This window comes from Sphingobium lactosutens DS20 (assembly GCF_000445105.1).
GTDB lineage: Bacteria > Pseudomonadota > Alphaproteobacteria > Sphingomonadales > Sphingomonadaceae > Sphingobium > Sphingobium lactosutens.
In genome coordinates this window covers 1-109,135 of record NZ_ATDP01000097.1, presented here as the reverse complement: position 1 = coordinate 109,135, position 109,135 = coordinate 1, and the positions used below count along the sequence as shown (strand labels likewise).

Sequence of the window (109,135 nt, the reverse complement as noted above, 5' to 3'; positions counted from 1 at the left end):
GCAATATGGACAGTTGCATCGTGCTGCGCACGGCCGTGCTAAAGGATGGCGTCATGCATGTGCAGGCGGGCGCCGGGATCGTCGCTGATTCCAGTGCCGAATATGAGCAGCGCGAATGCGAAGCGAAGAGCGGGGCGCTATTGGCGGCAGCACGCGAGGCGATTGCACTGGCGCGTCAGCCGACCTTTGGTCAATAACCGATCTTCAACGGCAGGCGCGCCCGCCCATGGCGCCGCGTTCAGCCTGATCGAGGTGAAAATGATCGCGGTGCGCGGCGTTATAGTCCGGTGACAAGACGGTCGAGAAAAGATCGCAGGCGCCGTCCCGCACCTCACGCAGAAACGCGGCGTCTTTTCCCTCCCCTTTCCAGTCACCCAGCACGCTGACCTGTCGGCCATCCTCTAACTGAAACGCCGCAATATCGATTGCGTCGGCGGTTGCGTGTTCGCTGAAATCGCCTTGGCTGCGACCATAAAGCCGGCGGCAGCTATAGCTGCCAAAGTGCCGGATCGACCGGACGGGCTGGCCGTAGATGCGTTGAGCGGTCGGCTGCACCACTTGCCATTCCCAGAGCTTAAGAGCCGCGACCACCGGGCATGATGGGGCGACAGCGGCGGGGGTCAGCAGGATGGCGTCATCGTCGGCGCGCAGACGCACGGCATCGGCATAGGCGCACTGGTCCGCGCCGCCCGGCTCCAAAGCGACATAATCGACGCCCGCGCGATCCAGCAGCGCCTTGCAGGCTTCGGCATCGCCGGTCAGCGCGGCCAGCTTGCGCCCGGTGAACAGGCCGATCGGCTGCGCCAGGTCCAGGTCTGTCCAGGGCAAGTCCTGCGGTCGCTGCCGCATCCAGGCATAGGCCAGCAGCGCCAGCGCAAGCAGACAGCCAATCACAAGGAAAGCGCGCAGCGTCAGGTGCAGTTTTCGCATATCCTAAGCACGCTGAACCCTGTCCGTTGGTTCCGCTGTCACGGGATAGCCCAGATGATCGGGGATACACAGATGCGGCACGCCGTCGCGATCTTCGTGCCAGGGTTGGATCTTCTCGACGGGAAATGCGGCCGCGTGGGAGAGCAAATCGGCGAAGTCCCGATGCGCGGCCAGCCGTTCGAGATTGCGGCGGGTCGGGTAGATGACGCGCCCCTTCCCCGCATCGCAGAGCGCCAGCGTATCGGCCGCGCTGCTCCAGAACAGGCGGACATTTTCGCTGCTGTCCACCGTCGCAAATTGTCCTTCGGGCGCGCGGGCCAGATAGAAACGGGCGTCGAACACCCGCGTCGCGTGATCAAATGGTGACGGATGCCAGCGCGCGAAGGGCGTAAGCGCCCCGAGATCAAGGCCCAGATTATGGCGATCCAGCAGATCCCCCAGGAGCGCACCATCCTGCAATCCATCACGCAGGCGCAGGATCATCGCCTGGTCCACATCGCCGGTGATGGCGATGGCGAGGCCGGCTTCTTCTATCGTTTCGCGAATGGCGGCAATTCGCGCGGCCACTTCGTCCAGTGGCAGCCCCGTCTCATATCGGGCGGCAAGCACCTGGTCCGCTTCGTCGACCGCTCCGCCCGGAAAGACGAGCGCGCCCGCAGCAAAGGCCATGGTAGCCGCGCGTTCCATCATCAGCAGTTCCGCAGCCTTGCCGGGGCGATCGCGCACGATCACGACCGTAGCCGCCGGCCGGGTCAAAATTTCATGATCTGTCATGGATATGCTCTAGGCCCATAGCCTCAAGCTGGTAAAGTCCTTCCCAACCAGCCCGATTAAGGGGTTGGTGGAGCCTAGGGGGATCGAACCCCTGACCTCGTCATTGCGAACGACGCGCTCTCCCAGCTGAGCTAAGGCCCCTTGAAGGAGCGCTGCCTATAAGCGACCGATTCAAGCCGCGCAACGGTATTTTGTGCAAAATGACGAACCGGCTTTCGTCGCCAACCGTGCGCCGAGATGCACCGATGGCAGGACATTACTCGTCCGTAACGCCCGGAACGTTGGCGGGGGCTGCTCATTGATAGCAGCGACGACGCCCCCCGCGTCGCCTGACACGCACAAGGAGATGGACCATGGGTTACCAAGGCGGAGGCCGCTACGGTGATGATCGCTATTCCTCGAACTGGGACCGGGGCGAACGCTATCGCGGGCAGCGCGACTATCGACGCGACGACAACAGCTATCGCTACGGCACGCGCGGTCAATTCGGTAGTTCGGACATGCGCCGCCGGCCCGATGACTATGACCCGGAGGAACGGGGCTTTTTCGATCGCGCGGGCGATGAAGTCCGCAGCTGGTTTGGTGACGAGGAAGCGGAACGTCGCCGCGAATATGACGAATATTATAATCGTCCCTATGGCGACCCGCGCGACCAGTCGAGCCGGATAGGCTTCGCGTCGGCAGGGCGTAGCGATTATCTTCCGGGTCGAGGTTATGCTCCCTACACCAATGAGCGCAGCGGCTTTGGCAGTGAGGATCACGGCTATCGCACCCGCGCCTTCGGACCGCAGCGTGACCAGAACGCCCATTATGACAGCAATTATCACGCCTGGCGCCAGCAGCGGATCGACGAACTCGACCGTGACTATGCCGAATATCAGCGGGAAAACCGCGATCGCTTCAATAATGAATTCGGCACCTGGCGCGCGCGCCGGGGCGAGCAGCGGCAGGCGGTCATGCAGGTCAAGGAGCATATGGAGGTCGTCGGCAGCGATGGCGAGCATGTCGGCACCGTCGACAAATGCCGGGGCGACCGCATCATCCTGACCAAGAATGACGAGGATGCCGGTGGCGTGCACCATTCGATTCCGTCGAGCTGGATCAAGTCGGTGGACGCGACGCGCGTGACCCTCGAAAAAACGGCCGAGCAGGCACAGGAAGCATGGCGGACGGAGCGCGAGCAAAGCGCAATGTTTGGCGATCGCGCCGAAGGCCGTGACGGCGGCTGGAGCGGCGAAGGCTTTGCCAGCAGCAACAGCGGTTATGGCACCCGATATCGCTGAGCCAGATTGAATGTGAGGAAAGGCCCGGCGCGATTGCCGGGCCTTTTTCTGTGGTCCGATCACCGGCGGCAATGGGGCCGAAGCGGCTTTGCCCTTGCCCCCAAAGCTGCGATGCCCGACATAGGACCTGTCATGGTTTCCTTTGCCCGATCGCCCGTCACTGCCGTCCTCGGGCCAACCAATACCGGCAAGACGCATCTCGCGGTGGAGCGGATGTGCGGCCATTCCAGCGGAATGATGGGCTTCCCCCTGCGGTTGCTGGCGCGCGAAGTCTATGACCGCGTCGTCGCGATCAAGGGCGAAAAGCTGGTTGCGCTGGTCACGGGCGAAGAGAAAATCATTCCGCCTGGCGCACGCTATTTCCTATGCACGGCCGAATCCATGCCCATTTCCGGCAGCCGTGAAGCCGGCGCGAAGGAGGATTTCGCTTTCGTGGCGCTGGATGAGGCGCAACTGGGCGCGGACCCCGAACGCGGGCATATTTTCACCGACCGGTTGCTGCGCGCGCGCGGTCGGGAGGAAACGATGATCCTGGGGTCGGCCAGCATCAGCCGGGTCGTCAAGGCACTGATCCCGGACGTGGACATCATCAGCCGCCCGCGTTTTTCGACTTTGAGCTATGCGGGCGCGAAAAAATTATCCCGCCTGCCCCGCCGGTCCGCCATCGTCGCCTTTTCTGCCGAAGAGGTCTACGCCGTCGCCGAAATGCTGCGCCGCTTTCGCGGTGGCGCGGCCGTCGTCATGGGCGCGCTGTCGCCCCGCACGCGAAACGCGCAGGTACAGATGTTCCTGAATGGCGACGTCGATTATCTGGTGGCGACCGACGCGATCGGCATGGGCCTTAACCTGGATGTGGCGCATGTGGCCTTTGCCTCGCTGCGCAAGTTCGATGGACGGCGAAGCCGACGCCTGACGGTCAGTGAAATGGCGCAGATCGCCGGGCGCGCCGGCCGCCATCACAAGGATGGCACATTCGGCAGCCTGGGGCATGAAGATAGCGACGCGGCCTTCACCCCGGAGGAAATAGACGCGATCGAGGCGCATCATTTCCCAGCGGTCGATCACCTCTTCTGGCGCAACGGAACGCCACGCACGGACCGGCTCGACCATCTGCTGTTCGATCTGGAGCAGAAGCCCGAGCGCCCCGAACTGCGCGCCGCGCCCGAAGCAGTGGACCTTGCCGTTCTGCGACGGCTGGCGGATGATCCGACCGTCATCGAGCGCGCGCGGGGCAAGCGCCAGGTCGAACGGCTGTGGGCGGCCTGCGGCCTGCCCGATTTTCAGAAACTGGGGGCGGATCATCATGCCCGGTTGGTGTCGCGAATCTGGCGTTTCCTGTCGGAAGGCAACGGCCACATTCCGCGTGACTGGTTCGCGCAACAGGTCGCGCGGCTTGATTCGGTGCAGGGCGACATCGACATATTGTCCGGCCGGATCGCGGCGGCCCGCACCTGGTCCTACATCGCGCACCGCGCCGACTGGCTGGCCCATCCCTCTGAAATGGCCGAGCGCACCCGCGCGCTGGAGGAGAAACTTTCCGATGCGCTCCACGCGGCCCTGACGCAGCGTTTCGTTGATCGGAGAACGTCCGTCCTGTTGCGCGACATCGGCCAGAATGCGAGCAATCTGCCCGTTACGGTGGAGGGTGACGGCAGCGTCTGCGTCGATGGGGAAATGATCGGACGACTTGACGGCTTCCGATTCTCGGTCGATCCCGCTACGCGGCATCAGGACCGAAAGATGCTGTTGGCGGCCGCGGAACGGCGCCTTGGAAAGGTATTGCGAGTGAAGGCTGACGAACTGATCGCTGCGACGGATGCGGATTTTGCCCTGCTGGACGAGGCGGGGCAGGCCCCCGGCATTGCCTGGGGTGAAACGCCGGTGGCGATCCTGATGGCCGGCACCACATTGCTGACGCCGGAAATCCGGCTCGATCGCGCTCTTCTGGCGCTGGGCCAGGATGTGCAGAAGCAGATCACCGCGCGACTGTCCGCATGGTTCGACGGGCAAAAGCAGAAGCATCTGCTGCCGCTCGTCAAGATGAGCGAAAGCGCCGCCGACCCGCAGGTGCCCGCCGTGGTGCGAGCGGTATTTGCGCAATTGGGCGATGCCGGCGGCGTCGTGGCGCGGACCGATCTCGATTCGGCGCTGGGGCATCTGGACAAGGAACAGCGGCACCTGCTGCGCAAGGCCGGCATCGATATCGGCGTTCTCGACATCTATCATCCCGGCCTGCTGAAGCCGGGCGCGGCGCGTTGGCGTTCGGCGCTGCTGGCGGCGCGAATCGCCAAACCCTGCCTGCCGCTGCCAGGGCCAGGGCTGACGCTGATCCCCGCTGGCGAACGCCCCGCGCAGATGGGCGCGCGCATCGCGGGCTTTCGTGGTTTCGGCGACCAGATGCTGCGGATCGACATGGCCGAGCGCATGGCGCGCACCGCGCATGAAACCATCGCCAGGAATGAGGCCTTCACGGCGCTCAGCCCGCAGATCGTGTCGCTGGGCCTGAGCGAAGACTCCTTCCTGCAATTGATGCGGGCGGCAGGCTTCCGCCCGGTCGATGCGCCGCCTGCTCCGCCGGTCGAGGACGGGGCGGAGGCGGTTGCGCCCGTTCCGGCTGCGAATTGGGCATTCAAGGGCCGGCAGAAGGCGCGAAGCGACCGGCCACAGGCCCAGCGCGGACGTGGAGGAAAGCCGGGTGGCGGCAAGCCGCAGCGAGGCGACGGACAGCGCCAATCCAACAATGGCGGAGGCTCCAGTCCCGCGCCGGTCAATAACGCCTTTGCGGGCCTTGCCGACTTGCTGGGCCGCAATGGCTGACGCAGGCGCAGGCGCCGGTCACGGCCCGAGCTTGCGTATCGACAAATATCTCTGGTTCGCGCGCCTGTCGAAAAGCCGGTCGATCGCGCAAAAGCTTGCCGAAGACGGGCATATGCGCCTGAATGGCCGGCGGATCGACCGCGCTCATGCCCCCGTAAGGGCTGGCGACCTCATCACCTTTCCGCATGTCGGAGGCGTGCGCGTCGTGCGCGTACTCGCCCTGCCCGTCCGGCGCGGACCTGCCCCCGAAGCGCAATCCTGTTACGAGGAACTGACCATCGGGAGCTAAAGGATCAGCCCGGCGCACTATCCCAGGATGAAGTCGACGCCGGCCTGCGCGTGGATGCTGGTGCAGTCGTAGATCGGCAACACATTCGCCCTGACATCGACGATCATCTCCAGTTCGGTGCAGGCCAGCACGACGGCCTGCACATCCTGTTTGGCAATGTCCGTCAGTTCCGACTTCATGAAGCGCTGCGATTCCCGGTTGATCTTGCCCAGCGTCAGTTCCTCGTAAAAGATGCGATCCACCTGCTCCGCCAGCGCCATGTCCGGCGGCAGAAGCGACACGCCATGCGCCACCAAGCGCTGACGATAGAATTTCTCGGTCATGACCCGGCGCGTGCCGATGAGCGCGGCCTTTTCGACCCCGTCGGCCTGCATCGCTTTTCCGACCTCGTCGGCGATGTGAAGGATCGGGATAGAGACGGCCGCCTGTACCTGGTCATAGACCCGGTGCATGGAATTGGCGCAAATAAGCAATGCGCCTGCCCCCGCCCCTTCCAGGCGGCGAGCCGCGTCGATCAATTGCGTGGCCGCGCAGTCCCAGTCATCGTCGCTGACGCAACTGGCCACCGCTGCGAAATCGAGGCTTTCGATCAGCAGCGGCGCGCTGTGCTGTCCGCCCAATTTGCGCTGAACCATCTTGTTGATGATCTCATAATAGCGAGCGGTCGACGTCCAGCTAAGGCCGCCGACAAGGCCGAGCTTGCGCATGATATTCGCTGTCTCCCCCGATTTGGCATGTGACAGCACAGGGTTAGGGGAAGCCACCGCAACCGGTCAAAGGCTTAATCGCCCCTGGCACGAACGGGCATGGCGCAAAGGGTGAAGCCGCCGGCGCCGACAATGGTGGCTATGACCGCCATGCCGGGTTCGTCGAGCAACAGGGCGATCGCCAGCCCGCCCCAGCCGGCAAGGCCCGCCAGTGCAGCGAGCCATCGCTCAGCCCCTCGCCTTCCCTCAGACACTGCCCTGCACAGTGGCGCTGCCGCAATCGCCATGGCGGCTCCGATCAGTTCGGCAGCTGTCAGCAGCCACCCATTCAAGGGGGCCAGCGTGGCGTCATCAGGCCGGAGAATGTCGAAGGCGATAGGATTGCGATCAATGGCGAGCGCCGTCAGTAGCAGGCACAGGCCAATGGGAAGCAGGAGCAGAGCCAATATTGGCAGGACGGACCGGATGGTCGGCCAGCGGACGACCAGATAGCCGATCCCCGCCCCCAGCGCGGCCAGGCTGACCATTTCCGGCAGGTTCACCACATCATGGGTATAGAGGCTGGCGCCGATCGCCAGCGCCATTCCCCCAATCCCCAGCCGCGGCGCGAGCTCCCATCCTGATCTAACCAGACCCAGGAACATCAGCAGCGCGGAGCCGACCCAGGCGATTGCGGCAACCCCTGATAACGCCGTCAAAGGGCATCCTCCCCGGATCGGGACGATCGCTCCAGCAACCCGAAACCAGCGACCAGCGCGATGCTGCCCAGCAAAATCGCCAGCAGGCCAAGCAGGCGCGCGCCGGCGCCCCCAACCTCCGCAGCGACGATCAGCGCGCCCATGACCGGGAAAGCCGCCAAGGCGCACAATAGGTCTAGGACCGGACGGCGATGTCGCCGGGCCGCAACCCGCGTCCCCAGAAAGGTAAGCAGCGCCACCGTCGGCAACAGGACGGTGAGCGCCGCTGCATGGGTCATCAAGACACGTCGTTTCTGACGGAAGGACCGTCGGGGGGCGTCACGTCGCGATCAGCAGCACCACCAAGGCCGCGACGGCCACGCTGGCGATCGTGCCCCATTTCATCAGCCCGACGAAGCTGTGATAGGTCTGGTTCGCGCTTTTCATATTGCCGTTCGACGCCATGCCATGTTCCCTTCCTGATACAGTTGCCCCGTCCTTATCCCGTCCCCGCGCGCCCCTCAATCCTCCAGACAGAAAATCCACGCGGTTAAGTGTGCCTTTACCGCAGGCAGCTAGGGTCCAACGCCTGATCAAGACAAGCGGATCATGACAAGGGGTTGGAATGGCACGCGACGGCGTACCCATAATGATGCTGATCGACGACGAACCGGCCCAGCGCCGGCTCGTTTCGGCCCTCGCCTCGCGCGCGGGATGGCGCACCATCTTCGCGGCCGATGCGGAAACCGCATTGGCAATGCTGGGGACGCAGGACGGCATGTTGCTGGACGCGGTCATTCTGGACCAATGGAGCCCGGACTATGAGCCGTCCGGCCTGATCCGCGATTTGCGCGCGCAGCGGCCCGCTCTGCCGATCCTCGTCCTGACGGCGCATAATAATGTGGCGGTGGCGGTGGAGGCGATGCGCGCGGGCGCAAGCGACTATCTGTCGAAACCGATCGCGCCCGAACGCCTGCTTGCCGCGCTCAATGCCACGCTGGCGGACGGGGCGGCGGCCGGAGAATTGCGCCCGTTGACGGAAAAGATCACCGCGCCGCTGTCCTTTGAGGATGTGGTCGGCTCCGCACCGCAATTCCGCGCCGCGCTCGCGATTGCCGCCAAGGCCGCGCGGGCGCGCGTCCCCGTGCTGATCGAAGGCGAAAGCGGGGTCGGCAAGGACGTTATCGCCCGTGCGGTGCATGCCGCGTCGCCGCGCCACAAACAGGCGATGGTAACGGTCAATTGCGGCGCCATTCCCGCCAACCTGGTCGAATCAGAACTGTTTGGACATGAACGCGGCGCTTTTACCGGGGCGTTTGACCGCCATGTCGGCAAGTTCGTCTCCGCCGACATGGGCACCATCTTTCTGGATGAAGTGAGCGAAATGCCGCTCGACGCGCAGGTCAAGCTGCTGCGGGTGCTGCAGGATGGCGAGGTGCAGCCGATCGGCGCACGCCGGCCGATCCACGTCGACGTGCGCGTTATCGCGGCGACCAACAAGCGGCTCAGTGAAGAAATCGAAGCGGGCCGATTCCGGGAGGATCTTTATTATCGGCTGAATGTCGTTCAATTGACCGTGCCGCCCCTGCGCGAACGGATGGGCGACATCCCCGCGCTATGCCGGCATTTGCTCGCCCGCATTGCAGGGCAACCGGGGCTTCGCAGCTTGGGCCTGACGGATGACGCCCTGTCGCTGCTGATGCAGCATCCCTGGCCCGGCAATGTGCGCCAGTTGCAAAATGCCCTCTTCCGCGCGGCGGTCCTGTGTGATGGCGACGCGCTGACGCCCCAGGATTTTCCGCAAATTGCAGCGCAGATTCGCGCCGGCGACGGAATCGAGCGGGTGACGCCACAGGTACGTTCGATCAGCCAGCCGCATCGTGACGGTGCGGGCATTACCTTGTTTGAACTGGACGGGCATGTCCGCCAGCTGGCGGAGATCGAAGCCGACGTGATCCGGCTGGCCATCGGCCATTATCGCGGACGCATGACGGAGGTGGCGCGAAGGCTGGGCATCGGCCGGTCCACGCTCTATCGCAAGCTTGCCGAACTGGGCATTGATAGCGCCGCCTGAACCGGCCGTCGTCCGCTCCTTCCCTGCGGCGTTGAAATCCGCGCGTGGCTATGCTTTGGACGCAGGATGAAACATGCTCCGCTCATCGCCTGCCTGCCCATCCTCCTGCTCGCCGCCTGCGGCCGGACCGAGCCGGTCGCCGACATGCCGAGCCAGGAGGAACTGGCCGCAGCCGCCAATGCCGCAGCCGCCAACGCGCTCGAAAGCCAGCAGGCCGATGAAAGCGCGGACAGCCGCAATTATGGGAACTTGGATCGCGGCTTTTCCGTCACCCTTCCCGAAGGCTGGGTGATAGACAAGGGCGCGAGCAATGACGATGGCGTCGTCTACGAAGACCCGGGCGCGGGTGCCGACGTGCGCGTCTTCTGGCAGAAGAACGAGGGCGACGAGACGCTGCAGCAGACGGTCGAAGCGCTCAACAGCGGTTCCGAGGGCGTCGATGGCGACTTTGTCGGCGACAATGAATATCGCGGCACGGCCAATGATGGCGAAGGCAATAATGTCGCCGTCCGCCTGTTGCGGCAACCGGGCGGCGCGGTCGTGACGGCGACGTTCGTCTATCCCGAAATGCTGAGCGAACAATATCAGGGCATTGCCGAAAAGCTGCTGGACAGCCTGCGCGTCTTTGCGCCGCGTGGCGCGAGCGATGAAACCCAAATGCCGGCAGCCGCAGCCAACGCCGCTCAGCCCTCCTGATCCGTTTTAAGACGCTGGGCGCAACACCCGCTCCTCCGTCAGCGTCCGCGTGCCGAAGGTCAGCGTCCGAACCTGTCGCGTGACAAGGCCGGTTGCCGGCGAGACTTTATAGTCCATCCGAACGTCCACGCCCGGGCCGGTCAAGGTTTCGGTCAGGGACAATCCGTCGGTCGCTCGGCCTTTCAAGGTCAGGATTCCCTCGACCGGCACGGGGCGGCCCAGTGGCGATCCTGCCATCGTCCTGACGCCCCTTCCATCCGCGCCATCTTCCACCTCGCTGCCGGCAAAGAGGAACAGCGGCTGATATTCCCCGGCCAGCAGGGCAAGCCGTCCTTCGCGCGACAATCCGTCGAACAAGATCTTGACGCTTTGCGCGACGCGATGGCGGGGCGTGTCAGGTCCGAACTGCGCCATCATCATGTCCAGCCCATGCTCTACGGCGGACCACACGGCTTCGTCATCGTCGAGGCTGATAATCTTTCCCTGTGGGTCTAGGTGAAAGCGCATCTCCACCCCAATGAGCGGCGTCAGCGCGGCGCGAAAGGAGGCTGCGGCGGCATCGTTCGCATCGCTGTCGAGCGAACGCAGGACCGCGTTTAGCTGATAGCCGTCGCCCGCGCGTTCAAATCGCACGGTGCGATGGGCGCTGAACCGGCTGTCCTTCCCTGCAATGGGCCGATGCTGGTCAATGTCATAGGCCAGGTCCTGACCGACAGGCGGCGCGAAGGGGATGGCGATCCGTTCCGCCGCCGCCGGGTGCGCGATGGCGGCCAGAAGGAAGGCCGCAAGCCCGCCAACTGACTTCACGCGCGCGTCTGCCCCGATGCGTGCGCGGCCCAGGTCGCCGCCGCCACGACGATCGCGCCCACGGCCTGATGCAGCACCGCGAGCGGCAGGGCGATACCTGTGACAACGGTCGCGATACCGAGCAATATCTGCGCTCCGACGGCAGCGTTCACCGCGATCGAGGCGCCTCGGCATCTCGCCTGCTTCGCGCGACGCGCCAGCAGCACCAGCATGCCCGCAGCGATCCAGGCCCACCAGCGATGGATGAAATGGACGAGATAGGGGTCCGAAGACAGCGTCGTCCAGACAGATCCCGACCAATCAATCCCCTGCGGCACCAGATGATCGTTCATGAGCGGCCAGGTGCTCGAAACATAGCCCGCGTCCAGCCCGGCCGTGAAAGCGCCGAACATCAGTTGCACGCCAAGCGCCACCAGCGCCGCAAGGGCAAAGGGCCGCAGGCGCGCCGGCCGGGCGGCAGGATTGCACGCCAGGGCGCGCAGGTCGAGCGCGGTCCAGATCAACCCGCCCATGATGAAGAGGGCAGTCAGCAGATGCACCGCCAGTCGATAGTGGCTGACATCGGTGCGCACGGACAGGCCCGACGACACCATCCACCAGCCGATCGCGCCCTGCAATCCGCCAAGCGCCAGCAGCGCCACCAGACGCCAGCCATAGCCGGCCGGTATCATGCGTTTCCACGCAAACCAGAGCAGTGGCACCGCAAAGGCAATGCCGATCACGCGGCCAAGCAGGCGATGCACCCATTCCCAGAAAAAGATGAACTGGAACTGCGACAGGGACATGCCGCGATTGATCTCCTGATATTCGGGAATCTGCTGATACAGACGAAACGCCTCCATCCACTGATCATGGGTCAGGGGCGGGATGGCGCCGGTGATTGGCTTCCATTGGGTGATGGACAGGCCCGATTCGGTCAGGCGCGTGATACCGCCCACCACCACCATGCAAAAAACGAGAACCGCGACCGCCAGCAGCCATCTGGCAATGGCGCGCGGCGCCGAATTGTGATCCATGATCGTCATGGCGCGATCCTTGCGCCCAACCCTGGCGCAATTCAAGGCTCGTCACCGGGACCAATGGTCCTACTTACATATGCGAGGGTAACGGACGACCGGGCGATGATCGGACGGTGCGACAGGCCGGCTTGATATTTAATTTGTATGAGTATATCAGACATCCAAGCGCGCGTATGGCGCCTTCTCTCTTTTCAGGATGCCCTCATGAGCGATTCGTCCAAGCCTGCCCCGAAGCTGCGCAGCCGTGCCTGGTTCGACAACCCCGACAATATCGACATGACGTCGCTCTATCTTGAGCGCTACCTCAACTATGGCCTGTCGCTCGAGGAATTGCGCAGCGGCAAGCCGATCATCGGCATTGCCCAGACCGGCAGCGACCTGTCGCCCTGCAACCGCCACCATATCGTGCTGGCCGAACGCATGCGTGAGGGCATCCGCGAAATGGGCGGCATCGCCATCGAATTTCCCGTCCACCCGATCCAGGAAACCGGCAAGCGCCCGACCGCGGGGCTTGATCGCAACCTGACCTATCTGGGCCTGGTCGAGGCCCTTTATGGCTACCCGCTCGATGGCGTCATTCTGACGACGGGGTGCGACAAGACGACGCCCGCGCTGCTCATGGCGGCCGCGACCGTCAACATTCCCGCAATTGCCCTGTCCGTGGGGCCGATGCTCAATGGCTGGCACAAGGGCGAACGCACGGGTTCGGGCACGATCGTCTGGCATGGCCGCCAGTTGCTCGCAGCGGGCAAGATCGACGACGAAGGCTTTATCAAGCTGGTCGCCTCCTCTGCGCCTTCGACGGGCTTCTGCAACACCATGGGCACGGCCAGCACGATGAACGCGCTCGCCGAAGCGCTGGGAATGATGCTGCCCGGCAGCGCTGCGATCCCTGCGCCCTATCGCGATCGTCAGGAGGCCGCCTATCATACCGGCAAGCGCATCGTGGCGATGGTGCATGAGGATTTGAAGCCTTCCGACATCATGACGCTGGACGCTTTCCACAATGCCATCGTCGCCAATTCGGCGATCGGCGGATCGACTAATGCGCCCATCCACCTGACCGCGATCGCGCGGCATATGGGCGTCGACCTGCCGCTCAAGGATTGGGAGACGGTCGGCCACAAGGTGCCGCTGCTGGTGAACATGCAACCGGCCGGCGAATATCTGGGCGAGGATTATTATCGCGCCGGCGGCTTGCCTGCCGTGATCGGCCAGTTGATCGAGCAAGGGCTGATCCGCGAAAATGCCATGACCGTCAATGGCAAGACCATGGGCGAAAACTGCCGCGGCGTTCAGATCGAGGATGAGAGGGTCATTCGCCCCTTCCACCAGCCGCTCAAGGAAGAAGCGGGCTTCCTGGTCCTGTCGGGCAATCTGTTCGACGCGGCGGTCATGAAGACCAGCGTCATCAGCGAGGAGTTCCGCCAGCGTTATTTGTCCAACCCCGACGATCCCGAAGCCTTTGAAGGACCCGCGATCGTATTTGACGGGCCGGAAGATTACCACCATCGCATCGACGATCCGGCGACCGGCATCACGTCCGATACGCTGCTCTTCATGCGCGGCGCGGGGCCGATCGGTTATCCGGGCGCGGCCGAGGTGGTGAACATGCGTCCGCCCGCCTATCTCATCACCGAAGGCGTGTCGGCGCTGCCCTGCATTGGCGATGGCCGCCAGTCGGGCACATCGGGAAGCCCCTCGATCCTCAATGCCTCGCCTGAAGCGGCGGCGATGGGCGGCCTGGCGCTGCTCAAGGATGGCGACCGGGTGCGGATGGACCTGAAAAGCGGGACGGTGAACGTCCTGATTTCCGACGAGGAACTGGAAGCGCGCCGCGCCAAGCTGGCGGCCGAGGGCGGCTATCCCTACCCCGCCTCGCAAACCCCGTGGCAGGAAATTCAGCGCTCGGTCGTTGGCCAGATGAACACCGGCGCCATCCTGGAAGGCGCGGAGAAATATCAGCGGATCGCCCAGACCAAAGGCCTGCCCCGCGATAACCATTAAGCATTGAAAGCGGGCTGGCGGCTTTCCATCTTCGCCGCCATCCCCGCAACCCCATTCGCGTCGCGATCGCCAAACCATTCTGGCGACGCAATTGACCAGCAGCCCCCCTCTTCAAGGAGACAGCCATGTTCAACGGAGCCATCCTCATCGGCGCGAGCGAGCGCACCGGCGGCCAGCCTTTCTACGCCATCAACCCGGCGACAGGCGAAAAGGGTGACGTCGCCTTTTCCAGCGCCATGCCTGCTGAGGTCGAGCAAGCCACGAAGCTGGCCGACGAAGCCTTTGAAAGCTTTTCCACCCTGTCCCCCGATGTCCGCGCCAGCTTCCTGGAAAGCGTGGCGGACAATATCATGGGCATCGGCGACCTGCTGATCGAAACCGCGATGGCTGAATCCGGCCTGCCGCGCGCGCGCCTGGAGGGCGAACGTGGCCGGACCGTCGGCCAGTTGCGCCTGTTTGCGTCCTATGTCCGCCTGGGCGACTGGCTCGACGCCACGATCGACCGCGCCATGCCGGACCGCGCGCCCCTGCCCCGCGCCGACCTGCGCCGCGTCAATCATTCGGTCGGCCCGGTCGCCGTGTTCGGCGCGTCCAACTTCCCCCTCGCTTTCTCGGTCGCAGGGGGCGACACCGCAGCGGCCTTCGCCGCCGGTTCCCCCGTCGTGGTCAAGGGGCATAGCGCCCATCCCGGCACCGGCGAACTGGTCGCGCGCGCCATTCAGGCGGCGGTGAAAAGCTGCGGCCTGCATGAAGGCGTCTTTTCCTACCTGCCGGGCGCAGATCGCGCTCTGGGCGGCGCTCTGGTCGCTGATCCGCGCATCAAGGCGGTCGGTTTTACCGGATCGCGTGGCGGCGGCACGGCGCTGATGAAGATTGCCGCCGAACGGCCCGAGCCGATCCCGGTCTATGCCGAAATGTCGTCGATCAACCCCGTCGTGCTGCTTCCCGGCGCGCTGGCCGATCGCGCCGAAGCCATGGGCACCGCCTTTGTCGGTTCGCTGACCATGAGTTCGGGCCAGTTCTGCACCAATCCCGGCCTCGTCATCGCCCTTGATGGGCCGGATCTCGATACGTTCGTGGCATCGGCCGCCGCCGCCATGTCGGGCGCAGCGCCGCAGGTCATGCTCACGCCGGGCATCCATGAAGCCTATGAAAAGGGCGTTGCTGCGCTGGCCAGCGCCGATGGCGTCACCACCGTGGCGCGCGGCACTGAGGCCGAAGGCGTCAATCGCGGGCAGGCCGCCTTCTTCGCGACCGACAGCGCGACGTTCCAATCGAACCCGGTTCTGTCCGAGGAAGTGTTCGGCTCCTCCTCGGTGCTCATTCGCTGTTCCAGCATCGATGAAGTCGTCGCCACGATCGCCGGTCTGGAAGGCCAGCTGACCGCCACGCTGCAAATCGGCGAGGGCGATGAGAGTCATGCCGCAACGCTGCTGCCGACGCTGTCACGCAAGGTTGGCCGTATCCTCACCAATGGCTGGCCGACCGGCGTCGAAGTAACGCATGCGATGGTGCATGGCGGCCCCTTCCCTTCGACCGCCGATGGCCGCTCGACCTCGGTCGGCACACTGGCGATGATGCGCTTCCTGCGTCCCGTCTGTTATCAGGATGTGCCCGATGTGCTGCTGCCTGCCGCGTTGCAGGATGCCAATCCCTGGGGCCTGACGCGCCGCGTCGAAGGCAAGCTGGAAGTAGCAGCCTGATGATCCGGGCGGGTCTCGTCGGCCTCGGCAAGATCGCGCGCGACCAGCATTTGCCGGCGATCGACATGATCGACGGCATCGCGCTGGTCGCGGTCGCCAGCCGCAATGCGCAGGGCGAAGGGGTGAATAATTATCCCGACCTTGGCGCCATGCTGGCCGGGGAGCCTGACCTGGATGCCGTCATCCTGTGCCAGCCGCCGCAGGTTCGCTACGCCGCAGCGCGGCAGGCGCTGCTGGCGGGCAAGCATGTGTTCCTGGAAAAGCCCCCCGGCGCAACCGTGTCGGAGGTTGACGCGCTCATTGCACTGGCCCGGCAGCAGGGCGTCACGCTCTATGCCAGCTGGCACAGCCGCTACGCTGCGGCGGTAGCGCAGGCCAAGGCCTGGATCGCGGAGCGCACGGTCCAACGGATCGACATCCAGTGGCGCGAGGATGTCCGCCACTGGCATCCGGGCCAACCGTGGATCTGGGAGGCTGGCGGCTTCGGCGTTTTCGATCCCGGCATCAATGCGCTGTCGATCCTGACCGAAATCGTCGCAGAGCCGATCACCATGCTGTCGGCCTCGCTGGAAGTACCGTCGAACAAGCAGGCGCCGATCGGCGCGACGCTGAACATGGCAACGGCGTCGGGCGCGACAATCGATGCTGTGTTCGACTGGCGACAGACCGGCCCGCAGACCTGGGATATCGCGGTCGAGACGGACAAAGGCATCCTGTTGCTGTCGGAAGGTGGCAATATGCTGCGGCTCGACGGCGATGTGCAGGTGAAGGCCCCGGACGAAGAATATCCTACCATGTATCGGCGCTTCGTCGACTTGGTGGGAGCCCGGGCGATCGATGCCGACACCGCGCCGCTGCGATTGGTGGCGGACGCCTTCCTTTGCGGGCGGCATTGCCCTACGGCGGATTTCAAGGATTAACCTAAGAGGAAAGAGCCATGGGGAGCGTGCGCAAGGAGGGCCAGTTCGGAACCGACGAGGGCGCGCTCCGCATCCACCAGGCCATCGCCCGTGACCTGGGCACCGCCATTCTGACCGGCAGGCACAAGCCGGGAGATTTGTTCGAAGGCGAAATCGAGGCTGCCGAACGGCTCGGCGTATCGCGCACCGCCTATCGCGAAGCGGTCCGCATCCTCATCGCCAAGGGCATGCTGGAAAGCCGGCCAAAAGCGGGAACGCGCGTGCTTCCGCGTGCGCGCTGGAACGTGCTCGATCCCGAAATGCTCGCCTGGATGTTTGCCGGCGAACCCGACCGCGCCTTCATTCGCGACCTGTTCGAACTGCGTGGCGTCATCGAGCCGGCCGCTGCGGAATTTGCCGCCCGGCGGCGCACGGACGACCAATTGGCGGTCATGGATACGGCATTAGGTGAAATGCGGCGCTATGGCCTCTCCACGCCCGAAGGTCGCGCCGCCGACCAGCGCTTTCACCATGCGATATTGTCTGCGGCCCATAATGACGCTCTGGCCGCGCTGGCCAGTTCGGTCGGCGCGGCGGTCAGCTGGACGACCACTTTCAAGCATCGCAAGAAACTGTTGCCGCGCGATCCCCTGCCGGATCACCAAGCGGTCCATAAAGCCATAGCCGCGCGCGATACGGCGGCGGCGCGCGACGCCATGGCGGAACTGCTCCGCCTGGCGCTGGCGGATATGGATATCGCGCTGTCGGAGTGAACGGACCTTGCCGTCGCGCCGTTGGCCAGGGAACCCCTTCTCCGGTTCGCGCGCTTGCTTTCCAATATCGGCAAGCAGGGGATCGGGATGACGGATATTGTAGCGCAGCAGGTCCACGCCGACGCGCCATGGCGGATACCGCCGCGCGGCTGGTGGGAAATCCTCAAACGCGTTTACGGCAAATTGTCGGCCAACCATATCAGCCTGTTGTCCGCAGGCGTCGCCTATTACGCCTTTCTGTCCATCGCGCCGCTGCTGCTCGCCGTCGTGCTGACCTATGGCCTGATCGGCGACACGCAACTGGTGGCAGACAATGTCCGTTCCCTCATCACCGTCGTGCCGCAAGAGGCCGCGAAGCTCATCTACGAACAGCTCATGGCGATCGTGACCACCACCAAGCCTGCGGTTGGCCTGGGGCTGCTCGTCGCCCTCGCCTTTGCGGTCTATGGCGCGACGCGCGCGTCCTCCGCCACGATCGAAGCACTCAACATCATCTATGAGCAGACCGAAGCACGATCCATTTTCGCCTTCTACCGTGTGTCCCTCGGCATCACATTTTCCGCCGTTCTGGTCGTCGTCGTCGGCGTATTGACCGCTTCGGTCATCGGCTTTCTGGAAACACTGACCAATGGCTGGGGCCAGATCGCCATCTTCCTGACCAAGGCGATCACCTGGATCGTAGCGGGCATGTTCGCCAGCCTGATTTTCGCGCTCATCTACCGGTTCGGACCGCACCGGCGCAAGGCGCGCTGGCGCTGGCTGACGGCGGGTTCGGTCACGGCAACCATCCTTTGGCTGCTCGCGACGCTGGCCGTCTCCTTCTACGTGTCGAAATTCGGCAACTATAATGAAACATATGGCTCGCTCGGCGCGGTCGTCGTTCTGCAGCTGTGGCTGTACGTATCCGCCTTCGTCGTCCTGCTGGGTGCGCAGCTCAACCAGGAAGCCGAGCGTCAAACGACTGCCGACACGCAGATTGACGAGCCGCCGCCGCAATGACGATGGCGCGATAATCGCGCTTGCCCTGCTTGCTTCGCCACGCTAAAGCGCCCTCCTTCGCCGGCACAGGAGTGTAGCTCAGCTGGTAGAGCGTCGGTCTCCAAAACCGAATGCCGGGGGTTCGAGTCCCTCCACTCCTGCCAAGCGAACTGGCCGCGATCCCTTGATAATCCATGGGCTCGCGGCTAAGTGCGCAGGCGAAACAAGGTCGCGGAGCAGGCGGCCGCACCCCCGGACGCTGAAACAGGCGGGGTCGGGAGGGGCGGGCTGTTGCTTCGCGAATTGGCGTTGATACGAAGGTGAAAAGGCAGGCGATGGCGAAGGTTTCCCCCGGCGAATTCGTCAATCAGGTGAAGACCGAAGCGTCGAAAATCGTGTGGCCGACCGGTCGCGAAACGGTGATGACCGGCGTGATGGTCGTCATCATGACGTCGCTGCTGGGCATTTTCTTCTTTGGCATCGACACCTTCTTCGGCGCGATCGTCCAGTGGCTGCTCAGCCTCGCGGCCGGCCGGGCCTGATTGGGAGTATGAAAGAGTAACATGGCGCGCTGGTACATCATCCACGCCTATTCGGGCTTCGAAAGCAAGGTCAAGGAATCGATCCTGGCCGAAGCCGAGCGCATGGGCCTCTCCCAATTGGTCGAGCAGGTCGAGGTGCCCACCGAAACCGTGACCGAAGTCAAGCGCGGCAAGAAGGTTCAGGTCGAGCGCAAGTTCATGCCCGGCTATGTCCTCGCCAAGCTCAGCATGAACGACGATATCTATCACCTGGTGAAGAACACGCCCAAGGTGACGGGCTTCCTGGGTTCGTCGGGCAAGCCCCAGGCGATCAGCGAGAGCGAGGCCGCCCGCTATTTTGGCGCCCAGAAGGAAGCCGAGGCCGCGCCCAAGCACAAGGTTAATGTCGATTACGAAATCGGCGACAGCGTCAAGGTGCTGGACGGTCCCTTCGCCAGCTTCAACGGCGTGGTCGAGGAACTGGATTTCGAAAAGAACCGGGTCAAGGTGTCGGTGTCGATCTTCGGCCGCGCGACCCCGGTCGAACTGGATTTCGAACAGGTCGAACTGTCGAAATAAGCATGCGTCACCCCAGCGAAGGCTGGGGCCGCGTGCCTCCTGGCCGTCCCTTGCGGCCTGAGATCCCAGCCTTCGCTGGGATGACATTCAAGGGAAACAGCGCGGGAGAAGGCAATCGCCTTCGTCTGGACCGCTAAACTTGAACCGGGCGCGCCTTTTTAAAAAGGTTCGCCCAGCAACAGAGTGAGACACATGGCCAAGAAGATTACGGGCTATATCAAACTCCAGGTGCCCGCTGGAGCCGCCAACCCTTCACCGCCGATCGGCCCTGCTTTGGGTCAGCGCGGCGTGAACATCATGGAATTCTGCAAGGCATTCAACGCCTCGACCGACAAGATGGACAAGGGTACGCCGCTGCCGACCATCATCACCGTCTATGCGGACCGTTCGTTCAGCTTCGTTACGAAGATGCCGCCGGCGACCTATCTGATCAAGAAGGCGATCAACCTCAAGTCGGGTTCTAAGGAACCGGGCAAGGCCGTCGCTGGCAAGATCACCCGCGCGCAGCTCGCTGAAATCGCGCAGGTCAAGATGCCCGATCTCAACGCGAACGACATCGACGCTGCAACGAAGATCATCGAAGGCTCCGCTCGCGCGATGGGCCTCGACGTGGTGGAGGGCTGAAATCATGGCAAAGCTGACGAAGAAGGCGAAGGCTCTCGCCGCTGCCGTTGACCGCGAAAAGCTGCACGGCGTTGACGAGGCACTGGGCCTCATCAAAACTCATGCGACCGCCAAGTTCGACGAAAGCGTCGAAATCGCGATCAACCTGGGCGTCGACCCGCGTCACGCCGACCAGATGGTCCGTGGCGTCGTCACCCTGCCCGCCGGCACCGGCAAGGACGTTCGCGTCGCCGTGTTCGCCCGTGGCGACAAGGCCGAAGCCGCCAAGGCAGCCGGCGCTGAAGTCGTGGGTGCCGAAGACCTGCTGGAATCGATCCAGGGCGGCAACATCGACTTTGAGCGCGTCATCGCCACCCCCGACATGATGGGCCTCGTTGGTCGTCTGGGTAAGGTTCTGGGTCCCAAGGGCCTGATGCCGAACCCTAAGCTGGGCACCGTGACGCCGAACGTCGCCGAAGCCGTGAAGGCCGCCAAGGGTGGTCAGATCGAATTCCGCGTCGAAAAGGCGGGCATCATCCACGCCGGTCTTGGCAAGGCGAGCTTCGCGGCCGAAGACCTGCGCAAGAATTTCGACGCCTTCGTTGACGCGATCGTCAAGGCGAAGCCGTCGGGCTCGAAGGGCAAATATGTCCGCAAGATCGCCCTGTCCTCGTCGATGGGTCCGGGCGTGAAGGTCGACGTGGCGGAAGTCGCTTCGGTCTGATCCGACCATAGATAACGCATAAAGGGGCCGCCTTCCCTCCTTGCGGGGGAAGGCGGCCTTCTTATTTCAAGGGCGGACCGGAAGCGAAACATCGCGCGCCACCCATAAAAAGGGGGACACCCCTCCACCGGCCGAAAGGAAGGCCGGTCCCCCTCCCCCGGCATGACGGGCGAGGATTTTGGAATCAGGGCTGCGACCAATCCCTGAGCGTTTCGAATGGGACGGAGCGCATGAAAGGTCTTGATGTATCCGTCGGGAATGGCGGGTCGCTATTTTTACCGATGGAATAACTGACATATGGCTTTTGAAACTCTCCCCGCCCTCCTGTCCCAAGCGCTTGTCGCCAAGGGCTATGAGGCGCTGACCCCCGTTCAGTCCGAAGTGACACAGGAGGAAGCGCATGGGCGCGACCTGCTCGTGTCGGCGCAGACCGGATCGGGCAAGACGGTCGCCTTCGGCCTCGCCATGGCGGGCGAATTGTTGGGCGATGCTGAGCGCCTGCCCGTCGCGGGCCTGCCGCTGGCGCTGGTGATCGCGCCGACCCGCGAACTGGCCTTGCAGGTCAGCCGTGAACTGGAATGGCTTTATGGCGCAGCGCGCGCCCGCATCGCGACCTGCGTCGGCGGCATGGATGCGGCGAAGGAACGCCGGGCGCTCAGCCACGGCGCGCATATCGTCGTCGGCACGCCGGGCCGGTTGCGCGACCATCTGGAGCGCGGGGCGCTGGACCTGTCGGCCATGCGGACCGCCGTGCTCGACGAGGCCGACGAGATGCTCGACATGGGCTTCCGCGAGGATCTGGAAGGCATTCTCGACAGCGCGCCGCAGGAACGCCGCACGCTGCTCTTCTCCGCGACCATGCCCAAGCCGATCGTGGCGATGGCGAAGCGCTACCAGAAGGACGCGCTGCGCATCTCGACGATGAGCGAGGAACGCGGCCATGGCGACATCAGCTACCAGGCACTGACCGTCGCGCCGTCGGACATCGAGAATGCAGTGGTGAACCTGTTGCGTTTTCATGAGGCGGAGACGGCGATCCTTTTCTGCGCCACGCGCGATAATGTGCGCCACCTGCATGCGAGCCTCACCGAACGCGGCTTTGCCGTCGTGGCTTTGTCGGGCGAGCATAGCCAGAATGAACGTAACCACGCGCTCCAGGCGCTGCGGGACAAGCGCGCACGCGTGTGCGTGGCGACCGACGTGGCGGCGCGCGGGATCGACCTGCCCTCGCTCAGCCTTGTCGTCCATGTCGAACTGCCGCGCGACGCGGAGACGATGCAGCATCGCTCGGGTCGCACGGGCCGCGCCGGCAAGAAGGGCACGGCCGTTCTGATCGTCCCCTACCCACGCCGCGGCCGCGTCGAATCGATGCTGCGGGGCGCGAAGATCCCGGTCGAATGGGGCACCCCGCCGAGCAAGGAAGCGATTCTGGAGCAGGACAATGTCCGTCTGCGCGCCAGCCTGATGGAACGCGCCGAACTGGACGAGGCCGACTGGGCGCTGGGCGCCGAACTATTGGCCGAAAAGAGCGCCAAGGAAATCGCCGCGATGCTGGTGAAGAGCGCGCGTGCATCCCTGCCGGCGCCCGAGGAATTGCTAGACCGAAGCGAAGCGCCTGCGCGCAATGACGGGCCGCGTCCGGGCTTTGAAGACACGCAGTGGTTCCGCATGGACATTGGCCGTCGCCAAAATGCCGATCCGCGCTGGATTTTGCCGCTGATCTGTCGCCGCGGCCATGTGTCGCGGCAAGACATCGGCGCGATCCGCATCACGACGAACGAGACGATGTTCGAGATTCCCAAAGCGATCGTCAGCCGCTTCACCTCAGCACTTAAGCGCACCGGCGAAGCGAATGACGAGGGCGCCGATGTCGCCTTCGAAATGATCGAGGGCAGCCCGCGCGAGGAAGCGCGCCAGCACAAGCGCGCCGGTCGTCCCAATGATCGCGGACCGCGCAGCAATGACCGTGGTCCGCGTCCGGGCGGCTATGCGCCGCGTCCGTTCAAGGGCGGCCGCAAGGGGCCGTCGCGCAGCCGCTGATCGACGCCATACCCTGTTCCTTTGGGCAGGATGGGATATTGACGGGCCGTCGGTCATTCCATCGGGATGACCGACGGCCCTTTGCTTATCCCGATACTGGGCGACCAGTTGACACCTGACATCGCCGCCCTGCGCGTGGCCGACAAGGACGACAGCATCGTCCTGATGATGGAGGTGGCGGACGAGACGGTCTATGTGAAGCATCACAAGGCCAAGATCGCCTTCATCCTGTCCGCCATGCGTCATCATGCCGAACGGCTGCGCGCGCTTGGCTGGACGGTCGATTATGTGACGCTCGACGCGCCGGACAATGAAGGCTCTTTTACAGGCGAGGTCGCACGCGCGATCGAACGACACGCGCCGCGCGCTATCCATGTGACCGAAGCGGGCGAATGGCGGGTGCGGTCCGTGCTGGACAGCTGGGAAACCCGCTTCGCCATTCCTGTCACCATCCATGAAGATGACCGGTTCCTCTGCTCGCACGCCGAATTCGACAGTTGGGCGGCGGCGCGAAAGCAGATGCGCATGGAGTTTTTCTATCGTGACATGCGGCGCAAGACCGGCCTGCTGCTGACCGAGGCGGGCGAACCGGAGGGCGGGCAATGGAATTATGATGCGGACAATCGCAAGCCGGCCCCCGATCGCGACCTGCTGATGCCGCATCCGATCCGGTTTCGCCCCGATGGCGTGACGCAGGCGGTGCTGGAGCTGGTCGCCGATCGCTTCGCCGACCATATTGGCAGCCTCGACCATTTTCATTTCGCGGTGACGCATGAGGAAGCGCTGCGCCAGCGCAGGCGGTTTCTGGACGAGGCCCTGCCGCGCTTTGGCGATTATCAGGACGCGATGCTGACCGACGAGCCGTTTCTGTGGCACTCGATCCTGTCACCCTATATCAACGCGGGCCTGCTCGACCCGCTGGAACTATGCCAAGAGGTCGAGGCGCGCTATCGGGCGGGTAAGGTGCCGCTCAATTGCGCGGAGGGTTTCATCCGCCAGATCATTGGATGGCGCGAATATGTGCGCGGTGTGTACTGGCATGAGGGGCCGGACTATGGGACGCGTAACGCGCTGAAGGCACAGCGGGACTTGCCCGACTTCTACTGGACCGGCGAAACCGACATGCATTGCCTGGCCCAGGCGATCGGCCAGACCATCGACCATGGCTATGCCCATCATATCCAGCGATTGATGATCACCGGCAATTTCGCCCTGATCGCGGGGACAGACCCGCATCAGGTGCATGTCTGGTATCTGGAGGTCTACGCCGATGCCTATGAATGGGTGGAAATGCCCAACACCATCGGCATGGCGCTGTTCGCCGATGGCGGCTTGCTGGGCAGCAAGCCCTATGCCGCCGGGGGCGCCTATATCAATCGCATGTCCAATTACTGCGGGTCATGCCGCTACGACGTGAAGAAGCGTGTGGGCGACGACGCCTGCCCCTTCAATGCGCTCTATTGGGACTTCATCGCACGGAACGAGCGCACGCTTTCACGCAATCCGCGCATGGCCATACCCTATCGCAACTGGCAAAGGATGAAGCCCGAGGATCGCGAAGCGACCCGGGCGCAGGCGGCAAAATTCCTCGACCATCTGGCGTGATTCCCGGTCGCCTTGGTTGACAGCGGCGAGTCATTCCACTAACGGGCCACATTCCCGCGCGGGTCGACAGGATTTCCTCCTCGATGATCTGCGTAAAGCAGATTTGAACGAGAAGAGACAAGCCATGTTCGCTATCGTGCGCACGGGCGGCAAGCAGTATCGCGTCGCCGCCGGAGACAAGATCGTCGTTGAAAAGCTGGCTGGCGAAGCCGGCGACAAGGTCACGCTGGACGACGTCCTGCTGGCTGGTGACGGCGGCGACCTGAAGGACGCCGCCAAGATGACGGTCGCGGCCGAAATCATCGCGCAGGCGAAGGGCGAGAAGGTCATCGTCTTCAAGAAGCGCCGCCGCCACAATTATCGTCGCAAGAACGGCCACCGCCAGAATCACACGATCCTCAAGATCGTGTCGATCGGCGCCTGAGCCACAGCGTAGAATTTCGAGGAGTTTAGGTCATGGCACATAAGAAAGCTGGCGGTTCGTCGCGCAATGGTCGCGATTCGGAGTCGAAGCGCCTTGGCGTGAAGAAGTTCGGCGGTCAGGACGTGATCGGCGGCAACATCATCATTCGCCAGCGCGGCACCCGCGTCTATCCCGGCCGCAATGTGGGCATGGGCAAGGACCATACCCTTTTCGCGCTCGGCGAAGGCAAGGTGGTGTTCCACACCGGCAAGCTAGGCCGCAAATATGTGTCGGTCGACGCAATGGCCGAAGCGGCGGAATAACGGACGACTGATGACGGGTCGTCCTTGAAAAAGGGGCGATCCTTCCGGTGCAAAGGCCATTTGGCCTGACCCGGTGTCCAAGGGAATAAGGGGCGCTCCTGATTGGCAGGATGCGCCCCTTTTCCATGGGGCGAAACCTTCTTCAAAATTCCCTTAAACCTTTGGAACTCAACGCCTTCTCACGCGTCATGCGGGCGGGGAAATCAACCGGAGGAGACCGTCGTCAAGCCGTCATCATAGGCGGCTAGCGACGCGCACGAGAGGAGAGACGAGAATGTTCGCCCGCACCCCCCGGCTGTTGCTGCGGCCCGGCTGGATGGAAGATGCGCCGGCCTTGGCTGGAGCGATCAACGACCCTGCGGTCCTGCGCAATTTATCGCATGTGCCCAACCCGTATGGCGTGGAGGATGCGCAGCGCTTCCTGGCCCTGCCCCACCACCCCCTGATGCCGCGGCTGCTGGCCTTTTCGCGCACGCGCGGCGCGCCTCGCCTGATCGGCGGCTGCGGCCTGCACAGGGGTGAAGATGGCGTGCCTGAACTGGGCTATTGGATTGCCCGCCCCTATTGGGGCCTGGGCTTTGCCACCGAAGCAGCGCGCGCCGTCGTCGGCATGGCGCGGGCCAGCGGCGTTCGCACGCTGCGCGCGGTCCATTGCACCGACAATCCGGCGTCCGGCAATGTGCTGCGCAAGCTCGGCTTCCGCTTCACCGGCGAAACCCAAAGGCGGCACAGCCTGGGCCGGGGGGCCATGGTCGATTGCCTGATCTTCGAACAAGATCAAGGCGGCGGCATGAATGATGATCCGGTACTGGCCGCCTATGGAGACGACCTGCCGGTCGCCGCCTGACCCGACCGATAATGATTAGGCCAGGTGGCGATGTGACCGATCGCCACCTGGATCAACCCATTGCACGCATGGGGCGATCAAAAACGCGGGTGGGCGTTCCAGCAAGATGGGTGTCAACCAGGGGGGCGAAACCCAGCTTTTCCGCTACCTTGATAGAAGCCGCATTGTCGGGATGGATGATGCAACGGACCGATGACGCGTCGACATGCGCATCGGCCCATGTCAGCACCGCCGTCATCGCTTCCAGTGCGATCCCCCTGCCCCAGGCTTGGGGCGTCAGCACCCAACCAGCCTCCGGCACGCCGTCGAGTTCCGGCAGTCCCCGCGCGGCGCTCAGCAGCCCCGCCTCCCCCAGAAAGGCGCCGGTTTCGCCATCCTCGATCGCCCACATGCCATAGCCCAGCATCGACCACATGCCGGCATAGCGCAGCAGTCGGAACCACACGGCCTGCGCATCCTGGGGCACGCCACCGATATGCCGTACCACCCCTGCATCGGCCCAGAGCGCACGGCAGTCGGCATAGTCCGCCACCGTATGCGGGCGAAGGCAGAGGCGGGCGGCTTTCAGCGTGGGCGCGATCGTCATTGCAGGATTAAGATCGGAACCGGGCGCAGGGTCAAGCAGCCGTTGCCGACAGGTCGTCCATGTGGGCCGCTGCATAAGGCGTTTCTGCGCGGGCAATCAGATGCCGATCATCCACGGCCCAGGGATGGAAACCGGGTTGGAAATAGCGGAGCCATGGCAAGGCGACCCGCCGCATGATGCCCGGACGCAGCAATGCGTAGCGAAGCAGCCCGCCCCATGCGGCAAGCCCTGTCACCCCGTCCTGCCGCAATAAATCCATCATGCCGCGAGCACGATGATGAATAAAATGGCGCGTCACGATCAGCATCATCACCGACCTGACCCACCAGCGCCGGAAGCGCGGCCAGTCGCGGGTCGCGTGGACCCAGATATCATGCGCCACCCCTTTATGCTCGATCTCCTCGACGGCGTGCCAGCGCCAGAGGGCGGCGACATCGGGATCGGCACCGTTCAGATAGCGCGGGTCGCGCAGCAATTCATGCGCCAATATCGCGGTGAAATGCTCCAATGCCATGGTGGCGGCGAGCCTGATGATCGGCGGCCGCTGCTTTGCAAGGTTCAAAACCATCGTCACGTCAGCGTCCAGCCGCGACACGTCATAGCCATGATCCGTGACTTGGGCATTGAACGCAATATGCTCCCGGCTGTGCGCGACCTCCTGCCGTGTAAATGCCGCAACTTCCCGCGCAAGCTGTTCAGGCGCGCCATCGCGAAATGCGCGCACGGATTCGATGAAAAAGGCTTCGCCGCGTGGGAAGGTGATCGACAGGGCATTGAAGAAAGCCGTGGCGATCGGATCGCTGTTCAGCCAATGTCGCTTCGTCCTGCGGTTCCGGCCAAAACGACGGTCGCGCGGGGTGATGGTGAGATCGGCGGGTGTCATGGGACGCCTCCGTTACTTACTTACTGACATTGATGTAAATAAGAGCAACTGACACTTATGTCAACAAAACGTGTACGCCTTAGCCCCGACCAGAGCCGCCTCGCCGCCATGGAGGCCGCGCGCGCCCTGTTAATCGAAGCAGGACCCCAGGCGGTCACGCTAAAGGCCGTGGCCAGCCGGATCGATCGCACTCATGCCAACCTTCTCCACCATTTCGGATCGGCGGCCGGATTGCAGAAGGCGCTGGCGGCGCATCTGGCAGAAACTATCACCGCCCGCATCGGGGAGACGGTCGACGCCGCTCGCCGTGGCGAAGTCGGCCCCCGCGCCATCGTCGACATGACCTTCGACGCCTTTGACGCGCAGGGCGCCGGGGCGCTGGCGAGCTGGATGCTGGCGTCAGGGAACGAAGATGCGCTCGACCCGGTGGTGGAGGCGATTCACCGGCTGGTCGACCGGCTGGCCGGCAGCGCGCTCAGCGCAAACCTTGCTGGGCTGATCCGGGAAAATACGCTGATGCTGGTCCTGCTTGCCCTGGGCGATTCGCAACTGGGCGGTCCCATGGCGGCCGCCATCGGATTGCCACGGGCCAAGGCGCGCGAAATCGCGACGCGCAGCCTTAGCTTTGCATTGATGCAGGAAGCTGCGACGATCGCAGAGCAAGCCAAGGTTTAACTTTCGCGCCAATGGGGCTATGGGCGCGCCATGCATTTCCTCGATCAAGCGAAAATCTATATCAAGTCCGGCTGGGGCGGTCCCGGCGCGGTCAGCTTTCGGCGCGAAAAATATGTCGAATATGGCGGCCCGGACGGCGGCAATGGCGGCAAGGGGGGCGACATCATCTTTGAAGCGGTGGCCGGCCTCAACACGCTGATCGACTTTCGCTACACGCAGCATTTCAAGGCGCAGCGCGGCCAGCCCGGCATGGGCAAGAATCGCTATGGCGCGGGCGGAGACGACCTGGTCATCAAAGTCCCCGTCGGCACGCAAATCCTGTCCGATCCCACCCCGATCGAGGGGACGGAGGATGATGAAGACGGGTCGATGGAATATGAGCAGGAATTGCTCGCCGACTTCACCGAAGTGGGCCAGCGCATCACCCTGCTGCGCGGCGGCGATGGCGGCCGCGGCAACCTGTCGTACAAGACCAGCACCAATCGCGCCCCGCGTCAGCATGGCACCGGCTGGCCGGGCCAGGAAATGTGGGTATGGCTGCGGTTGAAGCTGCTGGCCGATGTGGGCCTCGTCGGCATGCCCAATGCCGGCAAGTCGACCCTCATCAATCAGGTGACGAATACCAAGGCGAAGGTCGGCGCCTATGCCTTCACCACCACAAAGCCGCAACTGGGCGTGGTGCTGCACCGCGATCGCGAATTCGTGCTGGCGGATATTCCCGGCCTGATCGAAGGCGCCGCCGAAGGCGCGGGGATTGGCGATCGGTTCCTTGGCCATATCGAACGCTGCCGGGTGCTGTTGCACCTTATCGACGCGACCGGAGACGATCCCGTCGACGCCTTCCGCATCGTGACCGATGAACTGGCGGCCTATGGCGGCGGCCTGGATGAAAAGCCGCAGCTGGTGGCGCTCAACAAGGGCGATCTGCTCGGCCAGGAACTGATGGAAGATATTGCCAGCCAATTGCGCGAGGAAGCCGGCGTCGAGGATGTGTTCATCATTTCGGGCGCGACCGGCGAGGGCGTGGGCGCGCTGCTGGACGCAGTGTTGCCGATGCTGGATACGCCGGCCCAAGGCGAGGAAGAAGACGCGCCCGAGGCCGAGAAACCCTGGTCGCCGATTTGACGACTCTGTAGCCCGCCTCCGTTCGGTTCGAGCTTGTCGAGAACGGTGCGCGGGGGTTCTCGACAAGCCCGAATCGAACGGATTGTATTCCAGATCGCCATGTCATCCCTCTCCGGCTTCCCCCCTGCCCTGGTCCGCCGCCTCGTCATAAAGATTGGCTCGGCGCTGCTCGTCGATCCGGCAGGGCAGGTGCGCGTGGACTGGCTACGCACGCTGGTCGCGGACATCGCGGCACGAAAGGCGGCGGGGCAGCAGGTCATTATCGTTTCCTCCGGCGCCATTGCGCTGGGCGCCAGGCGGCTTAACCTGCCCAAGGGCGGGCGCGGGTCGCTGGAAGACGCGCAGGCCGCCGCCGCCACCGGGCAGATCGCGCTGTCGCAATGCTGGGCAAGCCTGCTCGATCAGCAAGGCATCACTGCCGCGCAAATGCTGGTAACACTGGACGACCTGGAAAACCGGCGACGCTACCTTAATGCGTCGGCAACGCTGGAGCGGCTGATGACGCTCGATGTCGTGCCCGTGGTCAATGAAAATGACAGCGTGGCGACGGCCGAGATCCGGTTCGGCGACAATGATCGGCTGGCGGCGCGTATCGGACAGGCGGCACGGGCTGACGCGGTTGTCCTGCTTTCCGATGTCGACGGGCTTTACACCGCCAACCCGCAGGTCGATGCGACCGCCATGTTGATAGAAACGATCGAAACGATCGACGCGCGGATCGCGGCGATGGCGGACGGCAGCTCTGCGTCGGGTATGGGATCAGGGGGCATGGTGTCCAAGATCCAGGCCGCCCGCATCGCCACCGGGGCGGGCGCGCATTTGGCGATCATCTCCGGCAAGGTCGACGCACCGCTGTCGCATTGGGCGAATGGCGGCCGTGGCTCCATCTTTCTGGCCGCACAGGGCAAGGGCGCGCGCAAGGGCTGGTTGGCGGGCCGGTTGACGACTCAGGGGCGGGTCATCGTGGACGCGGGTGCCGAACGGGCGCTGGCCAAGGGCAACAGCCTGCTGCCGGCCGGGGTCGCGCGGGTCGAGGGCGTATTTGAACGGGGTGATGTCATCGACATCGTGGCGCAGGACGGCCGCGTGATCGCTCGCGGCCTTATCGAATATGACAGCGTTGCAGCCGCCAGGATTGCCGGTCGCCGCAGCGAGGATATTCCCGCGCTGCTGGGTGAAATGCCCCGGTCGGTGCTGGTCCATCGCGATCATCTGGCGATGATCTGAGCCATGGCACCGTTTCGCATCGCCATGACCGGCGCGACCGGCTTTGTCGGCACGGACGTGCTGGAACAGGCCTTGGGCGAGGGCCTGCGCGTCAACGCCTTGACGCGACGCGCGCAACCGCCCCGCGCCAGGCTGAAATGGGTGCCGGGATCGCTGGATGATGCGGCCGCGCTCGATACGCTGGTGCGCGATGCCGACGCCGTCATTCACATCGCTGGCGTCGTCAACGCGCCCGATCGAGCCGGTTTCGAAGCCGGCAATGCACGCGGCACAGTGGCGGTCGTCGACGCCATGCGTCGGCGCGGCATCCGCCGCCTGGTGCATATATCCTCCCTTGCCGCGCGCGAACCCGAATTGTCGGATTATGGCTGGTCGAAGGCGCTGGCCGAACGCCATGTGAAGGCGAGCGCGCTCGATTGGACGATCGTGCGTCCTCCCGCCATTTACGGCCCCAATGATCGCGAAATGCTGGAACTGTTCCGCATGGCCAAGCGCGGGATCATGATGCTGCCCCCCGGCGGGCGGCTGTCGGTCATCCATGTCGGTGATCTTGCGCGGCTGTTGCTGGCGGCGGCGAAGGAAACCGAAAACAGCCTCGCCCGCACCTACGAAGTTGATGACGGCACGCCGGGCGGATGGGATCATCACGACTTTGGCGCAGCGATTGGCCGAGCGGTCGGGCGGCAGGTGCGAACAGTGGCGACGCCGCGCTGGGCATTGGGCATGGCGGCACAGGCGGACCGGATGATCCGCGGCGGCAAGGCAAAGCTGACCCCCGATCGCGTGGCATATTTCTGCCATCCCGACTGGGTGGTCGCGCCGACGATGCAGCCGCCCCGCCGCTTGTGGATGCCTCAAATCCCGACCGAGGATGGCCTGAAGGCAACGGCCACGGCCTATCGGGAAAAGGGCTGGCTCTGATCCTGGGTTAACGGATAGCGGAACCGTTGCTGCCGGCGGACGCTTGGGTTCCCATGACCGAACGCATGCCCCCTTCCGAACAGCCCAGCGCCCGCCGCCTGCAACGCGCGGGATGCTGGGTCGTTGCCCTCATCCTGGCGATCGTCATTGTCATCTTCCTGGCCCGCAACATCTGGCATGGCGAGGAATTGCATCAGGATCAGGTCAGCGGCGACGCCAACGTCACCCAGCATACCGGCAAAAGCTACGACTGAAGCCTCAGCGATCCTCGGGCGCGGGCTGCTTGGCGCGCTGTTCGGCAAGAAAGGCGCTGATCGCCTGCCCGCTGGCATTGAGCAGCGGATAGGTGCGCGCGTCGCTCAGCCAGTCGGGCCGGCGCGCGCCGCTGCCATAGAATGTGTCGTAGACGAGGCTGAAGGCGAGGAAGATCAGCGTCGCGCCGATCAGGCCCTTTACCGCGCCGAAGCCTGCGCCCAACACCCGGTCGACCGGCCCCAGTACCGACTGGCGCGTTCGTCGGCCGATCGCGTGGGCGAGCAGCTTGCCCGCACCGAAGGTCACGCCAAACACCAATATAAGCGCCAGAACGGCTGCGCCGCTGGGCGAGCGGACGAAGGCGCTGAGCAGCTCGGCGGCCGACGCATGACAGAGACGGATCGCGAAGATCGCGAGCACCCAGGCGATCAGCGACAGCGTTTCCAGCACGAAACCGCGCAACAGGCCCAGCACGGCACAGCCGCCGATGGCCAGCAGAACAAGAATATCGACGGCGTTCATCGCCTGCGTGGCTATCCGCGTCCCAGCATCTGGTCAACCAGCTGCGCGAGCGTCCGAAAACCGCTCACCGCTATACCCTTCACGCCATCGCTGGCGGACGCCGGCACGAAGGCGCGGTTGAACCCCAGTTTGGCGGCTTCGCGCAGGCGCAGCGGCGCATGTGCGACGGGCCGGATCTCGCTGGACAAGGCTACCTCGCCGAACAGCACGATATCGGCGGGCACCGGCCGTTCCGACAGCGCGGAGATCAGCGCGGCCGCGACGGCAAGGTCAGCCGCCGGATCGGACAGGCGATAGCCACCTGCGACATTGAGATAGACTTCGGCCGTCGAAAAGCTGAGGCCACAGCGCGCCTCCAGTACGGCCAGGATCATCGCCAGCCGGCCATTGTCCCAGCCAACGACCGCGCGGCGGGGCGTTGCGCCACTGGACAGGCGCACCACCAGCGCCTGTATCTCCACCAGCACAGGCCGCGTTCCTTCCAGCGCGGGAAAGACGGTCGCGCCCGTCACAGTCTCGTCCCGGTTGGTGAGGAACAGGGCTGACGGGTTGGCGACCTCCTCCAGCCCCTCGGCGACCATCGCAAAGACCCCGATTTCATCCGTGCCGCCAAAGCGATTCTTGACCGCGCGCAGGATGCGATATTGGTGGCTGCGCTCGCCCTCGAACGCCAGCACGGTATCGACCATATGTTCCAGCACGCGCGGCCCGGCGATGCTGCCATCCTTGGTGACATGGCCGACCAGAATGAGCGCGGTGCCGCGTTGCTTGGCGAATTTGATCAGCTCCTGGGAAGAGGCGCGCACCTGGCTGACGGTGCCGGGCGCGCCCTCGATCAGGTCGCTGTGCATCGTCTGAATGGAATCGATGATGAGCAGCGCGGGTGGCGGTCCCTCCCCCAGCGTGGTCAATATGTCGCGCACGGATGTCGCGCTCGCCAGTTTGACCGGCGCGGTGCCAAGGCCCAGCCGCTGCGCGCGCAGCCGCACCTGATCAGCCGCTTCCTCGCCGCTGATATAGGCGACCGACAGACCGCGCATGGCGATACGCGCCGCCGCCTGGAGCAGCAGGGTCGATTTGCCGATGCCCGGATCGCCGCCGATCAGCGTCGCGGAGCCATGGACGATGCCGCCCCCCAACGCCCGATCGAACTCGGCAATGCCGGTGCTGGTGCGCGGTGGCAGTTCGACCGCGCTATCGAGGCCCACCAGCGTGATCGCCCGGCCGCCATTTTGCAGGTCATGGCGCGCGGAAAAGACGGTTTCTCCGGCCTCCTCGACAATGCTGTTCCATTCGCCGCAATCCTCACACTGTCCCTGCCATCGGCTGGTGACGGTGCCGCATTGCTGACAGACGAATTTGCGCTTTGCCTTGGCCATGGCCTGTCATGGCGAAACGCACGGAACAATTCAAGAACGATTGCCTGCCCCATGGAAACATCGCGCAGGCTCGGGCATTTGAAACGGCATGAAAACGATCCGCGTCGCCAGTTACAATATCCGCAAGGCCATTGGCACCGATCGGCGACGCATCCCGAAACGGGTACTCGAAGTTTTGGGCGAGGTGGACGCCGACATCGTCGCCTTGCAGGAAGCGGACCGGCGTTTCGGCGTACGATCGGCCGCCATTCCGCCGCTGCTGCTCGATACGTTGAGCAGCTATAAATCCGTGCCCCTCAACATCCAGACCGACTCCATGGGCTGGCATGGCAATGCGATACTGGTGCGCAAGGAGGCGGAAATCGGCGCGCATGACGTGCTGCATCTGCCTTATCTGGAGCCGCGTGGCGCGACCATGGCCGAAGTCACGGCAAAGGGCATGACAGTACGCGTGTTCGGGATGCATCTCGACCTGTCGGGACTGTGGCGGCGGCGGCAGGCGGCGGCGGTCATCCACGCCGCTGCACAGGGCGACCGCTTGCCCACCATCCTGATGGGCGACCTTAACGAATGGAGCGCGAATGGCGGGTGCCTAGCCGATTTCAGCCGGCATTATAATTTCGCTCCGTGCGGCCGAAGCTTCCACGCCCGCCGCCCCGTGGCGCGGCTGGATCGCATCATGCATTGCGATCGGCTGACCCTGAAGAGTTGCGGCGTCCACGACAGCGCGGCCGCGCGCAAGGCGTCTGACCATCTGCCGATCTGGGCGGAACTCACAATTGACTGACGTCATTGGAGGGGATGGCGGCCGATCATCGCCCTCGACAATGCGCTCTGCCTCTGCGACCCTGACGCCATGAAGGAGCGGGAATTGCGGCTTGCGCTGGTCTGCTACGGCGGCATCAGCCTGGCCATCTACATGCACGGCATCACCAAGGAAGTGTGGCGGCTCGCCCGCGCCAGCCGCGCCTATCACGATGACGCCGCCCCCAGCAGCGGCAGCGAGGCCGTCTATCGCGCATTGATCGGGGCGATCGAGGCGCAGAGCGGCATTCGTCTGCGGATCATGCCCGACATCATCGCTGGCGCCAGCGCGGGCGGCATCAACGGCATATTCCTGGCGCAGGCGATCGAGACGGGCCAGTCGCTGGAGCCTTTGACGGACCTGTGGCTTCAAAATGCCGATGTCGACCAGTTGCTCGACCCTGACGCCCGCCCGGCCCGCGCCTTCACCAAATTCTGGGCGACCCCGCTCGTCTGGATGGCGGCGCGACATCCGGGCGATGCGGTAGAACGCACCGTGGCCCCCGGCACCCGCGAAGAGGTGCGGATGAAATTGTCGCGCTTCATCCGGTCACGCTGGTTCGAACCCCCGTTCGGCGGCGAAATCTTCACAACCATGTTGCTCGATGCCTTCGACGCGATGGCGGCGGCCGATCGTGGGCCGCCGCTGCTGCCCGACGGGCACCCGCTCGACCTGTTCGTTACCGTCACCGATTTTGAAGGCCATCCCCAAAGCCTCAACCTCAACAGCCCGCCCCAGGTGATCGAGACAGAGCATCGGCTTTCGATCGGCTTTCGCGCGCGCGGGCGGGGCGAAAGGCTGTTCGCCGATGCGTCCGAACTGGTGTTCGCGGCGCGGGCGACGGCCAGCTTCCCCGGCGCCTTCCCCCCCTTTACCGTGCGGGAACTGGACCGGGTGCTCATGCGCAAACATCGCAACTGGCCGACTCGCGATACGTTCCTGGCGCGTGCCCTGCCCCGCCATGCCGCGCGGGGCAGCGCCGAGGACGCGGTGCTGATCGACGGATCGGTGCTGGCCAATGCCCCTTTTGCTCAGGCGATCGGCGCGCTGCGCAACCGCCCGTCCCGGCGCGAGGTGGACCGGCGTTTTGTCTATATCGATCCCAAGCCCGGCCATCGCTCCATCCGCCTCAACAAGGAAGGGCAGCAGGAAGAGCTGCCGAGCGGAGCAACCCAGCCTCTTCCCGGCTTTTTTCGGACCATCTTTGGCGCGCTGTCCGACATCCCGCGTGAACAACCCATTCGCGACAATCTGGATGTCATTGACCGTCATTCCGCGCGCATCCGCCGGATGCGCCGTATTTTCGACGCGCTGCGTCCCGGGATCGAGGCGGATGTGGAGAGCGCGGTCGGGCGCATGCTGTTTCTGGACCGGCCGACGCCCGCGCGCCTGTCAGCCTGGCGCGCCAAGGCGCAGCAGCGCGCGGCGGGGGCCGCCGGCTTCGCCTACCCCGCTTATGGCCATCTGAAATTGTCGGGCATCGTCGAATCGCTGTGTGCGCTCCTCTTCCAGTTGAGCGGGGAAGACAGTGCCATGATGCGCGAAGCCTATCGCCAGTCGGTCTGGGCCGCAGTGCGCGGCCAGGGCGCTGACCAACTGAGCGACAATGGCGGATCGGCAGCGGCGCCCGTTGCCTTCTTCCGCGCCCATGACCTGGCGTTTCGCATTCGCCGCTTGCGCTTCCTGGCCCGCCGCCTGGCCGAAACGCTGGAAATCGAAGCTGAGGCCGAAGATGCCGCGGTGCTCGCCATGCATGACGCCATTTACGGTGCGCTGTCGCTCTATGCCGAATGCGAGGACCATGATTTTTACGGCGACAGCGTCATAGCGGCGGCGAAAGCCGTCCCCACGGATGCAGCCGCCGCGCTGGAGGCGGTGGCGGCGGCGCGCGACCTCAAAGCCCGTGACGAATCGGCCGACGAGATGCTGGCGGAGGCTCTCGCCGGACTGCCAAAGGTGGGTCGCCGCACCATGTTGCTGGCCTATCTCGGCTTCCTCTTCACCGACATTGCCTCGCTACCGTTGCTCCAGGGTGACACTCTGGATGAATATGATCCCGTCAAGGTCGACCGGATCTCACCCGAAGATTGCGCCGCCATTCGCCCAGGCGGGGCGGAAGCCACGTTGAAAGGAATAGAATTCAACAACTTCGGTGCGTTCTTCAGCCGCGTCTATCGGGAAAATGATTATCTATGGGGGCGGCTGCACGGCATCGAACGGCTTCTGGACATCGTGAATTCGAGTGTCCCTGCGGCAAGTCGGCTTCCGCCCGAGATGCTGGCCGACTATAGGCGGGCGGCGTTTCTGGCGATCCTTGACGAGGAAGAGTCGCGCCTGCCGCATGTCGCGGATTTGATCGCCAGCTTGCGGGAGGAAATCGGGTGAGCAGGCCTATTGTGCTGGTTCCGATGGCTATGATGCTGGCGCTGACCGCCGGCTGCCGCGCGTCTGATGACAGCGCGCAGGCGGGCAATGACGCCCAGCCGCCCCAGCCGCCTGCCGCGCAGGCTGCTGCTCCCGAGCCGCCAGCGCCCCAGCCCGTTGAACCGCCGAAGCCCGCACCGGCCAAGGTGGCCGCAGCACCCATGCCGGCCAGCCCTGTCGTCACCGTGCGGACGCAGCCTGCCCCCTATTTCCCGCTCGACCTGCCCCCTTCGGACGTCGCCGCCAGCGCCGCGCCCTTCCCGCGGGAGGTGACGGAATTCATGGTGGCGCGGGATGGTTGCGACCATTTTCGCGGCGAAGACCCCTATGACGCGGAACGCCGCGCCTTCATTCAGGAAAATATCGACGAGCTTTGCCGGGGCACGGACGCGCGCCTGGCCATGTTGCGCCGGCGCTATGCCAATGATCCGTCGGTCATCGCCGCATTGAAGGGCTATGACGACCGCATCGAAACGCAGCTCAGCTATCGCTGATCACTCGATCAACGCGTCGATCGCCTGCGCCAGGTCCACATCACGCTGTGACAAGCCCCCAGCATCATGCGTGGTCAGCACAATGTCGACGCGGTTATAGACGTTGGACCATTCGGGATGATGGTCCGCCTTTTCCGCCAATATGGCCACCCGCGTCATGAAGCCGAAAGCGGCATTGAAGTCGGCAAAGGTGAAGCGGCGGGACAGGCCATCCGGATCGGCGACGGCGGTCCATAGCGGCAATCGGGCGAGCGCTGCGGCGCGCTCTTCCTCGGTCAATCTGGCAATCATGTCTCTATCCCTTGGCGACGCTTTGCGCTTATGTGGCAGTCATGTCGCAGACCCGTCAACCGCCGCGCTTTGCGCCTAGCGCGCAGGAGATTGAAACGCTTGCGCTGGAGGCGCTGAACCGCCTGCCCGATCCCTTTCGCGCGCACCTGGCCAATGTCGTGCTGTTCGTCGAGGACTTCGCCGACGCGGACACGCTACGAGAGATGGACATTGACGATCCTTTCGGCCTGACCGGGCTCTACACCGGGCGTCCGGTCGGGCAGGAGGCGCAGACAGGCGACACGCCACCCACCGTTCACCTGTTCCGCCGGCCCCTGCTCGACGAATGGGTCGAAACCGGCGTGCCGCTCGACGCGCTCATAACCCATGTCGTCGTGCATGAGATCGGCCATCATTTCGGTCTGTCGGACATCGACATGCATGTGCTGGAGGATATGGTCGCATCATGACCGGCGCGGCGCTGCGGCTGGATGACGTCGCCTGCGTGCGCGGCGGGCGGATGCTGTTTCGCGGGGTCAGCCTCTCCCTCACATCGGGGGGCGGCGCGATGCTTACCGGGCCCAATGGCGCGGGCAAGTCCAGCCTGTTGCGTCTGTGCGCCGGCCTTCTCCCGGCATTCAGCGGATCGGTGATGCGCAGCGGCGGCGTTGCGCTATGCGATGAAAAGCTGGCGCTGGACAATGAAGTGTCGCTGCATAAGGCACTGTCTTTCTGGGCTGCAATCGACAGGGCAGACGCAGCACAGGTGGACGCGGCGATGGATGCGATGGCGCTTACCCCCCTCGCGGAGGTCCCGGTGCGGATGCTTTCCACCGGCCAGCGCAAGCGCGCCATGCTGGCAAGGGTCATTGCCAGCGGCGCTGCCATCTGGCTCCTGGACGAACCGGGCAATGGCCTCGACACGGTCTCGCTCGACCTGCTTGGCCAGGCCGTCGGTCGCCATCTGAGTGCCGGAGGTATCGTCGTTGCCGCGTCCCACCAACCGCTGCCCATCATGGCGCCCGTCACGATCCACCTTCCCGATCATCAGGCAGATGCCGCATGAGGCTCTTGTGGCTGCTCATTCGCCGCGACCTGCGGTTGGCCTGGGCGTCGGGGGGGATGTGGCTTCCCGTCGCTTTCCTCCTGCTCGTCGCCAGCCTGTTCCCTTTCGCCGTTGGCCCCGATGCCGCGCTGCTTGCACGGACAGGAGGCGGCATGCTCTGGATCGCCGCGCTGCTGGCCAGCCTGCTGCCGGTGGATCGGCTGATCGCCCCGGATGTGCAAGCCGGCGTGCTGGATCAGTTGGCCGCGCGCGACATTGGCGAGGAATGGATCATATTGGCCCGCCTGCTGGCGCATTGGATCGGCTTTGGTCCGCCGTTGATGCTGGCGACCGTGCCCGCCGCCGCGCTGCTGAAACTCGACGCCGCGGCTATGGCTCGCCTTGAGCTTGGGCTGCTGGTCGGCACGCCGGGGCTGGCGGCGCTTGGGCTGCTTGTCGCCACGCTAACCGCAGGTTTGCGCTCCAGTGGCGCGTTGGCTGGACTACTTGCGCTGCCTCTTGCCGTGCCGCTGCTCATTTTTGGCGCAGGCACGATGAGCGATGGCAGCGGGGCGGCGTTCAAATTCCTGGCGGCTGCGTCGCTGCTGCTGGTCGCGATCACCCCTTTTGCCGGCGGCGCGGCGTTGCGCGCAGGGCGGGATTAGCCATCGGGCCGCGCCAAACCGTCTCTTAATGCACGCCAATAATATCCTCATTGACGTTCGCGCGTGGCGGGCATAGCAGGGCGGCGCTTTTCCCAAGGACAAGAGTGCCCGAACAATGACCTATGTCGTGACCGACAATTGCATCCGCTGCAAATTCATGGATTGCGTCGAGGTCTGCCCCGTGGATTGCTTCTACGAGGGGGAAAATATGCTGGTCATCAACCCCAATGAATGCATCGACTGCGGCGTGTGCGAGCCGGAATGCCCTGCCGAGGCGATCCTGCCCGATACCGAGAACGGCCTTGAAAAATGGCTGGAGCTCAACACCAAATATTCCGCCGAATGGCCCAATATCACGGTAAAGGGCGATGCCCCTGCGGATGCCGAAGCCATGAATGGCGTTGAAAACAAGCTGGAGCAGTTTTTCTCGCCCGAACCGGGCAAGGGCGACTAAGCCCGTCTCTGCGCTGCCAGGTCCCGAAATATGCCACACCCCCGACCATTGTGTCTGGGGGTGGTAATTTTGTTACGAATCTGCTAAAAGCGGCCGCAACGGTCGGATTTCCCTGAATGCGGCCCTGGAGAATGAACTTCATGTCTTGACGGGTCGCGCCGGGCACATTGTGGCATTCCGCTTTGTCTCGCTGCTTCGCGACGGCCCGCCTCCCGTTAGAATTGGAAAGGTATCAAATGGCTGCCAAGGCGCTGTCCTTTGACGTTGGTGATTATGTCGTTTACCCCAAGCATGGCGTCGGCCGTGTGATCGAGCTTCAGAAGGAGCAGATCGCGGGCATGGAATTGGAGCTATATGTGCTTCGGTTCGAAAAGGAGCGCATGACGCTTCGCGTGCCGACCAACAAGGCCGAAGGCGTGGGGATGCGCAAGCTGTCGTCCAACAAGACGCTGGAAGAGGCCATGGAAACGCTCAAGGGCAAGCCCAAGGTCAAGCGCACCATGTGGTCGCGCCGCGCGCAGGAATATGAGGCGAAGATCAATTCGGGCGATCTCGTGTCGATCGCCGAAGTGACCCGCGATCTGTTCCGTGCCGACGATCAGCCAGAACAGAGCTATTCCGAACGCCAGATTTTCGAAGCTGCCTCGAGCCGGCTTGCTCGCGAACTGGCCGCTATGGAAGAAACGGACGAGCCGAGCGCGCTGCAGAAGATCCTGCGCATCCTGAATGAAGCCGCGCCCAAATATGCGAAGGTCGAAGGCTGATCGCTCATCATTTTGAGACATAGAAAGGAGCGCGTCGACCTGTCGATGCGCTCCTTTTTTTCGCTCTTATCGCGGCGACTGAAGCTTACTGATCCTTCACTGCGCCAGCGGCATCCTGCGCCGCGTCACCCACGCTGCTGGCCGCTTCGCCGACCTGTGAGGCTGCGCTGGACACAGCATTGTCCTTGCTGGTTTCGCTGCTGATCAGGAAAAAGGCAGCGACCGCCACCACGACGACCAGCAAAAGGATCGCCAGCGTCATGCCGCCACCACTGCGACGCTCAATCACCGTGGTCGTCGTTGCCGGGCGTTCCTGTTCGACCTGATAATCGGCCATAATTTCGTCCTACTCCTCATCGTGGTGCCACCCGGCAGGATCAATACTAAATGGCACAGCGAGGTTCCCGATTGGCCCTCTAATTGCCGCGATAGCTGCTATAGCCATAGGGGCTCATGACGACCGGCACATGATAATGGGCGCTGTCGTCATCAGCGCGGAAAACAATGTCGATTTCAGGGAAAAAGGGCTTGGGTCCCGCGCCCTTGTAGCGGCTGATGTCGAAGCGGATGCGATAGATGCCCGGCGGGGTCGCCACGCCCGGCCCGAAGTCGCGCACACGGCCATTGGCATCGGTCGTCGCGCTGCCGACAGCAACCCAGTCCCCAGCGTCATTTTTGCGTTCCAGCGTGGCAGGGATTCCCGCGCCGCCGGTGCCGGTCGCCAGGTCCAAGACATGGGTCGAAATCTCCGATGCTGCTGCGGGCATCGGCAGGGCGGCAAGAGCGCCAAGCATCAAGATAGAAAATGCGTGAACGGCCTTCATGACGGCACTCCGCAACGTTGGACAATATGTAAGACGCATGTTCAGGCCGCCCCGTCCTCGACCGGGACGAAAGCGCCCTTGGCGCGATCCTTGACCACCTTATCCGCGCGGAAGACTGATCCGCTCATGGTGATATAGACGCCCGGATCAGCGACCTGCGCCGTCGCAAAGGCCATGCCCAGGTTGAAGCTGGCGTCGCTTTCGCCAAATCGCGCGGGAGCCAGCGCGCCGACGAGCACAATCGTCTTGCCCTCTATGCCTTTCAGCATCTTGGCCGTTTCAGTCATGGTATCGGTACCATGGGTGATGACGATGTGCCGCTCTCGCGCGGCGGCGACGCGGGCCGCAATCAGCGCGCGGTCGTTATCGTCCAGTTCCAGGCTATCCTTGCGCGTCACTTCCTCGATCCGGAAGGGGCGTTTGACGCGGGCCACATCGAGCAGCTTCGCCATCACGGTTTCACCCACCTGATAATCGGACAGGGCGTCGAAATAGATTTTGTCGATGGTGCCGCCAGTCGTCAGCAGCAGGATCGGGGCATCGGGGGACAGCATGGCGCACTCCACAATTTAATCGCGGGGCCTTTAGCGTAATGCCCTGCGAAGGGAAACCGACCTTCAGTGTCCGCGCGCCATCGCCTCCCCGCGATCCCGGGCCGCTTCCAGCGTGTCGGTCAAAAGCGTCAGCAGCCGGTCATCGGCATCAAGGACGTTCAGACCTTCGCGCGTCATGCCGCCGGGACTTGCCACCTGATCGGCCAGCGTAGCGGGGTTCTCTTGGGCCGCCGCCATGGTGGCTGCTCCTTGCACCGTCGCCATCGCCATACGGGCCGCTTGCTCAGGGGGAATGCCGATCGCTTCGCCGGCCCGCGCCAGCGCATCGATAAAGCGGAAGAGAAAGGCCGGGCCGCAGCCCGACAGCGCCGTCACCCGATTGAACAGCGCTTCATCGGCTATCCATTCGCAAAGGCCCAGCGGCGCCATCAATGCGCCGGCCTCCGTCCTACCGGCCGAAGACGCCTGTTCATCGGTATAGAGCGCGACCACGCCCTGCCCGATTCCCACGGGCAGATTGGGCATGGCCCGCACGACGTCGCGCGCGGACGGAAAGCGCGCGCGCAGGTCGGCCAGCGTCGTGCCGGCCAGGATCGACAGCATCACGGTATCAGTGGTGCAAAGCGGCGCCAGCTGCTCTGCCACGTCAGCGATCTGATGGGGCTTCATGCCCAGCATGACGGTCGTACCTTGCGGCAGGGCGTCGGGATAAGCCGTCACGACCCGCACGCCATCCGCGACGGGCCGACCGCTTGGCCGCAAAATGGTGACGCGATCGGGGTCCAGTCCGCAGGCCAGCCAGCGATGCAGCATCTGTCCGGCCATATTGCCGCAGCCGACAAGAAACAGATGCGGGGGCCAGCCTGTCGCCATGGATCAGGCCTCGCCCCGGGTTTCGATCAGGCTCGCAGAAATCGCCTCGGATGGCGACTTGCCGCCCCAGAGCACAAACTGAAAAACCGGGTAAAAGCGTTCGCACTCGTCAATGGCGGTTTCCACGAGCAATTGCGCCTGATCGAGCGTCAACGTGCCACCCGCGCCCAGCAACGCGCCATGGCGAAACAGCACGATGCCGCTGGACGACCATAGCTCAAAATGACCGATCCAGAGCTGTTCGTTGATAAGCCCCAGCGTTTCGTAGATCGCCCCGCGTTTGTCCTCCGCCACACGGACGTCGGGCAACACCAGCAGCTGAAGCACTTGATCCTCGTCACGCCAGATGCCGCGCAATTCATATTGCGCCCAGGACCCCTGCGTGTTGCCGACGATCTCATCCTCGCCGACCTGGTCGAAGCTCCATCCGTGCGCCTCGAAATAGGCGGCAAGCATATCGATCGGCGCGGCTTCCTGGCCGCCCTGTTCAAATTCGTCGCTATCCATCATCGGCGCGCCTTAACACCGCAGGACGGCAAAGGACAGTCGCTCAGTTGGCGTCGTCCGGCAACGGGGCGACACCCTCGATGCTGCGGTCCAGTGTTTCGCTCGCCTTGGGCTTGACCGTCTTCACGCTCTTGGTGACGGGTTCGCCCGCCTTGCCCTCCAGCGCGTCGATCCGGGCCTTGAGCGCTTCAACTTCTTCGCGCGCCGCCTGCGCCATGGCCTTGACCGTATCGAATTCCTCGCGCGACACGAAGTCCATGCCGCCAATCCATTCCTTGGCCCTTTCCCGCGCGTTGGATTCAAATTCGCGGGTCATGCCGGCCATGGTGCCGGCCGCGCCGTTGACCAGCTTGGCCAGATCGTCGAAAAAGCGGTTCTCGCTCTGCATTGCTCTTGTCCTTCCTGCGGCGCGACCGGCGCCTTTGTCTATCTTACTTGGGTCCTGAGCGCCGGAGCGACAAGGGTTTCCGCATCAGGATTGAGGCGGCCAATTTCATAATTGAGATATGAGGCGAAACACAGCCAGGCCAGATAGGGCAGCAGCAACAGGCCCGCCACCCGCCGAATGCGCCAGAAGTAGCGGATGGTAAGGCTGACGACCACGATCAGCGCGATGATCAGGACCAGCGCGGCGCTTACCTGATGCAGGCGAAAGAAAAGCGGCGACCAGGCAAGGTTCATCACCAGTTGCAGCAGAAACAGGCCGATGGCCACGCCCCGCCCCTGCGCCCCCCGCGCATGCAGGACGATCGCGAACGCCAGCGCCATCAGCACATAAAGGATCGTCCAGGCGACACCGAACGCCCAGCCCGGCGGCATCAGCCCCGGCTTGTCGAGCGCATCGAACCAGCGATTGCCATAGCCGCTATTGGCGAGCTGGCCCGACAGAAACCCCAGAAACACGATGGCTGGCACGGTCACGAGCGCCCACCGCAGATAGGACAGGCGCAACTGACCCTGTGACGCAATTCCGTTCATCGGCAACACCACCCCCGCGCTTGTCACTCATTCGGCTGGTTCGGGCGAATCCTTGAGCGCCGATTCCAGCTTGCGGCTGACGGTTTGCGGAGAAACCGTGCGCTTGGCAACGCGCGAATAGAAGATGGGGATGAGGAACAGCGTGATCAGCGTCGCCAGGCTGACGCCGAACACCACGACCACGCCGATCGACTGGCGCGCCGCAGCCCCCGCGCCGCCTCGGATCACCAGCGGCAGCGCGCCGATGACGGTGGCGATCGACGTCATGAGGATCGGGCGCAGACGGCGCTGCGCGGCTTCCCGGATCGCGCGTCCGATTTCCAGCCCTTCGTCGCGCAACTGGTTGGCGAATTCGACGATCAGAATGCCGTTCTTCGCAGCCAGCCCGACCAGCATGACGATGCCGATCTGGCTGTAGAGATTGACCGATCCGCCAGTCAGCGCCAGCCCCAGCACGCCGCCCGCCACCGCAAGCGGCACGGTCGCGATGATGACGCCGGGATGGATGAAGCTTTCGAACTGGGCGGCAAGCAACAGGAACACCACGACGATGGTGAGGCCGAACACCAGCCAGATCGCGCCGCCGGTTTCGCGCAAGGACTGGCTCTCTCCGCGATAGCCCAGCGCGATGACTTCGGGCGACTGCCGCGCCTGCCCTTCCAGCCAGGTGAGCGCATCGCCCAGCGATGTTCCCGGCGCCAGCGCGGCGGTCAGCGTGATCGCGCGCAATTTATTGTAGCGGTTGAGCTGACGTGGCCCGGCCACTTCCTTCACCGTCACCAGCGAGGACAAGGGCACCAGGGCGCCGGTCCGGCTGCGGACATTGATGCGCTCCAGATCGGCAACGGTTTCCCGCCCTTCATCCTCCGCCTGCACCAGCACGCGATATTCCTCGCCCCGGTCGACATAGGTGGTGACGCGGCGGGACCCAAGCAGGCTTTGCAGCGCCTGGCTGACGTCATTGACCGACACGCCGAGGTCGCCCGCCCGTTGCAGATCGGTTTCGATCCGCATCTGGGGCTTGGATTCCTTGTAGTCGCTGTCGAGGTTGATGAGGCCGGGATAATTGGCCGCCGCCGCCATGATCCGGTCCCGCGCCGCCGCCAGCCCTTCATAGGTCGCGCCGGCCAGCACGAGATTGACAGGCAACCCGCGTCCTCGGCCCAGCCCCGATCGCGGCGCCGCATTGCCGCGCACGCCAGGCTGGTCAGCGATCACCTTGTTGATGATGGTCGCGACTTCCGCGGTGGTGATGCTGCGATCTTCCCACGGGCGCAGGAAGGCGATGACATTACCGCTGTTGAAATCGTCCGTCGTGCCAAAACCGCCGGGCGCGCGCACGACCAGATTTTGCAGCGTGCCATCCTTGCGCAGGAAATTGAGATCCTTCTCGATCTTGAGCATATAGGCCAGCATCTGGTCATAGCCGGTGCCTTCGGGCGCGCTGATGCTGGATTCGACGACGCCGGTATCTTCAGCAGGCGCCAGTTCGGTCGGCAGGCGGGTGAAGAAGAAACCCGCGACCCCCAGGAACAGCAGCACGCCCAGAACCGGCAGCACGGGTTTGCGAAGCACATGGTCGAGCCAGCGGGCATAGCCGCCCTCGATCCGCTGGAAGCGGTCATCGACCCAGCGCGCCAATCGCCCGCGCTCGGCGGTCTTGAGCAGTTTGGAACAGAGCATCGGCGCAAGGCTCAAGGAAATGAAGCCGGAAAAACCGATCGCCGCGATCATGGCAATGGCGAGTTCGCGGAACAGCAGCCCGGTCTGCCCCGCCAGGAACATGATCGGCACGAAGACCGCGCACACCACTAATGTCGTGGAGATGATCGCGAAGCCCACCTGACGCGACCCCAAATAGGCCGCGACCAGCGGATCGTCGCCCTGCTCGACGCGGTGATAGACATTTTCGAGGACGACGATCGCATCGTCGACCACCAGGCCGATCGCCAGCACGAATGCCAGCAACGTCAGCAGATTGATCGACAGGCCCAGCAGCCACATCACCGCGCAGGTCGCGAGCAAACAGATCGGCACGGTGACGGCCGGCACCAGAGTCGCGCGCACGGACCCCAGGAACAGGAAGATGACCAGGATGACGAGCAGCGCCGCTTCCAGCAGCGTATCATAGACATTCTCGATCGCGCGCTCGATGAACAGGCTTTCGTCAGTGCCGATAGCGATGGACATGCCCGCCGGCAGCGTGGGTTCCAGATCCTTGATCAGCGCCTTGGCCTTTTGCGCCACTTCCAGCGTGTTGGCGCCCGACTGGCGAATGATGCCCAGGCCGATGGCGGTGCCGCCATTGGAACGGAAACTGCTATAGGGATTTTCCGGCCCCTCTTCGATCCGCGCGACGTCCCCCAGCTTCACCTGGTAGCCATCCGCCCCGCGCCCGATCACCAGGTCGGCGAATTGCTGTGGCGTGGCGAAGGGTCGTTCGACACGCAGGGTCTGGTTTTGCTGTTTCGATTCGAAACGACCGGCGGGCAATTCGACATTCTGCGTGCGCAGCGCATTTTCGACATCCGCTGGCGTCAGCCCGAATGCAGCCAGCTTTTCCGCGTTGAACCAGATGCGGGTGGACGGACGCGCCTCCCCGCCGATGAACACGCGGGCGACGCCGTCGATGGCGGAAAAGCGATCGACGATATTGCGGTCGATATAATCGCTGATCTGGATGGAGCTCCAGCCGGGGCGGGAGATGGAGAGGAAGAGGATGGAGCGCGCGTCGGAATCCACCTTGCGGATTTCGGGCGCCAGCGCGTCTTCGGGCAGATCCTCGACCACGGATCCGACCCGGTCGCGCACGTCATTGGCGGCACTGTCGATATCGCGAGACGGATCAAATTCGATATTGATATCGGACTGGCCATCCTCCGACGTGGACGTGATCGTCTGGATGCCCTGCACGCCCGCCACCGCATCCTCGATCAGCTGCGTGATGCGGGTTTCCACGACCGACGCGGCGGCGCCGGTGTAGATGGTTTCGACCGAAACGATGGGCGGATCGGTATCGGGATATTCGCGCACCGACAGGCTGAGATAGCCGACCACCCCGACGATGCAGAGGAGCACGGCGACGACCGCGGCGAATACCGGGCGGCGGACGGACAGGTCGGACAACTGCATAGCGGCGCGTCCTCAGCCCTTGGCCTTGGCGGTGCCGGATTGCGGCTTGTCGCCTGCCAGCCGCACTTTTGCTCCGTCGCTCAATTTGACGACACCTTCGGTCACGATGGGCTGACCGGCTTTCACGCCGCCCAATATCTCGACCATGCCGTTCTGGCGCATCCCGGTCTTGACCTTGACCCGCTTGGCAATGCGGCCGTCCAGCGCGAAGACGTAACGATCCTCGCCATCTCCCACCACGGCCAGCTCCGGCACCGCCAGCGACTCCCGCTGGCTCGCCTGGACGCTGACGGTCAGCAACATGCCGGGCTTCAGTTTCTTGTCCCCATTGGGCAGGATGGCCCGGACCCTGACCGCGCGCGTGGCCGGATCGATCACAGGATCGATGGTGGCGATCGTGCCCCTGAACGGCTGGTCGGGCCAGGCGGCGGACACAGCGTCGATCGGCATGCCCTCGCGGATCATCGACAGCTGGGTTTCGGGAATGGTGAAGTCCAGCTTGATGCGGCTGATGTCGCTGACGGTGGCGATGGCCGTGCCAGCCGGGATGATCGCACCCGGCGATATGGTGCGCAGGCTGACCCAGCCGCCAAAGGGCGCGCGGATCACCCGGTCGCTGATCGCCGCGCGCGACTGGTCGGCCGCGGCCTTCGCCGCATTGGCGAGCGCCAGCTGCTGGTCGAGCGATGCGGCCGTGGCAAAGCCGCGCGCCTTCAGCGCCTCGATGCGCTCCAGCTGCTGGCTGGCCTGGCGCGCCTGCGCCTGCGCGGCGGCGAGTTCCGCCTTTTCCTGCGCGACCGCCATGGTGGCGATCACCTGGCCACGGCTGACGAAGCCGCCGTCGGCAAAGTTTACGGACTCGATGCGTTCGGTCACGGGCGCGGACAGCACGACCTGTTCATTGGCGAGCGCCGTTCCCACTGCTTCGACCCGATCGGTGAAAGTGGCCTTGGCGATCGGCTTGACCGTGACGAGCGGCGCGGCGCGTTGCGGCTTTTGGTCTTCGCCGCTGCAACCGGCAAGACAAAGGGCGCTGAGAAATAGGGGCAAAATAAGGCGCATGATGAGGGGCTATCGGGCCTTTCCTCACGACACAACCTGACCCTTGGTCGCGGTCTGTATCATTATGTATCGACGGCGGGAACGAAGCTGGCGCGATTATCCGCCAAGCCGGGCATGCAGAAGAAATTCGATATTGCCCTGCGGACCGGTAATGGGACTTTGCGTCAGTCCCGCGACGGTCCATCCCTGCGTCGTCACCCACTCCTGCACCTCCATGCAGACGCGATCATGAACGGCGGGATCGCGCACGACGCCATTCTTGCCAACCTCCTCCCGGCGCGCTTCGAACTGCGGCTTGATGAGCGCGACGAGGTGCGCGCCGGGGCGGGCAAAGCCGATCGGCTTTTCCAGCACCTTGGCCAGGCTGATGAAGCTGGCGTCGCACACGATGATATCGACGGGCTCTGGAATATGGGCATCGGTCAGGATGCGGGCGCTGGTCTGTTCATGCACGATGACGCGGTCGTCGCTGCGCAATTTCCAGGCGAGCTGGTTGGTCCCGCTGTCGACGGCATAGACCTTCGCCGCGCCCTGCGTCAGCAGCACGTCGGTAAAGCCGCCGGTGGACGATCCGACATCGATCGCGACAAAAGCCGTCACGTCGATCGCGAACGCTTCCAGCGCGTGGGCAAGCTTGACGCCGCCGCGCGATACCCAGGGATGATCGCGCCCGCGCACGTCCAGCGCCGCGTCGGCCGGCACCTGCTGCCCCGCCTTTTCCACCTTGCGATCGCCCAGAAAAACCAGCCCAGCCAGGATCAGCGCCTGCGCCCGCGCCCGGCTTTCCGCAAGGCCGTTATCGACAAGCAGCTGATCGGCGCGAACCCTGGCCATCAGCGCACCAGCCCGGTGAGCGTCGCAGGTGTCAGCAACTGGGGCAGCACGACGGCCTCTTTCCCTGGCGCATACCAAAGATAGAGCGGCACACCCGAACGCCCCTGGCGTTCGAGGAAGCGGGTGATGGCGGGATCGGCATTGGTCCAGTCGCCGACCATGACAGTGACGCCAGCCTTGTCGAACGCCGCGCGCACCTCCGCCCGGTCGATGGCGGCGGCCTCATTGGCCTTGCACGTCAGGCACCAGTCAGCGGTGAAATAGAGGAAGACTGGCTTGTTCGCCGCGCGCAACCCATCCAGTTTCTCGACGGCGAAGGCGACGGAAGTGGCGCTGTTTCCAGCCCTTGCCGGGGCGGTGGCGGGCAAGGCGATCGCGGCCCCGGCCAGCAATGCCAGCGCGCCGATCCCGGCGATCAGACCGCCGCCCTTCCCACCATGCTGCCGCACGCCCAGCCACCAGAGGAGCAGCGCCAGCAGCAGCGCCGCGCCAAGGCCGATGGTCATGCCCGAAACGCCGCGCTGCTGGCCCAATAGCCAGGCAAGGCCGAGCGCGGTCAGGAACATGGGCACCGACAAGAGCTTCTGGAACCGGCCCATCCAGGCGCCGGGGCGCGGCAGGCGGCTGCGCAGCGCCGGGATATAGGCCAGCAGCAGGAAGGGCAGCGCCAGGCCAAGGCCAAGACCTGCAAAAATGGCGAGAGCTGCGGCCAGCGGCAGCAGCAGAGCCGCGCCCATCGCAGCCGCCATGAATGGCCCGGTGCAGGGCGTCGCCACGAAGGCGACCAGTACGCCGGTCCAGAAAGCCCCCATTGCCCCGCCCTTGCGAGCCAGGCCGTCGCCGCCGCCAAAGGGCCGCAGCTCAAACAGGCCAGCGAGGTTGAACGCGATGGCGCTGACCAGCAGCAGCAGCGCCAGAATGACGCGGGGATCCTGCAACTGAAAAGCCCACCCAACGGCAGTGCCCGCCGCGCGCAGGGCAAGCAGCAGGCCGCCCAGCGCAAGGCAGGTGAGGACGACGCCAGCCGCATAGGCCAGTGCCTCCCGCCGGACGCTGCGTTCGTCACCGCCCGCTTTGGCCAGCTTCATCGCTTTGAGGCCCAAAATCGGAAAGACGCAGGGCATGATGTTGAGCAGCAGGCCGCCAAGCAAAGCGCCGCCCAGCGCCGCCAATATGGCGCCGGCCTGCCCTGCGGCTTGCGGGTCCTCGACCGCCCCCGGAACCGCCGTGAGCAGGAAGCCGACATGATCGCCGGTCCGCAGCACCGCCTGCACCTGTTCGCCCTTGATGCCTTCGCCCGCCGGCATTTCGATAACCATCTGATTATTCGATCGGGTTACGGTCTGCTCGGCGGCATAGGGGGCCAGCCCCTCGGTCAGGGCGAACAGATGCACATCCTGCGCCGCCGCTTCTGCCGGGAAAGGGACCGCGATGCGCAGACGGCCATCCTTGACCTCGTAGCGCGCTTGCGATCCCAGCGGCCGGGGCAGGTGCGTCCGCCAGACGTCGAATCGCGCCCGCTGCGCGGGCGCGACCGCGCCATCGCCTGCGACCAGATCGAGCCGCAACGTCCCGCTTTCGGGCACGCACACCTTGTCAGTGCAAGCCAGCCACTGTGCCTTGGCCACGACCGGCAGGCGTGTGCCGGGCTGCACGTCACGGGCGAGCTTCAGATCGGCCAGGATCGCATAGGGCCCTTCATACACATGGTTCATCAGACCCGAAATCAGCAGCATCTCGGGCACCGGATAGCGCAGCGGGCCGACCGTCACCCCCTTGGGCAAGGTCCATTCCACGGTCATGCCAAGGCCCGCGTCCCCAGGATTTTCCCAATATCCATGCCAGCCCGGTTCGGGCGTCATGGCAAAGGCAATCGCAGTCGCGCCGCCGGGCGCGGGGCTGTCGCTTTCACTGTCCAGCTGCGCCGCGAGATGAGCCGGACCGCCCCCGAACGCCCCCTGCGCCCATGCGACCGGATGGAGCGCCAGCAGCGCAAGCGTCATGACGATGACTTGAAAAATCCGCATCGGGCCTCTGGTCGGGTGGGTGCTTGGGGGCTAGGTCGCTCCCCATCCGCCGTCAAGGCAAGAGAAGGTTACAGCTGATGTTGAAAAGAGTCGCCGCCGCTTTGTTGCTCGCCACCGCCATCCCCGTAATGGCACAAGGCCCTGCCCCGGCGCCCGCAAGCACGGTCCCTGCGACCCCGCCCAAGCTGATCGTCGCCATATCCGTCGACCAGTTTTCGGCTGACTTGTTCAGCGAATATCGCCAATATTATGCCGGCGGTCTCAAGCGGCTGACGGAAGGCGCGGTTTTCCCGCGCGGATATCAGAGCCATGCCGCGACCGAGACATGCCCCGGCCATTCGACCATCCTGACTGGCAGTCGCCCGTCGCGCACCGGCATCGTCGCCAACAACTGGATCGACCTGGGCACCGCGCGCGCCGACAAGACGGTCTATTGCGCGGAGGATGAAAGCCAGCCGGGCAGCAGCAGCGACAATTATGTCGCCTCGCCCATGCACCTCAAGGTCCCGACGCTGGGCGGTCGCATGAAACTGGCCAATCCCGCCACCCGTGTCGTGTCGATCGCCGGCAAGGATCGGGCCGCGATCATGATGGGTGGGCCGACCGCCGATCAGGTCTGGTGGCTGGGCGGTCCGCAGGGCTATGTCAGCTACAAGGGCATCGCCACGCCCCCGTTGGTGGCCAAGGTCAACGAGGCCATGGCGCAGCGCCTGGCGCAGGCCAATCCGGGCTTTGAATTGCCACAGCAATGCGTGTCCAAGGATTTCGCGGTAAAGGCGGGCGACCGCAGCGTCGGTACAGGCCGCTTTGCGCGCGAGGCCGGCGATTTCAAGGCATTCCGCGTTTCGCCGGAACAGGATGCGATGACGCTGGCCTTTGCCGCCGCCGCGATCGAAAGCATGGACCTGGGCAAGCAGGCGCAGACCGACATCATTTCGATCGGCCTGTCCGCGACGGACTATATCGGGCACAGCTATGGCACTGAAGGCACCGAAAGCTGCATCCAGGTGGCGCGGCTGGACCAGGAACTGGGCGCCTTCTTCGACCGGCTGGACAAGGACGGGATCGACTATGCCGTCGTGCTGACCGCCGATCATGGCGGCCATGACCTGCCCGAGCGGCACCGGATGAACGCCATGCCGATGGAAAGCCGGGTCGACGCGGCGCTGACGCCCAAGGCGCTGAACGCCACGATCGCGCAGAAAGTCGGCATGCCGGGCCGCACGCTGATCTGGGCCGATGGCGCGGCCGGCGACCTCTATTTCGATCGGGGACTGTCCGCTGCCGAACGGACAAAGGTGGAAGCCGAGACGCTGAAGCTCCTGCGCGCCCATCCGCAGGTGCAGGCGGTCTTTACCAAGGCCGAGATCGCCGCGACGCCCTCCCCCACCGGACGCCCTGAAAATTGGAGCCTGATCCAGGAGGCGCGAGCCAGCTTCTATCCCGAACGGTCGGGCGACCTGCTGGTGCTGCTCAAGCCCAATATCATGTCGATCCCCGAACGGGCGGTGATGGGCGCGGTGGCGACCCATGGATCGCCATGGGACATGGATCGCCGCGTGCCGATCCTGTTCTGGCGCAAGGGGATGCGGCATTTCGAACAGCCATTGGGCGTGGAGACGGTGGACATCCTGCCCAGCCTCGCCGCGCTGATCGATCTGCCCGTGCCCCAGGGGGAGATTGACGGCCGCTGCCTCGACCTGATCGCTGGCGACGGCGACAGCTGCGCCAGGCGCTGATAGCGCGCCCTGCCCCGGTCAGCCGCCGCGCGCGGCGGACCGGGGCAGATGCAGGCAGATTTCCGCGCGCAGGCCGCCGTCCGGGCGGTTCGCCAGGGTCAATTGACCGCCTTCGGCCGCCACGGCCTTTTGCACGATGGCGAGGCCCAGGCCCAATCCGCGCGTGTTGCGCTGGCGCGCGTCGTCCAGGCGGGAAAAGGGCCGCAACACTTCCTCCAGCCGCTCGCGCGGAATGCCCGGCCCGTCATCGTCGACGCGGATCAGCACCTCCTGTCCCTTGCGCACCAGCGTGACGCGCGCGCGATCGCCATAATGGAGTGCATTTTCGATGAGGTTGCGTACGGCCCGGCGCAGGGACAGGCCGCGCACATCCATTTCCAGATGATCGGGGCCATCATAGCTGACATCCTGATCATGATCCTGAAAGGCATCGACGACCGTGGCGATGCTGACGGCGATATCGGTGCGCACGACAGGCTCCGGGTCTCTTTCTCCTCCCAGGAACGCGAGGAGCGATTCCAGCATCGCGCCCATTTCCTCCAGATCGTCCGCCATGGCATCGCGCGTTTCGTCATCCCGTATGGCTTCGAGTCGCAATTGCAGGCGCGACAGGGGCGTGCGCAGGTCGTGACCCACGGCGGCCAGCGTTTCAGTCCGTTCGTTGATGAGGCGATGCAAGCGCGCCTGCATCGCGTTGAACGCGCTGATGAGGTTGCGCACGTCTGCGGTGCCCGCTTCCGGCACGATGACTTCGGACCCGAGGCCAATGCGATGGGTGGCATGGGTCAGGTCGCGCAGCGGCGCCAGCGTCCGGCGGATCAGCACCCATCCGGCAAGCAACAGCGCCAGCACCGGGATCAGCGCCAGACCCATGCGCCCGATGGTGAAGGCCCATTTGCCACCGCTATGCTGCATCCCGAAATAGAGCCAGCTGCCATCGGCAAGCCGCAGCCCACCGTTGATTTCCGAGTGGCGGCCGGGGCTGAGCCGCAACCACAGCTGCGAGCGTTCCAGACTGGGCTCCCAGGCGATGATCTGCCGCCGCATCCGTTCCAGTTCCGGCGACAGCGGCGGCGGCGGCGGCGCGGCGGGCGACCAGTGGACGTCGTAGCGATCCGTCGTCAGCTGGATGCCCAGCAGGCGGCGGTCTTCGGGCGGTTGTTCGGTCAGCAGCTTGCGCGCGATCACCAGATGTTCGGCCAGGCGCCGCGCTTCGTCATCCTGCAGATAAAGCTGGCTGGTCCGTTCGTAGATCAGCGTGCCGACGGCAAATTCCAGCAGCACGGTCAGCAGCAGGATCGCAAAGAGCCGCCCCAGCAGCCCCAGCGATCCGCGCATATGCCGTTTCAAGCGCGGCTGACTTCGGCGTTGAACATATAGCCCACACCGCGAACCGTGGTGATCGGCGCGCCCTTGTCCTGGGTGCTGAGCTTGCGGCGCAGGCGGCTGACCAGCACGTCGATGCTGCGGTCACTGCTGTCGCCCATGCGCGTGCGGGACAGTTCGATCAGCCGTTCGCGCGCGATGACCCGCTGCGGGTGGCTGAGGAAACTGCCCAGAAGATCAAACTCAGCACCGGTCAGGTCGACGATGGCTCCGGTGGGGGACCGCAGTTCGCGACGAGGAAAGTTGACGGACCAGCCGTCGAAATGCGCTTCGCTTTCGCGATGTTCGTCCGGCCCGCGCTCCACGCCCACGCGGCGCAGGATGGCGCGTATGCGGGCGATGAGTTCGCGCGTGCCAAAGGGTTTGGGCAGATAATCGTCAGCGCCCAGTTCAAGGCCGACAATGCGGTCGGTTTCGCTGCCCCGGGCGCTGATGAAAATGATCGGCACGTCGCTCTTGCGCCGGATCTGGCGGCACAGGTCTATGCCGTTGGTGCCGGGCAGCATGACGTCCAGCACGACAAGGTCTACCGGGCCGGCATCGAAGGCCACCCACATTTCGGGGCCGGACGAGGCGGGGCGCACCTGATAGCCATGTTCCTGAAGCGCGCGGGCGGTAAGGGTGCGCAGCGGCGGGTCGTCCTCGACCAGGATGATCGACGGAGCGGTCATGAATGCGGCTGCTTGGGCAAGGACATGACCGGGAAATAAGCGGCGGCGGATCGACGGTCAACTGGCCCAAAGGGCAAGCCATGGACGATCATGGCCGCAGCAACAATTTGTCACGTCCCGCCCACTACAAAGACCGGACCCGGCTGACCGGGTCCGGCTTTTTCAGGTTAGAAGGCCGCCGAAAGCGAGAAGACAACCTGGCTGCGCACGATGGACGATCCATCGGCATCCGACAGGTTGGGGCGCAGGTAATTTTCCTCGACCCGGGCAATGTCGGTGTCGACATAGGCGATGCCGAGCGTCAGCGGCGTGCCGGGAATGGCGACATCCGCACCGACCATCCAGTCGGCATATTTGCCGGTCGGCGCGGGCGACGTACCATTCGGGCCAAGGCCGCTATTGCCGCTGGACCAGCCCAGATGCGCCTTCACCGTCACGGGGGTGTTGGGAATGGCGCTGCTGACGTCACCCCAGATGTAGAAATTATCTTCCTTGTCGCCCGGATTGTCGGGAATGCCCGTCGCATAGCTGGCGGCATCATTGTAGAATTTGCCGATGGCTTCCTGCTTCGGCGCATAGGCGACGCCAACCAAGCCCTTGACCGGACCGATCTGGCTCGACAGCTTCACATAGGGTTCGGCAAAGTCGGTATTGTCCGCGCCCGAGGGATACATATACCAGGTCAAACCGACATCGAGCGTGGCGTTTTCGCCCAGCGGAATGGCATAACCGGCATAGAGATCGAGTTCGAGGTTCGGCCCACCGAAAGTGCCCCAGCCCGAGAGGTTGGACGCCCAGGCGCCGGCATAAGCGCCGCTTTCGTGAGTCACGGTAATGCCGCCCTGCACCGCTGCGCCCTTGTCGGTCATCGACACGCCGCGGAAGCGATAGTCGGACACCAGAGCAACGCTGCCGGATACGGTGACGGGGCTGGCGGGCTCTTCCTGCGCGAAAGCCGGGGCGCTGGAAAGAAGCGCGAGGGCGGCACAGGCGATCTTGTAATTCATGAACATTCCCCTTTTACGTTGGAATGTTCCGTCCTGCATCCGCCGGTCCGGGAGTCTGTTTGGCGCCCCCGATATCAGCGGATGACGCTTCCCATACGCAATGCTGCTAAAATATTAAACCTATTTTTGCCGCATCTGCGAAAGGAATGATGTCGCTGTTGCGCCGCTGCAACATTTTTGATCGAGCCCTCAACCAAAAAAGTCGCCGCGTTCGGGGAAGAACGCGGCGACCCGGGAGCGTCGCTTGAGGGGGTTCAGCTCAGGCGGCGAACTGACGCATCTTGCCGGTGGCGCCGAACAGCTCGACCGGATTGCCGGCCTTCCGACGGCGCTCCACCCATTCGCGGACCATTTCCGCGCAGGTGTGGTCGATATGGCCCAGACGCTCGACATTGAGGATCACAAGACCGGCGGCCGGGAGCGATTCCAGCTTCGCCGACAGCTTAGGCAGATTGAGGAAGGTCGCCGTGCCGCGCAGGGCGATTTCATGCGCCTCGCCCCGGCTTTCCTCTTCGACCTTCAGGCCCAGCTTGCGCGCTTGCGGCAGCAATTCGAGCAGCGACAGGCCGATGCCGACCAGAACGCCGGTGAGCAGATCGGTCGCCACCACGCAGATCAGCGTCGCGGCCCACACAATGGCCGGCAGCGGGCCATAGAGATGGAAGAGATGCTTCACATGCGCCACGCTGACCAGCCGGACGCCCGTGATGACAAGGATGCCGGCCAGTGCGGCCATCGGAATTTCCCGCAGCAGCCAGGGCAGCAGCGCGACGAAGGCCAGGATCCAGATGCCGTGCAGGATGGTCGACAGTCGGGTCTTCGCCCCGGCCTGAACGTTGGCGGAAGACCGGACGATGACGCCGGTCATCGGCAACGCACCGGCAAAGCCGCAGAGCAGATTGCCCACGCCCTGCGCGCTCAATTCCTTGTTATAGTTGGTGCGCACGCCATCATGCATGCGATCGACCGCCGCGGCCGACAGCAATGTTTCGGCACTGGCGATGAAGGCGATGGCGATGGCGGTGGTGATGACGGTTGGGTTGAGCAACTGCGCCATCAGCCCGGCTTCGGGCGGGGTGATCGCGGACAGGATCGATTCGGGCACGACGACGCGCGCCACCGGGAGGTTGAGCGCAAAGGCGACGAGCGTCGCCAGCACGACGCCGACCAGCGCGCCGGGCACCAATTTCATCGAGGCCGGGCGAAACTTCTCCCAGCCCAGCATGCCAAGGATGGTCACCAGGCCCACGGCAAAGGCGGTCGCGGCGTCCTGATTGGTGAGGCCCAAAAGCTGTCCCGGCATTGCAATCAGGTTCGACAGACCACTCGACAAGGGCTTGTCATCGAACAGGACGTGGAACTGCCCCACGACGATGAGTACGCCGATGCCCGCCAGCATGCCGTGAACGACGGCCGGCGAAATCGCCCGAAACCAGCCGCCGACGCGGGCGACGCCGGCAATCACCTGAATGGCGCCGGCCAGGATCAGGATCGGGCCGAGCGCGGACAGGCCCTGTTCGCGCACGATTTCGAACACAATGACGGCAAGGCCGGCGGCGGGGCCGCTGACCTGAAGCGGAGAGCCGGCGAACAGGCCGACGATGATGCCGCCGATGATACCGGTAATGAGGCCCTTTTCCGGAGGCACGCCGGACGCGACGGCAATGCCCATGCAGAGCGGCATCGCCACCAGGAATACGACGATGGAGGCGGTGAAGTCGCGGCTGAATGAGCCGCCGGAAAGGGCTTTAAGCATGGATTACTCCGCGGCTTGCGCGAGGGGTTCGACGCCGGCGAGGCGACGGCCGTGGGGCAGCGCGACGGGCAGCTTCTGCCCCTCACGCAGCGGCATGAAGCGATTGGTTTCGCCATCGAGGCCCAGCACCTGGCCTGCATGAATGTCGACATACCAGCCATGCAGCGCAATATCGCCGCGCGCGATGCCGGAAGCCACCGACGGATGCGTGCGCAGATGGGTCAGTTGGACGATGACATTTTCCAGCGCCATGTTGCGCAGCTTTTCCGCGTCGCTGATGTCGCTGGGATAGCTGTCGCGGCAGACCTTCTGCGCGGCGTGGCTGTGACGCAGCCAGGCGGCCACATTGGGCATGGACGTCAGGTCAGCCTCGGTCGCCAGCGCCTTCATCGCGCCGCAGTCGCTATGACCGCACACGATGATGTCGCGCACGCCCAGCACCATCACGGCATATTCGACCGTGGCGGTAACGCCGCCCAACTGGCTGGCATGGGGCGGCACGATGTTGCCGGCATTGCGGCAGACGAACAGATCGCCCGGCTGCGCCTGCATGATATGTTCGGGAACGATGCGCGAATCGGCGCAGGATATCATCAGCGCCTTGGGGCTTTGCCCCTGGCTCGCCAATTGATTGTAAAGCGCGCTTTCATTGGGAAACACTTGAGTTTCGAAGCTGAACACGCGGCCGATAAGCTCATTCATGGCGCTATCCTCTTATATCTCACGGGGGCCGGCGGGGGACGGACCGGGATAGTGTGCACAATAGAGACAGGTTTTTGCTGCGTCGCAGCGGCTTTGTTAAAAACTGTGTCTGACTGTTGTCATCAGTGCCGCTCGACATTGGCCGCGAACATATAGCCGACGCCCCGGACGGTGACGATGGGTGCAGGACGCCCGCCAACCCCCAGCTTGCGCCGCAACCGGCTGACCAGCACATCCACGCTGCGGTCGGAGGACGCGCCGTCACGCACCCCGGCTAGCTCCATCAGGCGGCTGCGGGCGATGACGGCGCGCGGATGATCGAGAAAGATTGCCAGGAGCGCGAATTCCGCGGCGGTCAGCACGACCGGCTGCCCGCCCGGCTCCGTCACTTCGCGCCGGGCGAAGTCGACGGTCCAGCCGTCGAACATCGCCTGGCTATGCCGGCGCAGCCCGGTGGTGCGATCACCACCGCGGCGCAGAACCGCCCGCAGGCGGGCCGCCAGTTCGCGCGCGGAATAGGGTTTGGCCATATAATCGTCCGCGCCCAGTTCCAGGCCGACGACACGGTCCACTTCCGAACTATTGTCGCCTACCAATATGATCGGAACATGGCTGCGTTCACGCACATCGCGGCACAGATCCAGCCCGTCCGCACCGCGCAAGGCTGAATCCAGCACGACGGCGCGCACCGGCGTGGTCGACAGCGCACTGAAAATATCGTTGGCGGTAAACGCGGGCAGCACCCGGAAGCCGCTATGTTCCAGATGGTCACGCGTCGCGCTGCGCAAGTCCTGCCGGGTTTCAGCGATCAGGATGAGTGGTGAATGCATTCGGTCTGCACGGTCAGTTCGTCCTGCCCTGCGGGCATCAATGGCGATGAGGGCCGGCTCTAAATTCCGTGAATGTCTGGCGCGTGGGTCGAATGTGACAAAATATTGCTGCGTTGCAAAAATCATGAAGCGGCAGCAACCAGCATCGGGACTGTTGATCGAGAATTTGACGTCTGTATAAGGTCAGCGATCAGTGCAGACAGCCATTGGGCATCCCCTTCCGCCCGATGCCGCACCAGCCCCAGCGAGTCCGCATAAGCCACCGCTTTTGCAATCCGGGCGTCATCCGCGCGCTGCTCATCAAACAACATGGTGATATGGTCTATGGCAAAGGGCGTCGACACAGCAGCCGCTGCGGCGAGTTCACCCAGCCAATAGGAATCGAGAAGGCTGTCCGCGATGACCCGTCGCCCCTGCACATGATCGACAAGTTCGGCAAGCACCCGGGCGGCTGGCAGCCCGTCGCGCATGATGCGATCGAAGGTCAGGCCGTGGACGGCCTCCGCCTCGCGCGTCCAGTCCCAGCCGGCCCAGCGGTCATCGGGGCGGATCAACCAGCTTCGCGACAGACCGCCTCCGGCCACGCCGACCTCGATCGGGAAGGAGCGCCCGTGGCGCGGCAGGCACGACGCCTCGAAATCAAGTGTCAGGATGGTCACGCTACGGCTCCACGATCATCGCGCGACCCGCCCCACCCCAAGCCGGACGTCGCATCCATCATTGCCCGTCGCGCTCTTCCATCTTTCTGTGTCAGGAAAAAGTCAGCGGCTGGCGCAAGTCGTCGGCCAGTGCAGAAAAAATGGACCGGAAACGAGATGTCGCGCTTTTCTGTCGAGTCCGCGACACATAAGGACAACAGACGCCCATGACCGTGATAGCCGCCTTTCTTTACCGCAACGGGCAGCGCGTGCGCCGCGTGGCGATCGACGAGCGGATCGACTGCCCCGCCGACAAGTCGGAATTTGTCTGGATCGGCGTGGCCGACCCCACCGCCGAGGAAATGCAGACGCTGGCGCGCACCTATAATCTCCATCCGCTTGCCGTGGAGGACGCCCTGAAGGCCAATCAATTGCCCAAGGTCGACCTGTATGGCGACCAGCTGTTTGTGGTCGCGCGCACCGCGCATCTGGAGGAGGAGACGATCTGCTACGGCGAAACCGCGCTATTCGTCGGCCAAGACCATATCGTCAGCGTGCGGCACGGGTCCGCGCGTGGCCATGGCATGCTGCGTCAGGAATTGGAGGCCGTGCCGCAACGGCTAGCGCAGGGCACCGACTATGTGTTGCACGCGGTTCTGGACTTCATCGTCGATGGCTATCTGCCGATCGTCGAGGGGATAGAGGACGAAGTGCTGACCATGGAGCAGCAGATGATCGACCATTTCCTGGGTCGGGATGACGTCACGCGTATCTTCAGCCTGCGCCGTCAGCTGATCCGGTTCCAGCGCATCCTCGTGCCCATGCATGAGGTCGCGACCAAGTTCGTGAAGATAGACCTGCCCTGTATCGATGCAGAAGCCCGTCCCTATTTCAGTGACGTGCGCGACCATGTTCGCCGGGTGCAGGTGATGGTGGAGGATCTGCGGGAAATATTGAGCAGCGTGTTCGAATCGTCGAACCTGCTGGAGCAGCAACGCACCGGCGACATCACGCGCCAGCTTGCCGCCTGGGCCGCCATTCTGGCGGTGCCGACCGCCATCGCAGGCATTTACGGCATGAATTTTGAACATATGCCCGAATTGCGCACCCGCTATGGCTATCCGGTCGTGCTGGTCGTGATCGCCTCGCTCTGCACCCTGCTCTATGCCCGCTTCAAGAAATTGAAATGGCTGTGATGCGATTGACGTTTATGTCTCCGTCTTACAGCAGGTAGCGCAATATTTCACAAGATTATGCAATGTTTTGAAATCGTTGTGCTCGGAATGACACAGGCGTTTCAAAAGTCCAATCCGGCGATCGAAAGGGTTTGACGCCCCCGCGACCCTGACACACCAAATGGCCATCGCACCGGTGTGTTCAGTAAAAAATGGTCGCGGCGCCGCCTTCGGGCAGGCGCCACATTAGGGAGAATATCATCCATGCGTACATCCTTCCAACGGCGCCTGCTGGCGTCGACGCTGCTGTTCGGCCTGACGACGCCGGCCATGGCCCAGACGGCCGATGAGGACGCGGGTTCCGGTGCGGACACGATCGTGGTCACAGGGTCGCGCATCGCGCGCCCCGACCTTCAGCAGGCATCCCCCATTGCCATCGTGTCCGCGCAGGAACTCAAATTGAGCGGCAAGGTCAATGTCGAAGCGATCATCAACGATCTGCCCCAGTTGGTCCCCAGCACGACGGGCGCCTCCAACAATCCCGGGGGCGGCGTGTCCACGGCCGACCTGCGCGGGCTGGGCGCCAATCGGACGCTCGTGCTGGTCAATGGTCGGCGCTACATCAGCTATGACAGCAGCCAGATTGTCGACCTCAACACCGTTCCGGCCGGCCTGATCGACCATGTCGAAGTGGTTTCGGGCGGGCGCTCGGCCGTCTACGGCTCGGACGCGATCGCCGGTGTCATCAATTTCGTCATGAAACAGGACTTTTCCGGCGTTGAAGCCAATGCCAGCTATCGCATCAATCAGGAAGGCGACGGCGGCACGTTCAACAGCAATCTGCTGATCGGCGGAAACTTCGCCGATGGTCGGGGCAACGCGACCTTCTACATCGACTACACCAAGCGTGACGGCGTGTTGCAGAGCGCGCGCAGCTACACCCGCCAGGCCTATACCGACGACGGCGAAGGCGGCCTGGCGGCTGGCGGATCCGGCTCCATTCCCGGCACGCGCATGGCCCTGTCCGGCAGCCAGTACAAGTTCGGGCAGGACGGCAGCATTTCGGCCTATAGCGCCGCCAGCGACGCCTATAATTATGCCCCCTACAACTATCTGCAGGTGCCCCAGAAGCGGATCCTGCTGAGCGCACAGACCCATTATGAGGTCGATGACCATCTGACCGTCTATGCCGAAGGCCAGTTTATCAACAACGGGGTCAAAAATCAGTTGGCGCCCACCCCCTATACCGGGTCGGTCTCGCTGGACGTCGACTCGTCTTTCCTCTCGGCCGATTCACAGGCGTTGCTGGGCGCCGCCGACACCGATGGCGACGGCTATACCACCGCAGCCATCTATCGCCGGTTAAGCGAAGTGGGTCCGCGTATATCCAGCGTAGACAATACGGCCTATCGTGCGCTGATCGGCGCCCGCGGCCAGATTGCCGGCGACTGGAATTATGACGGCTATTACAGCTATGCGCGGACGAAACAGGTGGAAAAGCAGACGGGGAACGTGTCGGACAGCCGCGTCCGCCAGGCGCTGTTGACCACATATGACGCGGACGGCAACCTGGTCTGCTCCGACACCAGCAATGGCTGCGTGCCGCTCAACATCTTCGGCGCAGGCAATATCAGCGACGAGGCAGCCGCTTTCATCTCCATCCCGGTGCAGAATGTCAGCACCATCACGGAACAGGTCGCCAACGTCGCCATCACCAACGGCAATCTGTTCGATCTGGGCGCAGGCCCGGCGGGCATTGCGATCGGCGCGGAATATCGATCGGAACATGGCAGCTATGATCCCGATTACGCCCTGTCTTCGGGGGATGTCGTAGGTTTCAACGCAGGCGAAGGCCTGTCAGGCGGCTATAATGTCAAGGAACTGTTCGCCGAAATCGGCGTGCCGCTGCTGGCAGACCTGCCCTTTGTCCATAAGCTGGAGGCTAATGGCGCGTATCGCTATTCCCATTATTCCACGGCGGCAAAGAATGTCGGCACCTATTCAGTCGGACTGATCTACGCCCCGGTCAGGGATGTGACCTTCCGCGGCCAGATCAGCCGCGCGGTGCGTGCGCCCACGGTTGCGGACCTTTATTCGGGCCAGTCGCAGAATTTCCCGACCGCCAGCGATCCGTGCGAATTGTCTGCGGCCGTGACGAACGCGAACCTCAACGCCAGTTGCCTTGCCTCCGGCGTGGCTGCCAGCGCGCTTGGGACCGCGATCAACGGCGGCAGTTCGCAGATTGAATCCATCACTGGCGGCAATCCTGACCTGCGGGAGGAAACGTCGAACACCTGGACGGCTGGCGTTGTGTTGCAACCCGGTTTCCTGCCGCGTTTCACCGCGACGGTCGATTATTATCACATCTCGATCGACAATTATATTTCCACGCCAGGCACCGCGAATATCATCGCCGCCTGTTATGGCACTGCGGCCAATGGCTGGACGCCCTATGACAGCAGCTATTGCTCGCTCCTGCCGCGCAACGCCAACAGCTACGCGATCGAGGGCGCTGAAAATTTGCTTTCGAACACGGGTGGATTGAAGACGGAGGGCGTCGATTTCGAGGTAAATTACAGCGTTCCGCTGAATTTCGGGGTGTTTGGGGCAAAAACCGGCAAGCTGGCCTTTCGCGTTGCCGGAACCCGGCTCATCCGCTTTGACCTTAATCCGGTCGCGGCGATCCCCGACCTTAATCAGAGCTGCGCGGGCAAGTTCGGCGTCTATTGCGGCGACCCCTATTCCAAGCTGCGGCTCAATAACCGCATTACCTGGACCAGCGGGCCGATCACGTTGGGCCTGACGCATCGTTATCTGTCGGGCGTCAAGGATGATGACGATACGACGACCTACAGCGTCGAGAAGATCAAGGCCTATAATCTGTTCGACCTGGCCTTGCAGGTGCAGCCCACCGAACATTTCGGCTGGTCGATCGGCATGAACAACGTCTTTGACAAAAAGCCGCCAATCATGGGCGACAATCAGGAGCAGTCGAATACCTACCCGTCGACCTATGACGTTTATGGCCGTGCCTTCTTCGTGAACGCGTCGGTCAAGTTCTGAGGCCTGTCGCGGCTGACCCCGCAATCAGATCCCGGCGCCTTCGGCATGGAGGCGTCGGGCCCTGGCCCTTTCAACAGCGACCCGGCATGCGGTTGACGCTCAGGTCAAGGATCGGCTGGCCAAGGCGCATAAAGGGATCAAATTCGCGGCTAACCCGTTCGCCTTTGATACAGGCCATTGGGGAAGCGAAATGACCGCGATCGATATTCTCGCCAAGCAATTATGGGGCATGTGGGCGGGCTTTGTCGCGCTGGTGCCCAATATGGTGATCGCGCTTGTCATCCTGCTCATCACCTGGGTGGTATCCCGCATCGCCCGCCGGATCGTTGATCGTGTCACCGGCAAGGCATCGATCCGCGAAAGCCTGAAGCAATTGATTCATACGGTCGTGTCGATCAGCGTGTGGGTGATCGGCCTTGTCATCGCGGCGACCGTCGTTCTGCCCGGTCTGACGCCCGCCAGCCTTGTCGCGGGCCTGGGTATCGGCACCATCGCGATCGGCTTTGCCTTTCAGGATTTTTTCCAAAATTTCCTGGCCGGTATCCTGATCATGGTCCGCAAGAAGATGCGCATTGGCGACATTATCGAGTGCGAAGGGATTATCGGCCGGGTCGAGCATGTGTCGCTGCGCGAAACCCATGTCCGCAAACTGTCGAACGAACTGACGATCGTTCCCAATTCCACCCTGTTCAAGAACCCGGTGGAGATATTGACTGACGGCGCCCAGCGCCGGCATGAAATCGTCGTAGGCGTATCCTACGACACGGATCTGGAGCAGGCGCGCGACGTCATTCGATCTGCTATGGAAGGCATCGATATCATCGACCAGGATCGTCGCATCGAGATCTTCGCGCGCGAATTCAATTCCAGTTCGATCGATTTTCTGGTCCGCTGGTGGGCAGGGTCAAAGCCCTATGACATGCATGACAGCCGCGACCGTGTGGTGCGCGCAATCAAGGCCGCGCTGGACAAGGCGGGGATCGAAATCCCCTTCCCCTATGTCACGCACACCTTCAAGGCTCCCGTCCCGTTGCAAGGCCAGGCCGAAGACGGCGCCGCCCAGGCCTGAGCCTGGGCGACCGGTTCCAAAAGGGGCATTGATGGCAGCGGCATGCACCGCGCGCCCGGCTTAGACCGTCAGTGCGAATTGAGCGTGCGGAAGACGTCTTCCAATTCCCCGCGTTGGGCCGCTTCGCTCAGATATTTGACGCGTTCGACATGGATTTCGGGCGGCGTGGGTTCTTGCCGAAGCAGCGCCATGGTTTCAGCGATATAGTCGGCGAGCGGCAAGGCGTTGGGATTTTCCGCATGGCCGGGCATCAGATCGGTCTGCACGGCAGGCGGCACGATCTCGACCACTTCAACGCTGCTGTCCTTCAACTGCGCGCGCAGGGACATGGACCAGCTGTGAACGGCCGCCTTCGTCGCACAATAGGTCGGCGTCGCGGCCAGAGGGACAAAGGCCAGGCCCGACGATACCGTCAGGATCGTGGAGGCAGGCTGTTTTTGAAGATGCGGCAGCAGCGCATGCGCGAGCCGGATCGGACCCAGCAAATTGGTCGCGATCGTCGCCTCGGCTGTTTCAAGATCGATCCGGTCCTCCGCCACCATGATGCCGGCATTCAGCACCACCGCGTTCAGTCCCGGAAAATCGGCAATCAGCGCCTGCGCAAATCCGGGAATCGCCGCTGCATCTTCCATGTCGAGCGTCATGGCCGCCATGCCCGGATGATCGGCAATGACGGCATCGAGTGCCGACTGCCGCCGCCCCGCGATGATGACCTGGTTGCCCGCCTGGTGAAATTCATGCGCCAAGGCAGCGCCGATGCCTGATCCGCCGCCGGTGATGAGAATGGTGTTGCCTGTCGATTGCATGGCTCGCTCCTTTCAATTGGTGTGGAGGCAAAGTGGGCGCTATGCTCTCTTTTGGGAAGAAGGCACCGCATGGTGCGGTAGTCTCCAGAAGGTTAGAAATGGCAAAATCGCTGGAAAATCGGTTCGATGCTGTGGAAATTTCCGAGGCGGAGCGCTATCTGGATGCCGTTCCGCCCAGCGATATCGATCCGCGGGTGGAGCGACTCGTCAACCAATTGATCGGCCGGGTCGCCGACAAATGGACGATGCTGATCCTGGAACTGCTCGAGGAAAGGGGCACGATGCGCTTCACGCAGATCGGGCGAGCGGTCGACGGCATCAGCCAGAAGATGCTGACACAGACGCTGCGCCAGATGGAGCGGGACGGCCTTCTCACCCGTACCGTTCACCCCGTGGTGCCCCCGCGCGTCGATTATGCGCTGACACCACTTGGCAACAGCCTGAGCGCAGCCTTTTGCGGCGTCTGGGTCTGGGCCGAGCGCAATCTGGACATGGTGGAAGCCGCGCGCGCCCGGTTCGACGCGCGCGGCTGATGCCCCTACTCGCCGGTCGTCGGCAAGGGCTGGACTTCCAGACGCGGCGGCGCGCTATTGTCCGGCAAGGTCCGCGCGGGCGCGGGTGGCCCGCTGATCGCGCTGGATGAGGACGGCGGCAATGGCTGCACGGTCGCTGAGGACGGAACGTCCGCACCGGTGGCGCCCGGCAAAGGCTGCACCGTGGCAGATGAGGATGCGGGGGCCGCCGCCGCATCATTAACCGGCGATGCGCCCATGGAACTGGGGCGCCATCCCGATGGCGGCGCTTCGCCCGGAGCCTTGGGCGGGGGTGGCATGGAGTTAGGCGCTATGATGACCCGAACGGTCGCGCCAAAGCGCGACTGCCATTCGGCAAGCCGCCGCAGATAATCCTCATAGGCGGCGTAAAATTCCTGAAACGGCTTTTCCAACTCGTCCAGCCAGGCCGGCGCCATTTGCAGGAGTTGCGAGGATGGCGTCGACAGCACCTTGGCCCCTACCGTTACGGCGACTGGACAAAAATGCTTGATGACCGGCGGCAAAGCGAAGAAATTATAGACCACCGTATTCAATTGCTCGCGCGATCCGATCGCCGCATTGCCGAACGCATATTTATAATTGCGGTCGACCGCCGCATTGGCCGCTTTCAGCACCTGGCTATGGACCGCCAATATCTGATTATATTGGTTGCGCGCGGTCGCCCCATATTTGTCGCAGTTGAGCGCCGCGACATTGAGCGCCATGCGCACATGCCACAGCGCGGTGTTGGACGTGACGCCGCGGTTGGCGGTCAGATATTTGCCGTCTTCATCCTTGGTCGGAATCGCCATGCCTTCCGCCGCATTTTCGGGCGGCACAGGCATGATGGTGGGCACGACGGCCGGGGGCGGCGTGGGTGGCGGCGGTGGCGGCGGTGTCGAACAGGCGGCAAGAACCGCTAGCGACACCAGCGAAATCCGGCCTAATAGTCGGCGCGAGACGAACATCATATTCTCCGAGAGGAAGACAGGCCGGTCATGCCGGGCAGTGGACTTGAGGGGAATATGCCCAACACTCGGTTTACCGCAAGGTTTCAGGCAGTTCGCCGCGCCAATGCCTGCGCGGCCTCTTCCATCAGTTGCGCGATGATGGCGGCGACGGGTTCCTCCTTCGTCACCATCCCGACCGATTGACCCGCCATCAGCGACCCCCCTTCCACATCGCCATCGATCACCGCGCGGCGCAAGGCGCCCGCCCAATAATGTTCGATCTGCAATTGCGCCTCCATCATTTCGATGGTGCCGCTGTCGAGCAGGTTTGCCACTTCGCGCTGCTTGGCGGTGAAGCTTTCCGTGCCGGCATTTTTGAGCGCCCGCACCGGGATGACGGGCAGCCGCGCGTCAATCTGGACGCTGGCCACCGCGTCGCGCGCGGAAGCGCGGAAAAAGGCTTTCTTGAAATTGGGGTGCGCGATGCTTTCGGTCGCGCAGGCGAAACGGGTGCCGAGCTGCACGCCCGCCGCCCCCATTTCCAGATAGGCGGCGATCGCCTCGCCACGGCCGATGCCGCCCGCGACGAAGACGGGCACCTGCCCTGCCATGTCTGGCAGGATTTCCTGCGCCAGCACACTGGTGGAAACAGGGCCGATATGGCCGCCGGCCTCCATCCCTTCGACCACGAGCGCGTCGACGCCCGATCGCACCAGCTTCTTGGCGAGGCTGAGCGCGGGCGCGAAGCAGATCAGTCTCGCGCCCTTCTGCTTGATCGCCTCGATGCTGCCCTTGGGCGGCAAGCCGCCGGCCAGCACGACATGGCCGACATCATGGCGCGCGCATATGTCGATCAGGTCGAACAGCTGCGGATGCATGGTGATGAGGTTGACGCCGAAAGGACGGTCGGTCAGCGCCTTGGTCGCCGCGATCTCCGCATCCAGAAGCTCCGGGGTCATCGCCCCGCAGGCGATCACGCCAAAGCCGCCGGCATTGGATATCGCCGCGACCAGATTGCGTTCGCTGACCCAGCTCATCGCGCCGCAAAGGATAGCGGTTTCGCAGCCCAGAAAATCCGTGCCGCGAGCCATGAGGGAGGCGAGTTTGGCGGTGGTCATGTCTCTATACTTCTTGTCGTCATCCCCGCGCACGCAGGGATCCATCTCCCGGCGCTACGACCGGGGATGGGATGTGAGATGGAAACCCGCCTTCGCGGGAATGACGCATTTAGTAAAGGGGGAAGATCAGGCCGCCGGGGCATCGAGCCCATAGGCGGTGTGCAGTACACGCACCGCCAGTTCGGTTTCATCCTCGTCGATCAGCACGCTGACCTTGATCTCGCTGGTGGAAATCGCCTCGATATTGATGCCGCGATCGGCCAGCGTCTTGAACATGGTGGCCGCGACGCCCGCATGGCTGCGCATGCCGACGCCTACGACGCTGATCTTGGCGACTTCGGTGTCGGTGATGATCCGGCGAAAGCCGATCTCTTCCTGGCGTGCCTCCAGAATGTCGACGCTGCGCGCCAGGTCGGCGCGCGGCACGGTGAAGGTCACGTCCGTTTCTTCCGTGTCCTTGCTGTCATTCTGGATGATCATGTCGACATTGATCGCCGCGTCCGCCAACGGCGTGAAGATGCTCGCCACCGCACCCGGCTTGTCGGGAACGCGCGTGACGATGATCTTCGCCTCATTCTTGTCATGGGCGATGCCGGTGATGAGCTGACGTTCCATCTTCGTTTCCTTGAGCTTGGCTTCCAGGTCCTCGTCGCTCACGATCAGCGTGCCGGGAAGGTCGTCCTGGGTGGGTTCATCGAAGGAAGAAAGCACCTGCACGACCACGCCTTCCTTCATGGCGAGGCCGACGGAACGGGTCTGGAGCACCTTCGCGCCGACCGAAGCCAGCTCCAGCATCTCCTCATAGGTGACAAGGTCGAGCTTGCGGGCGCGAGCGACGATGCGCGGGTCGGTGGTGTAGACGCCGTCCACGTCGGTGTAGATGTCGCAGCGATCGGCCTTGATCGCCGCCGCCACCGCGACCGCCGACGTGTCGGACCCGCCACGCCCCAGCGTCGACACGCGGCCATCGCCCATCATACCCTGAAATCCGGGGATGACCGCGACCTGCCCAGCCTGCATCGCAGCCACCAGCGCGTCGGTTTCGATCGTTGAAATGCGCGCCTTGGCATGCGCCTCGATCGTGCGAATCGGCAATTGCCAGCCGAGCCAACTACGCGCGTCCACGCCCATCGCCTTCAGCGTCATCGCCAGGAGGCCGCTCGTCACCTGCTCGCCCGAGGCCACGACGACATCATATTCGGCCGGGTCGTAAAGGGCTGACGCTTCCTTGCAAAAGCCGACCAGGCGATCGGTTTCACCGGCCATGGCGGAGACGACGACCGCGACCTCATGTCCCTGGCTCGCCACATATTTGACGCGCGCGGCAACATTGCGAATTCGCTCCATCCCCGCCATGGAGGTGCCGCCGAATTTCATCACGATGCGCGCCATTTGTGTGCCGAACCTTGCCGTAAATGTGAAAGAATATGTCCCAAAGGGGCAAAACGGCGCCTCTATTAGCAGTCGCGGCGGATATGGCAAGCAATCCGGAGGCAGGATGGAACAAGCCGGGCGGCCGATCTTTCCCTGATAAGATAGAGGAGGATAGGATGGATGGAAGCTTATGGAGCCTCGCGATCGTCGGTGGCCCAATCATGCTCGGACTGGTGCTGATTTTCGTGATTGTCGGCAACAAACGACGCCGCAACCCTGGGGATGTCGAGCGCACGGAAGCGGCGACCGCTGACCTTTACAAGGAAATGGATGCGCGGGACAAAGGCAGAGATAATGGCTGACGATTGGATTGTCGGTCACGCTCATGATGCTAAAAGCAGGTCGTTCGAGACTGCGAGTGATGATGGCTGAAACTGGTTTTCAAACGATCGATCCAAAGGAAGCGGCGCATTTCGGGGCGATGGCCGCCGACTGGTGGGACCCGCAGGGATCGAGCGCGATGCTGCACAAGCTCAACCCCGTGCGGCTGCGCTATATTCGCGCTGCCATCGACCAGCATTGGCCGGGGAAGGAAAAGGCCTTCCGCCCATTGGAAGGCAAATCAGCCCTGGATGTCGGGTGCGGCGCAGGGCTGCTGACGGAGCCGCTTGCCCGGCTTGGCGCGTCGGTCACAGGGCTGGATGCGGCGCCGGAAAATATTGCCGCGGCGCTAGGCCATGCCAAGAGGCAGGGGCTGACCATCGACTATCGCGCCACGCCGGTGGAAGAGCTGGCGGACAGCGGTTTCGACCTGGTGACGTCGATGGAGGTTATCGAGCATGTCGCCGATCCGGCCGCGTTCGTGCGCGCGCTGGCGAGCAAGGTTTCGCCTGACGGGCTGCTCATCCTGTCCACGCCCAACCGGACGCCGCTGTCGCGCATCGCCATGATCACCGTGGGCGAAAGCATTGGCGGGATACCGAAAGGGACACATGACTGGGGCAAATTCCTAACCCCCGACGAACTGACCGCGCTGTTGGACGACGTGGGTCTGGAGGTCATCGACAGCAGCGGATTGAGTTTCGATCCCGCGCGCGGCTTTGCCCTGTCCGCGAACAAGGCGATCAATTATCTGCTGACCGCGCGACACAAGGGCTGATCAGCGGAAACGGTCGGGCCGATAGAGGTGGACGGGCAGCCCGGCAATTGCAGGCGGCAATGGCGATCCCGTAATCAGCGCCTGTCCCAGAAGCGCGGCGGCCGGTGCGGTCTGGATGCCAAAACCTCCCTGCCCGGCAAACCAGAAAAAGCCCGGCTGTGCGGGATCGGCGCCATAAACCGGCGCGCGATCGGGCGCAAAGCTGCGCAGCCCCGCCCAGCGATGCTCGATTCGTTCGACCGGCCAGTCCACCACTTCCTCGAACCGGGCGACCGCCTGCGCAACTGCCAGTTCCTCGGGCGCTGCGTCGCACGGCGGCGAGGGAGCTTCATCATGCGGGGTCAGCCAGACGCGGCCCGGCCCTTCCGGCTTGAAATAAAATCCCGCGCGCAAATCCATGATGAGCGGCAGGTCGGCCGATGGCATGGCGGGCACGCTCAATTGCACGACCGTGCGGCGCAGTGGCGCAATGCCGATGGGTGCGACGCCGCTGTGGATGGCGACATCATCCGCCCAGGCCCCGGCCGCGTTGACCAGCAGCCCGCACTGCACGACGCCCTGAGACGTCCGGATACGCCAGCGGCCGGCATCGGGTTGTGCCGACCCAAACCTCGCATTCAGCCATATGTCGCCACCGTTTGCGGCAAAGCGGCGCAGATAGGCTTGATGCAGCGCGGCCACGTCGATGTCGCGACAACTGGCCTCCATCACGCCAATGGTCCAGTCCGGCCGCAGGCCCGGCACCAATGGAGCCGGATCGACGGGGTCCAGCACGACCCTGCCAGCGAATCGACTTAAAAAAGCATCGCGCAGCGCTTCGTCGCCAGCGCGTCCCACATGCAGCGTCCGCCGCGGCGACAAGAAGCTGCGATCGTGGAAATCGAATTCGGGAGACGCCAGCAACGGCCCGGACGCGGTGGTCAACGGCTGGACCGCCGGGCCGCCATAGGTTTCTTCCCAGAACGCCACGGACCGACCGGTGGCATGATAGCCCGGCAGCGGCTCCATCTCCACAATCAGGACGCTGGCATCGGCCGCAAGATGCGCGCCCAGGCTTGCGCCCGCCATGCCGCCGCCGACAATGACGATATCATAGGTCTTCAACGTGCCGTCTCGTCCAGAAACGCCTCGATCCGGGCGAACGCATCAAGCCGCACCGGGTCCAGCTCCCGCAGAATTTCATGCGCCGCCTCGCGGCCATAGACATGCAGGCGCGCGGTGGGCAATCGGGCGGCGAAGCGGCGGATCGCAGCCGTCGACACCAGCTGGTCGGTTTGCGCCGCCAGGATCAGCATGGGGCATCGGATGCGCGACAGTCCATCGCCCTGTTCCAAGGCCCGCGTCGATTCGAGCGCCTGGTTGACCCAAGACCAGCTTGGCGGTCCCAAGGCGATGTCCCGGCTATGGTCGCGCCACCAGATTTCGTCGGCATAGCGTTCGGGATCGTGAGTCAGTCGCTTCTGGCGCATGCGGCGCTGGCGTTCGGATTCCTCCTTTTGCGTCCAGGCGCGCCTGTCGCCCAAGCCGCGCCACAGCATCAGGCGCGTCAGGGCGACCGCCAGCCAGCGCGGCATCGGCCCTGTGTGCAACCCCAGCATCGGCGCGGTCAAAATGGCGCCGTCGGGCTGCGTCATGCCTTCGCTGAGCGCGCGCAGCAGCATATGCCCGCCCATCGAATGCCCCAGCATCGCGGTCGGCCCCTCACCATCCGCGCGCCAGTCCCGTGCAAGGTCGCGCAAGTCCGTGATATAGTCGGCAAAGTCGGGAATATGCCCGCATAACGGATCGTCCGTCAGCCGGCCCGACCCGCCCTGCCCGCGCCAGTCGAACGCAGTGACGGCCCAGCCGCGCCGCGCCATATGGTCGATCAATTCAAGATATTTCTCGATCATGTCGCCACGGCCATTGATGACCAGCAGTCGGCCGCGCGCACCATCGCCCAAACGATAGCGACGGATCGGCCAGCCGTCCCGCGCATGCCAGAAGTCCAGCCGCCCGTTCATCGGCCAGGCGCGCCGGTCGAACGGCTGGGAAGCGGGGAATAGCGGCGAATCCATCGCGCGCATGGTTACGGTTTGGTAAGCCACAATGACAGCCCTGCGCGCAAAAATAGGGCGGTTTGAAAGGGTTTGATAGTTCACGTTTCGTCCTGCTGCCACTTCCGCATGGCAGTCTGGCCGAGCTTCTTCTGCGACCGGCGGCGAGCATAATACTCAACCATGGCCAGCGACTGGCCGCTGATCGCTGCCGTTTCCGCCGCGGTGCAGCCCTTTTCGAGCAGAGCATTGACGGCGTTCTTTCGCAAGCCATGAGGCACCACCTTCGTGGGCGCGACCGCCGCCTGGACGGCCAGGCGGATCCGGTTGGCCTTTGCCGGCGACGGCTTGCCGGGAATGATCGGTTCGTCACTATTGCCGCGCGGGTGCTGCGCCAATTCCTTCGCCAGCGCATCGTGCACCGGAATGTCGAGATACTTGCCCGTCTTTTCCTGGGTCAGCGAAATCATATGACCGTCGAAGCTGCCCCAGGTCAGCGCCGCTACGTCCCCGATTCTCTGGGCAGTATAGTAGAGCAAATGCACGGACAGCCGTGCGAGCGCATCGTCGCTTGCCAGCCCCTTCGCCAGTGCCTCATCGGGCCATGGCTGGTGTTCGCCTGTCTCCATTTCCTCGATCCCGACAAGCGGATCATTGGTCACATGGCCGCGCTTGCGGCCCCATGCATAGGCCGCGCCAGCCGCCCGTTGCACCATGTTCGCCGCGCCCGGCCGGTCGGCCATCAGATCGAGCAACAGGACGATATCCTTGCGCTCGACCAGCTGCGCTGGCGCGTTGCCTAGTTTGTCGACCAGTTCACCCTGGTAGAGACGATAGAGCCGCTGGGTCGATGCTGCGAGTTTCGCGAACTTGTCGCTTGCCTGATACAGGTCGACCAAGCCGGACAGGGTCAATTGCGCGACGACATTCGCCCGTCGCGTGCGGTGGCCCAGCAGGGCGGCATAGACGGCGCCAAAAGTGCGGTCGGCAGGATCAGGCAGGCGCTTCCACACCTTCTTGCCCTTTTCGTCAGTCTGGCCCGTGTCGAAATAATAATATTTGTGACCCTTGGCCTTCGTCTGCTTCACATATTTGACGATCCTAGCCATTCGCATACAGCTTCGTTCCGCTGCGCCAGTCGGTGGCGGCAGCCTCGTTTTCGGTCAGGCGCTCAAGGTAGGCGTCGATCTCCGCACGGCTCCAGTGGACGACGTTGCCCAGCATCACCGGATGCGGCAGGCGGCCGGCAGCGATCTCGCGCTCCAGCTCTGCGGCCGACAATTCGACATACTGGCAGGCCGTTGCTCGCTTCATCATGCGCGGCCAGCGCTCATGCGCGCCCATCAGCGTTGGTCCTTCTCTAGCTCTATGGTGCGCCGGGCATCCTCAATAGCTAGCTGTGGCGAGAGCCCCTTCCCAACTAGATCCCATTCGCGATCATTAATTGATCCGCTGCGACGATGGACGCGCCACTCCTCGTCAAGATCGTCATCGTCAGCATAAGTCGGCCGATAATAGGTTAGCTCCAACGTGGTGTGGCTGGTCAGCCAGTCCCAGGCAGCCTGGGGACCTTCTGGCGCTTTCGCGCGGGCGATATAGAGATCGAGCCAATCCTGAAGGCGTTTCAGGTTGAGGATAAGCCCATGCCTCCCGCCGTCGTGTTTGCGGACGACTTCTAATGCGCCGTCAATGATGGTATTGATCCCATTGTCGAGAACCGGCATCCCGTCTACGGCTGGCGGCTGTTTGTTATTGCGGGTATCCAGCAAAAGAGGCAGGGCCTGCTCCCATACCCGATCAAACGATGTGTTGTCGCTGAACCCGGCGTCACGCTTCGCTTTTGCCAACCAGGCCTTTCTGGCGGCGATCGAGGCTTTGAGGCTCTCCATTTCCCTCTCGGCCGCACCCGCGCGGCGATCCGCATCATCGCGCTCTGCGCGCAGCGATTCGATGGTATCAGCCATTGAAAATCCCCATTATGATCGCGCTCATTCGCCCGGCTCCGTCAACACGGCAGCCCGCACGGCAAGGCCCATAGCGTTGTTCCAATACATGCCCGGCAGCGCCCCGCCCGGACCTTCGCGGTGACCAAGGCCACGCCGCTCCAGCGCCTTGGCAACAGCGTAATCAGCACCAGTGCGCAATTCGATACCGAACCCTTCTCGGCCGGTGCGGTCATCAGGCCCGCTGTCGAGCAGCATCTTGCGCTGCGGCGCGGACAGGTTCGGCCAAGTCATGCGCTTGCCCTCCCGATGATGATGTCCCGCAGCGCCACGCCGAAGGGCGTCAGGTTCACGACGCCGTTGCCGCCATGCTCGAACGGCCGGTGCGGGCCATCCATCATGATCCCGCGCTTCACCAGCGCCATGCAGGTCTGGAGCGCCACGCCGCGCGTCTGGACGCGATAGGTCCAGCAGCCGGGATGACGGCGCAGGCGCGCGAGCAGCTTCGTCTGGACCGGCGACAGGGAGGCGATGACCATGTCGATCGCAACCGTGCCCAGGCCGGCGCCAGCGCAGAAGGCAGCGCGCTCGGCCGCCTGATGCTCGCCAGGATAGAGATGGTCGGCGGCATCGGCGGCGCCGATCGCGGCCGGATCGAGCGGGTCGATCATCAATCCGGCCTCCCGATCATCTCGTTATGGACATGCACAATCGCGCTGATCGCGGCGGTGGCGACGTCATTGTCGCCGAAGCTGACCAACACGGTGCGGTCGGCCGGATCGTCATCGGCCAGGGCAACGATGTGTAGCCCCCTGCCCTGCCAGACCTCGCCATCCTTGACCTCGACTGGGTTGCGGTGGCTTTCAGCCCAGCGCTGGCCCCAGTGGGCGCGCAGCGCGTCGCAGGCGACGTCGAACGGGTCGGGCTCGATCTGGGGCACGCCCTGCTCCGCGCACAGCTTGCAGAGTGCGGCCTTGCGCGGGCAGACGACATAGCGGCCGTCATTCTGCCTGATCGCGTGCGCAGGGCCGTATTTGCCCATCACGATGGTGACGCGGTCGGTCGGGTCGAGGTCGCCGCCGAACTTCATGCCGCCCGAGCCTCCGTCTCTGCGAGGATGTGCGCAGCCAGTCGCTTGATCCTGCTGTCGTCGCAAAAGCGCTCTGCCGCGTCCTGCCCCGGCTGGAGGATGCCGCGGCTTTGGTCAGTCTTTATCCCCAGCGTTTCGAGCAGTACCGGGTCGCTGCCTCCATTGGTGTGGAGATAGTGCGCAGTCACCTGATGACGCTGCCCGGGGCGGCGGAGGCGGCCAATGATCTGATAATGGACCTGCGGCGACCAATCGAGTTCGCCGAAGACGACGTCCTGACAATGATGCTGGAGCCCATCAAGGCCGATGCCCGATCGCAGCGAGATCATCATCACCCGGCTATCGCCAGTTGTGAAGGCGTCCACGCTGCGGCCCTTGGCCACGGCGGTTTCGGAACCGGTGTAGAGCACGGGCGCAAACTCGGCGAGCTCATGCTGCCAAATGGCATAGACCTCGCGGTGCCAGCCCGTCAGCAGCACGCGCGGCGCATCCTTCAGCAACAGGCGGACATAGGCTGCGACCGATCGTGCCTTCGCGATGCCAGTAATCTGGCGCATCTTGAGATCAAGCTCGCGCGCGGCGCGGCCGGCTTCCACGAAATTGCCTGTCAGCACCGTCTGCGCCAGCATCCGGGTCAGGGCCGCTTCGTCATCGGCGGCCGACTGGTCGAAGTCCACTTCCCAGTCGATGATGTTCGGCGGCGGCATCGCTTGGGCCACCGTTTCATCATCCTCTGCGCGGCGCAGGAAAAAGCCCTTGTCGCGCAGATAGGAGCCGAGCCCATCGGGATTCTTCACGATCTTCCCGTTGCACCACTCACGCGCAAATTCGTCCGGCCGGCCCAGCAGATCCGGCTGGATGAAATCCATGACGTTCCAGATTTCATCGCCATAATTATAGATCGGGGTGGCGGTTAGGCCGAGGCGCAGTTGTGCGGCGCGGGAAGCGGTGTAGCAGGCGTTGCCTTTGTTCGTGCCCCGCCCGTGCCGCAGCTCCTGCATCTCGTCATAGATGACAGTCTTGAAGGTATTCTGCGCTATGACGTTCACCCAGCCGGCGATGTTCGAATAGCGGAAGATGTAGATGTCGGCGGGCGGCAGACTGTAGGGCGTTGTCCCTTTGATCACATGCGTCCGAAGCGTCGTGAATTCTTCGATGCGATCCGCCCATTGCTGCGCCAAGTGCGCCTGGACAACAACGGCGGCCGGCAAGGGGGCGCCCATTGCACAAGCGGCGATAGCGGAAATCGTCTTGCCCAGGCCGACGTCGTCGCCCAGCAAAAGGCCAGGATTGCGGAGCGCCACCTGCGCCGCCTGGCTTTGATAGAGGTACGGCGCATAGCCCGGCCGAAAGGCAACCATATCGGGCGGTGACCAGTCGGGCAGCAGGATCCGGTCGCGCTCTGCAATGGTCGCTGCGATACGCGCCAGCGCCTCACCGATGGCTTCGTGCTCATCGTGCGCCAGGGGATAGCGGTGCATAAACCAGTCGAGATCCGCGCGCACGTCGTCCGCATCGGACATGCGGATTTCCGTGGCGGTTACTGGCACACGCGGGAACAGGCGCTTGAACGCAATCGCGACGTGCGGTTCGAGCTGAGTCAGGCACCATTCCCGGCGCGAGCGGTCGAGGGCGAGGAAGCCATAGGTCTTCAAAGCGAAGCCCTTCCAATGGAGACGTGATAGATCGGCTTGCCGTTGATCTGCGCTGGCAAACCGATGGCGGTGCCGGTGACGAGGATCAGCGACGTGATGGCGTCCTGCTGGGCGTAGCGTTCTAATTGGCGATAGATGGCGCGGCGCGGATATCGTGCCTTCGCCTCTATCCCGATGCCCCCGGCCGCGAGAAAATCGATGCGATCGGCCGCACTGATGCGCACCTCCCGCTCGAAGGCCACGCCTGCCCGCTCCAGTGCCCGGCCGAGGGCTTCCTGCAGGGCCGATTCGTTGCCGACAGGCAGGCGCGCGCGGCGCAGCGCAGATGTGATGTCCGCTGGACCGGTCATGAGATGGCACATTCGCACGGCGCGATGCCGGCGCAGTCGCTTTGGCAGGACGGGCAGCCGCATTCGTCGCCCGGATCGGATTGCATGGCGGATCGACCGGCCTCGACGGCCGACCCGCGCGGGAGGGATGGCGACCCAGGGGAGAGGGGTTCAGGGTCGCCCGAGGCTCCTGCCTGGCGCGCCGCCAGGGGGTTGACGGCGCGGTCAGGCAGTGGGGAATGCGATGCAGCCGCGCGGGCGCGCAGATAGCGGCAGAAGGCGGTGGCGGGCATGTTGATCATTGCGCCGTTCCCTCCGGCCAAAGGATGTTGCCGAAAATGTCACGTGGGCGCTGGAGAAACTTGCCCTCGATGATCGGCACGCCCCATCCCACTACGCCGCTTGCCTGCCTGACCGGGACAAGGTGAGAGGCTGTCCCGTATCTGGCCCGATGGCGCGCGACGTCGCTCCACTGCCATCCAGTCGGTAGGCGATAGCCCTGGCCGAAATACATCGCCTCTGTCGGCGTCGCGCCGGCCTTGGCCGCTTCGATCGCCCGGAGCTTGCCTTCAAGAGGCAGCAGCTTCGACATATAGGTGTCGCTGCGCCACATCGCCTTGAGCGCGAACACGGCGGCTACATTGATTTCCGCACTCATTGCCCAAGCCCCCACAGGCCAGAGGTCGCGCGGCAGGCGGCCGTCAGCAGCTTGAAGCCGCCGAGCCAGAGCGCCGCGCCGATCAGGCACAGCGTGCCAAAGGCGAGCGGGTGCATGTCGAAGCGCGGGGGATCAGCGTTCGGCTGCATCGCGGCCCTCCATCAGCAGCGCGGCGATCATCTTGTCGGCGTAGCGCTGGAATTCGCGCACGATCAGCGCGAGCGAGGACAGGCCCGCAAACGTGATCAGTGCCTTGGCGGCGAAGTAGAGGGCGGCGCTCACGATACGGCCCTCAACGGCATGACGGCGGCCGGGCGGTGGGCGGCGGCGACGTCCTGCTCCAGCTGTTCGGCTGCACGGATCATGCGGCTGGCGCCGTTCAGCAGAAAGTCGCGGGCGGTCGCCGGATCGGTGGCGAACAGCGCATGCGCCTCACCAGCGTTGAAGCGCGCAATCTTGATCAGGTCATCGACGCTCAGCGGGCTTTCGCGGCGGCGCAAATGCTCCAACCTGGACAGCGTCAGCGCAGCGGCCGAGCCCACGGTGTAGTGCGGGACACGCATGTTGATCTCCCCGCCGTCTTGCGACCCGGCGGGATGCGCGGGTGATCAGGCGATGGAGAGACAATACTCTATGTATCGTTCATGTCAATACGTATCGTATCGCTAGAAGTCGTCATATTCAGGATCAGGGTAAAACCCATCCTGCCCCTCGGCGGCCGATTCGGGAGGCAGGTCGGGCAATGTCGGCGCATCTCCATCGAGGGCTAGACGTATAACCGCCCCCTTGTCGTGCCGATCCTGAAAGATCGCGCCTGTTATGCGGTCACGGGAGAGGTAGCTGCGGATCAGCTGGCACTGCTCACCACGAACATACCCGATTTGCACGCCGCGCGCGCTGAATACGGCAACCGCCTGGGGATCAACGGGGTTCTTTGGTTCGGGAGCAAGATGCACCTCCTCCCCGGGGTGCGACCAGAGGATTTCCGATCGGCGGTTCGACTTATCCTTGTTCGGATGGTCAGCGCCGACGATGATAAGGGAGAGTTGTCCCAAAGGTCAGTAATCTCCGGTTTCTAGCTGACGCCTGACCTCTCGATTGCCACGGCCTGCTATCATCATGCGTACATCAACGTCGACGCCCGCCTCCAGTTGATCGCAAAGAACAGTATCCATCCCTTGCTGATCGCCTTCGCACGGACAATAGTCCTTATAGCACATTGCCACGCTTCGCACCTTCGTTGGCGGAGTCGATGATGGTTCTACGGCTTCGATTGGTTCGTCAATTTGCTGGCGACGCAGCCGATTGGCTTCTACAAGGACATCGAGTTTCGCTTGTTCCAGCTTCACTTTGTTTTGAAGCTCAGCGACCTCGCGACGCAAATCGTCGCGCTCTTTCGTCATGTCCGAACAGCCCGCCAGCGCGAGCATCGCGATCCATGATAGCTTCAATGCCTGCGCCCGGACCATACAACCCTTCCAATAATCCGTACATCCTCCAAAGCGACAGTCCGGTTCGGGATCGCCGGATTATCGGAAATAATTTCCACCTTGCCTTTCTCGGCCGGTCCGACGCGCTTGACCGCGCCGCCGCCCTGCAAGCTCATCGCCCAGATGCGATCCCACTTGTTGAGCTGGTTCTGCATTGTGTCGATGACGATCATGTCGCTGTCGAGCAGGGTCGGTTGCATGCTGTCCCCTACCCCATCGGCGACGACCAGGCGGTGTGCTGGGGACGGGCTGATCAGGCGCAGGAGGTTGGCGTCGAAATCGATCGTGCCTTCCTCGACATAATCGTCCAGGTTCGTGCCATCACCCATGGCAAAGCCTAAATTGATGCGCTTGAGCGATATGGTGCCGTCGCCGTCTGCCGAACTGATCGTGGCAGGCACGTCCGGGGCGCTCGCCATTGAACCTTCGCCCATTAGCCATGCGGCCTGAACCTTGAATGCCTTGCCGTAGCGCTGGGCCGTCGCAAAATCGAAACCGCGGGTGCCGTTCTCATGATGGCGATAGGCCGCGATGGACCAGCCGAAGGCATCTGCCGCCGCCTGCGCGCTCTGGTAGCCGGCATCAATTCTCGCACGCCTCAAACGCGCCGCTGGTTCGGATGACATGCCGTCACCAATACATCGCGTGGCGATACGTTGGGTATTGACTTTAACGATACGGCATGTATCGTCCTGGCATGTCTCACCTGTCATCGATCTATTCCGTCTGGGATGGCAATGCAGAGGCGCTCGCGGCCGATATCGGCGAGAGCGGCGTGCTAGTCCGTCAGTGGCGCAACCGGGAAAATATCCCGCCTCGCTATTGGCAGCGCATCATTGATGCCGCCGCCCGACGGGGCGGATCGGTGGCTTGGACCGACTTTCTACCGCCAGAGGATACAACCCCCGCCCTCTGCACCATCTGCGACCTGCGGCTGGAGGATGCGACGATCCGCGCCTGCGGTGAGCGTGATTGCCCCAATGCCCAGAAGGATGCGGCGTGATGGCTGGATGCTGTGATCATGATGCCGGTCTACGCGCAGGCGCGCCCAGCGGGTTGGGCAAGTTGCCCCGGCTTACCCAAAGTTCTTATCGCGAAGCGGTGAGCCAGACGATCAGCGGGCTGGCCGCGCCCGAAGGCCTGACCGACCAGGACATGGCCGAACTGATCGGGAACAGCGCCGCGAGCATCGGTAACGCTCGCAACAAGAAGGGCGACATGAGCGCCGTCTCCATGCTGTCGATCGGCAAGGCGTTCGGCCCCGAGGCGCTGAATACCATCATGGCGCTGATCGGCGCGAAGGCGGTGCCTGCTGACGCGATCTGCTGCGGCAATGTCTCACATATCCCCGTGGCCATCGCGCAGGCGCTGCCGCTGCTGATCACGCTGCTTGGCGACAATGTTTGCTGCGACGACGATGTGCGCAAGCTGCATACGTCGGGCGCCATCGACACCATCATCAACGCCGCGTCCATGCTGGAGCGGCGGCGCAACGAAGTACGGCTGAAGGACGGCTGACACAGACCCGAGCGGGCCGGGCGGCCCAGGAGTGAAACCATGAACAGCGCGATTGACGCGGCGCCGGTTGAAGCCGGTTCCGCGAACGATGACCTGCACCCTGATTACCGCGCCTTTCTGGAGGCGAAGATCCCGCTGGCGCAGCCAGCCGGCTTCCCGTGCGACCTGGACGAGGTGCCGACGCATTTGACCGACGGCCGGCCGATGAAGGAGCATGTCCGCCATATCGTCCGCTGGGCGGTGGAAGGGGGCCGGCGCGGGCTGTTCGAGAGCTTCGGCCTGCACAAGACGATGCAGCAATTGCTGATCGGGTCGCTGATCTGCGCCAAGGCGAATTGCTGGGGCATCATCGTGCTGCCGCTCAATGTGCGGCGCGAATTTTTCAACGATGCGGCGCTGCTGGATATCCCGGTCGCCTTCGCGCAGTCAGATGCCGAGATCGAAGCGATCCTGGCCGACGCCGCCAAGCGCTGCCAGCCGCGCGGCCGTCCGATCATCCTGACCAATTACGAGAGCGTTCGCGAAGGCAAGATCGACGGCAGCCGGTTCGGCTTCGCCAGCCTGGACGAGGCGGACGTGCTGCGGTCCTACGGGTCGAAGACCTATCAGGAGTTCCTGCCCCTGTTCGAGGGCGTGCCCTATCGCTTCGTCGCGACCGCCACGCCCGCGCCGAACCGGTACAAGGAGATGATCCATTATGCCGGGTTTCTGGGCATCATGGACACTGGCCAGGCGCTCACCCGCTTTTTCCAGCGCAACAGCGAGAAGGCGGGCGACCTGACGCTATATCCGCACAAGGTCGATGAATTCTGGACCTGGGTGAACAGCTGGTCGGTGTGCATCCAGCGCCCGAGCGACCTGGGCTTTTCCGATGAAGGCTATGACCTGCCACCGATCACGGTGCGCTGGCACTGCGTGGAAGCGGACATCGCGGACGCGGAGCCGGAAAGCAACGGTCAGGGCCGCCTGATGCGCGACACCGCCATGGGCGTCGTGCAGGCATCGCGCGAAAAGCGGCGGACGCTCGCCAGCCGGATCGGCAAGGCCGCCGAGATCGTCGCCGCCGCGCCGCACGATCATTTCATCATCTGGCACGATCTGGAGGATGAGCGCCGGGCGATCGAGGCTGCCCTGCCCGCCTGCGAGACGGTCTATGGCACGCAGAAGCTGGACGTGCGGGAGGATATTGTCGGCCGGTTCGCAGATGGCGTGCTGCCGCTGATCGGGGCAAAGCCGATCATGCTGGGCGGCGGCGTCAACCTGCAACGCCATTGTCACCGCGCGATCTTCGCCGGGGTCGGCTTCAAGTTCCGCGATTTCATCCAGGCGATCCACCGCGTGCAGCGCTTTGGCCAGTCGCATCCCGTCGAAATCGACATCATCCATGCCGAGACGGAAACGGAGGTCGTGCGCGAGTTGCAGGAAAAGTGGGCGCGCGATGACGAATTCCGCGCCACCATGTCCGACCTGATCCGGCGCTATGGCCTCAACCACGCGGCGGCGGCAGAGAATGTGAAGCGCTCCATCGGCGTCGACCGTCGGGAAGCGGCTGGCGACAATTGGCGGCTGGCGCATAATGATTGCGTCGCCGAAGCGCAGCGGTTGGAGGAAGGGTCGCTGGACCTGATCGTCACATCGATCCCCTTCAGCAATCACTATGAATATACGCCGAGCTATAACGACTTCGGCCATACCGACGATGACGCGCATTTCTTCGCGCAGATGGACTATCTGACGCCCGCGCTGTTCCGGGCACTCGCGCCCGGCCGGCTGGCCTGCATCCATGTGAAGGACCGGATCCTGTTCGGGTCGGTCACGGGCGAAGGCGTGCCGACGGTGAACCCGTTCCATGCCAAGTGCATCGAGCATTATATGCGCCACGGCTTCCAGTTCATGGGCATGATCACGGTCGTCACCGACGTCGTTCGCGAGAACAACCAGACCTATCGCCTGTCCTATAGCGAGATGCTGAAGGACGGCACGAAGATGGGCGTGGGCAGCCCGGAATATGTGCTGTTGATGCGCAAGCCGCAGAGCGACCGGAGCCGCGGCTATGCCGACCGGCCGGTTGCCAAGGATGCCGACGATTACAGCCTGGCGCGCTGGCAGCTGGACGCCCATGCCTTTTGGCGCTCCAGCGGCGCGCGCCCGCTCACCATCCCCGAATTGTGGGAGGTCGAAGAGCGGTTCGCGCATATGGCCGTGGGCAAGCTCGCCAAGCGGTTCCGCGAGGAAAGTCGCGACCTGGTCTACAGCTTCAAGGCGCACAGGGAGATTGGCGAGACGATCGAGGCGCGCGCCGGCAATGATTCTCGCGGCAAACTGCCCCGCACCTTCATGGCGCTGGACCCGGGCAGCCATCATCCCGACGTCTGGGACGATGTGGTGCGTATGCGCACGCTCAATGCCGAGCAGGTGCAGAAGGGCCGCGAAAAGCATGTCTGTCCCCTGCAGTTCGACATCGTCGACAGGCTGATCGAGCGATATTCGGCCAAAGGCGAGCTGGTCTATGATCCCTTCTGCGGCCTGGGCACCGTGCCCATGCGCGCGATCCTGCTCGGCCGCCGCGGCGCGGGCAGCGAGCTCAATCCCGATTATTGGGCGCACAGCGTCACCTATCTGCGCGAAGCCGAGGATCAGATGGCCGTCCCGTCGCTCTTCGACCTGCTCGACATGGAGCAGGATGCCGGCCGGGAGAAGGCGGCATGACCGGGAAGCGTCCCGTTGCCCGACATTGCGGCTCCATGCGCAAGGATGTCGCGCCGCTTGGTGATGCGGAGCTCAAGATGCGCAGGACGGCGCACACTCTGGGCAGCGAAGCGCTGTGCGACGCCATCGAGGACCTGATCGCCCGCACGGCCGCCCGCATCGACGTGCCGCCGCAGTGGCAGCACCGACGCCTGGCCTTCGCCCGCGCCTACCTCGGCATGGAAGTCGACATGCCGCCCAGCCAATCCCGTTCATCCTGAAAGGACCGCCATGCCCGACACCTACACCCTTGAGCGACCCGATACGCAAGCCGCCACAGGCCTGCGCGTCGATCGCGATACGCTGCTGACCGCCGTGCGCGCCGTGCGCCAGACGGTGGAGCGCCGCAACACCATCCCCATCCTGTCCAACGTGCTGTTGCGCGTGGAGAACGGCCTGCTGACCATCTGCGCGTCCGACCTGGACCATTGGTCGCGCCGGCAGATCGCCTATGAAGGCCAACCGATCGACACCACGGTCGAGGCCGAGCGCCTGCTCACCGCCATCGATACGCTGCGCCCGGGTACGATCGACATCGGTTACCTGCACGGCGCGCTCACGATCAAGCAGGGTCGTTCCACCCGCAAGCTGATGACGATGCCTTCCACCGATTTCCCGGTGCCCAAGGCCATGGCCGACAGCACTGGTTTCGCCATCGATGCCGCGCCCCTGCTACGCGTCCTGGAAACGGCCCGCGTCTGCGTCAGCCAGGAAGAGACGCGCTACTATCTGTGCGGCGTTTTCCTGCACGTCGAAGACGGTCATCTGATCGCTGCGTCGACGGACGGTCACCGCGTGGTGCAGGTGAAGCACCCTGCCCCGGCCGGATCAGAAGGCATGCCGGACAGCATTATCGGAACGAAGGCGGTCAGCCTGATCTGCGCGATGCTGGCGGACCTGCCCGAAGGATCGCAGGTCGAGGTGTCGATCAACGACAAAGGCTTTGCCGTGTCGGCCGGCCGCGCGTCGATCGCCGGGAAGCTGGTGGACGCGACCTATCCCCAATATCGCCGCGTGCTGCGCTTCGACCATGCCAGTACGCTGGAAATCCAGTCCACCGAATGGGATCGCAGCATCCGCGCCGCGGGCAGCGCATCCGACGGCAAAACCCGCGCGGTGCGGCTGGAGCTCGACGGCGGCCGGTGCGAGGCGATCGGTTCGGCGGCAGATGGCGGCCGTTCGATCGAGCCGATGGATGGCAGCTATAACGGCCCTGAAATCGTCACACGCGTCAACCTGATCTACGCCCAGTCGATAGCCAAGATATTCGGGCCGACCCCCAAGCTGTCCATCGGGTTCGGCAGCCAGGCGCCCGACCTCATCATGATCACCAGTGACGACCGGCCGGGCGTGATCGCCGGCGTCATGCCCATGCGCGCCTGAAGGAGGGAGCGATGACGACATATAGCGTAGACGTAACCGTCGAAGAGATGCTGGCAGCGTTGAACAATGCCATTGATCGGCGCGGACTGGAGACGTTCGCGGAGCTCAACGATGGATTGCAGCTCGAGGTCGAAGCGACGATCGACGAAGACCTGTTTTACGACCGGGCGAGCGATCTGGGATATGTCCATGAGGATGAAATCATGGACGGTTATTCGCCCGAGGCGCGCGATCTGGAGGATGGCCTTCGGTCGCTGATCCAGGGCGATCGTGGCACGGCCGTCACGCTGCTCCAGCGCGCCTTCAGCGAATGGCCCGACGCCATGCGGGTGGTTGAAGACGTGCTGCTGGCGCGCACGGTCCATGACCGCCGCCAGGGCGCGCTGGCGCTGGCGGCCTGAAGTGCCCGATCCCGCATCCGACGATGGCGAAAAAGCCCGGCTGCAAGAGGTGATCAGCCTCTGCCGGCGGCGCGTCGATCGCGCGCGGGAAAAACTGTGCGCAGCGCAGGTCGAGCAAGCGGACGCCGACGCATCCCTGCTCGCCGCCGAACAGCGGCTGGCGCGCTGGATCGAAGCCAATCCCGACCCACAGCGGTCCATATTCGAGGAACTGACCAATGTCTGAAGGCAATATCGCAGGCGATCAGCTGCGCCTTTACATCGAGCGCATCGAGCGGCTGGAGGAAGAGAAGAAGGGCATCGGCGATGACGTCAAGGACGTCTACCTGGAAGCCAAGGCCAATGGTTATGACGCGAAGATCATGCGCCAGATCATCCGCCTGCGGAAGATGCAACCGCATGACCGGCAGGAGATGGAGGCTATCCTCCAGACCTATCTGGCCGCGCTGGGGATGGAATAAGCCCCAGTGGCAGCCTCATGGTTCCAGACGCCGCGCAGGCGCGCAGGCAAGAAGGCTGGCGGCGTCGCGCCGGCCGGGATGCAGGAGCGCCCGGTCCAGCGCGGCGCGATCCGCCTGCTTGCCATGCACCGCATCGAGGCGGTGCATGTGCCCAACGGCACGCACCTGGCCGGCGACAAGCTGGCGCGCATCAAGCAGATGGCGGCGCTGCGCAAGGATGGCCTGCGGCCGGGCTTTCCTGACCTGATCCTGTTCGGGCCGCGCGCATTGCAGATCGGTTTCGTGGAGGTGAAGCGCGAGATCGGCAACGGCCTATCAGAAGATCAGGAAAGCTGGCGCGACGACCTGATCGCCTGGGGCTTTCCATGGGCGATGATCCGGCAGCCGGAAGAGGCGCTCGACGTCGTGCGCGGTTGGGGGTGGATCAGGTGAGTGTGCGCGTGATGTCGCTCGTCTGGGCGATCGACCTTCCGGATAGCGAAAAGATCGTGCTGCTGGCGCTGGCCGACAGCGCGAACGACGAGGGCCAATGCTGGCCGTCGATGGCGACGCTGGCGCGCAAGTGCAGCAAGACCGACCGGACCGTGCAGGCGGCAATCAAGAGCCTGGTCGCGGCCGGCCACCTGACGCGCATCGAAGTGCCGGGTAAGGGGTGCCGTTACAGCGTCCATCCCCAATGCACCCCCGAAGCCACTTCACCCCCGAAGCGGCTTCGCCCCGAAGCGGCTTCGCCCCGAAAAGATTGCCCCCCGAAGCCAGCGACGCCGACCCCAGAAGCGGCTTCGGACAAACCGTCAAGAACCATCATACCCTCAGATGCTGACGCATCTTCGGGAAAGCGCGCGATGCGCCTGCCCGCTGACTGGCAACCTGCCCTGCTGAACCCCGGCACGGTCGCATTCGACATCGTGAGCCGATGGGAGCCCGGGCGGCTGGAGCGGGAGCTATCAAAGTTCCGGGATCACTGGGCCGCCGCCAGTGGCGCGAAGGCCCGCAAGCACGACTGGAACGCCGCATGGCGGACCTGGATCACGAACGCCGATGAATTTGGAAGACGCCATGACCGCACAGACCGCCATCACAATCAGCCCAGCAGCGGCCCGGTTCGTGAGACAATGGCAAGAGCCATCGTTGCCCGAAAAGCTCGGCGCGCTGTTGGACCAGAGGACCATGTTGCCGGACATGCCGGTGATCGGACCTAAGTCGGCCGCCTACCTTAGCCAGTATATTGCGGCATGCATGCCGCCCTCGCCCACCGAGGATGAATTCGAGAATATGATTGGCGAATTGTCGCTGGTGATGGTGATGCCACAGTCCAGCGAAGCGGGTGAAGAGGCTCGGCTGGAGATATATTGGCGCGCTCTGTCCAGCCATGCGCTGCCCGACCTGTATGCGGCGTTCGACCAGATCCTGCGCAAGTGCCGGTTCTTCCCGACCATTGCCGAGATCGAGCAGATCATCGCGCCGATCCGGGCGAAGCGCATGGCCCGCGTCAACCGCGCCGGCCTGTTGCTGCTGAAACATGAGCGCGAGTGGGTGCCGCCAGTGGCGGATGTGGTGTCGATCGAGGAGGTCGCCGCCCTGCGCCGCGAAGCGCGCGACGGGCTGGCCGTGAGCGGCGAACAGCGGTAAGAACATTAAAAGAACAGGGGCTTTCGAGATGGCGCGCAGGAACAGAACCAAGATCAGGAAAATACGGGCGGTCGTGGCCTATGTGCCGCCCGTCGACGCTACCCCGGAGCGTCTTGCCAAGGGAGATGATAGCGAGTTCGTCGATCCCGCCCTAATCGATCCGCGCGAACAGCCGATCGGACGAGTGCGCCGGTTCCGTTCGTCCACGCTGGACCGCCTGCACAAGGCTGGCCAGTTGAATTGGCATCAATGGTATGCGGGTGAATGCTATCGCAATGCACATGCCCGCGCCGCGCTCGCGCCCAGCGTCACGGCCAGCTATGGCGAGCGCACAACCGTGGGCGAATGCAGCTATGGCTTGGCGCGAACCGAAGCCCAGGTGCGGGCTCGACAGTTCGTCAGGCAGTGCAGGGAGCAGATCCCGTTCGAGATGCGCGGCTTCATGGATCGGCTGCTCATTCATGACGACCTGCCCCGTTACGGCGGTCGGCAATATTACCGGTCATTGGCACAGATCCGCGATACCCTCGACGCTCTTGCGTTCTACATGCGCATTTGCGCTTGAGCATTGCGGAAAACTCGGATAGCTAAATCATCAACGTCGTGAATTGCGCCCGGAGCCGAATGGCTTGCGGGCGCTTCCTGTATGTGGAGCGCTGCATGTGATCCACCAGCCTTCACCCGCCGATCAGATGGAGCGACTGGCCGGCGAACTGCACATGCTGGCCTTCGACATGCGCGAGCCGTCCCGTTCCATCGCGAGGTCTGATCGCATCATCGGCGAGGCGGAGCGGATTGCCGCGCAGGTTCGAGCTTTAGTTCGCGGTCGTGGCTGACCGCCTTCGTGGCCGCGCCGGAATGCGGCAGCGTCAGAAGCGGCTAGCGCGCACTGATGGACTCTGTGAGCGGTGCGATGCCAAGGGGCTGATTGTCTTCGCCACTGTCGTTGATCATATCCAGCCGCTTGCACTGGGCGGAAACGACGATGATGAGAACACACGGAACCTATGCGACGACTGTCACCGCGATGTAACAGCAGAGCAGTTCGGTCGTCGCGCCGTCGGAGGGTGCGGGATCGATGGGATGCCACTTGATCCGAAGCATCCGTGGAATAGCCCCCCCCGGGCGAAAGTTTTAGCAAGCTGGTCGCGGACACCGGCGCCCCCTCAATTTCAATCGCTAACACAGGATTTGCTCTATGGGCCGTCGCCAGCGCGTCGACAGCGCGGCCGGCGCCGTGGCCGTGATGGCGGCGGCTGCCCGTGATCTGTCGCCACCATCTCATCTGAAACTGCGCCGCGGCGATAAGCCGTTTTGGGATGCGGTCATAGGCGAGCGCGCTAAATCCGAATGGACAGACGCGGATCTTGCTGTCGCCGCCAACCTCGCGAGGGCAATGGCAGACGCGGAAAAGGTTGCAGCCTTTTCCGTCGACCGCGGCGGAAATGTGAAAGTGTCGACCATGTTGCAGACTATCGAGGCGAGCGACAAACTCGCCAGGCGTATCGTCACATTGCGCCGCGCACTGGGGCTGGACAATCGAGCCAAGAATGGCGAGCAGCGCGACGTCAACAAACGGCGCGCCCAAGCGAAGGAAATCGAGGCCGGGCACAACCCGATGGAGGGTGACGGAGACGACCTCCTGGCGAGGCCGTCGACCATCCAGTGACGCGCGGCGAGCGCGTTATTGCGTTCATCCACAAATATTGCCTGGTGCCCGAGGGCAAGCTGGTCGGGAAGCCAATGCGGCTCGACGATTTCCAGCAGAAATTTATTCTCGATGTTTACGACAATCCCGCTGGCACCTCCGAAGGCATCCTCTCGATCGCTCGCAAGAATGGCAAGTCCGGTCTGATCGCGGCCATCCTGCTTGCTCATCTCGCCGGCCCGGAGGCCCGGCTCAACAGTCAGATTGTCAGTGGTGCCCGGTCGCGCGACCAAGCAGCGCTCGTGTTCAACCTGGCCGCAAAGATGGTGACGCAATCGCCGGACCTTTCGAAGCTGGTGCGGATTGTGCCATCGGGAAAGCGATTGATCGGCCTCGCCAAAAATGTCGAATATCGCGCATTGGCCGCAGATGGGCATACCGCGCACGGGCTTTCGCCGGTTCTGGCCATTCTCGACGAGTTGGGCCAGGTGCGCGGACCGCAGGACGATTTCGTTGAGGCGATCGAAACAGCATCTGGCGCATATGACGACGCGCTTCGTCTGATCATATCGACCCAGGCCCCGACGGATGCCGACATGCTGTCGGTGAAGATTGACGACGCGAAGCGGTCGGGCGATCCTAAGATCGTCTGCCACGTCTATGCGGCAGAGCCAGATTGTGATGTGCTTGATCCAGCAGCGCATCGCGCCGCAAATCCGGCGCTTGGCACATTCCGGTCTGAGGTGGAATTGTTGGCGGCTGCCGAGAAGGCGGCTCGCATGCCTTCGGCGGAAAATGGTTTTCGCAACCTATATTTAAACCAACGCGTCAATCGATTCTCACCCTTCATCTCTCCCATGGTCTGGGCCGAGGGCGGCGGTCCGGTTGATGAACAGGCCTTTATCAACGGCCCGATTTACGGCGGGCTCGATCTGGCGGAGACGACCGACCTGTGCGCTTTTGTCCTGATCGCGCGAGGCGCGGACGGGCGATGGCATGTGAAAGCATGGTTTTGGAAACCGGAAAAGACAGTCGAGGATCATGCCAAGCGAGATCGTGTTCCATATGATTTATGGGTAAAGCAGGGGTTGATAGAAACGACCCCAGGCGTCGCTGTCGATTATGAATTCGTCGCTGCCAAGATAGGCGGCATCTGCAACGGGTTAGATATCGCGAAAATCGGCTTTGACCGGTATCGCTTCAAAACGCTCGAAGCTCAGATGTCCAAGCTGGGCATTCGGCTACCCTTCGAGCCATTCGGGCAAGGGCACGTATCGATGGCGCCGGCCATGGATGTTGCTGAGATCGCGTTCCTCAACAAGCAAGTGGTGCATGGCGGCAACGCCGTCATGACCATGTGCGCCTCGAACGCAGTGGTCGAAAAAAACGCAGCAGGCGACCGCAAGCTGAACAAGGCGAAGTCGACCGGCCGCATCGATGGCATGGTCGCCCTCGTCATGGCTATGGGTCAGGTGGCCCTTGAAGAGCCAAAGAAAGCTTCTGTCTACGCCAAGCGAGGCATCCGTCGGGTTTAATGGAGGGCGATGAATGGCACTTTCGCCCGATGATTATCGGCGCGCGGCAGAAGGGCGCCGCAACTCCGCGCCATCTACCTTGCGTAGTCATGCGGCTGGTCCGCCGGTCTACGCTTACTCGACGCATGATATTCGCGATGCCAACGATCCGGTTTTGAGCGCTTTCCTGCAGGGCGGCAGGGAGTCCCTCTCCGGGCTGACGATCAGCGATCGCATGGCGATGCGCAATTCGGTCTTCTATCGGGGCACCTCACTGATCGCGGGATCCATCGGCATGCTGCCGCTTTCCATGTTCCGGCGCAAAGCGGACGGCACGACGGAAAAGGCAACCGACCATCCGCTCTATTCGGTGCTGAAACTTGACCCGTTGGGCAACGGGTCGATGACGCCCAGCGAGTTCAAGAGCTTCATGCAGCTGGCCGCCCTGTTCGATGGCAATGCATTTGCCCGCGTCGTTCGCATGGGGGGCGATATTCAGGCACTGGTGCCCTTCGAACGTAAGACCGTGAAGAAGGAATTTCATCGCGGACAGCTGCGGTTCAAGCATACGCCCAAGAGCGGCGGAACGGAGTATCTGTCTGGCGCGGACGTCTTCCACTTCCGCGCGCCGGTGTCTCTCGACGGCATCAACGGCCTTGGCCTGCTCGACGTCGCCGCCGATACGATTGGCTTGGCTGCGATTGCCGAGAAGGCCATGGCCAATCTGTTCCGAAAAGGCGTCATGGCCGGCGGCGCGATCCAGTTTCCTGCGGGCACCGAATTGGGCGATGTCGCATATGCCCGCCTGAAAGGCAGCCTCGCCGAGCAATATTCGGGCGCTGATAATGCCGGCGACTGGATGCTGCTGGAGGATGGGGCCGAAGCGAAGCCGTTTTCCGGATCGGCAAAGGACAGCCAGCTCGTCGAACTTCGCAAGCTGGAGGCAGAGCAGGGATCGCGCTTCACTGGCGTTCCCCGCCCACTGCTCATGTTCGACGAGACTGCATGGGGTAGCGGCATCGAGCAGCTGGGGCTCTACTTCGTGGTCTACTGTCTGTTGCCTTGGTTCGTCATCTGGGAGGAAGCCATTTGGCGCCTGCTCAGCCGACAGGAGAAGCGGGCGCGCGGCGGTGACATTCTTTACGCCAAGTTCAACGAACGCGCGCTGCTGCGCGGGTCGATGAAGGACCAAGCCGACTTCCTCGCTCGCGCCCTTGGCTCCGGCGGCGGTAAGCCATGGATGGAAGCGAACGAGGCGCGCGAGGCGCTCGACATGAACCCACACCCCGATGGCGCTGGCCTCGCGCCGCGCCCTGGAACATCCGCCGCTGCAATCGCCGAGGATCAGACCGATGAGTAACCACCTTCGCGCCGTATTCGCATCGCAACGTCCGCCTGAGATGCCCAATCTGGGCTCGGGCTCGGACTGGAAGTTCGAGACGCGCGCCCTGGCCGATGACTTCCGCCATTTCACCGTCGACGTCACCGCCCAGGCCATGCCGACAATCTCGATCTTCGATTATATCGGGGACGATGGCGAGGGCGGCGGCGTGGGCGCCAAGCGCATCGCGGGAGCGCTCCGTCCTCTGGCGGGCAAGGACATCATCGTCGAGATCAATTCCCCCGGTGGCAACTATTTCGAGGGTGTGGCGGCCTATAATCTGCTTCGCCGCCACGAGGGCAAGGTCATCGTCCAGGTGTTGGGCGTCGCTGCGTCGGCTGCGTCTGTCATCGCCATGGCCGGCGATGAGATCCAGATCGCAGCAAATGCCGAGATCATGATCCATGAAGCGCGCGGGCTTTTCATGGGCACCAAGTCGGAAATGCAGGATGCATGGGAGACGCTGGCTCATCTCGACACCGCCATGTGCGAGACATACGCGGCGCGATCGGGCCGCGAGGTGGCCGAATTCGAGGCGATGATCGCCGGCAAGGACGTCTTCTTCCGAGGCCAACAGGCGATTGAGGCTGGCCTTGCCGACACCCTGATCGAACGCGAAGCGCAGATGCCCGTGTATGCTGCGGCCGATGAGAATTTCCCGAGCGACCGTGCCTCGCTCGACAGCTTTCTTGCGAAACAGGGAATGCCGCGTTCCGAGCGGCGCGAGCTGTTCCGCGAGATGATCCCCGAAGCGCGCCGAGCCGAGGGACAAGCCGAGCGCGACGCCGGCATTTCAGCGGAGCAGACTTCCCGGCTCCTTCGAGCAATGTCCTAAAAAGGAACCCGTATCATGAAGACCATCGCAATGATCGGCCTCGCTCGCGCGACGGCCATCGGTGGCCTGCTCGCCGTGCGCGCGGAGGCCCAGCCTAAAAAGCCCGATAGCATCGAGGCGCTCGCCACGGCGTTCGAGGCGTTCAAGGAAACCCACACCGCCTCTCTGGATGAGATCAAGGCCGGCAAGACCGACGTCGTCACGACCGAGAAGCTCGGCAAGATCGAAGCCGATCTCGACAAGCTCCAGGAAGCCGTCGAGAAGGTCAACCTCGCCGCATCGCTCGGCGATGGTCACGACAGCGCCAAGCCGCGCGATCCGGAATATACTCAGGAATTCCAGGCATACTTCAAGGGCGGCTCGGCCTCCGCGAAGCTGGAGGAACTGCGTGCGGCGGCGACCAAGACCGACGGCGAGGGCGGATATCTCGCGCCGATCGAATGGGATCGCACCATCAGCAAGAAGACAAAGGTCATCTCGCCGATGCGTCAGAACAGCTCGGTCATCACGATCAGCGGTGCGGGGTTCAAGAAAGTCTATTCCGATGGTGTGGTCGGCAGCGGCTGGGTCGGCGAAACCGCCGCACGCCCCCAGACCACCACGCCCGGCCTTAGCACCCTGTCGTTCACTATGGGCGAAATCTACGCCAATCCTGCTGCATCGCAGGGTCTGATCGACGATGCCGAGATCGACATCGAAGCGTGGCTCGCCGACGAGGTATCGGTCGAGTTCGACAAGCAGGAGGGTATCGCCTTTCTGTCGGGTGATGGCAGCAACAAGCCTGACGGCGTCCTGACCTATATCGAAGGCGCGGCGAATGCGGCAAAGCATCCCTATGGTGCGATCCCTGCCCTGCTGTCTGGCGCTGCGGCCGACGTCAAGGCGGACGCGCTTTTCGATCTGCAGGCGGACCTGCCGGCAGAGTTTCTGCCGAACGCCAAGTTCTTCATGAACCGCGGTTCGCAGGCGTCCTTCCGCAAGCTCAAGACCAGCGATGGCGCATATCTGTGGCAGCCCAGCCTGGCGCTCGGTGTGCCGCCGACGCTGGCGGGCGAGCCCGTCGTCGACATGCCGGGCATGCCGAACGTCGGGGCTGGCAATATCGCTGCTCTCTATGGCGACATGGCGGAGACGTATCAGGTGATCGACCGCATCGGCGTGCGCGTCCTGCGCGATCCCTACACCGCCAAGCCCTTCGTGCTGTTCTACACGACCAAGCGCGTGGGCGGCGGCGTGAAGAACCCCACCGCCATGCGGGCGCTCAAGATCGGCGCCGCGTAATTCCACGTTGACAGGGCCGGCGATGAGGCCGGCCCTGCATCCCCCTGAAGGAGCGACAAACATGGCCAGCACCAAGGCAACGGTCGATACGACCGACATTAAGACCCCTGACGTTCCGGGCACGTCCGACACGGCCGGCATGACCGAGGACAACCTCACCGCCGCCACGAAGGTGGAAGCCAGCGGCGCGTTCATCGAACCCGAGATCGTTGAGCGCGTCGACGTCGATCATCCGGCGGTGGACAACCATCCGCGCAAGGGTCAGCCGAAGATCGCCAATCAAATCGACTTCAACGATCCTTATCTCGATGGCCGTGAGGCGGTCGAAAAGAACCTCGCCAGCCAAGCGGGCGAGTAAGCCGAAACCGGTAGGGGGCTGCGTATGGCAGAGCCAATTTCCCTTGAGGATGCCAAGGCGCAGCTCCGCATCTTGTCGGACGACGAAGATGATGTGGTCATGGCAGCCATAACCGATGCGCGGGGGTGGATAGAAGATTATACCGGCCTGATCCTCACTCGCCGTGCGGTTACGGAAGTCATTGCAGACTTTGGGCATGACCTGTCGACCTGGCCCATCGTGTCGATCGATTCTGTCGATTACACTGATACCGACGGCCTTGATCATGTGTTAGTCGATACGAACTATTTCGCACAGATCGCGCGGCGACCGGCGCGCTTGGTTGCCCGGGCTTGGCCCCGCATGATGAGCGGAAGCACTATTGCTGTCACCATGACGGCCGGGTTCGCCAGCCCCGAAGCGATCCAGCTTTTCTCGCCAAACATCATGCGAGCTATGCGCATCCTTACAGCCGGGTTCTTCAATGACCGAGAAACTGGCGGCCTTGCAGGTGATCTTGAAACGGCCGCCAAGCGCCTGTGCCGCAGTATGAAACGGTGGGGCATATGAAGGCGAGCCCGCGCAGGCACCTTATTGCCATTGAAGTTCGCACGGTCGTTAATGACGGATACGGCGGCGAGAAGGAAACATGGTCGCTTTTCACTCAAGAATTTGCCGCCGTTTATTTTGGCACAGGCCGTGAACAACGCGCGGCAGCTCAGGAGGGTGGATCGCAAGCCGCATCATTTGAGGTGCTGAGCAACAGAAAAACGCGAACTGTCAGCCGAGTGGATCACCGGATCGTATTCGATAACAGTGTCTGGGATGTGACAGGGGCACATGATCTAGACAATGGCGGACGTCGCATTACTGCCATTCGGGCAGCCGTCTGATGGCCGAGACATTCAAGCTGACCGGGCTGAAGGAGCTGGATCAGGCGCTCGGTCAAATGCCGAAGGCGACCGCGCGTGCGGTAGGTTTCAGAGTATTGCGTCAGGCCGGCGAGCCGATCGCCCGAGCCGCGCGCCGCCTGGCGCCGGTCAATCAAGGCGATCTGGTCGAGAGCATCGATGTCGGCACGGCGCTGGCGCGGTCGCAACAGGCCGACAAGGGGGCGGTTGCCCCCGTGGAAGTCCATGTCGGCCCAGGGCAGCACCCGCAGGCGATCACCCAGGAATTCGGCACCTACAAGGAGCCGGCGCAGCCGTACCTGACGCCTGCCTGGGAGGCCGAGCGGATGAACGCGCTCGACATCGTCGGCACGGGGCTCGGGATCGAGGTTGAAAAAACTGCAGCGAGGATCGCACGGAAGGCAGCGAAGCGATGAGAGTGGACCTGCTGGCGCGTCTGGAGGCCGATGACGCCCTCAACGCGGCGCAGAGCATATCGTGGGTATCTCGCCCGCCAAAGGCGGGTTTGCCCGGCATCACGCTGCAGCAGATCAGCCCTGGGCGGGCATATGCCATGAGCTCGGCCATCGACCTGCATGACAGCATCGTTCGGTTCGATTTCTGGGGCCTGGCGATGCGGGATATTGATCCCCTGACGCGCGCGACCGTCGCGCTGCTGGAGCAGCCAGGACAGTATGGCGACACGATTTTCAGCCGTTCGCTGCTGGAGAGCGAGCGCGACATGCCGGCGGAAGAGGTCGACGGGATCGGCACCGTTTTCCGCATATCGGCCGATTTTCGAATTTGGTGGACGTCCACCCAGTAGGAGCAAGACAGATGGCAGGCGAGACTGACGCGATTACGGGCTTCGGCTCCGAATTTCACCTGGCGAACGCCGCGGGCGTACTGACCGAGGTCGGCGAGCTGATCGGGCTGGAGCCGGGTTCGGAGGAATGGGGCACCACGGAAGCGACCCACTTCAAAAGCCCTGGCCGGCGCCGCGAATATATCAAGACGCTGATCGAAACGGGTCAGGGGAGCTTCCAGGTCAACTGGCTGCCCGGCAAGCCGACCGATGCGCTGATCAGCGATGCCCATCAAGATCCGGCTGCCCGCGCTTTCAAAATCATCGTGCCCGCCGACAATGAAGGGGGCACATGGGAAATCGGCGGCCATGTCAACGTGCTAAGCCGCACACCAACGATCCCCATGGATGACCGGATGACTTGCCAAGTGACGCTTCAGTTCACGGGCGAGCGCACGGAGGCGGCGGGCGCATAATGGTCAATCCAATGCGCGGCGAAGGCTCATTCCAGGCAGAGGGCACGACCTACGTTGTCACCATGGACGCCGATGCCCTGTGCATGGCCGAAGAAGTGACGGGCAAACCGATCAGTGTGGTGGTCGCGCTCTTTGACAGCGGGGCGCATCTGGGCATGACGGCCGCACTCGCCTGGGCCGGCATGTTCCGCCAATATGGCATGCCCTGGGAAGGGTTCCGCGACAAGGTCATGGCTTGGGGCCTTCCTATCATCAGAGATGCGATCGCCTCCGCGATGAAGCATGCCTGGCCGGAGCCGGAGAAAGAGGCAAACCCTCGGAAGCGGGGTCAGGCAAAGACAACGGCTGGGACTGGCTCAAGCTCCTAGAGCTATGGACCGAAGCCGGGTTTGACCCCGATATATTCTGGCGACAGACGCCGCGCATCATCCAAGCCACTATTCGCGGCTATGTGCGGCGCGAGAAAATGAAGATGCGCGATGCCATGTATGTGGCGTGGCACCAGGCCGCGTTTCAGCGCGCGAAGAAGATGCCGGCCCTTTCAGCCGCCCTTGGCGACAAGAAGGCGCCCCAGGTTCGGACAAATGGACAGATGCTGGCCATGTTCAAATCGATGGCAAAGAAGGGCGTTCCGCTAACGATCAGGCGGGTGGGATGAGGTTTTCATCTACCCCGCAGTCGGCCGCAAAAACGCCATAGCGAGCGAGAGAAATTGCAGCGTCGGAGTCATGTTGGTCGCTGGGTGGTTCGGCAGCGATCGCCACCTCGCCTTTCCGAAGGTCGACCAGAAAAGGGCGAAATCCCGTGTATGCCCCGACCTTGTTTTTAGCGTTTATCTCACCCGCAAAGCAGTTTTCCCCTGCTGGTTCGACTTTGCGAAACTGAGCGGCATTTGGATCTAGGAGGTCGTGCGCTGCAATCTTTCGGGCCTCATTCTCGCGGCCGCCGCAACCCGAAAGGGCGAGCGCGGCTAGCAGCGTTGCAACCGTAATTTTCATCATCAATCCCTTCGGAGGCTGCATGGCACGTTCTGTTATTGGCGCGCTGCGCGTCACTCTAGGCCTAGACTCTGCACAGTTCGAAACCGGTATCAAGCGCGCGAGTAGCTCTACAAAGCAGTTTGGCCGCGCGGCGAAGGATGTGGGGGCGGCGTCAGCTGCGATATCGGCTTCCTTGCGGGGTTTAGGCGCAGCACTCGGTATCGCATCTGTAGGGGCGGCGACCACTCAGTATCTGCGGCTCGCCGATGCCTCTAAGCAGATGTCTGCACAGTTGCGCCTTGCGACGCAGCAGTTTGGAAGCTTTGGACAGGCGCAAAAGGATGTCCAAAATATTGCGACCGCCACCCGTAATGGCCTGACCGAAACCGCGGCGCTTTATGGCAACTTCATGCGCGCCACCCGAGAATTGGGCGGGACGCAGACGGAAGCCGCGCGGGCGACTGAAACATTCTCGAAAACGTTGAAAATCAGCGGTGCAACACAGGCAGAGGCATCCGCCGCCACGACCCAGTTTGGGCAGGCATTGGCTTCTGGTGTCCTTCGCGGCGATGAATTCAACAGCATCATGGAATCCTCTCCCAGGTTGGCACGATTGCTGGCGGACAGCCTTAATATCCCGATTGGTCAGCTGCGGGCGATGGCAGAGGATGGTAAGCTCACTTCGGATGTTCTATTCCGCGCTTTAACCGATCGCGATTTTACTAAAGGGATCGACGCTGAATTTCGGCAAATGCCGGTCACTTTTAGTGAAGCAATCGAGCAGATCTCGAATTCAGCGATCACAGCATTCGGGGCATTCGATCAGGGTGGCCAGTTTTCCAGCAGCATCGCATCCTTCGTATTAGGCGGGTCGCGAGACTTAGCCTCCTTGGCCGACAGCGCAGAGCAATCTGGCATCGAAATGAGGGCTGCGTTCGAGGGCCTCCATGATGCTTTCGAACCTATGGTCGAAGGTGCTCTAAGCGCCTTCGGTCGCATAGAAGACCGCGCCAATTACCTGAGGAATGGCCTTGCCAGCATTTTGGGCGCCATCGACGATGTTCGGAATGCACTGCCAACACTGCAAAACAAGGCGAATGCCTTTGATCGAAGGGTCTTTGGTCGGCAATTTGCGCCCGATAGTCCTACTTCCAACATGCGCGGCACGTTCCTCAAAGGGTTCGACGCAGCTACTGCTCGTGGCCAAGGGGAAGCGGCTCAACGCAAGTTTGACGCACTCATGTCCGGCTATGACGTTTTCGGCAATCGCAAAGGCGCTGATTACAGACCATCAGCACCATCTACCTCGAAGAAATCCGGCGGTGCCAAGGGGCCGTCAGAGGAGACCCTGCGCAAGCGCGCCCAGCGCGAAGCCGAGCGCGCGGCCGATGCGCTTCGGCGTTTCACCGATGACGTCGATCGCGAAAATAGCGACCTGACGACGACCCTCGCCGACCTGAGCGGCACGGTGGAAGCGCGCCGCGACGCCGATCTGCAGCACATCGAAACCGAGCGGCAGATCCGCGAGCGGGCGATCAACGATGACGAGATGATCGATGCGGCCAAAAAGCAGCAGCTGATCGAGCTCAACAACCAGAATGCCGAAGCGCGCAAGCGACTGGCGCGGCAGCGGGCCGAAGATGAGATACGCGATCGGCAGATCCGCGCCGATCAGGTCCGTTCGCAGCTGTCGATCGAACTGATGCAGTATAGCGCGGATGCCGCGCGCACGGCCCGCGAACGGCGCGCGGTGGAGCTACGCATCCTGGAGGCGCAGTTTGCGGAGGAAGAAAATCGCCTGCGGCTCGAAGCGTTAAGCAGCGACCTGGAAAAGGCGTCGGAAGCGCGGTTGCGCCTTGCCCAGTTGCCTGCCCTGCGGGCTGCGGCGACCGGCCAGCTGATGCGCGACACGCAAGGTCCGCTGGAGGCCTATCTCGATCGCATTCCCAAAAGTGCGGACGAAGCGCGCGAGGCGCTGGAGCGGGTACAGGTGGATGGGATAGACGGCCTGATCGATGGCCTGGCCGGGGTCGCGACCGGCGCCCGGTCCTTGGGTGACGTGTTCAAGTCTGTCGCGAACCAGATCATCGCCGACATCATTCGGATCAACCTGCAGCGCATGCTGGTGGGTTCGAGCGGTGGCGGTGGCGGGGGGCTTCTGGGCGGCCTATTGGGTAGCTTGGGCACCCTTGCCGGCGGGAGCGGCGTCGGCGGCGTCAGTGCTTCCTCCATGGCTTATATCGACGGAATGGCTTCGCAACTTGCCGTGCCGCGCGATCTTCCCGGCTTTGCGACGGGCGGTTCGTTCCGTGTCGGCGGTTCGTCGTCCATCGGCGATCAGCAGCTGGTCGCTTTCCGCGCCAACCGCGGCGAAATGGTCGATATCCGCAAGCCGGGGAACGACAATGGAGGTCGGGGCGGTGACACTTTCCACATCAGCGGCAACGTTCTGACTCCGGAGATGTGGGCGCAGATCCAGATGATGGACAATGTCTCCAGCGCGCAGGCGGTAGGCACCACGGAACGCCGCGCCTCGCGGCGCGCGCGGCGCAGGATGGGCAAATAATGGCGTTCGTCGACCTGACCGATGTCGAATGCCAGCTGGCCGAGCCGGGGATGCCCGATTTCGGCGTATTGCAGAAGCCGGTGCTGGGCGGGAAGATCAACAAGGTCGATCGCCTGGGCGGTGGGTACACGCTATCCTACACAGTGCCGCCCAAGATGATGGAGCCCGATGGGCGGCGGCTGGTGGCGCGTTGCCAGATGGCAAAGCGCTATGGCGCCGTGCTGGAGGTGCCGCAGGTCGAATTCGACGTGGGCGCGCCGGGATTTGACACGATGGTCGCCGTGCCGGCGGCCGGCGGACGGTATGTGCAGATCACCGGCGCCACGCCGCGTTACGCGGTGCGGATGGGGCAGGCGTTCAACATCACGCGGAACGGCCATCGCTACCTTTATTTCGCCTTCAGCCAGGTCATATTGGACGAAGCGGGCGCCGGCACCATCGAACTGACAGCCCCCCTGCGCACCAAGCTGGTCGGCAGCGAGCCGGTGCGACTGGTGAAGCCGGTGATCGAAGGCTGGATCGAAGGCGACAATTTCAACTGGCCGATCGACATGCAACGGACGGTCGGCCTCAAGTTCGATGTGGTGGAGCGCGCATGACAGAAATTCCAACGCGGTTTGTCTGCGGATCTAAGCCAGACCTTGGCCTCCCGCCGCTCGATCCCGGACTGTATGGCCGGCTACGCTGTCGGGTTGATGGCATCGAACAAAATTCGGTTTGGGCGGTCGACGTCCCCGCTGGCTGGATCGGCGTTTACGAGACTGATCAGGCCGGCCATCTTATCGTTCGCGACGACGCCCCTGTCACAAGAATTATCACTGGCCATGTCGAGTTGAGCTGGATCGAGTCATGACCGTCCTTTCCCCCGCCCTCGACGCGGCACTGGCTGGCGCGCGCGTGACCATGTTCGGCGCGCTCAAGATCGAGTTGCCGGCGATGACAGCGCGGTTGCTAGACGGGTCGGCGGAGATCGAGATCGACGGCGAGGATTATGCAGGCGCAGTGGACGGGTTCGGCGCCTGGGAGTCGATCGAGGAAATTGAGGATGGCTTTGGCGATGAGGCGCCGGGCACAACAGTCACCATCCTGCCCGAGGATGACGCTGCCGCAGCGCTGATTTCCGACCCGGACAACCAATATTCGCCGATCACCGTCATGGTAGGCGCGCGTGACGATGAAACCGGGCTGATCATCGGGGAACCCTATGTCGCGATCCGCGGCGTCATCGACGTGCCGATTCATACATTCGGGATGCGCGAAACTTCCGTCGAGCTGGACGTGGTCAGCGAGATGGAATTGTTGATGTTCAACGATGAGGACCGGGTCATGTCGCCGGCGTTCCATCACCGGGTCTGGCCCGGCGAACTGGGCATGGACCATTGCACGGGTGTCACCGACAATGGCTATTGGGGACAGAACCCGCCCAGCGGTGGCATCCAAACGACGCGCGGTTTCAGCGCTGTCCGGCAGGCGATAGAGAATCGCCCGAACGCGCGGCTGTAGCGATGGACCTGGCAGCGCGGCGCGACGCCACCCGCAGGACCGTGGAGCGGTTCGCGGGGCACCCCTTCGTGTGGGGTCGATATGACTGCGGGAAGATGGTCATCGCACATCTGCGGCTGATGGGGCGCCGCCCGGTGCTAGGCCCCGGCGGCAGCTGGAAGACGATGGCGGGCGCGCATCGGTTCGCGCGCCGGCATGGCGGGAGCGGGTCGGCGTGCCTGGACGGGTGGATGCCGGGCAGCCGGATCATCCCGGCGCAGGCGATCATCGGCGATATCGTCGAAATGCCTGGCGAAGAGCCGTTCGGGGCCTTCGGCGTGTGCGTGGGCAATGGGCGGGTGCTGGCCTATCATGAGGATGCCGAGGGCGCGGCAATCATTCAGCCGGCGCAATATCTGGGGGCGTGGAGGGTCTGATGGCGAAGGTGTTGAAAATCGCCGCCGTCGTCGTCGCCATCGCCGCCGCCATTCCTTCAGGTGGGACGTCGCTGTTGGGCGCTGGCCTGATGTCAGCCGGTATCGCGGCCACGGCGACCGCCGCGAGTGCAATTGCAGGCGGGCTGGCAATAGGCCTTAATCTTGCAACGTCGCTGACGGCGAAAAAACCGAAGGTGTCGGGCGTCCAGACCAGCTGGTCGGCCGACCCCGACGCCGCGATCCCGATCATTTTCGGTCGCACGCTGATGAGCGGGGATATTCGTTACCGCAAGCAGCATGGCAGCAAGAACAAGTGGGACACCATCGTCAGCGTGCTGTCGGGCTGCGGCCCGATCCATGCCATCACGCAAACCTACATGGAAAAGGAGCCGATCAGCTTTTCAGGCGGGCTGGCAGGGGTCTACAAGATCGACGGTCACGATCGCATCTGGCAACGCACCCAGCTGGGCGCTTGCCCCGAGCCCAGCTATCTGGCGCCGATGGTCGGGACGCCGCCGCAATGGACGCCCGCGCATAAACTGTCGGGCTATGCCGCGGTTCTCAACAGCTTTGAATATGACGCGTCGGGCGATCATACGCTGACCAGCACGCCGCGCTTCAACTGGCTGGGCGAAGGCGTCCTCTGCTACGATCCGCGCCTGGACAGCAGCTATCCCGGCGGGTCGGGCCCCTGCCGCTGGGATGACCCGTCGACCTGGGTCTATAGCGAATGCGGCTGGATACAGGCGATCAGCTTCGCCATCGGATGGCACCAAGGGCCGGAGAGCGTGCGGGTCGGCGGCGTGGGCATGAATATCGCCGCGATCGACGTGCCGGCCTATGTCGAGGCGGCCAATATCGCGGACGCCAATGAATGGAAGTCCGGCGGCCGCGTGACGACGGCCGACGACAAGTGGGAGGTGATGAAGTCGCTGGCGCAGGCCGGGGGCGGCGAGCCGATCCGCTATGGCGCGATTCTGTCCTGCTTCGTGAATGCGCCGCGCGTTTCGATCGGCACGATCGGCATCGATGATGTCATCGGGCAGGCGTCGATATCGACCGCGCAATCCGTTCGCGATCGGGTGAACGGTATCACGCCGCGCTACACCAGCGAGGATCATTTCTGGGAGCAGGTGCCGGCAGGCACCGTGGTCAATACAGACTATCGCGCGACCGACGGGCGGGAGCGGACCAAGATGGTCGCCTATCCGATGGTGCAATGCCCGGCAGGCGAAACACCCGATCAGGTGGCGCAGCTGGCGGCCTATGACATCGCCAATGCGCGCGAGGCCGGGCCGATCATGCTGCCGCTCAAGCTGCGCTTCCTGGGCTATCGCGGCGGCGACTGCCTGACGATCGAGGATCATCCTGCCTTTGGCCAGATCGCCGGCAAGGACGTCATCGTCACGAAGCGGCAAATCGAACCGAATGGCGCGACCGTCACGCTGACGCTGCGCACCGAAACGCCTGCCAAGCACCCCTGGGCGCTGAGCCGGGTTGGCGTGCCTGCCCCCATGACCGACAGCACGACGCCGGTTCCATTCTCGATGGAGCCGCCGACCCTGCTGACGCTGGTGGATACAGACGCGGACAGCGCCACGATCAGCGTGCGAGCACCAACGACGCCGCTGCTGGGCTATACCGTGTTTTTCGGTGGCGATAGCGACGATTTCGGGGATGCCGCACCCATCACGCCGCGCTTGATCGACGCGCCGGGGAAGGTCTGGACCGTAGCGGAAGATGGTCAGGTGACTGGGGTGACGCGCTATTACTGGGCGGTGGCCTATACCGACGACGATATCGCATCTGACCCGGTTGGGCCCCTGGCGGTCGAGATTGGGACTGGGATGGTCGCTTTAAGCAGCATAATGGCGGTCAAGCGCTCCGACGCCTGATCCATCACACAAAGGAAAGTCAATGAACGGATTAACCGCGCCGCGCTTTGCGGCTCGCGGCGCGAAAGCGCGCGCGTCATGGGCGTGACCCGCGTACTCTTCGCCGCGCGCAATCGCCCCTTTGGCGTCGTGCTGGAGCTCGATTATGAGGGCGCGGAGTTGCCGCTGACCGGAGCCAGCATTTCGATGCAGGTGCGGCAATATGCCGGTCAGCCCGGCGAACCGATCGGCGAGCATGTCGATGTGCCCTTTACCGATGCCGCGCATGAAAGCGAGCCTGGCCTTCGCACGTTGCGCGTGGAGCCAGCCCTGTCGCGCGCGACGCTGGAAGCGATGCCGACCGGGCTCAATGCGCCCGAAGTCGGGGAAGCGGACCGGCATTTCCACGAAATCAAGCTGACCTATGCGGACGGGGCGCAAGACACGCTCTGGACCGGCGCCTTCTTCCTTGAGCCCGGAGTGGACGACACATGAATTTGCAGACGCCTATCAGGGACCGCGCGCGCGGTCTGCGCGGTCCTGGCCTGACCAGCGAGCAGGAAGCGCAGGTGGAAGAAGCGATCGCGGCCGGCGAGGCCATTCCCAATATTCGGCCGACGTCGGGCGAGCAGCTGCCGTTCACTTCCGCGCTCAATGGCGCGAACGGTGGGGCCGTGGCGATCGTCGAAGGCGGGCGGGTCGTCGGTTTCACCATCCCCGCAGGGCAGACGGGCGCGGGCTCCTTCACGCTGCCGCGCACCTTCTTCACTAAGGAAGAGGCGCAGCGCCTGAAGGGTTGCACCATCCGCTTTCCCGTCGTGATGGAAGCCAGTGTCGGCTTCCGGGCGGCGACGCCATTTGGCGGCAACGCCGTGCGGGCCGATCGCGACACTGGCTTTATCGACCTGAACGAAGGATCGGCGCTGGCGGCGGAGCAAGCCGAGGGCAGCACGGTCCTGACCCGCGATTATCTCTATGTGATGCAGGGCGACGAAATTTGGGTCGGGCCGACGCTGCAGATCGCGCCCAATGCGCCGACCAGCGCCGTGCGCTATTTCAAGGTGACGTCCTGCGTTTATGAAGTCGTCGCCACGCCGGCGTCTACCGCCACCACGGGTGCGGATGCGGTACTGGACAATCGCTTCGCGGCGACGGCGCCCAAGGTCGATGTGTTCCGGTCGATCGAGCCCGCGCTGAAGATGAATGGCGGCGCGCAGGTCCTGCTGGACGCGGCGGGCCGCGACATGGGCGCGACCGTGGAGATCGGCGCCACGGGCGCGGGCACCATCCTCCAATGGAAACTACCACTGACCGGCGCATTGCGCGAAGCAATGCAGGGCGGGCAGCCCGAACTGGAGCTGGTGTTCGAGACGAGTCCGGGATGGGACCGGGCCCATGCCATCAACATGCAGGCCGGCAAGTTCGACCTGACCTGGGTCGATTTCTTGACCGCCAACCGGCGCGATTATCAAACGATCGACCTGGCGACCGGTCAACGCACCAAGCGGGTGATGGGCTTTTCCTTCCTGGCGCCCGACGACCTGTCGGAATTTTCGGACCTGCGCGCCTATATCGCCCTTACTGACGCGACGCCGGCGACGGTTGCTGAGCGTATCCGCCTGACCGGCTATTCGATCAAGATGTTCCGAACGCGCGGCAATGGCGAATTGCCGGTGCCGCGCACGCTGATGCTGGCCGGCGAGGTGTCGCGCGCATCGGCCGTCGAACAGGCGCTGGCCACCGTCTATGGCACGGGCAAGCGGGTCGGGGCGCAGCTGCCCGTGTCGGACTATGGCAGCATTGCAGAAGCGCTGAAGGCGGCGACCGCGCTGGCGGGGCCCGGCGCGATCGCGATGGTCGAACTGGACGAAGGGACCTATTTCGAACACAGCTTGGGCAAGATCACCAACGGCACCGATGGGGTGCTGCCCGGCCAGGATGGCGCGTTCATCGGCCTTCGCGGCAAGGGCATGGGGCGCACGCGGATCGACGGGTCGCTGCCCGCCAACACGCCGATCGACGAGATCCGCGCGACCAGCACGATCGACTTTAACGCGAACCAGTATCTGGAAGGCGTGACCCTGATCGCCGAGGGCGAGCGCTATGGCGGCCATGTCGACAATGCCAATTACAAGAAAAATACCTGCCTGATCTGGCGACATGTCGAGGTGGAGCATCGCGGCAATGACGCGGCCGACGCCTATCATGGCACGACGGTCTGGCCATCGCAGCACCCGATCGCGATCGGCACCACGTCAGGGTCCTTCTACGGCTATTACGAATGCCGGCTGAAGGGTCGTCGTGCCGCCTTTTCCGCGCATGACCAGCGCAATTTCGAGCAGCCGTCGACGGTCGAATGGGTCGGCGGCCCCCTGACGGCCGTCGATACGACAGGCTGGAGCTATCGCCTCGAATCGATCGGGTCGATGGTCATGAACCGCGCGCTGCTGGCGCATGCGTCGCTGGGCGGGGAAATCAGCATGGCGGCGCAGCCATGGCTGCCCGATGAACCGGAAAATCAGCCGGCGGATCATCGCTGCTGGGAACTGACGGGCTATGGAAACAGCCCCGCCGCGTTCCGGATCCAAGATTTCGGCCGTGCGCTGCGGATCACGTCAGCGACGACCGGCCCGGGATCGAAGGTGGCCGTTTCCAACGCCGCAACGCCGATCCTGTTCGGCAAGACCGGAACGGAGGGCGTCACCCAGGTCGATGGCGATGTCGGCCTTTCGGGCTACGCCTATGGCTATATCGACATTTCCGACGCCAGCACCAAGGCGGACATCACCGCATTGAAGGCGAAGCTGGGCAACCGCACCGCTTCGCCGATCACGCTGACGGTGCATGTCGATGCGCTGGCGCCGATCGATATCGTCCTCAACAAAAATTATCTGGCGATGACCAATGCCGAAATCATCGCCGACATGAACGCGGCGCTGGGCGGCGTCGCCATCGTCTCTGAATATGCGGTTGGCGAACGCTATCGCCCCTTCTTTAGCGACGAAGAGCGGCAGCTGAAGAACAGCAGCGGCACGACGATCCTGATGGGCATGGCGCTGGCCGTCGACAGCGATGGCGCGGGCACGGTGCGGCCGATGACCGCGACCGACCTGCCCACCGCGTTCGCCGGCGTTGCTTGGGAGGATATTCGCCCCGGCGCGCATGGCCGGGTCAAAACGGATGGGTGGTTGCCCACGGCCGACCTGCTGCGTTCGGATGGCGGCAGCCCGAACCTTGGTACCACATTCGCGATCGACCCTGCCAAGCCTGGCTATGTCCTGTCCAACAACGTCAGTGGGTCGGGCATCCTGCCGGTCGTTCGTGGTTCGCTGGGCGCGGGACTGTGGACGGTCGCGGTTCGCACGCAGATTGATGGGCAGGATGTCGTCGATCAGGCGGCCGATCTGGTACAGGCAGCCTATGACACGATCGGCGCGCTGGGCGATCCCGACAATATTGAGGCGATTGGGCGGATACCAAGTGAAGGCGCGAATGTTATCCCCATCGACGGCAACGGCCTTTCACTCTCTCCCAGTGCCATTCTCACAGGTGCGCAGGCGGTCCTGCCGATCCATTTCAGATCGAGCAATATCTACCGCACCAAGCGGGCGCTGATTGCCGCGCATATTGCTGGTGATTCGCTGATTGATGACGGCCCGCGGCTGACATCTGCGATATTCGATGCGCTCAGGAAGGGGCGCGACTTAATCGTCACCGAGCCTATCTGGTGCAACACTGGCGCTGTTGTTACCGCCGAGGGCACGTTGTTAAAAATCATCGGCATGGGCGAGGGCAGCATTATCGGCGGTCCTGGTGTTGTAGGTCCTATCGTCAAAGCGTCAAACATTGCGGATGTCGGAGAGACCTTCGCCCGCTCAATCGACGCCATCGTTAACAATATCAAGTTTGACGCTCGCTTCGTACCAGGTGGCAACCTTACCAGCGC

The 109,135-nt window shown here is 63.6% G+C and carries 127 protein-coding genes and 2 tRNA genes (1 of these 129 cut by a window edge); 75 read left to right on the top strand and 54 right to left on the bottom strand.

The window, feature by feature from the left end; all coding sequences use genetic code 11:
* Positions 1-197, top strand: partial view of an anthranilate synthase component I gene (gene trpE, locus RLDS_RS44585; protein WP_021226924.1) — the end only. The gene continues 1,321 nt to the left of window position 1, outside the view; the window shows 197 of its 1,518 coding nt (coding positions 1,322-1,518); the start codon falls outside the window, past its left edge; its stop codon occupies positions 195-197.
* A gap of 7 nt (positions 198-204) precedes the next feature.
* On the opposite strand, the gene RLDS_RS44580 is transcribed toward trpE, so the two are convergent.
* From RLDS_RS44580 to RLDS_RS44570, 3 genes are all read right to left on the bottom strand, one after another.
* Positions 205-930: an extensin-like domain-containing protein gene (locus RLDS_RS44580; RefSeq protein ID WP_021226923.1), complete on the bottom strand. Its 726-nt coding sequence runs from the start codon at positions 928-930 to the stop codon at positions 205-207.
* A 3-nt stretch (positions 931-933) separates the two neighbouring features.
* On the bottom strand, positions 934-1,704 hold the full coding sequence (locus RLDS_RS44575) for an NUDIX domain-containing protein (protein ID WP_021226922.1): 771 nt from the start codon (positions 1,702-1,704) through the stop codon (positions 934-936).
* Positions 1,705-1,769: 65 nt separating this feature from the next.
* Positions 1,770-1,845: transfer RNA gene (locus tag RLDS_RS44570), tRNA-Ala, on the bottom strand.
* 212 nt (positions 1,846-2,057) lie between these two features.
* On the opposite strand from RLDS_RS44570, the gene RLDS_RS44565 reads away from it, so the two are divergent.
* The 3 genes from RLDS_RS44565 to RLDS_RS44555 all read left to right on the top strand — a co-directional run bounded on the left by RLDS_RS44565 (position 2,058) and on the right by RLDS_RS44555 (position 6,093).
* Positions 2,058-2,987, top strand: a complete 930-nt coding sequence (locus RLDS_RS44565; protein ID WP_021226921.1) for a DUF2171 domain-containing protein — start codon at positions 2,058-2,060, stop codon at positions 2,985-2,987.
* A gap of 132 nt (positions 2,988-3,119) precedes the next feature.
* Positions 3,120-5,804: a helicase-related protein gene (locus tag RLDS_RS44560; protein WP_021226920.1), complete on the top strand. Its 2,685-nt coding sequence runs from the start codon at positions 3,120-3,122 to the stop codon at positions 5,802-5,804.
* The gene (locus RLDS_RS44555; protein ID WP_021226919.1) at positions 5,797-6,093 is read left to right on the top strand and encodes an RNA-binding S4 domain-containing protein; all 297 of its coding nucleotides are present in this window, start codon (positions 5,797-5,799) and stop codon (positions 6,091-6,093) included. The genes RLDS_RS44560 and RLDS_RS44555 overlap by 8 nt, the downstream gene beginning before the upstream one ends.
* A gap of 17 nt (positions 6,094-6,110) precedes the next feature.
* On the opposite strand, the gene RLDS_RS44550 is transcribed toward RLDS_RS44555, so the two are convergent.
* The 4 genes from RLDS_RS44550 to RLDS_RS56320 form a co-directional block, all read right to left on the bottom strand.
* On the bottom strand, positions 6,111-6,800 hold the full coding sequence (locus RLDS_RS44550; protein WP_021226918.1) for an aspartate/glutamate racemase family protein: 690 nt from the start codon (positions 6,798-6,800) through the stop codon (positions 6,111-6,113).
* A 74-nt stretch (positions 6,801-6,874) separates the two neighbouring features.
* Complete coding sequence (locus RLDS_RS44545) at positions 6,875-7,498, bottom strand: hypothetical protein (RefSeq protein WP_152528072.1); 624 nt, start codon at positions 7,496-7,498, stop codon at positions 6,875-6,877.
* Positions 7,495-7,776: a hypothetical protein gene (locus tag RLDS_RS44540; protein WP_021226916.1), complete on the bottom strand. Its 282-nt coding sequence runs from the start codon at positions 7,774-7,776 to the stop codon at positions 7,495-7,497. The genes RLDS_RS44545 and RLDS_RS44540 overlap by 4 nt, the downstream gene beginning before the upstream one ends.
* Positions 7,777-7,816: 40 nt before the next feature.
* Entirely contained in the window at positions 7,817-7,942 is a 126-nt protein-coding gene (locus RLDS_RS56320) for an aa3-type cytochrome c oxidase subunit IV (RefSeq protein WP_021226915.1), read from the bottom strand.
* Between the two features lie 160 nt (positions 7,943-8,102).
* On the opposite strand from RLDS_RS56320, the gene RLDS_RS44530 reads away from it, so the two are divergent.
* Both RLDS_RS44530 and RLDS_RS44525 read left to right on the top strand, forming a co-directional pair.
* Positions 8,103-9,551, top strand: coding sequence for a sigma-54-dependent transcriptional regulator (locus RLDS_RS44530; protein WP_031298472.1), 1,449 nt, complete (start codon positions 8,103-8,105; stop codon positions 9,549-9,551).
* Between the two features lie 66 nt (positions 9,552-9,617).
* Positions 9,618-10,247: a hypothetical protein gene (locus RLDS_RS44525; RefSeq protein WP_021226913.1), complete on the top strand. Its 630-nt coding sequence runs from the start codon at positions 9,618-9,620 to the stop codon at positions 10,245-10,247.
* Between the two features lie 6 nt (positions 10,248-10,253).
* On the opposite strand, the gene RLDS_RS44520 is transcribed toward RLDS_RS44525, so the two are convergent.
* Positions 10,254-11,054 carry a hypothetical protein gene (locus RLDS_RS44520; protein WP_021226912.1) on the bottom strand — a complete coding sequence of 267 codons (801 nt, stop codon included), beginning with the start codon at positions 11,052-11,054 and terminating at the stop codon, positions 10,254-10,256.
* Positions 11,051-12,079, bottom strand: a complete 1,029-nt coding sequence (locus tag RLDS_RS44515) for a COX15/CtaA family protein (RefSeq protein ID WP_021226911.1) — start codon at positions 12,077-12,079, stop codon at positions 11,051-11,053. The genes RLDS_RS44520 and RLDS_RS44515 overlap by 4 nt, the downstream gene beginning before the upstream one ends.
* Before the next feature lie 198 nt (positions 12,080-12,277).
* Between RLDS_RS44515 and RLDS_RS44510 the strand changes: the two genes are divergently transcribed.
* The 15 genes from RLDS_RS44510 (at position 12,278) to RLDS_RS44440 (ending at position 26,078) form a co-directional block, all read left to right on the top strand.
* Positions 12,278-14,080 carry an IlvD/Edd family dehydratase gene (locus RLDS_RS44510; RefSeq protein WP_021226910.1) on the top strand — a complete coding sequence of 601 codons (1,803 nt, stop codon included), beginning with the start codon at positions 12,278-12,280 and terminating at the stop codon, positions 14,078-14,080.
* Positions 14,081-14,205: 125 nt separating this feature from the next.
* Positions 14,206-15,783: an aldehyde dehydrogenase (NADP(+)) gene (locus RLDS_RS44505; protein WP_021226909.1), complete on the top strand. Its 1,578-nt coding sequence runs from the start codon at positions 14,206-14,208 to the stop codon at positions 15,781-15,783.
* Positions 15,780-16,703 (top strand): Gfo/Idh/MocA family protein, encoded by a 924-nt coding sequence (locus RLDS_RS44500; protein WP_031298469.1) that lies wholly within the window; start codon positions 15,780-15,782, stop codon positions 16,701-16,703. The genes RLDS_RS44505 and RLDS_RS44500 overlap by 4 nt, the downstream gene beginning before the upstream one ends.
* A 17-nt stretch (positions 16,704-16,720) precedes the next feature.
* A complete protein-coding gene (locus tag RLDS_RS44495; protein ID WP_021226907.1) occupies positions 16,721-17,455 on the top strand; it encodes a FadR/GntR family transcriptional regulator in 735 nt (244 codons plus the stop codon).
* Positions 17,456-17,542: 87 nt separating this feature from the next.
* Positions 17,543-18,454: a YihY/virulence factor BrkB family protein gene (locus RLDS_RS44490; RefSeq protein ID WP_031298468.1), complete on the top strand. Its 912-nt coding sequence runs from the start codon at positions 17,543-17,545 to the stop codon at positions 18,452-18,454.
* 67 nt (positions 18,455-18,521) lie between these two features.
* Positions 18,522-18,597: transfer RNA gene (locus RLDS_RS44485), tRNA-Trp, on the top strand.
* 171 nt (positions 18,598-18,768) lie between these two features.
* Positions 18,769-18,975, top strand: a complete 207-nt coding sequence (gene secE, locus RLDS_RS44480) for a preprotein translocase subunit SecE (protein WP_021226905.1) — start codon at positions 18,769-18,771, stop codon at positions 18,973-18,975.
* Positions 18,976-18,996: 21 nt separating this feature from the next.
* The gene (gene nusG, locus RLDS_RS44475; RefSeq protein WP_021226904.1) at positions 18,997-19,533 is read left to right on the top strand and encodes a transcription termination/antitermination protein NusG; all 537 of its coding nucleotides are present in this window, start codon (positions 18,997-18,999) and stop codon (positions 19,531-19,533) included.
* Between the two features lie 192 nt (positions 19,534-19,725).
* Complete coding sequence (gene rplK / locus RLDS_RS44470; RefSeq protein ID WP_009822423.1) at positions 19,726-20,157, top strand: 50S ribosomal protein L11; 432 nt, start codon at positions 19,726-19,728, stop codon at positions 20,155-20,157.
* Positions 20,158-20,161: 4 nt separating this feature from the next.
* Positions 20,162-20,860: a 50S ribosomal protein L1 gene (gene rplA / locus RLDS_RS44465; protein WP_021226903.1), complete on the top strand. Its 699-nt coding sequence runs from the start codon at positions 20,162-20,164 to the stop codon at positions 20,858-20,860.
* A gap of 297 nt (positions 20,861-21,157) precedes the next feature.
* Positions 21,158-22,900 carry a DEAD/DEAH box helicase gene (locus tag RLDS_RS44460; RefSeq protein WP_021226902.1) on the top strand — a complete coding sequence of 581 codons (1,743 nt, stop codon included), beginning with the start codon at positions 21,158-21,160 and terminating at the stop codon, positions 22,898-22,900.
* 66 nt (positions 22,901-22,966) lie between these two features.
* Positions 22,967-24,505 (top strand): cryptochrome/photolyase family protein, encoded by a 1,539-nt coding sequence (locus tag RLDS_RS44455; RefSeq protein WP_021226901.1) that lies wholly within the window; start codon positions 22,967-22,969, stop codon positions 24,503-24,505.
* A 124-nt stretch (positions 24,506-24,629) separates the two neighbouring features.
* Positions 24,630-24,929 carry a 50S ribosomal protein L21 gene (rplU, locus tag RLDS_RS44450; protein WP_021226900.1) on the top strand — a complete coding sequence of 100 codons (300 nt, stop codon included), beginning with the start codon at positions 24,630-24,632 and terminating at the stop codon, positions 24,927-24,929.
* A gap of 32 nt (positions 24,930-24,961) precedes the next feature.
* On the top strand, positions 24,962-25,231 hold the full coding sequence (rpmA, locus tag RLDS_RS44445) for a 50S ribosomal protein L27 (protein WP_009822431.1): 270 nt from the start codon (positions 24,962-24,964) through the stop codon (positions 25,229-25,231).
* 274 nt (positions 25,232-25,505) lie between these two features.
* Positions 25,506-26,078 carry a GNAT family N-acetyltransferase gene (locus tag RLDS_RS44440; protein ID WP_021226899.1) on the top strand — a complete coding sequence of 191 codons (573 nt, stop codon included), beginning with the start codon at positions 25,506-25,508 and terminating at the stop codon, positions 26,076-26,078.
* Between the two features lie 52 nt (positions 26,079-26,130).
* Here RLDS_RS44440 and RLDS_RS44435 read toward each other — a convergent pair whose 3' ends face one another.
* Together RLDS_RS44435 and RLDS_RS44430 are read right to left on the bottom strand one after the other, a co-directional pair.
* Complete coding sequence (locus tag RLDS_RS44435) at positions 26,131-26,664, bottom strand: GNAT family N-acetyltransferase (RefSeq protein ID WP_021226898.1); 534 nt, start codon at positions 26,662-26,664, stop codon at positions 26,131-26,133.
* Between the two features lie 31 nt (positions 26,665-26,695).
* Positions 26,696-27,547: a metal-dependent hydrolase gene (locus tag RLDS_RS44430; protein ID WP_021226897.1), complete on the bottom strand. Its 852-nt coding sequence runs from the start codon at positions 27,545-27,547 to the stop codon at positions 26,696-26,698.
* 57 nt (positions 27,548-27,604) lie between these two features.
* On the opposite strand from RLDS_RS44430, the gene RLDS_RS44425 reads away from it, so the two are divergent.
* The 5 genes from RLDS_RS44425 to RLDS_RS44405 all read left to right on the top strand — a co-directional run bounded on the left by RLDS_RS44425 (position 27,605) and on the right by RLDS_RS44405 (position 31,749).
* Positions 27,605-28,222, top strand: a complete 618-nt coding sequence (locus RLDS_RS44425; protein WP_031298467.1) for a TetR/AcrR family transcriptional regulator — start codon at positions 27,605-27,607, stop codon at positions 28,220-28,222.
* 30 nt (positions 28,223-28,252) lie between these two features.
* Positions 28,253-29,347: a GTPase ObgE gene (obgE, locus tag RLDS_RS44420; RefSeq protein ID WP_021226895.1), complete on the top strand. Its 1,095-nt coding sequence runs from the start codon at positions 28,253-28,255 to the stop codon at positions 29,345-29,347.
* 99 nt (positions 29,348-29,446) lie between these two features.
* Entirely contained in the window at positions 29,447-30,574 is a 1,128-nt protein-coding gene (proB, locus tag RLDS_RS44415) for a glutamate 5-kinase (RefSeq protein WP_021226894.1), read from the top strand.
* 24 nt (positions 30,575-30,598) lie between these two features.
* Positions 30,599-31,495, top strand: coding sequence for an NAD-dependent epimerase/dehydratase family protein (locus RLDS_RS44410; protein ID WP_031298465.1), 897 nt, complete (start codon positions 30,599-30,601; stop codon positions 31,493-31,495).
* A 53-nt stretch (positions 31,496-31,548) separates the two neighbouring features.
* A complete protein-coding gene (locus tag RLDS_RS44405) occupies positions 31,549-31,749 on the top strand; it encodes a hypothetical protein (RefSeq protein ID WP_084514867.1) in 201 nt (66 codons plus the stop codon).
* Positions 31,750-31,753: 4 nt separating this feature from the next.
* Here RLDS_RS44405 and RLDS_RS44400 read toward each other — a convergent pair whose 3' ends face one another.
* Complete coding sequence (locus RLDS_RS44400; protein WP_021226891.1) at positions 31,754-32,272, bottom strand: CvpA family protein; 519 nt, start codon at positions 32,270-32,272, stop codon at positions 31,754-31,756.
* 11 nt (positions 32,273-32,283) lie between these two features.
* Positions 32,284-33,651 (bottom strand): DNA repair protein RadA, encoded by a 1,368-nt coding sequence (gene radA / locus RLDS_RS44395; RefSeq protein WP_021226890.1) that lies wholly within the window; start codon positions 33,649-33,651, stop codon positions 32,284-32,286.
* 88 nt (positions 33,652-33,739) lie between these two features.
* Here radA and RLDS_RS44390 point away from each other — a divergent pair, with 88 nt between their 5' ends.
* The 3 genes from RLDS_RS44390 (at position 33,740) to RLDS_RS44380 (ending at position 37,374) form a co-directional block, all read left to right on the top strand.
* Entirely contained in the window at positions 33,740-34,438 is a 699-nt protein-coding gene (locus tag RLDS_RS44390; protein WP_021226889.1) for an endonuclease/exonuclease/phosphatase family protein, read from the top strand.
* 69 nt (positions 34,439-34,507) lie between these two features.
* A complete protein-coding gene (locus RLDS_RS44385) occupies positions 34,508-36,841 on the top strand; it encodes a patatin-like protein (protein WP_021226888.1) in 2,334 nt (777 codons plus the stop codon).
* A gap of 29 nt (positions 36,842-36,870) precedes the next feature.
* Positions 36,871-37,374, top strand: a complete 504-nt coding sequence (locus RLDS_RS44380) for a hypothetical protein (protein ID WP_031298461.1) — start codon at positions 36,871-36,873, stop codon at positions 37,372-37,374.
* On the opposite strand, the gene RLDS_RS44375 is transcribed toward RLDS_RS44380, so the two are convergent.
* Positions 37,375-37,704 carry a 4a-hydroxytetrahydrobiopterin dehydratase gene (locus RLDS_RS44375; RefSeq protein WP_269078218.1) on the bottom strand — a complete coding sequence of 110 codons (330 nt, stop codon included), beginning with the start codon at positions 37,702-37,704 and terminating at the stop codon, positions 37,375-37,377.
* 2 nt (positions 37,705-37,706) lie between these two features.
* Here RLDS_RS44375 and RLDS_RS44370 point away from each other — a divergent pair, with 2 nt between their 5' ends.
* From RLDS_RS44370 to RLDS_RS44350, 5 genes are all read left to right on the top strand, one after another.
* Positions 37,707-38,114, top strand: a complete 408-nt coding sequence (locus RLDS_RS44370) for a metallopeptidase family protein (protein ID WP_031298460.1) — start codon at positions 37,707-37,709, stop codon at positions 38,112-38,114.
* Positions 38,111-38,710, top strand: a complete 600-nt coding sequence (ccmA, locus tag RLDS_RS44365) for a heme ABC exporter ATP-binding protein CcmA (protein WP_021226884.1) — start codon at positions 38,111-38,113, stop codon at positions 38,708-38,710. Before RLDS_RS44370 ends, ccmA begins: the two co-directional genes overlap by 4 nt.
* Positions 38,707-39,354: a heme exporter protein CcmB gene (locus tag RLDS_RS44360; RefSeq protein ID WP_021226883.1), complete on the top strand. Its 648-nt coding sequence runs from the start codon at positions 38,707-38,709 to the stop codon at positions 39,352-39,354. Before ccmA ends, RLDS_RS44360 begins: the two co-directional genes overlap by 4 nt.
* A gap of 115 nt (positions 39,355-39,469) precedes the next feature.
* Positions 39,470-39,808, top strand: a complete 339-nt coding sequence (fdxA, locus tag RLDS_RS44355) for a ferredoxin FdxA (protein WP_021226882.1) — start codon at positions 39,470-39,472, stop codon at positions 39,806-39,808.
* A gap of 236 nt (positions 39,809-40,044) precedes the next feature.
* Positions 40,045-40,572, top strand: coding sequence for a CarD family transcriptional regulator (locus RLDS_RS44350; RefSeq protein ID WP_009822450.1), 528 nt, complete (start codon positions 40,045-40,047; stop codon positions 40,570-40,572).
* A gap of 85 nt (positions 40,573-40,657) precedes the next feature.
* Here RLDS_RS44350 and RLDS_RS44345 read toward each other — a convergent pair whose 3' ends face one another.
* From RLDS_RS44345 to RLDS_RS44295, 11 genes are all read right to left on the bottom strand, one after another.
* Positions 40,658-40,909 (bottom strand): hypothetical protein, encoded by a 252-nt coding sequence (locus RLDS_RS44345; RefSeq protein ID WP_021226881.1) that lies wholly within the window; start codon positions 40,907-40,909, stop codon positions 40,658-40,660.
* A gap of 79 nt (positions 40,910-40,988) precedes the next feature.
* A complete protein-coding gene (uraH, locus tag RLDS_RS44340) occupies positions 40,989-41,396 on the bottom strand; it encodes a hydroxyisourate hydrolase (RefSeq protein WP_021226880.1) in 408 nt (135 codons plus the stop codon).
* A 41-nt stretch (positions 41,397-41,437) separates the two neighbouring features.
* Positions 41,438-41,950, bottom strand: a complete 513-nt coding sequence (locus RLDS_RS44335; RefSeq protein ID WP_021226879.1) for an asparaginase domain-containing protein — start codon at positions 41,948-41,950, stop codon at positions 41,438-41,440.
* A gap of 63 nt (positions 41,951-42,013) precedes the next feature.
* Positions 42,014-42,823: a pyrroline-5-carboxylate reductase gene (gene proC, locus RLDS_RS44330; RefSeq protein ID WP_021226878.1), complete on the bottom strand. Its 810-nt coding sequence runs from the start codon at positions 42,821-42,823 to the stop codon at positions 42,014-42,016.
* A 3-nt stretch (positions 42,824-42,826) separates the two neighbouring features.
* Complete coding sequence (locus RLDS_RS44325) at positions 42,827-43,333, bottom strand: type III secretion system chaperone family protein (RefSeq protein ID WP_021226877.1); 507 nt, start codon at positions 43,331-43,333, stop codon at positions 42,827-42,829.
* Between the two features lie 40 nt (positions 43,334-43,373).
* Positions 43,374-43,718, bottom strand: coding sequence for an accessory factor UbiK family protein (locus RLDS_RS44320; RefSeq protein ID WP_021226876.1), 345 nt, complete (start codon positions 43,716-43,718; stop codon positions 43,374-43,376).
* 38 nt (positions 43,719-43,756) lie between these two features.
* Positions 43,757-44,308, bottom strand: a complete 552-nt coding sequence (locus RLDS_RS44315; protein ID WP_021226875.1) for a TspO/MBR family protein — start codon at positions 44,306-44,308, stop codon at positions 43,757-43,759.
* A gap of 27 nt (positions 44,309-44,335) precedes the next feature.
* Positions 44,336-47,440, bottom strand: coding sequence for an efflux RND transporter permease subunit (locus RLDS_RS44310; RefSeq protein ID WP_021226874.1), 3,105 nt, complete (start codon positions 47,438-47,440; stop codon positions 44,336-44,338).
* A 12-nt stretch (positions 47,441-47,452) separates the two neighbouring features.
* Positions 47,453-48,502 carry an efflux RND transporter periplasmic adaptor subunit gene (locus tag RLDS_RS44305; RefSeq protein WP_021226873.1) on the bottom strand — a complete coding sequence of 350 codons (1,050 nt, stop codon included), beginning with the start codon at positions 48,500-48,502 and terminating at the stop codon, positions 47,453-47,455.
* A 96-nt stretch (positions 48,503-48,598) separates the two neighbouring features.
* Positions 48,599-49,336, bottom strand: a complete 738-nt coding sequence (locus RLDS_RS44300; protein WP_021226872.1) for a TlyA family RNA methyltransferase — start codon at positions 49,334-49,336, stop codon at positions 48,599-48,601.
* Positions 49,336-51,363: a protein-disulfide reductase DsbD family protein gene (locus RLDS_RS44295; RefSeq protein WP_021226871.1), complete on the bottom strand. Its 2,028-nt coding sequence runs from the start codon at positions 51,361-51,363 to the stop codon at positions 49,336-49,338. The genes RLDS_RS44300 and RLDS_RS44295 overlap by 1 nt, the downstream gene beginning before the upstream one ends.
* A gap of 77 nt (positions 51,364-51,440) precedes the next feature.
* Between RLDS_RS44295 and RLDS_RS44290 the strand changes: the two genes are divergently transcribed.
* Positions 51,441-53,102 carry an alkaline phosphatase family protein gene (locus tag RLDS_RS44290; RefSeq protein ID WP_021226870.1) on the top strand — a complete coding sequence of 554 codons (1,662 nt, stop codon included), beginning with the start codon at positions 51,441-51,443 and terminating at the stop codon, positions 53,100-53,102.
* Positions 53,103-53,120: 18 nt separating this feature from the next.
* Here RLDS_RS44290 and RLDS_RS44285 read toward each other — a convergent pair whose 3' ends face one another.
* The 7 genes from RLDS_RS44285 to RLDS_RS44255 all read right to left on the bottom strand — a co-directional run bounded on the left by RLDS_RS44285 (position 53,121) and on the right by RLDS_RS44255 (position 60,113).
* Entirely contained in the window at positions 53,121-54,440 is a 1,320-nt protein-coding gene (locus tag RLDS_RS44285) for an ATP-binding protein (RefSeq protein WP_021226869.1), read from the bottom strand.
* An 8-nt stretch (positions 54,441-54,448) separates the two neighbouring features.
* Positions 54,449-55,159 (bottom strand): response regulator, encoded by a 711-nt coding sequence (locus RLDS_RS44280; protein ID WP_021226868.1) that lies wholly within the window; start codon positions 55,157-55,159, stop codon positions 54,449-54,451.
* A gap of 167 nt (positions 55,160-55,326) precedes the next feature.
* Positions 55,327-56,172: a TorF family putative porin gene (locus RLDS_RS44275; RefSeq protein ID WP_021226867.1), complete on the bottom strand. Its 846-nt coding sequence runs from the start codon at positions 56,170-56,172 to the stop codon at positions 55,327-55,329.
* Between the two features lie 253 nt (positions 56,173-56,425).
* Entirely contained in the window at positions 56,426-57,922 is a 1,497-nt protein-coding gene (locus tag RLDS_RS44270; RefSeq protein ID WP_021226866.1) for a SulP family inorganic anion transporter, read from the bottom strand.
* A gap of 3 nt (positions 57,923-57,925) precedes the next feature.
* Positions 57,926-58,624 (bottom strand): carbonic anhydrase, encoded by a 699-nt coding sequence (locus RLDS_RS44265; protein WP_021226865.1) that lies wholly within the window; start codon positions 58,622-58,624, stop codon positions 57,926-57,928.
* Between the two features lie 122 nt (positions 58,625-58,746).
* The gene (locus RLDS_RS44260; RefSeq protein WP_021226864.1) at positions 58,747-59,454 is read right to left on the bottom strand and encodes a winged helix-turn-helix domain-containing protein; all 708 of its coding nucleotides are present in this window, start codon (positions 59,452-59,454) and stop codon (positions 58,747-58,749) included.
* 122 nt (positions 59,455-59,576) lie between these two features.
* A complete protein-coding gene (locus tag RLDS_RS44255; RefSeq protein ID WP_021226863.1) occupies positions 59,577-60,113 on the bottom strand; it encodes a hypothetical protein in 537 nt (178 codons plus the stop codon).
* Positions 60,114-60,319: 206 nt separating this feature from the next.
* Here RLDS_RS44255 and RLDS_RS44250 point away from each other — a divergent pair, with 206 nt between their 5' ends.
* From RLDS_RS44250 to RLDS_RS44240, 3 genes are all read left to right on the top strand, one after another.
* The gene (locus RLDS_RS44250) at positions 60,320-61,288 is read left to right on the top strand and encodes a magnesium and cobalt transport protein CorA (RefSeq protein WP_021226862.1); all 969 of its coding nucleotides are present in this window, start codon (positions 60,320-60,322) and stop codon (positions 61,286-61,288) included.
* 243 nt (positions 61,289-61,531) lie between these two features.
* Positions 61,532-64,330 (top strand): TonB-dependent receptor, encoded by a 2,799-nt coding sequence (locus RLDS_RS44245; RefSeq protein ID WP_021226861.1) that lies wholly within the window; start codon positions 61,532-61,534, stop codon positions 64,328-64,330.
* Between the two features lie 190 nt (positions 64,331-64,520).
* The gene (locus RLDS_RS44240) at positions 64,521-65,399 is read left to right on the top strand and encodes a mechanosensitive ion channel family protein (RefSeq protein ID WP_021226860.1); all 879 of its coding nucleotides are present in this window, start codon (positions 64,521-64,523) and stop codon (positions 65,397-65,399) included.
* Positions 65,400-65,467: 68 nt separating this feature from the next.
* Here the strand turns inward: RLDS_RS44240 and RLDS_RS44235 are convergent, their stop codons facing one another.
* Positions 65,468-66,205, bottom strand: coding sequence for an SDR family oxidoreductase (locus tag RLDS_RS44235; RefSeq protein WP_021226859.1), 738 nt, complete (start codon positions 66,203-66,205; stop codon positions 65,468-65,470).
* Positions 66,206-66,303: 98 nt separating this feature from the next.
* Here RLDS_RS44235 and RLDS_RS44230 point away from each other — a divergent pair, with 98 nt between their 5' ends.
* On the top strand, positions 66,304-66,738 hold the full coding sequence (locus tag RLDS_RS44230; RefSeq protein ID WP_021226858.1) for a winged helix-turn-helix transcriptional regulator: 435 nt from the start codon (positions 66,304-66,306) through the stop codon (positions 66,736-66,738).
* Between the two features lie 5 nt (positions 66,739-66,743).
* Here the strand turns inward: RLDS_RS44230 and RLDS_RS0128400 are convergent, their stop codons facing one another.
* The 3 genes from RLDS_RS0128400 to RLDS_RS44220 form a co-directional block, all read right to left on the bottom strand.
* Positions 66,744-67,667 (bottom strand): hypothetical protein, encoded by a 924-nt coding sequence (locus tag RLDS_RS0128400; protein WP_236616870.1) that lies wholly within the window; start codon positions 67,665-67,667, stop codon positions 66,744-66,746.
* A 125-nt stretch (positions 67,668-67,792) separates the two neighbouring features.
* Complete coding sequence (locus RLDS_RS44225; RefSeq protein ID WP_021226856.1) at positions 67,793-68,806, bottom strand: NAD(P)H-dependent flavin oxidoreductase; 1,014 nt, start codon at positions 68,804-68,806, stop codon at positions 67,793-67,795.
* Positions 68,807-68,932: 126 nt separating this feature from the next.
* Positions 68,933-70,198, bottom strand: coding sequence for an aspartate kinase (locus RLDS_RS44220; protein ID WP_021226855.1), 1,266 nt, complete (start codon positions 70,196-70,198; stop codon positions 68,933-68,935).
* A gap of 83 nt (positions 70,199-70,281) precedes the next feature.
* Here RLDS_RS44220 and RLDS_RS44215 point away from each other — a divergent pair, with 83 nt between their 5' ends.
* Both RLDS_RS44215 and ubiG read left to right on the top strand, forming a co-directional pair.
* Positions 70,282-70,542, top strand: coding sequence for a hypothetical protein (locus tag RLDS_RS44215; protein WP_236616869.1), 261 nt, complete (start codon positions 70,282-70,284; stop codon positions 70,540-70,542).
* Positions 70,543-70,601: 59 nt separating this feature from the next.
* Positions 70,602-71,339 (top strand): bifunctional 2-polyprenyl-6-hydroxyphenol methylase/3-demethylubiquinol 3-O-methyltransferase UbiG, encoded by a 738-nt coding sequence (gene ubiG / locus RLDS_RS44210; RefSeq protein ID WP_021226853.1) that lies wholly within the window; start codon positions 70,602-70,604, stop codon positions 71,337-71,339.
* Here the strand turns inward: ubiG and RLDS_RS44205 are convergent, their stop codons facing one another.
* The 17 genes from RLDS_RS44205 to RLDS_RS54600 form a co-directional block, all read right to left on the bottom strand.
* A complete protein-coding gene (locus RLDS_RS44205) occupies positions 71,340-72,443 on the bottom strand; it encodes an NAD(P)/FAD-dependent oxidoreductase (RefSeq protein WP_021226852.1) in 1,104 nt (367 codons plus the stop codon). It lies immediately after the preceding gene.
* Positions 72,440-73,396 (bottom strand): alpha/beta fold hydrolase, encoded by a 957-nt coding sequence (locus RLDS_RS44200; protein ID WP_021226851.1) that lies wholly within the window; start codon positions 73,394-73,396, stop codon positions 72,440-72,442. Before RLDS_RS44200 ends, RLDS_RS44205 begins: the two co-directional genes overlap by 4 nt.
* An 80-nt stretch (positions 73,397-73,476) precedes the next feature.
* Positions 73,477-74,484 (bottom strand): tyrosine-type recombinase/integrase, encoded by a 1,008-nt coding sequence (locus tag RLDS_RS44195; RefSeq protein ID WP_021226850.1) that lies wholly within the window; start codon positions 74,482-74,484, stop codon positions 73,477-73,479.
* On the bottom strand, positions 74,477-74,719 hold the full coding sequence (locus RLDS_RS44190; protein ID WP_021226849.1) for a helix-turn-helix transcriptional regulator: 243 nt from the start codon (positions 74,717-74,719) through the stop codon (positions 74,477-74,479). The genes RLDS_RS44195 and RLDS_RS44190 overlap by 8 nt, the downstream gene beginning before the upstream one ends.
* Positions 74,719-75,339: a hypothetical protein gene (locus RLDS_RS44185; protein WP_021226848.1), complete on the bottom strand. Its 621-nt coding sequence runs from the start codon at positions 75,337-75,339 to the stop codon at positions 74,719-74,721. The genes RLDS_RS44190 and RLDS_RS44185 overlap by 1 nt, the downstream gene beginning before the upstream one ends.
* Before the next feature lie 24 nt (positions 75,340-75,363).
* Positions 75,364-75,612: a hypothetical protein gene (locus RLDS_RS44180; protein WP_021226847.1), complete on the bottom strand. Its 249-nt coding sequence runs from the start codon at positions 75,610-75,612 to the stop codon at positions 75,364-75,366.
* Positions 75,609-75,989: a hypothetical protein gene (locus RLDS_RS44175; RefSeq protein WP_021226846.1), complete on the bottom strand. Its 381-nt coding sequence runs from the start codon at positions 75,987-75,989 to the stop codon at positions 75,609-75,611. The genes RLDS_RS44180 and RLDS_RS44175 overlap by 4 nt, the downstream gene beginning before the upstream one ends.
* Positions 75,989-76,408, bottom strand: a complete 420-nt coding sequence (locus RLDS_RS44170) for a hypothetical protein (protein ID WP_021226845.1) — start codon at positions 76,406-76,408, stop codon at positions 75,989-75,991. The genes RLDS_RS44175 and RLDS_RS44170 overlap by 1 nt, the downstream gene beginning before the upstream one ends.
* On the bottom strand, positions 76,405-78,063 hold the full coding sequence (locus RLDS_RS44165) for an SNF2-related protein (RefSeq protein WP_021226844.1): 1,659 nt from the start codon (positions 78,061-78,063) through the stop codon (positions 76,405-76,407). Before RLDS_RS44165 ends, RLDS_RS44170 begins: the two co-directional genes overlap by 4 nt.
* Entirely contained in the window at positions 78,060-78,413 is a 354-nt protein-coding gene (locus tag RLDS_RS0128395) for a GxxExxY protein (protein ID WP_021226843.1), read from the bottom strand. Before RLDS_RS0128395 ends, RLDS_RS44165 begins: the two co-directional genes overlap by 4 nt.
* Positions 78,414-78,690: 277 nt before the next feature.
* The gene (locus RLDS_RS44155; protein ID WP_021226841.1) at positions 78,691-79,050 is read right to left on the bottom strand and encodes a hypothetical protein; all 360 of its coding nucleotides are present in this window, start codon (positions 79,048-79,050) and stop codon (positions 78,691-78,693) included.
* Entirely contained in the window at positions 79,047-79,199 is a 153-nt protein-coding gene (locus tag RLDS_RS56315; RefSeq protein WP_021226840.1) for a hypothetical protein, read from the bottom strand. The genes RLDS_RS44155 and RLDS_RS56315 overlap by 4 nt, the downstream gene beginning before the upstream one ends.
* Positions 79,183-79,332: a hypothetical protein gene (locus tag RLDS_RS56310; RefSeq protein WP_021226839.1), complete on the bottom strand. Its 150-nt coding sequence runs from the start codon at positions 79,330-79,332 to the stop codon at positions 79,183-79,185. Before RLDS_RS56310 ends, RLDS_RS56315 begins: the two co-directional genes overlap by 17 nt.
* Positions 79,329-79,613, bottom strand: a complete 285-nt coding sequence (locus RLDS_RS44150; protein WP_021226838.1) for a hypothetical protein — start codon at positions 79,611-79,613, stop codon at positions 79,329-79,331. The genes RLDS_RS56310 and RLDS_RS44150 overlap by 4 nt, the downstream gene beginning before the upstream one ends.
* Positions 79,614-79,715: 102 nt before the next feature.
* Positions 79,716-80,105, bottom strand: a complete 390-nt coding sequence (locus RLDS_RS44145) for an HIRAN domain-containing protein (protein WP_021226837.1) — start codon at positions 80,103-80,105, stop codon at positions 79,716-79,718.
* 3 nt (positions 80,106-80,108) lie between these two features.
* On the bottom strand, positions 80,109-80,519 hold the full coding sequence (locus tag RLDS_RS44140; protein ID WP_021226836.1) for a hypothetical protein: 411 nt from the start codon (positions 80,517-80,519) through the stop codon (positions 80,109-80,111).
* Positions 80,498-81,253 (bottom strand): LexA family transcriptional regulator, encoded by a 756-nt coding sequence (locus RLDS_RS54600; RefSeq protein ID WP_084514863.1) that lies wholly within the window; start codon positions 81,251-81,253, stop codon positions 80,498-80,500. Before RLDS_RS54600 ends, RLDS_RS44140 begins: the two co-directional genes overlap by 22 nt.
* Here RLDS_RS54600 and RLDS_RS44130 point away from each other — a divergent pair.
* From RLDS_RS44130 to RLDS_RS44025, 27 genes are all read left to right on the top strand, one after another.
* Entirely contained in the window at positions 81,238-81,543 is a 306-nt protein-coding gene (locus RLDS_RS44130) for a hypothetical protein (protein WP_084514861.1), read from the top strand. The two genes, RLDS_RS54600 and RLDS_RS44130, sit on opposite strands and share 16 nt — an antisense overlap.
* 152 nt (positions 81,544-81,695) lie before the next feature.
* Positions 81,696-82,058 carry a hypothetical protein gene (locus RLDS_RS54595; protein WP_152528070.1) on the top strand — a complete coding sequence of 121 codons (363 nt, stop codon included), beginning with the start codon at positions 81,696-81,698 and terminating at the stop codon, positions 82,056-82,058.
* A 39-nt stretch (positions 82,059-82,097) separates the two neighbouring features.
* Positions 82,098-84,767 (top strand): DNA methyltransferase, encoded by a 2,670-nt coding sequence (locus RLDS_RS44125; RefSeq protein ID WP_021226832.1) that lies wholly within the window; start codon positions 82,098-82,100, stop codon positions 84,765-84,767.
* A complete protein-coding gene (locus RLDS_RS44120; RefSeq protein ID WP_152528069.1) occupies positions 84,764-85,027 on the top strand; it encodes a hypothetical protein in 264 nt (87 codons plus the stop codon). Before RLDS_RS44125 ends, RLDS_RS44120 begins: the two co-directional genes overlap by 4 nt.
* A 10-nt stretch (positions 85,028-85,037) precedes the next feature.
* Complete coding sequence (gene dnaN / locus RLDS_RS44115; protein ID WP_021226830.1) at positions 85,038-86,189, top strand: DNA polymerase III subunit beta; 1,152 nt, start codon at positions 85,038-85,040, stop codon at positions 86,187-86,189.
* Between the two features lie 11 nt (positions 86,190-86,200).
* The gene (locus RLDS_RS44110) at positions 86,201-86,590 is read left to right on the top strand and encodes a hypothetical protein (protein ID WP_021226829.1); all 390 of its coding nucleotides are present in this window, start codon (positions 86,201-86,203) and stop codon (positions 86,588-86,590) included.
* Positions 86,553-86,816, top strand: coding sequence for a hypothetical protein (locus RLDS_RS44105; protein ID WP_021226828.1), 264 nt, complete (start codon positions 86,553-86,555; stop codon positions 86,814-86,816). Before RLDS_RS44110 ends, RLDS_RS44105 begins: the two co-directional genes overlap by 38 nt.
* Positions 86,809-87,051, top strand: a complete 243-nt coding sequence (locus RLDS_RS44100) for a DUF2312 domain-containing protein (protein ID WP_021226827.1) — start codon at positions 86,809-86,811, stop codon at positions 87,049-87,051. Before RLDS_RS44105 ends, RLDS_RS44100 begins: the two co-directional genes overlap by 8 nt.
* Positions 87,052-87,057: 6 nt before the next feature.
* Positions 87,058-87,483: a VRR-NUC domain-containing protein gene (locus RLDS_RS44095; protein WP_021226826.1), complete on the top strand. Its 426-nt coding sequence runs from the start codon at positions 87,058-87,060 to the stop codon at positions 87,481-87,483.
* A gap of 11 nt (positions 87,484-87,494) precedes the next feature.
* Positions 87,495-88,253 (top strand): helix-turn-helix domain-containing protein, encoded by a 759-nt coding sequence (locus RLDS_RS55395; RefSeq protein WP_236616873.1) that lies wholly within the window; start codon positions 87,495-87,497, stop codon positions 88,251-88,253.
* A gap of 37 nt (positions 88,254-88,290) precedes the next feature.
* Entirely contained in the window at positions 88,291-88,683 is a 393-nt protein-coding gene (locus RLDS_RS44085) for a hypothetical protein (RefSeq protein ID WP_084514857.1), read from the top strand.
* A 28-nt stretch (positions 88,684-88,711) separates the two neighbouring features.
* Positions 88,712-89,248, top strand: coding sequence for a hypothetical protein (locus tag RLDS_RS54590; RefSeq protein ID WP_021226823.1), 537 nt, complete (start codon positions 88,712-88,714; stop codon positions 89,246-89,248).
* 97 nt (positions 89,249-89,345) lie between these two features.
* A complete protein-coding gene (locus tag RLDS_RS56535; protein ID WP_021226822.1) occupies positions 89,346-89,519 on the top strand; it encodes a hypothetical protein in 174 nt (57 codons plus the stop codon).
* 22 nt (positions 89,520-89,541) lie between these two features.
* Positions 89,542-89,949, top strand: a complete 408-nt coding sequence (locus tag RLDS_RS55390; protein WP_084514855.1) for an HNH endonuclease — start codon at positions 89,542-89,544, stop codon at positions 89,947-89,949.
* Complete coding sequence (locus tag RLDS_RS44075) at positions 89,882-90,352, top strand: hypothetical protein (RefSeq protein WP_021226820.1); 471 nt, start codon at positions 89,882-89,884, stop codon at positions 90,350-90,352. The genes RLDS_RS55390 and RLDS_RS44075 overlap by 68 nt, the downstream gene beginning before the upstream one ends.
* Before the next feature lie 74 nt (positions 90,353-90,426).
* Entirely contained in the window at positions 90,427-91,866 is a 1,440-nt protein-coding gene (locus RLDS_RS44070; protein WP_236616868.1) for a terminase large subunit, read from the top strand.
* 13 nt (positions 91,867-91,879) lie between these two features.
* Positions 91,880-93,205 carry a phage portal protein gene (locus RLDS_RS44065; protein ID WP_021226818.1) on the top strand — a complete coding sequence of 442 codons (1,326 nt, stop codon included), beginning with the start codon at positions 91,880-91,882 and terminating at the stop codon, positions 93,203-93,205.
* The gene (locus RLDS_RS56020) at positions 93,198-94,061 is read left to right on the top strand and encodes a head maturation protease, ClpP-related (RefSeq protein ID WP_161626737.1); all 864 of its coding nucleotides are present in this window, start codon (positions 93,198-93,200) and stop codon (positions 94,059-94,061) included. The genes RLDS_RS44065 and RLDS_RS56020 overlap by 8 nt, the downstream gene beginning before the upstream one ends.
* A gap of 15 nt (positions 94,062-94,076) precedes the next feature.
* Positions 94,077-95,342: a phage major capsid protein gene (locus RLDS_RS56015; RefSeq protein WP_021226816.1), complete on the top strand. Its 1,266-nt coding sequence runs from the start codon at positions 94,077-94,079 to the stop codon at positions 95,340-95,342.
* 61 nt (positions 95,343-95,403) lie between these two features.
* On the top strand, positions 95,404-95,700 hold the full coding sequence (locus RLDS_RS44055) for a hypothetical protein (RefSeq protein ID WP_021226815.1): 297 nt from the start codon (positions 95,404-95,406) through the stop codon (positions 95,698-95,700).
* Between the two features lie 24 nt (positions 95,701-95,724).
* Complete coding sequence (locus RLDS_RS44050; RefSeq protein ID WP_021226814.1) at positions 95,725-96,249, top strand: head-tail connector protein; 525 nt, start codon at positions 95,725-95,727, stop codon at positions 96,247-96,249.
* The gene (locus RLDS_RS55380; RefSeq protein WP_084514853.1) at positions 96,246-96,572 is read left to right on the top strand and encodes a head-tail adaptor protein; all 327 of its coding nucleotides are present in this window, start codon (positions 96,246-96,248) and stop codon (positions 96,570-96,572) included. The genes RLDS_RS44050 and RLDS_RS55380 overlap by 4 nt, the downstream gene beginning before the upstream one ends.
* Positions 96,572-97,006: an HK97-gp10 family putative phage morphogenesis protein gene (locus RLDS_RS44045; RefSeq protein WP_021226813.1), complete on the top strand. Its 435-nt coding sequence runs from the start codon at positions 96,572-96,574 to the stop codon at positions 97,004-97,006. The genes RLDS_RS55380 and RLDS_RS44045 overlap by 1 nt, the downstream gene beginning before the upstream one ends.
* The gene (locus tag RLDS_RS44040) at positions 97,003-97,395 is read left to right on the top strand and encodes a hypothetical protein (protein WP_021226812.1); all 393 of its coding nucleotides are present in this window, start codon (positions 97,003-97,005) and stop codon (positions 97,393-97,395) included. Before RLDS_RS44045 ends, RLDS_RS44040 begins: the two co-directional genes overlap by 4 nt.
* An 11-nt stretch (positions 97,396-97,406) precedes the next feature.
* Positions 97,407-97,850, top strand: coding sequence for a phage tail tube protein (locus RLDS_RS44035; protein WP_021226811.1), 444 nt, complete (start codon positions 97,407-97,409; stop codon positions 97,848-97,850).
* Positions 97,850-98,218 carry a hypothetical protein gene (locus RLDS_RS44030; protein WP_021226810.1) on the top strand — a complete coding sequence of 123 codons (369 nt, stop codon included), beginning with the start codon at positions 97,850-97,852 and terminating at the stop codon, positions 98,216-98,218. Before RLDS_RS44035 ends, RLDS_RS44030 begins: the two co-directional genes overlap by 1 nt.
* A gap of 98 nt (positions 98,219-98,316) precedes the next feature.
* Positions 98,317-98,508 (top strand): hypothetical protein, encoded by a 192-nt coding sequence (locus RLDS_RS44025; RefSeq protein ID WP_031298429.1) that lies wholly within the window; start codon positions 98,317-98,319, stop codon positions 98,506-98,508.
* On the opposite strand, the gene RLDS_RS54585 is transcribed toward RLDS_RS44025, so the two are convergent.
* Entirely contained in the window at positions 98,492-98,851 is a 360-nt protein-coding gene (locus tag RLDS_RS54585; protein WP_052034146.1) for a hypothetical protein, read from the bottom strand. The genes RLDS_RS44025 and RLDS_RS54585 overlap by 17 nt on opposite strands.
* Positions 98,852-98,990: 139 nt before the next feature.
* On the opposite strand from RLDS_RS54585, the gene RLDS_RS0128360 reads away from it, so the two are divergent.
* From RLDS_RS0128360 to RLDS_RS44000, 7 genes are all read left to right on the top strand, one after another.
* Positions 98,991-101,396, top strand: coding sequence for a tape measure protein (locus RLDS_RS0128360; protein ID WP_161626736.1), 2,406 nt, complete (start codon positions 98,991-98,993; stop codon positions 101,394-101,396).
* Positions 101,396-101,995 carry a hypothetical protein gene (locus RLDS_RS44020; RefSeq protein ID WP_021226807.1) on the top strand — a complete coding sequence of 200 codons (600 nt, stop codon included), beginning with the start codon at positions 101,396-101,398 and terminating at the stop codon, positions 101,993-101,995. The genes RLDS_RS0128360 and RLDS_RS44020 overlap by 1 nt, the downstream gene beginning before the upstream one ends.
* A 250-nt stretch (positions 101,996-102,245) precedes the next feature.
* Entirely contained in the window at positions 102,246-102,899 is a 654-nt protein-coding gene (locus RLDS_RS44015) for a hypothetical protein (protein WP_021226805.1), read from the top strand.
* A 2-nt stretch (positions 102,900-102,901) separates the two neighbouring features.
* The gene (locus RLDS_RS44010; RefSeq protein WP_021226804.1) at positions 102,902-103,315 is read left to right on the top strand and encodes a DUF6950 family protein; all 414 of its coding nucleotides are present in this window, start codon (positions 102,902-102,904) and stop codon (positions 103,313-103,315) included.
* The gene (locus RLDS_RS0128355; RefSeq protein ID WP_021226803.1) at positions 103,315-105,210 is read left to right on the top strand and encodes a hypothetical protein; all 1,896 of its coding nucleotides are present in this window, start codon (positions 103,315-103,317) and stop codon (positions 105,208-105,210) included. The genes RLDS_RS44010 and RLDS_RS0128355 overlap by 1 nt, the downstream gene beginning before the upstream one ends.
* A 78-nt stretch (positions 105,211-105,288) precedes the next feature.
* Positions 105,289-105,684, top strand: coding sequence for a hypothetical protein (locus RLDS_RS44005; protein ID WP_021226802.1), 396 nt, complete (start codon positions 105,289-105,291; stop codon positions 105,682-105,684).
* On the top strand, positions 105,681-109,135 hold a 3,455-nt coding region (locus RLDS_RS44000), incomplete at its 3' end, for a hypothetical protein (protein ID WP_031298026.1). The genes RLDS_RS44005 and RLDS_RS44000, both read left to right, overlap by 4 nt.

Excerpts from the sequence above, each read along its gene's own strand:
- RLDS_RS44020 (WP_021226807.1), top strand. The coding sequence starts at position 101,396 with ATGGCGTTCGTCGACCTGACCGATGTCGAATGCCAGCTGGCCGAGCCG.
- RLDS_RS44350 (WP_009822450.1), top strand. The coding sequence starts at position 40,045 with ATGGCTGCCAAGGCGCTGTCCTTTGACGTTGGTGATTATGTCGTTTAC.
- RLDS_RS44530 (WP_031298472.1), top strand. The coding sequence starts at position 8,103 with ATGGCACGCGACGGCGTACCCATAATGATGCTGATCGACGACGAACCG.
- uraH (WP_021226880.1), bottom strand. The coding sequence starts at position 41,396 with ATGAAGGCCGTTCACGCATTTTCTATCTTGATGCTTGGCGCTCTTGCC.
- RLDS_RS44510 (WP_021226910.1), top strand. The coding sequence starts at position 12,278 with ATGAGCGATTCGTCCAAGCCTGCCCCGAAGCTGCGCAGCCGTGCCTGG.
- RLDS_RS44110 (WP_021226829.1), top strand. The coding sequence starts at position 86,201 with ATGACGACATATAGCGTAGACGTAACCGTCGAAGAGATGCTGGCAGCG.
- RLDS_RS44040 (WP_021226812.1), top strand. The coding sequence starts at position 97,003 with ATGAGAGTGGACCTGCTGGCGCGTCTGGAGGCCGATGACGCCCTCAAC.
- RLDS_RS0128355 (WP_021226803.1), top strand. The coding sequence starts at position 103,315 with ATGGCGAAGGTGTTGAAAATCGCCGCCGTCGTCGTCGCCATCGCCGCC.
- RLDS_RS44035 (WP_021226811.1), top strand. The coding sequence starts at position 97,407 with ATGGCAGGCGAGACTGACGCGATTACGGGCTTCGGCTCCGAATTTCAC.
- RLDS_RS44400 (WP_021226891.1), bottom strand. The coding sequence starts at position 32,272 with ATGAACGCCGTCGATATTCTTGTTCTGCTGGCCATCGGCGGCTGTGCC.
- RLDS_RS44410 (WP_031298465.1), top strand. The coding sequence starts at position 30,599 with ATGACCGGCGCGACCGGCTTTGTCGGCACGGACGTGCTGGAACAGGCC.
- RLDS_RS44250 (WP_021226862.1), top strand. The coding sequence starts at position 60,320 with ATGACCGTGATAGCCGCCTTTCTTTACCGCAACGGGCAGCGCGTGCGC.
- RLDS_RS44305 (WP_021226873.1), bottom strand. The coding sequence starts at position 48,502 with ATGCGCCTTATTTTGCCCCTATTTCTCAGCGCCCTTTGTCTTGCCGGT.
- RLDS_RS44065 (WP_021226818.1), top strand. The coding sequence starts at position 91,880 with ATGGCACTTTCGCCCGATGATTATCGGCGCGCGGCAGAAGGGCGCCGC.
- RLDS_RS0128395 (WP_021226843.1), bottom strand. The coding sequence starts at position 78,413 with ATGACCGGTCCAGCGGACATCACATCTGCGCTGCGCCGCGCGCGCCTG.
- RLDS_RS56315 (WP_021226840.1), bottom strand. The coding sequence starts at position 79,199 with ATGCAGCCGAACGCTGATCCCCCGCGCTTCGACATGCACCCGCTCGCC.
- RLDS_RS44280 (WP_021226868.1), bottom strand. The coding sequence starts at position 55,159 with ATGACCGCTCCGTCGATCATCCTGGTCGAGGACGACCCGCCGCTGCGC.
- RLDS_RS44230 (WP_021226858.1), top strand. The coding sequence starts at position 66,304 with ATGGCAAAATCGCTGGAAAATCGGTTCGATGCTGTGGAAATTTCCGAG.
- RLDS_RS55390 (WP_084514855.1), top strand. The coding sequence starts at position 89,542 with ATGCGGCAGCGTCAGAAGCGGCTAGCGCGCACTGATGGACTCTGTGAG.
- RLDS_RS44455 (WP_021226901.1), top strand. The coding sequence starts at position 22,967 with ATGACCGACGGCCCTTTGCTTATCCCGATACTGGGCGACCAGTTGACA.
- RLDS_RS44440 (WP_021226899.1), top strand. The coding sequence starts at position 25,506 with ATGTTCGCCCGCACCCCCCGGCTGTTGCTGCGGCCCGGCTGGATGGAA.
- RLDS_RS44015 (WP_021226805.1), top strand. The coding sequence starts at position 102,246 with ATGACCGTCCTTTCCCCCGCCCTCGACGCGGCACTGGCTGGCGCGCGC.
- RLDS_RS44125 (WP_021226832.1), top strand. The coding sequence starts at position 82,098 with ATGAACAGCGCGATTGACGCGGCGCCGGTTGAAGCCGGTTCCGCGAAC.
- RLDS_RS44360 (WP_021226883.1), top strand. The coding sequence starts at position 38,707 with ATGAGGCTCTTGTGGCTGCTCATTCGCCGCGACCTGCGGTTGGCCTGG.
- rplU (WP_021226900.1), top strand. The coding sequence starts at position 24,630 with ATGTTCGCTATCGTGCGCACGGGCGGCAAGCAGTATCGCGTCGCCGCC.
- RLDS_RS44295 (WP_021226871.1), bottom strand. The coding sequence starts at position 51,363 with ATGCGGATTTTTCAAGTCATCGTCATGACGCTTGCGCTGCTGGCGCTC.
- RLDS_RS44105 (WP_021226828.1), top strand. The coding sequence starts at position 86,553 with ATGACCGCCGCCAGGGCGCGCTGGCGCTGGCGGCCTGAAGTGCCCGAT.
- RLDS_RS44005 (WP_021226802.1), top strand. The coding sequence starts at position 105,289 with ATGGGCGTGACCCGCGTACTCTTCGCCGCGCGCAATCGCCCCTTTGGC.
- RLDS_RS44175 (WP_021226846.1), bottom strand. The coding sequence starts at position 75,989 with ATGATCGACCCGCTCGATCCGGCCGCGATCGGCGCCGCCGATGCCGCC.
- RLDS_RS44575 (WP_021226922.1), bottom strand. The coding sequence starts at position 1,704 with ATGACAGATCATGAAATTTTGACCCGGCCGGCGGCTACGGTCGTGATC.
- RLDS_RS44265 (WP_021226865.1), bottom strand. The coding sequence starts at position 58,624 with ATGAATGAGCTTATCGGCCGCGTGTTCAGCTTCGAAACTCAAGTGTTT.
- ccmA (WP_021226884.1), top strand. The coding sequence starts at position 38,111 with ATGACCGGCGCGGCGCTGCGGCTGGATGACGTCGCCTGCGTGCGCGGC.
- RLDS_RS44050 (WP_021226814.1), top strand. The coding sequence starts at position 95,725 with ATGGCAGAGCCAATTTCCCTTGAGGATGCCAAGGCGCAGCTCCGCATC.
- RLDS_RS44240 (WP_021226860.1), top strand. The coding sequence starts at position 64,521 with ATGACCGCGATCGATATTCTCGCCAAGCAATTATGGGGCATGTGGGCG.
- RLDS_RS44130 (WP_084514861.1), top strand. The coding sequence starts at position 81,238 with ATGTCTCACCTGTCATCGATCTATTCCGTCTGGGATGGCAATGCAGAG.
- RLDS_RS44030 (WP_021226810.1), top strand. The coding sequence starts at position 97,850 with ATGGTCAATCCAATGCGCGGCGAAGGCTCATTCCAGGCAGAGGGCACG.
- RLDS_RS44460 (WP_021226902.1), top strand. The coding sequence starts at position 21,158 with ATGGCTTTTGAAACTCTCCCCGCCCTCCTGTCCCAAGCGCTTGTCGCC.
- rplA (WP_021226903.1), top strand. The coding sequence starts at position 20,162 with ATGGCAAAGCTGACGAAGAAGGCGAAGGCTCTCGCCGCTGCCGTTGAC.
- RLDS_RS44320 (WP_021226876.1), bottom strand. The coding sequence starts at position 43,718 with ATGCAGAGCGAGAACCGCTTTTTCGACGATCTGGCCAAGCTGGTCAAC.
- RLDS_RS44515 (WP_021226911.1), bottom strand. The coding sequence starts at position 12,079 with ATGACGATCATGGATCACAATTCGGCGCCGCGCGCCATTGCCAGATGG.
- RLDS_RS56020 (WP_161626737.1), top strand. The coding sequence starts at position 93,198 with ATGAGTAACCACCTTCGCGCCGTATTCGCATCGCAACGTCCGCCTGAG.
- RLDS_RS44220 (WP_021226855.1), bottom strand. The coding sequence starts at position 70,198 with ATGGCGCGCATCGTGATGAAATTCGGCGGCACCTCCATGGCGGGGATG.
- RLDS_RS44525 (WP_021226913.1), top strand. The coding sequence starts at position 9,618 with ATGAAACATGCTCCGCTCATCGCCTGCCTGCCCATCCTCCTGCTCGCC.
- RLDS_RS44085 (WP_084514857.1), top strand. The coding sequence starts at position 88,291 with ATGCCGCCCTCGCCCACCGAGGATGAATTCGAGAATATGATTGGCGAA.
- RLDS_RS44555 (WP_021226919.1), top strand. The coding sequence starts at position 5,797 with ATGGCTGACGCAGGCGCAGGCGCCGGTCACGGCCCGAGCTTGCGTATC.
- RLDS_RS56320 (WP_021226915.1), bottom strand. The coding sequence starts at position 7,942 with ATGGCGTCGAACGGCAATATGAAAAGCGCGAACCAGACCTATCACAGC.
- RLDS_RS44425 (WP_031298467.1), top strand. The coding sequence starts at position 27,605 with ATGTCAACAAAACGTGTACGCCTTAGCCCCGACCAGAGCCGCCTCGCC.
- RLDS_RS44565 (WP_021226921.1), top strand. The coding sequence starts at position 2,058 with ATGGGTTACCAAGGCGGAGGCCGCTACGGTGATGATCGCTATTCCTCG.
- RLDS_RS44405 (WP_084514867.1), top strand. The coding sequence starts at position 31,549 with ATGACCGAACGCATGCCCCCTTCCGAACAGCCCAGCGCCCGCCGCCTG.
- RLDS_RS44180 (WP_021226847.1), bottom strand. The coding sequence starts at position 75,612 with ATGACTTGGCCGAACCTGTCCGCGCCGCAGCGCAAGATGCTGCTCGAC.
- RLDS_RS56015 (WP_021226816.1), top strand. The coding sequence starts at position 94,077 with ATGAAGACCATCGCAATGATCGGCCTCGCTCGCGCGACGGCCATCGGT.
- RLDS_RS44260 (WP_021226864.1), bottom strand. The coding sequence starts at position 59,454 with ATGCATTCACCACTCATCCTGATCGCTGAAACCCGGCAGGACTTGCGC.
- RLDS_RS44190 (WP_021226849.1), bottom strand. The coding sequence starts at position 74,719 with ATGGGCGCGCATGAGCGCTGGCCGCGCATGATGAAGCGAGCAACGGCC.
- RLDS_RS44010 (WP_021226804.1), top strand. The coding sequence starts at position 102,902 with ATGGACCTGGCAGCGCGGCGCGACGCCACCCGCAGGACCGTGGAGCGG.
- RLDS_RS44430 (WP_021226897.1), bottom strand. The coding sequence starts at position 27,547 with ATGACACCCGCCGATCTCACCATCACCCCGCGCGACCGTCGTTTTGGC.
- RLDS_RS44170 (WP_021226845.1), bottom strand. The coding sequence starts at position 76,408 with ATGAAGTTCGGCGGCGACCTCGACCCGACCGACCGCGTCACCATCGTG.
- RLDS_RS44120 (WP_152528069.1), top strand. The coding sequence starts at position 84,764 with ATGACCGGGAAGCGTCCCGTTGCCCGACATTGCGGCTCCATGCGCAAG.
- RLDS_RS44310 (WP_021226874.1), bottom strand. The coding sequence starts at position 47,440 with ATGCAGTTGTCCGACCTGTCCGTCCGCCGCCCGGTATTCGCCGCGGTC.
- RLDS_RS54600 (WP_084514863.1), bottom strand. The coding sequence starts at position 81,253 with ATGACAGGTGAGACATGCCAGGACGATACATGCCGTATCGTTAAAGTC.
- RLDS_RS44195 (WP_021226850.1), bottom strand. The coding sequence starts at position 74,484 with ATGGCTAGGATCGTCAAATATGTGAAGCAGACGAAGGCCAAGGGTCAC.
- RLDS_RS54585 (WP_052034146.1), bottom strand. The coding sequence starts at position 98,851 with ATGATGAAAATTACGGTTGCAACGCTGCTAGCCGCGCTCGCCCTTTCG.
- RLDS_RS44150 (WP_021226838.1), bottom strand. The coding sequence starts at position 79,613 with ATGCGTGTCCCGCACTACACCGTGGGCTCGGCCGCTGCGCTGACGCTG.
- RLDS_RS44275 (WP_021226867.1), bottom strand. The coding sequence starts at position 56,172 with ATGTTCATGAATTACAAGATCGCCTGTGCCGCCCTCGCGCTTCTTTCC.
- radA (WP_021226890.1), bottom strand. The coding sequence starts at position 33,651 with ATGGCCAAGGCAAAGCGCAAATTCGTCTGTCAGCAATGCGGCACCGTC.
- RLDS_RS44380 (WP_031298461.1), top strand. The coding sequence starts at position 36,871 with ATGATGCTGGCGCTGACCGCCGGCTGCCGCGCGTCTGATGACAGCGCG.
- RLDS_RS44200 (WP_021226851.1), bottom strand. The coding sequence starts at position 73,396 with ATGGATTCGCCGCTATTCCCCGCTTCCCAGCCGTTCGACCGGCGCGCC.
- RLDS_RS44235 (WP_021226859.1), bottom strand. The coding sequence starts at position 66,205 with ATGCAATCGACAGGCAACACCATTCTCATCACCGGCGGCGGATCAGGC.
- RLDS_RS44315 (WP_021226875.1), bottom strand. The coding sequence starts at position 44,308 with ATGAACGGAATTGCGTCACAGGGTCAGTTGCGCCTGTCCTATCTGCGG.
- RLDS_RS44100 (WP_021226827.1), top strand. The coding sequence starts at position 86,809 with ATGTCTGAAGGCAATATCGCAGGCGATCAGCTGCGCCTTTACATCGAG.
- ubiG (WP_021226853.1), top strand. The coding sequence starts at position 70,602 with ATGATGGCTGAAACTGGTTTTCAAACGATCGATCCAAAGGAAGCGGCG.
- nusG (WP_021226904.1), top strand. The coding sequence starts at position 18,997 with ATGGCGCGCTGGTACATCATCCACGCCTATTCGGGCTTCGAAAGCAAG.
- proB (WP_021226894.1), top strand. The coding sequence starts at position 29,447 with ATGTCATCCCTCTCCGGCTTCCCCCCTGCCCTGGTCCGCCGCCTCGTC.
- RLDS_RS44285 (WP_021226869.1), bottom strand. The coding sequence starts at position 54,440 with ATGCGCGGATCGCTGGGGCTGCTGGGGCGGCTCTTTGCGATCCTGCTG.
- RLDS_RS44075 (WP_021226820.1), top strand. The coding sequence starts at position 89,882 with ATGGGCCGTCGCCAGCGCGTCGACAGCGCGGCCGGCGCCGTGGCCGTG.
- RLDS_RS44300 (WP_021226872.1), bottom strand. The coding sequence starts at position 49,336 with ATGGCCAGGGTTCGCGCCGATCAGCTGCTTGTCGATAACGGCCTTGCG.
- rpmA (WP_009822431.1), top strand. The coding sequence starts at position 24,962 with ATGGCACATAAGAAAGCTGGCGGTTCGTCGCGCAATGGTCGCGATTCG.
- RLDS_RS44325 (WP_021226877.1), bottom strand. The coding sequence starts at position 43,333 with ATGATGGATAGCGACGAATTTGAACAGGGCGGCCAGGAAGCCGCGCCG.
- RLDS_RS44370 (WP_031298460.1), top strand. The coding sequence starts at position 37,707 with ATGTCGCAGACCCGTCAACCGCCGCGCTTTGCGCCTAGCGCGCAGGAG.
- RLDS_RS44580 (WP_021226923.1), bottom strand. The coding sequence starts at position 930 with ATGCGAAAACTGCACCTGACGCTGCGCGCTTTCCTTGTGATTGGCTGT.
- RLDS_RS44490 (WP_031298468.1), top strand. The coding sequence starts at position 17,543 with ATGACGGATATTGTAGCGCAGCAGGTCCACGCCGACGCGCCATGGCGG.
- RLDS_RS44560 (WP_021226920.1), top strand. The coding sequence starts at position 3,120 with ATGGTTTCCTTTGCCCGATCGCCCGTCACTGCCGTCCTCGGGCCAACC.
- RLDS_RS44495 (WP_021226907.1), top strand. The coding sequence starts at position 16,721 with ATGGGGAGCGTGCGCAAGGAGGGCCAGTTCGGAACCGACGAGGGCGCG.
- RLDS_RS44225 (WP_021226856.1), bottom strand. The coding sequence starts at position 68,806 with ATGACCACCGCCAAACTCGCCTCCCTCATGGCTCGCGGCACGGATTTT.
- RLDS_RS44055 (WP_021226815.1), top strand. The coding sequence starts at position 95,404 with ATGGCCAGCACCAAGGCAACGGTCGATACGACCGACATTAAGACCCCT.
- RLDS_RS44345 (WP_021226881.1), bottom strand. The coding sequence starts at position 40,909 with ATGGCCGATTATCAGGTCGAACAGGAACGCCCGGCAACGACGACCACG.
- obgE (WP_021226895.1), top strand. The coding sequence starts at position 28,253 with ATGCATTTCCTCGATCAAGCGAAAATCTATATCAAGTCCGGCTGGGGC.
- RLDS_RS55380 (WP_084514853.1), top strand. The coding sequence starts at position 96,246 with ATGAAGGCGAGCCCGCGCAGGCACCTTATTGCCATTGAAGTTCGCACG.
- RLDS_RS44045 (WP_021226813.1), top strand. The coding sequence starts at position 96,572 with ATGGCCGAGACATTCAAGCTGACCGGGCTGAAGGAGCTGGATCAGGCG.
- rplK (WP_009822423.1), top strand. The coding sequence starts at position 19,726 with ATGGCCAAGAAGATTACGGGCTATATCAAACTCCAGGTGCCCGCTGGA.
- RLDS_RS44025 (WP_031298429.1), top strand. The coding sequence starts at position 98,317 with ATGAAGATGCGCGATGCCATGTATGTGGCGTGGCACCAGGCCGCGTTT.
- RLDS_RS44185 (WP_021226848.1), bottom strand. The coding sequence starts at position 75,339 with ATGGCTGATACCATCGAATCGCTGCGCGCAGAGCGCGATGATGCGGAT.
- RLDS_RS44435 (WP_021226898.1), bottom strand. The coding sequence starts at position 26,664 with ATGACGATCGCGCCCACGCTGAAAGCCGCCCGCCTCTGCCTTCGCCCG.
- RLDS_RS44155 (WP_021226841.1), bottom strand. The coding sequence starts at position 79,050 with ATGAGTGCGGAAATCAATGTAGCCGCCGTGTTCGCGCTCAAGGCGATG.
- RLDS_RS44070 (WP_236616868.1), top strand. The coding sequence starts at position 90,427 with ATGCGGCTCGACGATTTCCAGCAGAAATTTATTCTCGATGTTTACGAC.
- RLDS_RS44505 (WP_021226909.1), top strand. The coding sequence starts at position 14,206 with ATGTTCAACGGAGCCATCCTCATCGGCGCGAGCGAGCGCACCGGCGGC.
- RLDS_RS44215 (WP_236616869.1), top strand. The coding sequence starts at position 70,282 with ATGGCAAGCAATCCGGAGGCAGGATGGAACAAGCCGGGCGGCCGATCT.
- fdxA (WP_021226882.1), top strand. The coding sequence starts at position 39,470 with ATGACCTATGTCGTGACCGACAATTGCATCCGCTGCAAATTCATGGAT.
- RLDS_RS44290 (WP_021226870.1), top strand. The coding sequence starts at position 51,441 with ATGTTGAAAAGAGTCGCCGCCGCTTTGTTGCTCGCCACCGCCATCCCC.
- RLDS_RS44140 (WP_021226836.1), bottom strand. The coding sequence starts at position 80,519 with ATGGTCCGGGCGCAGGCATTGAAGCTATCATGGATCGCGATGCTCGCG.
- dnaN (WP_021226830.1), top strand. The coding sequence starts at position 85,038 with ATGCCCGACACCTACACCCTTGAGCGACCCGATACGCAAGCCGCCACA.
- RLDS_RS54590 (WP_021226823.1), top strand. The coding sequence starts at position 88,712 with ATGGCGCGCAGGAACAGAACCAAGATCAGGAAAATACGGGCGGTCGTG.
- RLDS_RS55395 (WP_236616873.1), top strand. The coding sequence starts at position 87,495 with ATGTCGCTCGTCTGGGCGATCGACCTTCCGGATAGCGAAAAGATCGTG.
- RLDS_RS44390 (WP_021226889.1), top strand. The coding sequence starts at position 33,740 with ATGAAAACGATCCGCGTCGCCAGTTACAATATCCGCAAGGCCATTGGC.
- RLDS_RS44245 (WP_021226861.1), top strand. The coding sequence starts at position 61,532 with ATGCGTACATCCTTCCAACGGCGCCTGCTGGCGTCGACGCTGCTGTTC.
- RLDS_RS44550 (WP_021226918.1), bottom strand. The coding sequence starts at position 6,800 with ATGCGCAAGCTCGGCCTTGTCGGCGGCCTTAGCTGGACGTCGACCGCT.
- RLDS_RS44270 (WP_021226866.1), bottom strand. The coding sequence starts at position 57,922 with ATGCTTAAAGCCCTTTCCGGCGGCTCATTCAGCCGCGACTTCACCGCC.
- RLDS_RS44335 (WP_021226879.1), bottom strand. The coding sequence starts at position 41,950 with ATGCTGTCCCCCGATGCCCCGATCCTGCTGCTGACGACTGGCGGCACC.
- RLDS_RS54595 (WP_152528070.1), top strand. The coding sequence starts at position 81,696 with ATGGCCGAACTGATCGGGAACAGCGCCGCGAGCATCGGTAACGCTCGC.
- RLDS_RS44385 (WP_021226888.1), top strand. The coding sequence starts at position 34,508 with ATGAAGGAGCGGGAATTGCGGCTTGCGCTGGTCTGCTACGGCGGCATC.
- proC (WP_021226878.1), bottom strand. The coding sequence starts at position 42,823 with ATGGCGACAGGCTGGCCCCCGCATCTGTTTCTTGTCGGCTGCGGCAAT.
- secE (WP_021226905.1), top strand. The coding sequence starts at position 18,769 with ATGGCGAAGGTTTCCCCCGGCGAATTCGTCAATCAGGTGAAGACCGAA.
- RLDS_RS44540 (WP_021226916.1), bottom strand. The coding sequence starts at position 7,776 with ATGACCCATGCAGCGGCGCTCACCGTCCTGTTGCCGACGGTGGCGCTG.